The sequence below is a fragment of the uncultured Barnesiella sp. genome (genome assembly GCF_946496565.1).
Taxonomy (GTDB): domain Bacteria; phylum Bacteroidota; class Bacteroidia; order Bacteroidales; family Barnesiellaceae; genus Barnesiella; species Barnesiella merdigallinarum.
This window is the reverse complement of the sequence record NZ_CAMMHD010000006.1, coordinates 57,672-143,372: the sequence shown is the minus strand read 5'-3', so window position 1 is coordinate 143,372 and position 85,701 is coordinate 57,672. Positions and strand designations below refer to the sequence as shown.

Annotated in this window: 70 protein-coding genes (1 of these 70 cut by a window edge); 42 read left to right on the top strand and 28 right to left on the bottom strand. The window is 52.4% G+C overall.

The window, feature by feature from the left end; genetic code table 11:
• From mobC to Q1K76_RS04910, 6 genes are all read left to right on the top strand, one after another.
• On the top strand, positions 1 to 233 hold a 233-nt coding region (gene mobC / locus Q1K76_RS04935; protein WP_300131485.1), incomplete at its 5' end, for a plasmid mobilization relaxosome protein MobC.
• Positions 230 to 1,159 (top strand): relaxase/mobilization nuclease domain-containing protein, encoded by a 930-nt coding sequence (locus Q1K76_RS04930; RefSeq protein ID WP_300131482.1) that lies wholly within the window; start codon positions 230 to 232, stop codon positions 1,157 to 1,159. The genes mobC and Q1K76_RS04930, both read left to right, overlap by 4 nt.
• A 49-nt stretch (positions 1,160 to 1,208) precedes the next feature.
• Complete coding sequence (locus Q1K76_RS04925) at positions 1,209 to 1,976, top strand: hypothetical protein (protein WP_300131480.1); 768 nt, start codon at positions 1,209 to 1,211, stop codon at positions 1,974 to 1,976.
• 4 nt (positions 1,977 to 1,980) lie between these two features.
• Positions 1,981 to 3,183: a site-specific integrase gene (locus Q1K76_RS04920; RefSeq protein WP_300131477.1), complete on the top strand. Its 1,203-nt coding sequence runs from the start codon at positions 1,981 to 1,983 to the stop codon at positions 3,181 to 3,183.
• A 255-nt stretch (positions 3,184 to 3,438) separates the two neighbouring features.
• Positions 3,439 to 4,473, top strand: a complete 1,035-nt coding sequence (locus Q1K76_RS04915) for a restriction endonuclease subunit M (protein WP_204483102.1) — start codon at positions 3,439 to 3,441, stop codon at positions 4,471 to 4,473.
• Positions 4,470 to 8,393: an Eco57I restriction-modification methylase domain-containing protein gene (locus Q1K76_RS04910; RefSeq protein ID WP_300131470.1), complete on the top strand. Its 3,924-nt coding sequence runs from the start codon at positions 4,470 to 4,472 to the stop codon at positions 8,391 to 8,393. The genes Q1K76_RS04915 and Q1K76_RS04910 overlap by 4 nt, the downstream gene beginning before the upstream one ends.
• Before the next feature lie 153 nt (positions 8,394 to 8,546).
• Here the strand turns inward: Q1K76_RS04910 and Q1K76_RS04905 are convergent, their stop codons facing one another.
• The 3 genes from Q1K76_RS04905 to Q1K76_RS04895 are packed head-to-tail and all read right to left on the bottom strand — an operon-like array spanning position 8,547 to position 13,363.
• Positions 8,547 to 9,815: a hypothetical protein gene (locus Q1K76_RS04905; protein ID WP_300131468.1), complete on the bottom strand. Its 1,269-nt coding sequence runs from the start codon at positions 9,813 to 9,815 to the stop codon at positions 8,547 to 8,549.
• On the bottom strand, positions 9,805 to 12,087 hold the full coding sequence (locus Q1K76_RS04900; RefSeq protein WP_300131465.1) for an ATP-binding protein: 2,283 nt from the start codon (positions 12,085 to 12,087) through the stop codon (positions 9,805 to 9,807). Before Q1K76_RS04900 ends, Q1K76_RS04905 begins: the two co-directional genes overlap by 11 nt.
• Before the next feature lies 1 nt (position 12,088).
• Positions 12,089 to 13,363 carry a DNA adenine methylase gene (locus Q1K76_RS04895; protein ID WP_300131463.1) on the bottom strand — a complete coding sequence of 425 codons (1,275 nt, stop codon included), beginning with the start codon at positions 13,361 to 13,363 and terminating at the stop codon, positions 12,089 to 12,091.
• A gap of 330 nt (positions 13,364 to 13,693) precedes the next feature.
• Between Q1K76_RS04895 and Q1K76_RS04890 the strand changes: the two genes are divergently transcribed.
• Positions 13,694 to 14,359 carry a hypothetical protein gene (locus Q1K76_RS04890; RefSeq protein WP_300131462.1) on the top strand — a complete coding sequence of 222 codons (666 nt, stop codon included), beginning with the start codon at positions 13,694 to 13,696 and terminating at the stop codon, positions 14,357 to 14,359.
• Between the two features lie 526 nt (positions 14,360 to 14,885).
• Here Q1K76_RS04890 and Q1K76_RS04885 read toward each other — a convergent pair.
• From Q1K76_RS04885 to Q1K76_RS04865, 5 genes are all read right to left on the bottom strand, one after another.
• Positions 14,886 to 16,082, bottom strand: a complete 1,197-nt coding sequence (locus Q1K76_RS04885) for a glycoside hydrolase family 76 protein (RefSeq protein ID WP_300131460.1) — start codon at positions 16,080 to 16,082, stop codon at positions 14,886 to 14,888.
• Between the two features lie 133 nt (positions 16,083 to 16,215).
• Complete coding sequence (locus tag Q1K76_RS04880; RefSeq protein ID WP_300131458.1) at positions 16,216 to 17,568, bottom strand: SusF/SusE family outer membrane protein; 1,353 nt, start codon at positions 17,566 to 17,568, stop codon at positions 16,216 to 16,218.
• A gap of 37 nt (positions 17,569 to 17,605) precedes the next feature.
• Positions 17,606 to 20,107 (bottom strand): glycoside hydrolase family 97 catalytic domain-containing protein, encoded by a 2,502-nt coding sequence (locus Q1K76_RS04875; protein ID WP_300131456.1) that lies wholly within the window; start codon positions 20,105 to 20,107, stop codon positions 17,606 to 17,608.
• Positions 20,108 to 20,120: 13 nt separating this feature from the next.
• Positions 20,121 to 21,707: a DUF6383 domain-containing protein gene (locus Q1K76_RS04870; protein WP_087408936.1), complete on the bottom strand. Its 1,587-nt coding sequence runs from the start codon at positions 21,705 to 21,707 to the stop codon at positions 20,121 to 20,123.
• Positions 21,708 to 21,920: 213 nt separating this feature from the next.
• The gene (locus Q1K76_RS04865) at positions 21,921 to 22,469 is read right to left on the bottom strand and encodes an RNA polymerase sigma-70 factor (RefSeq protein ID WP_087408948.1); all 549 of its coding nucleotides are present in this window, start codon (positions 22,467 to 22,469) and stop codon (positions 21,921 to 21,923) included.
• Positions 22,470 to 22,733: 264 nt separating this feature from the next.
• Here Q1K76_RS04865 and Q1K76_RS04860 point away from each other — a divergent pair, with 264 nt between their 5' ends.
• The 8 genes from Q1K76_RS04860 to Q1K76_RS04825 all read left to right on the top strand — a co-directional run bounded on the left by Q1K76_RS04860 (position 22,734) and on the right by Q1K76_RS04825 (position 38,660).
• The gene (locus Q1K76_RS04860) at positions 22,734 to 23,759 is read left to right on the top strand and encodes a FecR family protein (protein ID WP_258326681.1); all 1,026 of its coding nucleotides are present in this window, start codon (positions 22,734 to 22,736) and stop codon (positions 23,757 to 23,759) included.
• A 274-nt stretch (positions 23,760 to 24,033) separates the two neighbouring features.
• Entirely contained in the window at positions 24,034 to 27,234 is a 3,201-nt protein-coding gene (locus tag Q1K76_RS04855) for a TonB-dependent receptor (RefSeq protein ID WP_241147839.1), read from the top strand.
• Positions 27,235 to 27,265: 31 nt separating this feature from the next.
• Positions 27,266 to 29,218 carry a RagB/SusD family nutrient uptake outer membrane protein gene (locus Q1K76_RS04850; protein WP_298663111.1) on the top strand — a complete coding sequence of 651 codons (1,953 nt, stop codon included), beginning with the start codon at positions 27,266 to 27,268 and terminating at the stop codon, positions 29,216 to 29,218.
• Positions 29,219 to 29,254: 36 nt separating this feature from the next.
• A complete protein-coding gene (locus tag Q1K76_RS04845) occupies positions 29,255 to 30,355 on the top strand; it encodes a SusF/SusE family outer membrane protein (protein WP_300131452.1) in 1,101 nt (366 codons plus the stop codon).
• A 90-nt stretch (positions 30,356 to 30,445) separates the two neighbouring features.
• Entirely contained in the window at positions 30,446 to 31,648 is a 1,203-nt protein-coding gene (locus tag Q1K76_RS04840; protein WP_087408941.1) for a glycoside hydrolase family 76 protein, read from the top strand.
• A 19-nt stretch (positions 31,649 to 31,667) separates the two neighbouring features.
• Entirely contained in the window at positions 31,668 to 33,830 is a 2,163-nt protein-coding gene (locus tag Q1K76_RS04835; RefSeq protein ID WP_300131448.1) for a TIM-barrel domain-containing protein, read from the top strand.
• Positions 33,831 to 33,849: 19 nt separating this feature from the next.
• Positions 33,850 to 35,916 (top strand): T9SS type A sorting domain-containing protein, encoded by a 2,067-nt coding sequence (locus tag Q1K76_RS04830; RefSeq protein ID WP_300131446.1) that lies wholly within the window; start codon positions 33,850 to 33,852, stop codon positions 35,914 to 35,916.
• Between the two features lie 11 nt (positions 35,917 to 35,927).
• Positions 35,928 to 38,660 carry a glycoside hydrolase family 3 C-terminal domain-containing protein gene (locus tag Q1K76_RS04825; protein ID WP_300131443.1) on the top strand — a complete coding sequence of 911 codons (2,733 nt, stop codon included), beginning with the start codon at positions 35,928 to 35,930 and terminating at the stop codon, positions 38,658 to 38,660.
• Positions 38,661 to 38,729: 69 nt separating this feature from the next.
• Here the strand turns inward: Q1K76_RS04825 and Q1K76_RS04820 are convergent, their stop codons facing one another.
• The 7 genes from Q1K76_RS04820 to rpsA form a co-directional block, all read right to left on the bottom strand.
• Positions 38,730 to 39,710, bottom strand: a complete 981-nt coding sequence (locus Q1K76_RS04820; protein ID WP_300131441.1) for a ketoacyl-ACP synthase III — start codon at positions 39,708 to 39,710, stop codon at positions 38,730 to 38,732.
• Positions 39,711 to 39,775: 65 nt separating this feature from the next.
• A complete protein-coding gene (locus tag Q1K76_RS04815) occupies positions 39,776 to 40,321 on the bottom strand; it encodes a TetR/AcrR family transcriptional regulator (protein ID WP_300131439.1) in 546 nt (181 codons plus the stop codon).
• A 169-nt stretch (positions 40,322 to 40,490) separates the two neighbouring features.
• A complete protein-coding gene (purT, locus tag Q1K76_RS04810) occupies positions 40,491 to 41,681 on the bottom strand; it encodes a formate-dependent phosphoribosylglycinamide formyltransferase (RefSeq protein WP_300131436.1) in 1,191 nt (396 codons plus the stop codon).
• A gap of 442 nt (positions 41,682 to 42,123) precedes the next feature.
• A complete protein-coding gene (locus tag Q1K76_RS04805; protein ID WP_087409737.1) occupies positions 42,124 to 42,318 on the bottom strand; it encodes a CDGSH iron-sulfur domain-containing protein in 195 nt (64 codons plus the stop codon).
• Positions 42,319 to 42,458: 140 nt separating this feature from the next.
• A complete protein-coding gene (locus tag Q1K76_RS04800; protein ID WP_087409310.1) occupies positions 42,459 to 42,659 on the bottom strand; it encodes a winged helix-turn-helix domain-containing protein in 201 nt (66 codons plus the stop codon).
• A gap of 175 nt (positions 42,660 to 42,834) precedes the next feature.
• Positions 42,835 to 43,755 (bottom strand): ribonuclease Z, encoded by a 921-nt coding sequence (locus tag Q1K76_RS04795; RefSeq protein ID WP_300131432.1) that lies wholly within the window; start codon positions 43,753 to 43,755, stop codon positions 42,835 to 42,837.
• 147 nt (positions 43,756 to 43,902) lie between these two features.
• Positions 43,903 to 45,705 (bottom strand): 30S ribosomal protein S1, encoded by a 1,803-nt coding sequence (gene rpsA, locus Q1K76_RS04790; RefSeq protein ID WP_087409308.1) that lies wholly within the window; start codon positions 45,703 to 45,705, stop codon positions 43,903 to 43,905.
• 221 nt (positions 45,706 to 45,926) lie between these two features.
• Between rpsA and Q1K76_RS04785 the strand changes: the two genes are divergently transcribed.
• Entirely contained in the window at positions 45,927 to 46,907 is a 981-nt protein-coding gene (locus Q1K76_RS04785; protein WP_298663103.1) for an acyltransferase family protein, read from the top strand.
• 1 nt (position 46,908) lies between these two features.
• Here Q1K76_RS04785 and Q1K76_RS04780 read toward each other — a convergent pair whose 3' ends face one another.
• Together Q1K76_RS04780 and Q1K76_RS04775 are read right to left on the bottom strand one after the other, a co-directional pair.
• Complete coding sequence (locus Q1K76_RS04780) at positions 46,909 to 47,352, bottom strand: nucleoside deaminase (RefSeq protein WP_298663117.1); 444 nt, start codon at positions 47,350 to 47,352, stop codon at positions 46,909 to 46,911.
• 91 nt (positions 47,353 to 47,443) lie between these two features.
• Positions 47,444 to 48,148, bottom strand: a complete 705-nt coding sequence (locus tag Q1K76_RS04775; protein WP_087409306.1) for an SIMPL domain-containing protein — start codon at positions 48,146 to 48,148, stop codon at positions 47,444 to 47,446.
• 173 nt (positions 48,149 to 48,321) lie between these two features.
• Here Q1K76_RS04775 and Q1K76_RS04770 point away from each other — a divergent pair, with 173 nt between their 5' ends.
• Together Q1K76_RS04770 and Q1K76_RS04765 are read left to right on the top strand one after the other, a co-directional pair.
• Positions 48,322 to 48,690, top strand: a complete 369-nt coding sequence (locus Q1K76_RS04770) for a YraN family protein (RefSeq protein ID WP_087409305.1) — start codon at positions 48,322 to 48,324, stop codon at positions 48,688 to 48,690.
• An 18-nt stretch (positions 48,691 to 48,708) separates the two neighbouring features.
• Positions 48,709 to 49,461: a biotin--[acetyl-CoA-carboxylase] ligase gene (locus Q1K76_RS04765; protein WP_300131427.1), complete on the top strand. Its 753-nt coding sequence runs from the start codon at positions 48,709 to 48,711 to the stop codon at positions 49,459 to 49,461.
• On the opposite strand, the gene Q1K76_RS04760 is transcribed toward Q1K76_RS04765, so the two are convergent.
• The gene (locus Q1K76_RS04760) at positions 49,447 to 50,334 is read right to left on the bottom strand and encodes a hypothetical protein (RefSeq protein ID WP_300131424.1); all 888 of its coding nucleotides are present in this window, start codon (positions 50,332 to 50,334) and stop codon (positions 49,447 to 49,449) included. The genes Q1K76_RS04765 and Q1K76_RS04760 overlap by 15 nt on opposite strands.
• A gap of 188 nt (positions 50,335 to 50,522) precedes the next feature.
• On the opposite strand from Q1K76_RS04760, the gene pyrH reads away from it, so the two are divergent.
• The 4 genes from pyrH to Q1K76_RS04740 all read left to right on the top strand — a co-directional run bounded on the left by pyrH (position 50,523) and on the right by Q1K76_RS04740 (position 53,648).
• Positions 50,523 to 51,233, top strand: coding sequence for a UMP kinase (pyrH, locus tag Q1K76_RS04755; RefSeq protein WP_300131421.1), 711 nt, complete (start codon positions 50,523 to 50,525; stop codon positions 51,231 to 51,233).
• A 79-nt stretch (positions 51,234 to 51,312) separates the two neighbouring features.
• Positions 51,313 to 51,873, top strand: coding sequence for a ribosome recycling factor (gene frr, locus Q1K76_RS04750; RefSeq protein ID WP_300131418.1), 561 nt, complete (start codon positions 51,313 to 51,315; stop codon positions 51,871 to 51,873).
• Positions 51,874 to 51,991: 118 nt separating this feature from the next.
• Entirely contained in the window at positions 51,992 to 52,924 is a 933-nt protein-coding gene (gene rsgA / locus Q1K76_RS04745) for a ribosome small subunit-dependent GTPase A (protein ID WP_300131415.1), read from the top strand.
• Between the two features lie 58 nt (positions 52,925 to 52,982).
• Complete coding sequence (locus tag Q1K76_RS04740; protein ID WP_300131412.1) at positions 52,983 to 53,648, top strand: C40 family peptidase; 666 nt, start codon at positions 52,983 to 52,985, stop codon at positions 53,646 to 53,648.
• Between the two features lie 14 nt (positions 53,649 to 53,662).
• Here the strand turns inward: Q1K76_RS04740 and Q1K76_RS04735 are convergent, their stop codons facing one another.
• From Q1K76_RS04735 to Q1K76_RS04720, 4 genes are read right to left on the bottom strand one after another with little or no spacing between them, the layout of a single operon-like run.
• Complete coding sequence (locus Q1K76_RS04735) at positions 53,663 to 55,171, bottom strand: lytic transglycosylase domain-containing protein (protein ID WP_300131409.1); 1,509 nt, start codon at positions 55,169 to 55,171, stop codon at positions 53,663 to 53,665.
• Between the two features lie 27 nt (positions 55,172 to 55,198).
• On the bottom strand, positions 55,199 to 56,032 hold the full coding sequence (locus Q1K76_RS04730) for a DUF5683 domain-containing protein (RefSeq protein ID WP_298663101.1): 834 nt from the start codon (positions 56,030 to 56,032) through the stop codon (positions 55,199 to 55,201).
• A 22-nt stretch (positions 56,033 to 56,054) separates the two neighbouring features.
• Entirely contained in the window at positions 56,055 to 56,933 is an 879-nt protein-coding gene (locus Q1K76_RS04725; protein WP_087409297.1) for a ParB/RepB/Spo0J family partition protein, read from the bottom strand.
• Positions 56,934 to 56,960: 27 nt separating this feature from the next.
• Complete coding sequence (locus Q1K76_RS04720; protein ID WP_087409296.1) at positions 56,961 to 57,725, bottom strand: AAA family ATPase; 765 nt, start codon at positions 57,723 to 57,725, stop codon at positions 56,961 to 56,963.
• Between the two features lie 281 nt (positions 57,726 to 58,006).
• On the opposite strand from Q1K76_RS04720, the gene surE reads away from it, so the two are divergent.
• The 7 genes from surE to proC all read left to right on the top strand — a co-directional run bounded on the left by surE (position 58,007) and on the right by proC (position 64,388).
• Positions 58,007 to 58,792 carry a 5'/3'-nucleotidase SurE gene (gene surE / locus Q1K76_RS04715; RefSeq protein WP_087409295.1) on the top strand — a complete coding sequence of 262 codons (786 nt, stop codon included), beginning with the start codon at positions 58,007 to 58,009 and terminating at the stop codon, positions 58,790 to 58,792.
• Between the two features lie 337 nt (positions 58,793 to 59,129).
• The gene (locus Q1K76_RS04710) at positions 59,130 to 59,615 is read left to right on the top strand and encodes an ArgR family transcriptional regulator (RefSeq protein ID WP_300131406.1); all 486 of its coding nucleotides are present in this window, start codon (positions 59,130 to 59,132) and stop codon (positions 59,613 to 59,615) included.
• A gap of 57 nt (positions 59,616 to 59,672) precedes the next feature.
• Positions 59,673 to 60,239 carry a GNAT family N-acetyltransferase gene (locus Q1K76_RS04705; protein WP_087409293.1) on the top strand — a complete coding sequence of 189 codons (567 nt, stop codon included), beginning with the start codon at positions 59,673 to 59,675 and terminating at the stop codon, positions 60,237 to 60,239.
• 9 nt (positions 60,240 to 60,248) lie between these two features.
• Complete coding sequence (locus Q1K76_RS04700; protein WP_087409292.1) at positions 60,249 to 61,451, top strand: argininosuccinate synthase domain-containing protein; 1,203 nt, start codon at positions 60,249 to 60,251, stop codon at positions 61,449 to 61,451.
• Positions 61,452 to 61,496: 45 nt separating this feature from the next.
• Positions 61,497 to 62,465 carry an N-acetyl-gamma-glutamyl-phosphate reductase gene (gene argC / locus Q1K76_RS04695; RefSeq protein ID WP_087409291.1) on the top strand — a complete coding sequence of 323 codons (969 nt, stop codon included), beginning with the start codon at positions 61,497 to 61,499 and terminating at the stop codon, positions 62,463 to 62,465.
• Positions 62,466 to 62,478: 13 nt separating this feature from the next.
• On the top strand, positions 62,479 to 63,603 hold the full coding sequence (locus tag Q1K76_RS04690; protein ID WP_300131402.1) for an aminotransferase class III-fold pyridoxal phosphate-dependent enzyme: 1,125 nt from the start codon (positions 62,479 to 62,481) through the stop codon (positions 63,601 to 63,603).
• Positions 63,600 to 64,388 carry a pyrroline-5-carboxylate reductase gene (gene proC / locus Q1K76_RS04685; RefSeq protein ID WP_087409289.1) on the top strand — a complete coding sequence of 263 codons (789 nt, stop codon included), beginning with the start codon at positions 63,600 to 63,602 and terminating at the stop codon, positions 64,386 to 64,388. Before Q1K76_RS04690 ends, proC begins: the two co-directional genes overlap by 4 nt.
• Positions 64,389 to 64,422: 34 nt before the next feature.
• Here proC and Q1K76_RS04680 read toward each other — a convergent pair whose 3' ends face one another.
• On the bottom strand, positions 64,423 to 65,184 hold the full coding sequence (locus Q1K76_RS04680) for a LytTR family DNA-binding domain-containing protein (RefSeq protein WP_087409288.1): 762 nt from the start codon (positions 65,182 to 65,184) through the stop codon (positions 64,423 to 64,425).
• Between the two features lies 1 nt (position 65,185).
• Positions 65,186 to 67,204 (bottom strand): histidine kinase, encoded by a 2,019-nt coding sequence (locus tag Q1K76_RS04675; protein ID WP_300131400.1) that lies wholly within the window; start codon positions 67,202 to 67,204, stop codon positions 65,186 to 65,188.
• A 776-nt stretch (positions 67,205 to 67,980) separates the two neighbouring features.
• Between Q1K76_RS04675 and ssb the strand changes: the two genes are divergently transcribed.
• The 4 genes from ssb to Q1K76_RS04655 all read left to right on the top strand — a co-directional run bounded on the left by ssb (position 67,981) and on the right by Q1K76_RS04655 (position 71,178).
• Positions 67,981 to 68,445, top strand: a complete 465-nt coding sequence (gene ssb, locus Q1K76_RS04670) for a single-stranded DNA-binding protein (protein ID WP_087409285.1) — start codon at positions 67,981 to 67,983, stop codon at positions 68,443 to 68,445.
• Positions 68,446 to 68,571: 126 nt separating this feature from the next.
• Positions 68,572 to 69,894 (top strand): gliding motility-associated protein GldE, encoded by a 1,323-nt coding sequence (gldE, locus tag Q1K76_RS04665; protein ID WP_087409284.1) that lies wholly within the window; start codon positions 68,572 to 68,574, stop codon positions 69,892 to 69,894.
• A gap of 13 nt (positions 69,895 to 69,907) precedes the next feature.
• Positions 69,908 to 70,528 (top strand): hypothetical protein, encoded by a 621-nt coding sequence (locus Q1K76_RS04660; protein ID WP_300131395.1) that lies wholly within the window; start codon positions 69,908 to 69,910, stop codon positions 70,526 to 70,528.
• A 2-nt stretch (positions 70,529 to 70,530) separates the two neighbouring features.
• A complete protein-coding gene (locus tag Q1K76_RS04655; RefSeq protein ID WP_300131392.1) occupies positions 70,531 to 71,178 on the top strand; it encodes a 4'-phosphopantetheinyl transferase superfamily protein in 648 nt (215 codons plus the stop codon).
• Here Q1K76_RS04655 and Q1K76_RS04650 read toward each other — a convergent pair.
• From Q1K76_RS04650 to Q1K76_RS04640, 3 genes are all read right to left on the bottom strand, one after another.
• The gene (locus Q1K76_RS04650; protein WP_087409281.1) at positions 71,170 to 71,370 is read right to left on the bottom strand and encodes a heavy metal-associated domain-containing protein; all 201 of its coding nucleotides are present in this window, start codon (positions 71,368 to 71,370) and stop codon (positions 71,170 to 71,172) included. The two genes, Q1K76_RS04655 and Q1K76_RS04650, sit on opposite strands and share 9 nt — an antisense overlap.
• A gap of 33 nt (positions 71,371 to 71,403) precedes the next feature.
• On the bottom strand, positions 71,404 to 73,560 hold the full coding sequence (locus Q1K76_RS04645) for a cation-translocating P-type ATPase (protein WP_300131389.1): 2,157 nt from the start codon (positions 73,558 to 73,560) through the stop codon (positions 71,404 to 71,406).
• A 71-nt stretch (positions 73,561 to 73,631) separates the two neighbouring features.
• On the bottom strand, positions 73,632 to 73,997 hold the full coding sequence (locus Q1K76_RS04640) for a polymer-forming cytoskeletal protein (RefSeq protein ID WP_087409279.1): 366 nt from the start codon (positions 73,995 to 73,997) through the stop codon (positions 73,632 to 73,634).
• Positions 73,998 to 74,285: 288 nt separating this feature from the next.
• Here Q1K76_RS04640 and Q1K76_RS04635 point away from each other — a divergent pair, with 288 nt between their 5' ends.
• Both Q1K76_RS04635 and folB read left to right on the top strand, forming a co-directional pair.
• Positions 74,286 to 75,638: an MATE family efflux transporter gene (locus tag Q1K76_RS04635; RefSeq protein WP_300131386.1), complete on the top strand. Its 1,353-nt coding sequence runs from the start codon at positions 74,286 to 74,288 to the stop codon at positions 75,636 to 75,638.
• Between the two features lie 108 nt (positions 75,639 to 75,746).
• Positions 75,747 to 76,100: a dihydroneopterin aldolase gene (gene folB / locus Q1K76_RS04630; RefSeq protein WP_300131384.1), complete on the top strand. Its 354-nt coding sequence runs from the start codon at positions 75,747 to 75,749 to the stop codon at positions 76,098 to 76,100.
• A gap of 24 nt (positions 76,101 to 76,124) precedes the next feature.
• Here the strand turns inward: folB and rpiB are convergent, their stop codons facing one another.
• On the bottom strand, positions 76,125 to 76,577 hold the full coding sequence (gene rpiB, locus Q1K76_RS04625; protein WP_087409276.1) for a ribose 5-phosphate isomerase B: 453 nt from the start codon (positions 76,575 to 76,577) through the stop codon (positions 76,125 to 76,127).
• A gap of 383 nt (positions 76,578 to 76,960) precedes the next feature.
• Here rpiB and Q1K76_RS04620 point away from each other — a divergent pair, with 383 nt between their 5' ends.
• From Q1K76_RS04620 to Q1K76_RS04590, 7 genes are all read left to right on the top strand, one after another.
• Positions 76,961 to 78,163 (top strand): BamA/TamA family outer membrane protein, encoded by a 1,203-nt coding sequence (locus tag Q1K76_RS04620; protein ID WP_087409275.1) that lies wholly within the window; start codon positions 76,961 to 76,963, stop codon positions 78,161 to 78,163.
• On the top strand, positions 78,150 to 79,835 hold the full coding sequence (locus Q1K76_RS04615) for a lipid A phosphoethanolamine transferase (protein WP_300131381.1): 1,686 nt from the start codon (positions 78,150 to 78,152) through the stop codon (positions 79,833 to 79,835). Before Q1K76_RS04620 ends, Q1K76_RS04615 begins: the two co-directional genes overlap by 14 nt.
• Positions 79,836 to 80,046: 211 nt before the next feature.
• Complete coding sequence (locus Q1K76_RS04610) at positions 80,047 to 80,802, top strand: polyprenol monophosphomannose synthase (RefSeq protein WP_087409273.1); 756 nt, start codon at positions 80,047 to 80,049, stop codon at positions 80,800 to 80,802.
• A gap of 40 nt (positions 80,803 to 80,842) precedes the next feature.
• Positions 80,843 to 82,213: a dihydroorotase gene (locus tag Q1K76_RS04605; RefSeq protein ID WP_300131378.1), complete on the top strand. Its 1,371-nt coding sequence runs from the start codon at positions 80,843 to 80,845 to the stop codon at positions 82,211 to 82,213.
• A 132-nt stretch (positions 82,214 to 82,345) separates the two neighbouring features.
• Complete coding sequence (locus Q1K76_RS04600; protein WP_300131376.1) at positions 82,346 to 83,245, top strand: phosphodiester glycosidase family protein; 900 nt, start codon at positions 82,346 to 82,348, stop codon at positions 83,243 to 83,245.
• A 36-nt stretch (positions 83,246 to 83,281) separates the two neighbouring features.
• Positions 83,282 to 84,682, top strand: a complete 1,401-nt coding sequence (locus Q1K76_RS04595) for an alkaline phosphatase (RefSeq protein ID WP_300131374.1) — start codon at positions 83,282 to 83,284, stop codon at positions 84,680 to 84,682.
• 36 nt (positions 84,683 to 84,718) lie between these two features.
• Positions 84,719 to 85,701 carry the 5' portion of a glycerate kinase gene (locus Q1K76_RS04590; RefSeq protein WP_300131370.1) on the top strand. 163 nt of this gene lie beyond the right edge of the window, so 983 of the gene's 1,146 nt are visible here — the first part of the coding sequence; its start codon is at positions 84,719 to 84,721; its stop codon lies off the right edge, out of view.

The window sequence follows — 85,701 nt, the reverse complement described above, 5'->3', positions numbered from 1 at the left end:
TGGCGGAATTTCTCCGCGTATCAGCCTTTGAGACGACGATAACGGCCAGGCACTCGACCGAAGAGACTGCCGTCATACGCAGCCTTACGGGTATGGCGAACAACCTGAACCAGCTGACCCGGCTGTCCCATCAGGCCGGATTCCACCGTACCCAAAGGACGGTGACAGAACTCCTGCAGAAACTCAAGGAGATTATAGTCCGGTACAGGCACGGAGAAAGGAGGCCGTCATGATTGGCAAGATCAAGAAAGGGAAATCCTTCGGCGGCTGTATCCGTTACGTGATGGGCAAAGACAACGCAAAAATCATTGACTCAGATGGTGTATTGCTGGGAAATATCCGGGAAATAACGGCCAGTTTCAACTACCAGCGTGAGATTAATCCGAAGATAAAACAGCCAGTCGGGCATATCGCATTGAGCTTCAAGCCGGAGGACAAGGCACTGCTGACGGATGAATTTATGGCTAAAATAGCCCGGGAATACATGGAACTGATGGGGATAAGGAACACCCAGTTCATCTTGGTAAGACACCATAACACGGACAATCCGCACTGTCACCTGGTCTACAACCGCATCGGGTATGACGGCAAGGTAATCTCTTTCCAGAGCGATTACAAGCGCAATGAAATTGCCACAAAACTGCTTAAGGACAGGTACGGGTTGACATACGCCGAGGGAAAGGGCAAGACTAACGTGGAGAAACTCCATGCTTCGGAACGTGTAAAATACGAAATCTTCAATGCTGTCAAGGCAGCTTTGAGGTATTCCAGAACATGGAAAGAGTTCAACGATTATCTGCTTCGCCGGGGCATCAGGCTGGAATTTGTAAAGCGTACCCGGGAGATAAAAAGGCCGGAGGACATACAGGGAATCCGGTTCACCAAGGACGGGCAGACCTTCAAGGCTTCACAGATCAGCCGGGAGTTCAGCTTTGCCAGACTGAATGCCCGGCTGGGCTGGAAGACTTCGGAATCCCAACAGGAATCCGAACGTAAGGTGCAGCAAAGGATACCGGACGGAGGCCATCTTCTCGAAAGTACGGGACCGGGACTGTTCAGCCCGACAAGCAGCACCGCTCCCGAAGAGCCGTTATCTCAGGAAGAACTCTTGCGCAGACGCAGGAAAAAGAGACAAAAAAGGAAAGGTTTCGGATTGTAGTCCGTCCTTTCCCATTCAAATTATTCATGAACATTAAAATTGCAGGAATATGAAAATGGAAGAATGTATCGAGAGCATCTTCGGATGCCTGGAAAGAATCGAGAACAAAATCAACGGGTTGTCCGTCCCCTTGCCGAAAGACAACAGCCCGATAGTTAATAATACACAGGATGAGTCCGTGCTGAATGAAGTCCGGAATGGTCATGAGACATTCCGCAAATTGTTGGCTCGCATATACGAAGGTCTTGTCGCCATCAAGAACGATATGGTTTCCATGGACAGGAAAAACTCGTCTCAGGAAAAACTTGGACAGGTCTTGTCGGAAATGCGTAATGAACAGCGGCAGAACCAGGAGAAAGTGGAAATCCTGTTTTGTGAGACCAATGACACAATCAGAAAGAATGCCGTTAAGACAAGCAACATCAACCATCATTTCAGCCTGAGCTTGGAATCCCCGTACATCCTAGGGAACTTTTCCGTGATGTTTGCGGCAGTCGTGGCCCTGTCCGTGGCTCTCTATTTTTCGACGAGAACAGATAACGAGCAGGCTGATAATGATCTGAAGTACCGTTATGTCAAGATGAAAGGAGAGGCTACTCCCGAACAGCTTGTAGACCTTGAAAACCTCTTTGGACCGAACCGGAACAACGAACGGATAAAACAGATGCGTGAGGACGTGGAAGCCTACGAGGAAGCGGTACGGAGACAGGCCACCTTGACTGAGCAGGCACGACTGAAAGAACAGGCAGCAAGAGAACTGGACAGCAAGGCAAAGTCCATCAAGGACAAGTCTATTACGGACGAACCTGAAAAGTAAGCCCATGGCCAGTGTCAAAGTGAAATTCAGACCTTCCACCATAGAGGGAAAGGAAGGTACCATCTATTATCAGATTATCCAGAACCGTGTAATCCGTCAGTTAAAGACGGATTACCGGATATTTACGGACGAATGGAACGAAGCTGGGAACTGTATCATTGTCAGTAGTTCAGAACGAAGCAATCTGCTTCTTTCCTTGCAGGAACGCATGGAATGGGACCTGAAACGGATGGACATGATTATCCGCCAACTGGATAACCGGAAAAGTACATATACAGCGAATGATATTATAGTTGCCTTTCAAAACAGAGTGGATGAACAGTCATTTTTTAATTTTATGCAGGGCATCATAGCCCGTCTAAAACAGATGGGCAAGATACGCACAGCCGAAAATTATTCCTGTACTCTGAAAAGTTTCATGCAATTCAGAGGGGACAGGGATGTTCTGCTGTCTGAAATCGATTCGGACCTGATGCAGCTATATGAGGCCTACCTTCATAAAAAAGGTGCCGTACGGAATACCAGTTCATTCTATATGCGTATCCTTCGGGCGGTATATAACCGTGCTTTGGAAAAGGCACTGATGGAACAGCGCAATCCCTTCAGGCATGTCTATACGGGAGTGGACAAAACCGTCAAGCGTGCCGTTCCCTTATCTGCCATCAAGCGTATGAAGAATCTGGACCTGTCCTTACAGCCTAATCTGGAATTTGCAAGGGACATGTTCCTGTTCAGCTTCTATACCCGTGGCATGTCGTTCATAGATATGGCTCACCTGAAAAAGAAAGATCTTCAGAACGGATTTTTATCGTATCGCAGACGAAAGACCGGGCAGCAGCTGGTTATCAGGTGGGAAAAATGTATGCAGGAGATTGTCGGCAAATACCCGGAAGACAGTCTCAGTCCTTATCTTTTGCCGGTATTGAAATATCCTTTTAAGGATACGCACAAACATTACAGGAATGTAATGTCCGGAATAAACCGGAACCTGAAAGAAATAGCCAGACTGGCCGATATCTCCGTTTCTCTTAGCATGTACTGTGCCCGTCATTCATGGGCAAGCGCAGCCAAAGGCAAGAATATTCCGATTTCGGTTATCAGTGAAGGAATGGGACATGATTCTGAGGCGACCACACAAATTTATCTGGCCTCATTGGATAATTCCGTAGTGGACAAAGCCAACGCACAAATTCTGAAAAGTCTGTAGGATTGGAGAACGTTTAGCAAAAGCATTCATTTCTTAGACAGAGGGACTCACTCTTGCGCAAAGTTATACATTTTATTGAAAATCCTGCAATTCCGGCCGTTGGATTTTCATTCGGAAATCATTGAATTTCAACTGTTGTTTAGCAATCCTACATATAATTCATCAGCAAATCAGCCTTATAGCCTGAAATCTCCCTCTGTCTAAGAAAGACGCAGACACCGGGACTTTCTCATCCCCTTTACGCACAGAAAGAAGATGGAGAAAACGACCGGAGAAGCCGACATACAGGAGAACAGACTGAAAGAACTTTCACCCGACTTACTGAATACCTTGCTCAAAGATCATACAACGAGCAAGGAAGGAAAACAGTGTAACATATTCTGGGCTACTTCCGATTATGAACCGCTCGGCAGAGGTTATGAATACGGGTCACAGATTCTCCCAGAGTTGATAACCGGAGAGAACGGGCATGTGGTCATGCCCCGTGTCCTGAAACACAGGGATACCCAAAGCATACGTTCCCGGGAAATGGCGGAGGTATTTACTCCGTCCTGGATATGTAATGCCCAGAACAACCTTATCGATGAAGCGTGGTTTGGTAGAAAGGATGTATTCAACCATGAAGTGACCTCTAAAGACGGTACACATTCATGGGAAATCAATCCTGATAAGATTGCTTTTCCTGAAGGCAGGACATGGAAAGACTATGTACGGGAAAACCGGCTGGAAATCACCTGTGGAGAAGCTCCTTATCTGGTAAGCAGGTATGATACGACTACCGGAACATTCATTCCTGTGGAGAAACGTATCGGCCTGCTTGACCGTAAGCTCCGTATTGTCAGTGAAAATACCACGACAACACGTGAATGGCTGGAGGCAGCCAAGGATGCTTACAGAAGCATCTATGCCTATGAATGGCAGGGCGACAGTCTTCTTCTTGCCCGTGAAGCACTTCTCTTATCCTTCATCGAATATTACCGGAACAAGTTCGGTAAAGATCCGCAAATTAAATCCATCAACCATATAGCCTATATCATCTCTTGGAATGTATGGCAGATGGACGGACTGAAAGGTGTTGTTCCGGACAGTTGCGGAGAACGTGTGCGGACGGAACCGAGCCTGTTCGGTACGATTGAAAGACGGGAACCGTGCGAGGGCTGTCTGAAAAATGACCTGACCAAGCACAACGGAATTTACTGCATTATCAAGGACTGGCGGGCTACAGACAAGGCAACAGGCAAAAAGGGGAAACGAATCCGATTTATCGACCTCATAAATGAAGAAGCATGAGATTCACATCGTCCCTGAAACTAAAACTGATCTATGTGTTCCGTATCAATGATACGGCGCACCGTGGATGCCTGAAGATTGGCGAGGCAACCTGTGAGGATGAAAACGTGTTCGGTCTGTCTCCTAACAGCAAGGCGCTCAATGAAGCAGCAAGAAAGCGTATTAACCAGTACACACAGACGGCAGGCATCGCATACGATCTGCTATATACGGAACTGACCGTTTACAACCGTAGCGGACTTCGTTCGTTCAACGACAAGGAGGTACACAATGTTCTGGAACGCTCCGGTATCAAAAAGAAAGTCTTCGATACAGTCAACAAGGCCAATGAATGGTTCATCACCGATCTGGAAACAGTCAAGCGTGCCATTACGGCTGTCAAGGAAGGGCGGAGTTCCCTTTCATCAGCGGAAGTTACCCGTGAATATTCCCCGATTGTATTCCGGCCGGAACAGCAGGAAGCCATCAACAAGACCAAGAAGCAGTTTAAGAAAGGCAACCAGATGCTCTGGAACGCAAAGATGCGTTTCGGAAAGACACTTTCTGCCCTACAGGTTGTCAAGGACATGGAGTTTCAGCGTACTCTGATTCTGACTCATCGTCCTGTGGTGGATGCCGGATGGTTTGAGGATTTCGGTAAGATATTTTACGACCGCAAGGATTTTGCATACGGTTCCAAGAATAACGGGGAAAGTTTTGGCAGTCTTGAATGGCGGGCAGAAAGCCACGGATTGCATTATGTCTATTTTGCATCCATGCAGGATTTGCGTGGCTCTGAACTTGTGGGTGGCAACTTCGACAAAAACAACGAAGTGTTTGCTACCGATTGGGACCTGATTATCGTGGATGAAGCGCACGAAGGCACCCAGACCGAACTGGGTAAAGCGGTTATGGGAGAGCTGGTCAAGGAACAGACCAAAGTATTGCGCCTGTCAGGTACTCCATTCAATCTGCTGGATGATTTCAAGGAGGATGAAATCTATACATGGGACTATGTGATGGAACAGCGGGCCAAGGTGAGCTGGGACGAACTCCATTTTGGCGATCCCAATCCGTATGCCTCACTGCCTACACTCAATATCTTTACCTACGATTTGGGACGGCTGCTTCATGAATTTGTAGATGAAGATGTCGCCTTTAACTTCAGGGAATTTTTCCGGGTCAATGAATCCGGCAGTTTCTGTCATGAAAAAGATGTGCGGGCTTTTCTGAATCTTCTTACCAAGGAGGACAAGGACAGCCTTTATCCATATGCCAACGAGGAATATCGGAATATTTTCCGCCATACACTCTGGATGGTGCCCGGCGTGAAGGAAGCAAGGGCATTGAGTGCCATGCTCCAGACACATCCGGTGTTCCAGCATTTCAAGGTGGTCAATGTAGCCGGTGACGGTGATCAGGACGAAGAAAGCCGTGATGCCCTGGAAGCCGTGGAACAGGCTATCGGAAAAGATCCGGATGCTACACGGACCATTACCCTCTCTTGTGGACGGCTGACGACCGGAGTAAGTGTAAAGGCATGGACTGCCGTATTCATGCTGTCCGGTTCCTATAATACAGCCGCATCCAGTTATATGCAGACCATCTTCCGCGTACAGAGACCGGCCACCATCAATGGACGGATGAAGGAGCAGTGCTACGTTTTTGATTTTGCCCCTGACCGTACCCTGAAAGTGATTGCTGAAACAGTCCAAATATCGTCCAAAGCCGGAAAAACTTCACAAAGCGACCGTAAGGCTATGGGTGAGTTTATCAATTTCTGTCCCATCATATCCATTGATGGCTCACAGATGAACCGCTTTGATGTACCCCGTATGTTGGAACAGTTGAAACGGGTATATGTGGAACGTGTCGTCCGTAACGGGTTTGAGGACAACAGCCTGTATAATGATGAACTGATGAAGCTGGATGATCTGGAACTACAGGAGTTCGATGCCCTGAAAAAGATCATCGGCCAGACCAAAGCCATGCCTAAAACCAACCAGGTGGACATCAACAGTCAAGGCCTGAATAATGAGGAATACGAGGAAAAGGAGAATCTGGAGAAGAAACCCAAGAAGGAACTTACGGAGGAAGAACGGAAACGGCTGGAAGAACTGAAAATGAAAACCAAGAACAGAGAAGCGGCCATTTCCATACTCCGTGGCATATCCATCCGTATGCCCCTGTTGATTTATGGTGCGGAACTGAGTGATGAGAATCAGGAAATCACGATTGATAATTTTTCCTCACTCATTGACACGCAGTCATGGGAAGAGTTCATGCCAAAGGGAGTGACCAAGCAGAAATTCAACAGCTTCAAAAAATACTATGACCCGGAAATATTCTGTGCTGCCGGAAAACGAATCCGTGCGTTGGCCCGTGCCGCGGACAAACTGAGTATAGAGGAACGAATCGAACGGATTACGGACATCTTCAGTACTTTCCGTAATCCGGATAAGGAAACGGTGCTTACTCCGTGGCGCGTGGTAAACATGCACCTTGGCGATTGTATAGGAGGATATAACTTCTATGACACAGAGTATCAGAATGTAATTTCTGAACCACGGTTTATAGATAAAGGAGAAGTTACCGCAGAAGTATTCTCCCCTGAATCCCGTATTTTGGAAATCAATTCCAAATCCGGACTTTATCCGCTTTATATGGCATATGGCATTTACCGGGCAAGGGTAAAGGCTTCTTTGTTCGCTGTAGAAACAGTAGAAGAGCAGCAGGCTGTATGGGACAAGGTCATAGCTGAGAACATCTTTGTTATCTGTAAAACTCCAATGGCGAAGAGTATTACCAAACGTACACTTGTCGGGTTTCGTAAAGCTAAAGTAAATACAAGATATTTTGAAGATTTAATCAACCAGATCAAGAACAAGCCTGAAAACTTTATTGCCAAAGTTGCCAAAGGCCGCTCTTACTGGAAGGCCATAGATAATGATAATATGAAGTTTAATGCAATAGTGGGGAATCCACCATATCAGGTTATGGATGGAGGGGCTGGAGTAAGTGCAAAACCTGTTTATAACTTATTTGTTGAAATAGCTAAACATATAAATCCAACATATATTTCCATGATTATGCCTTCTAGATGGTTTGCAGGAGGTAAAGGATTAGACTCATTTAGGGCAAATATGTTGTCTGATAAACGAATTCGTTATATTTTCGATTATATAAATGCAAAGGATTGTTTCCCAACTTCAAGTATTGGTGGAGGAGTAAATTATATTTTATGGGATGCTAACTATCATGGGGATTGTTCGATTACGACTGTCCAAGGATTTTTACGTGACACTGTATCACGCCCATTAGATCAGTTTACAGTATTCATTCGTTATAATCCTGCGATCCATATAATTCAGAAATGTCAATCAAACAAGACCTTTGCTTCAATAGTAAGCACACGTAATCCATTTGGCTTATCATCAAATATTAGAGGCAATAAATCTGGATATCTTCGTTTAATATCAAGCGAAGGTGTATCATGGCTTCCTAAAACTGCTGTTTCAGCTTCAAATCAACTACTTTCTAAATACAAAATTCTTATGAGCAAAGTAACAGCTGAACATGCCGGTGAACCTGATAAAAACGGCCAATTCAGAATCGTTTCAAGGACAGAAATTATAGGGCCAAATGATGTTTGTACAGATTCCTATTTGATTATTGGTGCTTCGGAAGATAAGTCTATTGTTGAAAATGAATATAAATATATTCAAACTCGTTTTGCTAGGTTTTTATTAATGCTAGCAGTATCTTCTATAAATCTTTCTTCTGATAAGTTCCAGTTCATTCCATTGCAAAATTTTACGGAAAGATCTGATATTGATTGGAATAAGAACCTTTCTGATATAGACAAACAGTTGTATATCAAGTATAATTTATCAACAGAGGAAATAGCTTTTATAGAAAAAATGATAAAAGTATATGACTAATGATTATAATATAAAATATACCAATGGATAATAAATGTTTTTCAATTTTATATTATCCATTGGCTATAAGAATATATAAGTCTTATTCCCTATTTAAAAACATACCTTTTATCCGTCTTAATATTAAAGTGAGTATAGGTGTCTTATTTTTAACTACCCCGGCTCTTCTTGACTTTCAGTAGGTACAGACTCAAGTGATATACCTATTGCTTGATTGGGTATACGTGGTAAAGCTTGGCGTTGCAAATATAATGCATACCTTTCTGTTATATGTCGTATAAATGGAGGTAAGATACGACCTATTTTATATTTCTCCACGTCTTTATACTTTTTGACAATTAATTCTTGAAACTTAAATGCATAAAACTTATTTTTCATGAGAGGACCTATAATAGCCTCATTATTATGCTCCTTAAAATTTCCATACTTAGGATCAAATAAACCTTTCGCTTGAGCATTTGTTAATGCAGTACCTTTTATTAAGTACACTTTATTAACGTCAGGACATTCAATACAATTGTCTTTTTTGCATGAATCACATTGAGGTTCTTTTCGTCCTATACAATCACATGTAGGGCGGATATTTAAATAATATTTTTTGTCTTCTAATTGGTATATATCACCTGTTATAGAAGATTCTTTATTAGGACTTGAATCTAGACGTTGAACTTGGAGAATGTCTAAAATCTCTTCCTGAGTGGGTTGCACATCCCCCACTTTGAGTAATTGTGCTTGCTCAATAGATAAAGGTTGCATTCTTCCAAAAATATTCTGTGTCAAAACATCTAGTAGTTCATCATTAGGATTAACTGAATCTGTATTTGCCGTTTGCCATATTACTAATGGCCAATATTTTGAGTTTGCTAATTGTTTGAATGTATGTGCTTTAGCTCTCTCAATAGCATTATCCCATATTTTTAGTACATATATAGAAGGCATATTATCTATCCAATTATTTATAACCTCCATTACTTTTACATTTCCATCATTCGTAATGTCTGATTTGTTTTTGATAAAAATGGGGAGGTTATCTTTTTCTATATCTATTTTATTTCTCTTCAATTCAGACTTTATAGTATTTGATTTATTGCTAAATATAAAAATAGGAACATAGCATACCTCTAAAATTTCTTGAATAAATGTAATAAGTTCCACTTTAGCTTGCTTTTGAGCTTCTTGCATACCTTGAATAGGAAAACCAGATTCATCTTCGGTTGTCACCAGTTCCCAATCTAACAAAATAAAGCTTAATTTACGTAAATTAACAGCGTTGAGTTTAGGTACAGAATCGTATTTTACCAAAGGGTAACCACGCCCTTCAAAATGTTTAACTATTTGGACAATTCTATCACTATTACCCTCACTAAAAACATGATCATCAACAACCATGCCTATTCCTGAAAAAAGCTCATCAATATTCATTGTGTTCTTGTTTAATAAAGTTAACCACAAAGTTTGCGCCGCAAAGAATTATATCTGATTGAACTTCTGCTAATTCAATAGAATAATCATTACGTTCCATTAATTTACGAGAAATATACAGACCTAACCCACGTCCCTCTTGACCTTTACCGGAGTAAAATGCATCAAAAATATAAGGTTTATCTTCTTCTCTAATACCAGGACCATTGTCAGAAAAAATTAATTTACAATTATCCCCATCTAAAGTAACAATAATCTTTTTATTATCTTTTTCTTCAAGCCAATAAACAGCATTGTCCAAAAGATTTATCAATAATTGCAAGAGATCCGCATCTGTACATTTTGCCACTAAAGGAGATCCAACAATATTTATTCTATATTCAATCTTATGTTCAGCTAAAGTTCTTTTATATATGGTTATAACTTTATCTAAAATATCTTTAACCCTTATTTGACGACGTCTTTGTTTAGATGAAGTGAATAACATCTGTAAATCTTTCATCTGATTTTGGATGTATGAAAAAATACCATAAAGCTTTTGAAGTTCCGATGTTAAAAGAGAGTGGTCAAAATTTGAATGTAAAGAATCCTCGTATAAGGATCTTAATTCATCAATTCCCTTGTTTAACATCATCATAATATCATGACTCGCTGTTTCTACCGAAATACCAACAGCTGCTAAAGATTCCGTACGTTCAACTCTGCAACTTAAATATTTATTCTCAGATTTATAAGCATTCTCTAACTGAGTTAATAGAGACAACGCATGCTTGTCATCCTTCAGTTGATTACGAAGATTAGATATTTCTTTACTTACCGCATCTTTACGTATCTTATCAAGTTGTGATTTTTTTTCTTTATCTGCTAAATATGCAGCATAAGCTCCATTACGTATGTATGATAAGAAGCTTTGTATTATACAAATAAAATCGGTGGTATAATTCCCCTCCTCAATAAGTCCCTCTCGATTCGTTTTATCTTTCAGATGAGGATTGCCAAATTTAGTTATCTTAATCCTTCCTACTATTTGGTCATTACTTAAAAAATCTCCTGCTCTAACTGTACCACGACGCACCTCTATTTGCAACCAATCATCGTCTGGATCACCATAGGGAAGAACACGTATATTATCGCGTAGTAAATAAATTCTATGCTCTTTGATAATAGACTTTGCTTCCTTAGGCAAGTAATATTTAGATGACTCATCTTTTGAATTTAAATCAAAAACATAAAAGTCAAACTCAAAGTCACCAAAATCACTAACTTCACGAAAAGCCTTAGTTACCTTATTTTGGAAATGATTTCTAAAAACACTCATACCTCTAAGTCCATCTTCTTTTATACTCACAGACTTAGTGTGGCCATTTTGCTTATATGTAAACAATCCAGTTTTCGAGGAATAATAACCATTTGTTATTTGTAATACACTTTGAGTTTCAATTAAATTACGCAATGTAATATCATTAGATTTCTCTTCTTGAGTCCATGGATTATTATTTATATATAATCCAATTGTGAAATTATTCTGTATCTCATTGGGGCTAATAACCTCATTAAATAAATCTCCAAACCTCAAAAAACTATCTTTGATTGGTTTAAGCTTTGCCAAAGACCATGAACCGGACAGATTTGATATCTCAATACGAGTTCCATGAATGTTCTCACGTTTATCGAATTTTAAATTATTTATGGTAACATCATGCTCTTCAAATACATTAGGAGATTGATTTTCTAATTTAAAATTTAATTCGTCTAAATAGAGTCCTTCATTACCGTCTTTAGCACCATCTATAAAATCACTATCATATGAGTTTAAATCAAAACACAAAGTATATTCTTTACTACTCTCGGATTCTCCTTTTGAATTTAAGATCCAGTTGGCGGGTCTTGTTGTTAAATTAATTGTTCTGCCTAATTTTAGCATGGCATATCTGCCGATACCTTTCTCACCCTGAATAATACGGTTATATTTAGGAGTTCTCCGTTCAGAACCATCTTTAGAGAATTTATTAGGAGTAGCCGGACTCATCCAAGATTTTTCTATTATTTCTGCTGTCATGCCACATCCATTATCTTCAATAATAATTCGAGATTCTGGAGTGATATTTAAAGACTCCGTGAATCCATCAAAAGAAATTTTAACCCAGTCAGCATCTGCATCATAGGCATTCTTTATCAATTCAATAACTGCTATCTGCTCATTCTTAATTAGTTGATCACCCAACATAGTTAGCAATCGAGCGAATGGTCTTATTGTTAAATTCTTAGCCATATTAATTACATTTTCTAGCAAAAATGACGAACTCTTCTGAATAAACTTTCCTACAGCAGCCTTTAACACTGGCAAACTTCCCATTAGTATCTCTATATGGAGTAAGTATTTTATTAGATATTTTACGTCTATCTACTTCTATGTTTACCATTCCTTCAGCTAACAAACATTCAGTCAGATGTTTTGCATTATCAATTTTTACTCCTTTATATTCTGTATTACCTATAACAAAAAGGCAGGCACCTCCGGGATTTAACATTTCAACAACTTTATGGACGGTTGACTGCATGTCTATGTAATATTGCGCAATAGAACGTGTCTTCCTTTTATCTATTGAATACATCTTAAATACGATATCTTGGCCCACATTATTTAGTTTTTTCAGGTTTTTATCGAACTCTTCTGAATGATATAAACTTCCTATTGTGCCTTCACGAAGTAATCTGAAATCATCAGTATATTCAAGCCAAAGCGTTGATAATTGATGTAAATCAGCATATTCATATGAAGTTACATATGGAGGACTAGTCACAATTAAGTCAACAAATGGTTTATCAATATTAACGTCTAGAATATTAACTCTTTTAATATCTGCCTTCCCGTATTTTTCATTTATATTTTCCATATTTGCCTTTCGCATCATATTTACTTGATATATATATGAAGAAAGGACATCCTTAGGCTGTTTCTTTGGGTCAATTTGTGGCTTAATTGATTTTGTAAGCCATCGAGAACAAGATTTTAATATATTAGAAAAAGCACACAGAAAGAATTTGCGATATAATTCATCGTCCACAACCAAATATATTGAAGATCGAAGTTTTAAGAGATTATCTATATGCTCTTCGTCGAACCAATATTGTATTCGTTCATTGGAATAAATGCGATTAGTTTTATCTACATTACAAGTGTTGTAAGCAGCAATTATTCTGTCAAAAAAATCTTGCAATTGTTCATCTTGATATACATTGCTTTTGGTTTCTGCTATTAATGTAGCTACAGGATTTATATCACATCCCCAAAAGTATTTACCGCTTCTTACCGTTTCAAATGCGACAGTACCACACCCACAAAATATGTCAGCTACGGTCTTAACAGATATGTTGTTTTCCTCAGCTTTATGAATAGCTTTTGTTGTTATAAATGCAGGAAATTTAGCAGGATATGCATGGATATTATGCATACGCCTTTCCCGTTCGGCTGGCATATTCCATTCTTCCTGTATATCTATCGTATCAAAATTAAGTGTACGATAATTATCAATTGTGACATTCATGACAAATCTTTATATTATTCCTTAGCAATATTAACGCAATCAAGCGTGCGTATACAATACACCCAAATATAAACAAAGATAGAAAAAATCCTTCATTCCACAATGTTTGTTTGACTCAAATAATAAGATTGCATAAAAAATAACTCTTTAATGTGCTATTGTAGGTTGAAAATCATTATCTTTATATGTAATATTTTAAACTATCTATAGATGAAGGATATATTGATTTACCTTACCTAATAATGGGCAAAGTAAATTGCAAAATATCTTCTTGCGACAAAAGCTTGGTCATGGTAATTTTTAGTAATTAAAATAGTTGCATATATAATTATGAATCCATCTGAAAATTTAGTAAAAAACAGAAATGATCTTTCACCCTATCTCTTTCATTTTACAAAAGGGGAAGATGCGTATGATAAATTGACAAATATTTTGGATCAATTAAAATTAACTTCTAGCACTCATAATTATATTTGTTTTACAGAGACTCCAATAACGCACTTTAGAGAAAATCTTTTATATATGAATAGTTTCTATAATCCTATGTTGTCTTTTTACGGTATAGGTTTTAGAAGAGATTTGTTAATTAAAGACTTTGGAGCCAAATCTGTAATTTATGGTGATAAAATGGACGAAGTAAACCTTAAGAAAATAGATATGGATTGGAGATTTGAGGAACTAAATGTTTTGACCCATGATTTCACTTGGTTGAGAGAATGGAGAATAAGACATGAATTTGATTTTTCCTCAATATCACCAGAAGATATAATTATAATAGCTAAAACAGACGATGAAGTAAAGAACTTATGCTCTCTGCAGGAACTTGAAGATATAGATTATGAATATGAGCCCGAAATAGGAGAATGTACAATATGGCCTATGTTTTCAAATATAAGAGGGTGGAAAGGTATATCTATTGAGCATGTAGAGAAATTAGCTTCAGATAAAGAAGTTGATAGTTATTCCAAATCGTTAAAGATTGGTGATTATTTGTAAAAATCGGAATATTATTTAACATGTATATTCTGCAATATTCTCCACTTTAATTGAAGTTTCCCTATTAGGTGGAGCAAAAACACAAGTCATTTGCTTGTATTTCAAAATAAAGCGTTACCTTTGTAGAGTGATAGGAAATCGACTCCGCAAGACACCGCAAAATATTGCAAGAATCAGGTGGAGCAATAGCGGGAGATTACTTCTTTAGCTAAAAGATACATCGAAGATATTCAGCTACTTATCGTTAGATTACGATTCCTGGTGGCACCACCGAAAACCGAGATAGCAATATTTGCTGTTTCGGTTTTTTCGTTTCTACCTTCCCCTCTCATAGGATACCGGCCTACTCTTCTGCATTTCGTCAAGGGCGAGACGACCCATAACCATACAGCCGTAATTCACAAACCAAGGATACTTTCCCGGCCGATACCGTGCTGGGCCATAGTCTCGTGCATAGGCATAAAAAACTCCCGAGGCAACGGAAGGGTTGCTCCGGGAGTTGAGATTCTTATTTCACTAAAACACACTATTCTTCTGCGTCGATCAGAGCGAGGCGGGCATACATCTCGGCCATGGCAAACTGGGTGAGGAGCCACTTCGATTCGTTGCGGGTCTGCCCGGTCCAGTCGTCGTTGAAGAGGCCGTTCTCTTCGCGCATGCCGTTGGTCCAGGCCTGGTCCAGATTCTCCTGTATGGCATCGATGTAACGACGGTCGTAATCGATGCCGTACAGCTCGATAAAGCCCCGCACCATGATGGCCGTGAACCAGACGTTGCCGGGGGTGAACACGCGGTACCGACGCCCGGGTTGCGACGGGGCGGCAAAGAAGTGTTCGTAGCAGGCGGCTGCCAGTCGCCGGGCTTCGCGCAAATAGTGCTCCTCGCCCGTGAGGCGGTAGAGAAGGGCCGAGGCCTGCATCATCTGCCCGCTGTTGTAGGCAAACTTGGCCCGGCCTATGGTGCCGTCGAGGCTCTTGTTGTCGAAGTAGAGGCCGTCGGTGGGGTCTTGCAGGTTGGTGCGGGTCCACTCATAGAGGCGCACGGCGGTGCGCAGGTAGCTGCTGTCGCCGGTAACGAGGTAGAGCTTGGCGGCATAGACCGAACCCGGGGCATTGGAACAGGTGTTTTTCCCGTTCTTCTTCTGTTCGCACCAGTATATGCCGTAGCCCAGCTGGTTGTCGATACCGCTCTCGATAAAGCGCCACACGAGTTTTGCCTGCTCCAGGTATCGGGGGTCACGAGTGAGTCGATAGAGGTCGGTAAAGTCGAGACCTATCCAGATGTTGTCGTCGTAGAAGCGGTCGGAGGCGGGGGCCGTATTCAGATAAGAGGAGTAGGCGGCTGGTGTGCGCACCGAGTCGAAATACATTTCCAGTCCGGGACGGACTTGCTGCTCCAGCACCTGCCCGAAACGGGGGTCGAGACGGGCATCCCAAATGGCTGCCACGGCCGAGAGGCTGCCCGAGAAGGGCCACAGGTAGGAGTAGCGTTTCTGCTGGTCGGCCTGCTCTTCGTTCGAGAGGTAGGTCACTTTCAGTTGGTCGTCAAAGGGGTAGGTCTCCCGAAAGAGGGGGAGACGTTCGTCGCCATAGCATTCCATCACGGCATCGAACGTGGCGACGGCCCGATTGTAGTTGTCGCTCCCGGCCTGGCACACCGCAGGTGCGAGACTTACGGTGGCAAGGACCAGGCAGCGAGCTATCATGAGACATGTTTTCTTCATACGATTTACAGTTTGTCGGCGGTTTTCACCCCAAGAGGTCTCGGGCATTCCCGATTTTCCGCACTAAAAAACAAGCAAAAAAATACCGAGCCGGGGAGGTCGGCTCCCCGACTCGGCTCAAAATCTTAAGACTTTATTTAACTATTACTTTATGAGAATATACCTGGTTGCCACAAGCTACGCGCACTACATACACGCCGCTCTGTGCCATGTCGAAAGCATAGTCGCTTACGGCACCCGTCGAGGCTACGCAGTTGCCCAGCAAGTCGAATACCATCACGCCGTCGAGGTCGAGGCCGTTGGCCAATACGCGGATAGTAGCACCGTCGGCTACTACAACCGGAGCGGTAGCCAGCACTTCGCTTACAGCGCTGGAGGTACCCTCCTCGACCGTGAGAGTCATGGCATGGAGGTCGACCGTGAGTTTGTAGTTACCATCCTCGGGCACCGTGAACTTATTGTCGTGGCCCGAACCGCGGTACGAAATCGTGTAGCTGCCGCCGATTTCGATGGGTTGATTGGCGCTTTGAGTCGCATCGAATACAAAGTCGTTTTCCCATACCCCGGGAAGAAGTTGGTTGAGGAACTTGAACTCCGTGCCGCTACCGTCGGTCGTCTGAGCATAGAGTTGACCCGACCAGGTGAATTTGCCCGATTCGACCTTTTCCATCTCTACACCATCTTCGGTCAACCAGCTACCGGGACGAGCCGTCAAGGCGCTACCTACGATATAGAGGTGCTCGTAGTCGATTTTGAGAACTTCCATCTTCATCTCGGCTACATTGACCGTAATCGTGTAGGTCGAGGTGGTGGGGATTTGGAACTCGGTAGTACCTACGCCGTCGGCGCTATATACCATATTGTACGAACCCGATTTGATGCTGCCGGTATTGGCGGGGTTGAACGACATGGTCTCATCGCCGTTTACAAAGTAGAAACCTACCATGGGGTCGGCCTCTTCGATTACGCCCGACCAAGTGTAGACACCGTCCGAAACCTTCTCCATGGCTACCTTGTCGGTAAAGGCGCTACCGGCCAGGTATACTTGACCGAACTCGGCTACGTCGGGGAGCTCCTGCGTAGTCTCGGTCAGTAACATGGTCATTTCGTTCAGGTCAATATCAATTTTGTAGGTTCCCGTCTTGTCTACGATGAAGGCAGCATCGGGTTGAACCTCTTCGTGTTTGTCGAGCAAAGCTACTTTCACACCGGGAGTCACGGTCTCGTGAGCGGCTGCGGTAGTCGTCAAGCAGGGATACCAGCTACGGCTAACAATGAATTTGAATCGACGCGAATTGTCACCATGGTCGAGCAATTCGCCGGTCCAGGTAAATTTTCCATCCCCGAGATTGGTCATCTCCAGGTTGCTATTGGTGTTCCAACCGGCCGATGTGGCATCGCCGATTACATACAGGTGATCATAACTGGCTGCAGAGAGTCCGAGCACGGACAACAAACAGACCATTAAAAAGGTAATCTTTTTCATAAGTTTTATTATTAAGTTTAACAAAAGGTTCTCATTTTCATCGTCCTATCAATACTTTTTGGGTAAAGTCGAGCCCGGCGGTGTGGAGCTTCACGAAGTAGACACCCCTATCGGGAACGGAAACCGACAGACGGCCGCCCTCGAAGTGGCCGGTGCGCAAGAGTTGGCCCAGCGAATTGTAGACGGCATAGTCGGTAGCCGATGCCTGCTCGATGATGATGTCGCGGTCGAGCACGTAGACCAACCCTACCGACTCGCTCTCCTGCGGAGCCTCCACGTCGGTCGTCCCGTCGACATACTTCGACAGGACGATACGGTCGAGATTGGGACCGTAATCGGAGTTGTTGCCTACCTCAATCGTGTTGCTCACCGTATGGTCGAGCGTAACCAGCACTGTGCGGTGTGCCATGTAACGACCCGTGGGGCCGCCGGTATTCTCGAACGAAACCTCCTGCCACGAGTTGATGTCGCCGTTCAGCTTCACATAGGCCGAACAGGGAGCATCGCTCATGTAGTAGAGGGTCATGGCATAGGTACCCGACTCGGGCACGGTCACCCCGTTGAAGACCAGGGCGCGGCCGTTGCCTATCGAGGCCACATACTCCCCGCCCGAACAGAGGCTGTCGACATCGCTCTTCACCGGCACCCCGAAGGGTATGGTGTTCTCGGCGGCTTCGGCCTCGTATTTCATCTGTATGGGTCGCGGCAGTTGCGACGAGGTGGAGAAGAGCACTACGGCCCCACCCCGCTTCAGCAGGTCGACCGACAGGGTATCGCGGGACGACAGGTTGTCGCGGTACTCAAACCGGACCTCCGACGGGCAATCGCCATCGGCATACACATAGGCACAGTAGTTCTCGCCCTCGGGCAAGAACGACAGGGGCACCCGTGCCGTGCGGGCTTCGTGCGTGAGCGTGGCCCAATACCACTCGTCGCCCTTCTGGCGCACAAGGCTCACATATTCGTCGGGACGGGCCTCCAGACAGCGGGTATTGTCCCAGGCCACGGGCAGCCGTTTCAAGAACTCGCGGGCCATGTGATACTCGAAATTCTCGGGAGCATCGGCCAGATGCTGTATGCCCGACTCGAATACCACCGACAGGGCCAACTGGTGAGCCCAGGTGGTGCCGGAGTGGATGCAGCCGTTGCGGTCGGCAAAGTCGACGGGGGCATAATCGGTGGAACCGATAGCGCCGCGAATTATGGCCGAGTTGATGTTGTGAATATCGGGAAAGTCGGTAAATACGGTGTTGGGCAGCACAGCCTCCGAGGTGAGCAGGTGAGGCCAGGTGCGTCGCAAACCCGTGGGTTTGGGGCAAGCGTAGAGGTCGAGCAACAGCTGGTTCTGAGCCGTCACCCGCAGCAGCAGGTCCACCTTCTGCATCGTAGCCTGCGACTCGCTCTCCCAGAAGTCGACCTTCAACCCCTTCACACCCTGCGATTTCCAGCTCTGTACCATCGCGTTCAGGGCAGACTCGTCGGAGGGAAGGTCATTCTGGTTCACCCATATCAGCACGCCCACCTTCTTCGAAGAGGCATGATCGACCACCTCTTTCAGCGAGATGCCGTTCTGTTCCCAGCACTTGTCGAGGGTGAAGTACTCCCACCCCTGTTCCTGGGCCCAGTCGATATAGTGTTTGATGTTGCTCATATTCAGGTAGTCGGCGGTGAAATCCTCGCCGGCAATGTTCCAGGTAGCCCGTCCCGGGGTAATCCACGAGAGGGAGTTGACGGCCGTCGCATCGTTAAGATTCTCGAGCATCACCGTCTCGACCACCGACTCGAGCGAACCCACCAGCAGCACCCGCCACGGGGTAGCCAACGGGAGGGTAGTCGATACCGATTCACGAGGCTGGAAACAGAAGGCACCGGTCTCGTCGTCGACCGTGAGTGTGCTCCCGCAATACGAGCCGTTGACTCTCGCCTCGGTCATCAACATATAGTTGCCCCCCATGTCGACCAGTATGGGGAAGGGGGTATAGGTGGCACAGGCCACGAACTCGGTAGCGGTCTCGCTGAAAAGCGACTGGCTGTCTTTGGTATACTGTTGGGAATAGATGGTTTCGCAGGCGGCGGGCAGACATTCGCTCTGTTCGGCATAGACCGAAACCTCGCCGCTGCCGGGAAGCTCGTAGCGGTAGGCCACACCGTCGTCGTAGACGCGGAAGACAAACTTCACTTCGTGCCCCTCCTTGCTGCCGGTCACCGTGGCCTCCTTGTAGGTATTTTCGTAGCGGCTGCGTTTGCCCGACGGCAATTCATAAGGGTCTTCGACCAGGCGGTCGGTAAAGGCGAGGTCGCCTACCCCGCTCGAAAAATCGCCCACCGAGGTGACGATTCCCAGGGCCGACTTCTCTATCAGGGTAGCGGTACCCTTCACGACCTTGTAATACAACGCATCGTTGTCGTCGAGCACGACGAGTTTAATCGAGTCGTTGGGCGAGGTCGACTCGCCCAGGACCTGTTCGCCCCAAGCCGGAGCGATACCGCTCATCACTCCTGCCACAATCAGGAGTCCGTATGTCAATCTGGTTTTCATCTTCAATAAATCTTCATTTTACCACTACTTTGTGTACCGTCTGCTCGTGCTGCACGGTCACCCCCACGAGATAGATGCCGGCAGGCACCGCAATGCGGCAATCGTCACCGCGCAACCGCCCTTCGTAGAGAGTCTGGCCCGAGAGGGTCAACACGCGGCAAGCTGCTTCGTCGGCTGTCGAGACCACAATGGCCCGGTCGCCGGCCGTTACCCGCACCTCGTCAACCCGAGCCGAAGAGAGGGCTGCCGGCTGGTCGCTGCCAAAGAGTTGCCACTTGAGCAACTGGAAGGCATCGGCCCCGTTATTCTCGAGGGTTCTCAAGCGATAGCCCCTGTATAGTTTCGTACCGTTTACGGCAAATTTCATGGTCGCATACCTACTGGGAAACTCAAAGCCTTCGACTTCGCTCACCACCTCCCAATCACGATCGAAGCCCTCGACCACCCAGCTCTTCGGGTCACGGTCGGGGTAATCCTGACACGAGGTGAGCGTGTAGCTCTCGAGGCGATAAGGCTTGTCGAGTTCTATCTCTACCTGGAAGAGGGGACCCTCGTCGCTGTAATACTTGCGCTGCATGTTGCGGTCGAAGAGGTTGAAGTAGCGCTCGTCGGCCACGGTAAAGGCACCCAGCGGAGAGCCCAGCGCCGAGGCATAGGCATCGACGCCGGCCGTTATATCGGTCGGGAAATTCTTTCCGTCGGTATTCTCATAATAGGGTATCCCGAAGAGTTGTATCTCGCCCACACGGCCACCTTGCGTGACAATGCGGTAATAACGGGCAGCCCGGGCAGCGTCGGCATGAGGCTGACGATCGATGGTATAGAGTGTCGCCGCGCTGTACCGGGTAGACGAATTGGGCGACAAGCGATTGTAGTTTTGTCCGTCGACCGAATACTCCAGGCTCCAGGCATCGACACCGGCCGCTATGGCCGTACCGTCGGAGAAGAGGTAGCCGGTAATCAGGTAAGGTTCGGGACAGGTTACATAGATGTAGTTCGACGAGGCGGGCATCTCGCACGAGGTATACTCGTTGTTGTCGTTCATGGCCGAAGCCGAATAGTCGGCACCGTCGACGGTCACCGAGGCCTCGTCGGTGAGGTCGTAACCGAAAGCGGCGCTCTCCTTCTCGGGCTTGGGCATGTTCACCCCGGTCTCCCAGAGTTCGAATTTGTCGATATTGGGCCCCCCGCCATTATAGGGGGTAATGCGCAAGGTGTTGTACCCCTCGTCGAGATAGATATACGACAGCATCATGCCCACCGGCGGACGGTTCCAGTCCTCGGTCGTCTCGGTCATCGTGAGGATTACCGGGGTATAGAACCCCGACTGCACGGCGATGGAGCGAATGAACATGCTGGTATAGTAGGTGCGAAACTCATAGGTTCCCGCCTTCTCGACATAAACATTTTCAAACACGATTTCCGACCCGCTATCGTTATCGCCCACGTAGGCGTTTCCCGAATAGCCGTCGACATATTTGACCTTCACCGGCGGGGTGAGCCGGGCATCCTCGGCCTCCAGAACCAGCAACGGCTCCTGAGCATACAGGCTGCAGGCTGCCAGCAGGGCAAAACACAAACTTGTAATTTTCTTGTACATATCTCTCACTCAAGTCTAAGAAAAACGATAGAATCTTTGCCTGTACAAAAAGCTCTAATAGGGGTATCTCCCGGTCAACGGAGTAGGAAATGGACCGTAACAAAAAGAGTATGTGCACTTAAAAGAGTTTTTCATGTCGGTAATATTCCAGGGTTTCACATACTATGACACAAAAAGCATCATATACCCTTATACCGAATGAAAAAAATTTTTTTACCACAAATAGCTGTACTGGTCGCCCAGAAATTTTCTGATTTTCTTTAGGGCAATGGTTATTTGCCCCTCGACCGTCTTGACCGAGAGATTCAACTTCTGGGCAATCTCCTGATTGGTGAGGCTCTCCTGCCGGCTGAGAACGAAAATATGGCGACACTTTTCGGGCAGAGCCAGTATGGCCTCGTGGATAAGCCGATACAGCTCTTCGGTCTCGAGCGACGACACGTCGGTATTGAGTCCCGACAACTCGGCGTCGTCGATACTCACCATCTCTTTCTTTTTACGCAATTCATTCAAGCACTTGTTTCGTGCAGCCTGAAACAGATAGGCTTTCAACGAAAGTTGTATGTGGAAGGTGTCGCGGTTCTCCCACAGATAGATAAAAATATCCATGGCCAGCTCTTCGGCCACAGCCTTGTCGTCCAGATAAAGGTATATAAAACGGCACAACGGAGTAAAGTAGGTTTCGAACAAACTTTTGAATGCCTCTTCATTTCCCTCCCGTATTTGCCTGAGCAATAATATGTCGTTTGCTATGTTGGCCACCGTTTTATATATAGGAATACTGTGCAAAGAAAAGAATTTTATTCTACAAAAAAAATTATCTCACCCACAAAGCAGAAAAAAAGGCTCTTTCCCCTCTCTTTTTTACATACTGATTAACAACAATTTATCAAATAATCGCAAGTTATTCCCAATTGTTTTTCCTTTTTTACGGTATCCGGTATAAGGGTTTATCTCTTTTTTTGTGTCTAACTAATGAAATCAAAATAATGCGGTAAAATATTTTTCTAAAAAAGTCTGATAATTATGAACAAGAAGCTCCCTTGGGACATTATCATAGCTCGATTCAAAGGCATCTCGCTATCAGAAGACGAGCAAACACAGCTGCAAGAGTGGCTGAATCAAGACGTTGCGAACCAACAGTTTTTCAACGAATTGCAAAATTTGTGGAACCAAATTCAAACCAAGGCAGCCGGATACAATCCAGACGTCGATTTCTATTGGAAAAAATTCCAGACTTATATACACCAAGATTCCATTCAAACCAAACCTGAGAAGGTAAAGAAGATTGTGCCGCGGTGGGCGTCGGGCCGAGTGCTCCGTCGCTTTGCCGCTGCAATAGGTTTACTGCTGGTCGTATCGGGTACCGGTTATCTTTTCTTCGAGAGCAATCACCACGCCAAACACGAAGCCATTGCCCAAACCTACTCGACCATCACCGGCAAATCGAAGTTTATCCTCCCCGACGGCAGCGAGGTATGGCTCAACGCCAACTCGGAACTCGAATATACCAACCTGCATGCCGACGTACGTGAGGTAACCCTCAAAGGCGAAGCTTTCTTCCATGTACAGCACGACCGGAAACCGTTTATCGTCAAAACCAACGACATTGCGGTCAAGGTACACGGTACCCAGTTCAACGTAAGCGCCTATGACGATGACGACAAATCGGTCGTGAGCCTCTACGAGGGTTCGGTCTCGATGCACGTACTGGGCGACGACAAGCCCGACCACTACCTGAAACCCGGTGAAGAGGGTTCGCTCGACAAGAAGAGCAAGACCATAAGCGTGGAAGAAGGCGATGTAGAGTTTGCCATGATGTGGACCAAAGACCGGGTGAAACTCGAAAACAAGAATCTGCACGAGGTATGCCGATACCTCTCCAAATGGTATAACGTGAAAATCGAAATCGATCCGGCTCTCTCCGACGACCAGTCCTACACGTTTACCCTATATGACCAAAGCCTCGAAGATATTGTGCGCATCATGGCCAGCATCTCTTCGATTCATTATCACTTCGACGAAAACAACACTTTAATAATAACCCCTTAAAAAACTATTGCCTATGATAAAATACTGAACGAAAAAACTACCGCAAAAAACATTTATAGACTTTTTTAAAACACTAAATACACACAAAAAGAAAAAGAAAGAGAACCTATTGAGTTAACTTTAATATACCCATGATATGAATCTAAAGAAAAAATTGGTCCTATTCCTGGCCATTTTATTCTCCTTGAACTTGTTTGCTCAGGCCCCGGGAGAATCATTGACTATTTCTTTCCAAAACATTCCGCTATCCGAGGCTATTAAAAAAATAGAAAGCGTGAGCAAATACACCTTCTTCTACGATGCCTTGAAACTGGATGTCAACCAAAAAGTATCGTTGAAAGCCAACAACACACCTGTGCGGCAAGCCATATCGCAAATGCTCGCAAAATCAAACATCAAGTTTGAAATCAAACAGTCGCAGATTATTTTATACAACAAGAATAACGCTTCAGGGAAGAACCAGACAAAGATTGCCATCCACGGTAACGTCACCGACGTCAACGGCGAGCCCCTGATCGGTGTAACCGTGTCGGTAAAAGACGACCCCTCGATTGTAACCATTACCAACGTCGACGGTATCTACGACATCAACGTACCCGACAAAAGCGCCATCCTGCAATTCAAATACATTGGTTTCGCCTCGCGCGAAGAGGCCGTGAACAGCCGCAAGATCATCAACGTGGTACTGCAAGACGCCTCGACCCAACTCGAGGATGTGGTAGTGGTTGGTTACGGTGTGCAAAAGAAGGCTTCGGTCGTTGCCGCCATCACCAGCGTGAAACCCCAACAGCTGCAAGTCGGTACCACCCGTTCGCTCAGTAACGACCTGGCCGGTAACATTGCCGGTATCATCGGTGTACAGCGGTCGGGCGAACCGGGCTACGACAACTCCGAGTTCTGGATCCGCGGTATGAGCTCGTTCAAGGGCAGCAACTCGCCGCTCGTGCTCGTCGACGGTGTAGAGCGTTCGCTCAACAACATCGACATCTCCGAAATCGAGTCGTTCTCGGTCTTGAAAGACGCTTCGGCCAGCGCCGTATACGGTGTGCGGGGTGCCAACGGTGTCATCCTGATTACCACCAAACGCGGTCACTCGGGCAAGACGACCATCAACGTATCGGTCGAGCACTCCATCACCCGCCCGGCCAAGCTCCCCTCGTTCCTCAATGCCGCCGATTACCTGACCCTCTTGAACAACATCAACATCCAGGAAACCGGTACCGAGCTCTACTCGCCCGAACTGATTGACAAATATCGCACCGGCTACGACCCCGAGCTCTACCCCGACATCGACTGGATCGATGCCATCACCAAAGACTTTGCCAACAACACGCGCGCCTCGTTCGACCTCTCGGGCGGTAACGAGAAACTGCGCTACTCGTTCGTAGGTGCCTACTACAACGAGCAAGGTATCACCGAGACCGACAAGACCCAGGCCTGGGATTCGGGCATCTCGGTCAACCGCTTCAACCTGCGTACCAACGTCGACATGAACGTGACCTCGACCACCCTGTTGACCTTCAACATCGGTGGTTACCTGCAACAACGCAACGCCCCCAAAGACGGTATCGACGACATCTTCAGCGCCGCCTTCAAGGCTACCCCCTACATGGTTCCGCTTATCTACAACAACGGCTGCATACCCAAACCGCGTGAGAACGAAAACCCCTGGGCCAAACTGACGCAATCGGGTTTCAAACGCGAGGCCGAGAGTAAGCTCGAAACCCTCTTCGCCGTAGAGCAAGACCTGAAAGGTATCCTCCCCGGTTTGAAGGTAAAGGGTATCTTCTCGTACGACTACTATTCGCGCAACGGTGTAGACCGCGGCAAATCGCCCCGCTACTACTCGCCCGCTACCCAACGCGACCCGGTTACCGGCGAGCTCATCCTCATGGTATTGAACGAGGGCGACGAGTTCCTGGGTTACAGCCGCTGGGAAGAGTACGGTAACTACAGTACCTACCTCGAAGGTAACATCACCTACGACCAACGCTTCGGCGACCACTCGGTAAGCGCCCTGTTGCTGTACAACCAGCGCAACTACGACGATGGCGACCAGGTGCCCTACCGTACACAAGGTTTTGCCGGCCGTGCCGCCTATACCTATGCCGACCGCTACATTGCCGAGTTTAACTTCGGTTACAACGGTTCCGAAAACTTTGCCAAGGGTCACCGCTTCGGTTTCTTCCCCTCGATTGCCGCCGGCTGGATTGTGTCGGAAGAGGAGTTCATGCGCCCCGTACAAAACTACATCAACAAGTTGAAACTGAGAGCATCGTATGGTTTGGCCGGTAACGACCGTTTCTACAACGACGATGGCTCGCAAAAGCGTTTCGCCTACATCACCACCATCGGCTCGACCGACGGCTACAAGTGGGGTAACTCCAACGCCTTCTACGAAAAAGGCGGTCTGCGCGAGGGTGACCCCGGTGTAGAAAACCTTACCTGGGAGACGGTCAAGAAGGCCAACGTCGGTATCGAACTGGGCCTGTTCAAGATGGCCGAAATCCAACTGGACTTCTTCCACGAACGTCGTGAAAACATCTTCATGCAACGCAAGAACTACCCCAGCTCAGCCGGTTTCCCCTCGCTGCCCTGGGCCAACTACGGTATCGTGACCAACAAAGGTTTCGACTTCTCGCTCGATCTCAACAAGCAAATCAATAAAGACTGGTTCATCTCGGCTCGCGCCAGCGTATCGTATGCCCGCAACAAGATTATCGAACAAGACGAAGACCTGGGTGTGCTGGGTACCTACCGTTCGAGCACGGGCAAACCCGTGGGCCAAATCTTCGGTCTGGTAAGCGACGGACTCTTCACCGAAGAGGACTTTGCCGACGTAACGACCGGCGAACTGAAACCCGGTATCCCCGTTCCCAAGTTCTCGGACCGCGTATATCCCGGTGACATCAAGTATGTCGACATGAACGGCGACGGCGAAATCACCGAAACCGACAAGACGGCCATCGGCGGAACCGTGAACCCCGAACTCGTTTATGGTTTCGGCGTGAACCTCAGCTACAAAAACGTAGACTTCGGTGCCTTCTTCCAAGGCAACGGCCGCACCTACCGCATCATCGGCGAAAACCAGACGAACTTCTTGCCCGGCTCGACCATCGGTGCCGAGGGTAACATCTTTACCAACGCCTCCGATGCCTGGACCGTCGAGAATCCCAGCCAGGATGTCTTCTATCCCCGCCTCCACATGGGTTACAATGCCAACAACGCTCAATCATCCGACTGGTGGTTGAAAGACATGAGCATGCTGCGACTCAAAAACATAGAGCTGGGTTACTCCTTCTCCAAGAACCTCATCAAGAAAGCCGCCATGGAATATGCCCGCATATTCATCCGCGGTACGAACCTGCTGCAATTCTCCAAATTCGACCTGTGGGATCCCGAGCTGAGCACCAGCAACGGTCTGAAATATCCTATCATGGCCACCTACTCTATCGGTCTGCAAGTAAGATTCTAAACCCATAAAACAGAAAAGGAAACAAAAAATCATGAAACATACGATTGTTAAATATACATTGGCTATCATCGGGCTCTTCTCGGTTACCTCTTGTACCGACTACCTGGACAATGCGCCCGACGATATTTTGACCTTGGAAATGGTATTCAACAGTAAAAACCGTACCGAGGAGTGGCTCGCCGGTATTTACGACGGTATACCCGACCCCTATACCCCCATGATGCGTAACTACGATGCCTATGCCGACGACTTCTCGCCATCGCAAGACTGGCGTGCTTTTGCCGACTGGGACTGTATCGACAAGATTCTGGGCAACTGGACTCCCCAAAGCGAATGGAAAGGTAACTTCTGGGGCGACTTCCCCGTGCGCATCCGCAGTGCCTATATCTTCATCAACAACGTGAAGGCTCTGCCCGAGCAACAGGTATATCAGGAAGATGTCGACAACATGAAGGCCGAGGCCCGTTTCCTCATCGCCTACTACTATTACCTGCTGGTAAACACCTACGGTGCCATACCTCTGCAAACCTGGCTTACCGACGTGAATGCTCCTACCGAAGATATTCTCATCGGCCAGACTCCCTACGACGATGTCATCAACTGGCTCGATACCGAGTTTCAGGAGGTAGCCAAGCAACTGCCGGCCGTCTATACCGAAGATCGTAACTACGGTCACGCCACCTCGATTATGGCTCTGGCCATCCGCGCCCGCATGCTGCTCTTTGCCGCCAGCCCGCTGGTAAACGGCAACGACGACCCCGACTATGCCGCCTACCAGAACAACAAAGGCCAGAACATCTTCAACTCGACCTACGACCCCACCAAGTGGGAAAGAGCCGTGAAAGCCTGCAAAGAGCTCATCGACGAGGCCGAAGCCAACGGATACCACCTCTACTACGAGTATAACGAAGACGGTTCGATCGACCCCTTCATGAGCTACTCGAACATGTGCTACAAAGAGTTCAATCAGGGCAACAAGGAGATTCTCTTCCCCCGTCCCGACGTGAGTGCCGACCTCTACTCGCAACACGCCGTACCCCGTGGCTCGCGTGGCCAGGGCGGTCTGGGTGTTACCCAGGAGCTGGTCGATGCCTTCTTCATGAGCAACGGTCTGCCCGCCATTACCGGTTATGAGCCCAACGGCGAGCCCATCATCAACCAGGCTTCGGGCTACAACGAGAGCGGTTTCTCTACCGAACCCGACGTGCGGAAAACCAAATGGATCGAAGGTGACAAGGATGCCAAGAGCTCCAATACCGAAAACACGGTAGCTCCGGCCGGTACCTTCAACATGTATGTCAACCGCGAACCCCGTTTCTATGTATCGGTACTCTACAACGGTGCCTGGTATCGTCAGGACAACCGCTACGTCGACTTCTACTACATGGGCGAGGACGGACGTCCCGCATCGGGCTCGCTCTGGGATGCTCCCCAGACCGGTTACCTGCTGAGAAAACGGGTACACCCCGAGACCAACATCCTCAACTACACGATTCCCTATCGTCCCGGTATCATCTGCCGTCTGGCCGAGGCTTACCTGAACTATGCCGAGGCGCTGAACGAGTGGGATCCCTCCCAGAAAGACGAGATTCTCAAATACGTAAACCTCGTGAGAGAGCGTGCCGGCATTCCCCAATACGGTACGGGCAAGGACAGCAACGGGTTCGACAAGATTCCCGCACCGAGCGACCAGGCTGCCATGCGTGAGGCTATCCACCGCGAACGCCGCGTCGAGTTCAACTGCGAGTATGCCATCCGCTTCGACGACATCCGCCGCTGGAAACAGATCGACATTCTGCGGGGCGACTACTACGGCATGAACAAGTTCGGTACCGAGAAGAGCTGCGACAAGAACAACGAGAACGCCTACTTCAAACGTCGCGTCGAGATTACCCGCGCCTTCAGCGAGAAAAACTACTGGTTCCCCATTCACCAGAACCAGCTCGACAAGAACCCCAACCTCAGACAATTGCCCAAATGGTAAACTCTTTTTTCCGAACTCTAAATGTATAATACCGATATGAAAACAATATATCATCTATTATTCTCTCTGCTCTTTGTCTTCGCCTTTGTCGCTTGCGACAAGGACGACGACAAGGCCATCGAGAGAACCCAACTGAAACTGGAAGCCTCGACCCAATCGGTCACGCTCAACCAGGACGCACCCGACGACGTCATCCTCTCATTCTCCTGGAACGAGGCTACCAACCTGGGCCCGGAATACACCTTCGACTATCTGTTCCAGATCGACATCGCCGACAACGAATTCCAGTCGGCTACCGACGTGGTAACCCTCGGTGCCAACGAATCGGTGAGCTACACCTCGTCGCAACTCTACGACCTCATCGTCGAGAAGTGGGGTAAGACGGCCGGCGAACCGGTATCGGTCGAAGCCCGTGTAGCTGCCCGTGTCAACGGTCCCAAATTCCAATATCCCGAGATTGCCTATACCACCGTGCGGGTAACTACCTACATACCCCGCTCGCAGGCGCTCTACATCACCGGCTCAGCTACCCCTGGCGGCACCGACCTCAACAATGCCGACAAGATGACCGAGCTCTCCAACGGACGTCTCTACAACTGGAAGGGACAACTCACCGCCGGCGGATTCAAGTTTATCACCACGCCGGGCGTAGCTCTGCCCTCGTACAACAAGGGGGCCGACAACAGCACGCTCGTGAAACGCACGACCGAGAGCGACCCCGACGAGTACTTCCAGATAAGCGATCCCGGATTGTACTACATCTACATCTCGCTCAAAGAGATGAGCATCTCGTACAAGAAACTGCTCTACGAAAACCTCTACCTCGTAGGTAGCGCCACCGCCGCTCAATGGGATTTGGAAAAACTCGTTGCCATGACCCCCGACAACCTCAACCCTAACATCTTTACCTATCAAGGGGCTTTGCAGGAGGGAGAACTGAAGATTCTGGCTCAACGCGAATTCAACGGTACCACCTTCAAACCGCTCGTAGCCGACGGTTCGATCGAGAGCACCGACGTGCAGGTAACTCCGGGCGAACAACCCGACTACAAGTGGAAGATTACCGCCGAGCAGGCCGGTCTCTACAAGATTACCCTCGACACCGAGAAGATGGAAATCAAGTTTGAAAAGCAATAAATCCGGCAAACGCACCGGCTTGGGGGGAGAGAAGCACTCTCGCCGGGTCGGTGCATTTGTTTCCAAACTATTAAATCTTCAACACACATCATGAAAAGAAATTCGTTACTTCTCATCTTCCTTTTAGTGCTGCTCACCTGCTGCAAAAGCGAAGATGCTCCCATCAAAGCCATCAAGCCCAACGAGCCGGGTAGTATCAACGAAGAGTACATGAGCCGGGCCGAAACGACCTTTGCCAATATCTTCAAATACTACTGGAGCGAACGGGTTGGATTGATGTTCGGTACCTACCCCAACACGCTGGGTACGCACGACGAGCCCAACAGCCCCGACTACAACAGCCACGCCTATCTGTGGGGTCTGGGCGGCGTACTCTCGGGCTTCAACGCCATTGTGCAAAACACCGACAACGTCGACTTCCGCACCACCTACGAGAGCCAACTCAAGCGCACCCTGCTCGAATACTACAACACCACGAAAGAGCCCATGTGCTTCGGCTGCTTCGTCAACGACCACGACGAGCGGCTCTACGACGATGCCATCTGGGTAGGCATCGACCTCACCGACCTCTACTCCAAGACCAAAGACAACTGGTACCTCGACTATGCCAAGAGCGTGTGGAACTTCGTGCTCACCGGCAAAGACGATGCCCTGGGCGGCGGTATCTACTGGAAAGAGTCGCCCCGCGATTCGAAAAACACCTGCTCGAACGCCCCGGCCGTCGTGTTGGCTCTCAAGCTCTACCAGGTGACCAACGACCCCTCGTATCTCGAGACCGGTAAAGAGGTCTACAAATGGGTGAAATCGAAACTGCAAGACCCCGCCGACTACCTCTACTGGGACTGCATCAAAATCGACGGTACCGTAGAGACCAGCAAGTTCTCCTACAACTCGGGGCAGATGCTCCAGGCCGCCGTACTGCTCTACAACGCCACCGGCGACGCCCAATACCTCACCGATGCCAAACTGCTGGCCGAGGCTTGCTACAACTACTTCTTCGAGAATTTCGTATCCAACTACTCGGGCGAACAGTTCCGCATCCTCAAGGATGGCAAGCGCTGGTTCAACGCCATCATGGTGCGCGGATTCCTCGAACTGAACAAGGTCGAGAGCAACGGCACCTACATGCTGGCCATCCGCAAATCGCTCGACCACGCCTGGAAGTACACCCGCGATGCCGAGACGGGGCTCTTCTTCAAGCAATTCAGCGGAAACGAGATTACCGATAACCCCGGCGACATTCTCGACCAGGGTGCCATTGTCGAACTTTATGCCAAACTCGCAGTAAACTAATAACTAAAAACTTTTATCCATGAATCTGAACAAACTGCTCATAGGAGCCCTGTGCGCGGCCGGAGTACTGGGTGCTCGAGCCGAAAATGTGGCCATCGCGCAATCGTCGCTTGTGGGCGAAAACATCGTCGAATTTATTCCGCAAGGCTTCGACCAGACCAAGACTCCGTCGCTCATCCTCAAAGAGGAACCCACGGCTCAAGGGGCCACCCCGGCCGATTGGGAACTGGTGCCCCAGTTTACCCTGGTCGACGGCAAAGCCTGCGCCTCGCTCAGCCTCACGGGCGAAATCAGTCTCTACGGCGGCGGCGAAGTCACCGGCCCGCTGTTGCGTAACGGACAATACATCAAGTTGTGGAACACCGATACCGGGGCCTACGGCGTAGACGGCGGCAAACGCCTCTACCAGTCGCACCCCTGGGTGATGGGCGTACGCCGCGACGGTACCGCATTCGGTATCCTCTTCGATACCTCGTGGAAAGCCGAACTCACCACCAACTCCGACAAAATCGAATTCAACACCGAGGGTGCCCTCTTCCGCATCTTCATCATCGACCGCGAGTCGCCCAAGGCCGTACTCAAGGGTCTGGCCGAACTGACCGGTACCATCACCATGCCGGCCCGCTGGACTCTGGGATACCACCAATGCCGTTTCTCCTACGGCAGCGAGCAGAAGGTACGCGAGATTGCCGATAACTTCCGCAACCGCCACATCCCCTGCGACGTCATCTGGATGGACATCGACTACATGGACGGCTACCGCATCTTCACCTTCAACGAGACCAACTTCCCCGACCCCAAGGCGCTCAACGAAGAGTTGCACCAAAAGGGTTTCAAGGCGGTCTACATGATAGACCCGGGAGCCAAGGTCGACGAGAACTACCACGTGTACCAATCGGGTACGGCCAACGACGTGTGGGTAAAACGCCCCAACGGCGAAACCTACCAGGGTAAGGTATGGCCCGGCTACTGCGCCTTCCCCGACTTCACCATGCCCGAGGCTCGCGACTGGTGGGCCGACCTCTACAAGGACTTCCTGGCCAAGGGTATCGACGGCGTATGGAACGACATGAACGAACCGGCCGTGACCGACGACGACATCCCCGAGGCCGAACGCATCGGAACCATGCCCTACGACACGCCTCACCGGGGCGGCGGCAATCTGCCTGCCGGTCCTCACCTGCTCTACCACAACGCCTACGGCCGACTGATGGTCGAGGCCTCGTACGAGGGTATCATGCGGGTGAACCCCGAGAAACGCCCCTTCCTTCTCTCGCGTGCCGGTCTGCTGGGTTACCAACGCTATGCGGCTACCTGGACAGGCGACAACTGGGCCGGCTGGGACCACCTGAAACTCTCGGTACCCATGTCGCTTACGCTGGGCCTTTCGGGCCAACCCTTCAGCGGTCCCGACATAGGCGGTTTCCTCAATAACACCGATGCCGACCTCTTTGCCAGCTGGATTGGGTTCGGCACCTTCCTCCCCTTCGCCCGCGGTCACGCCTGCGCCGGTACCAACGACAAGGAACCCTGGGCATTCGGCGAGGCCGTAGAGAATACCTCGCGCATCGCCATCGAGCGCCGCTACCGCCTGCTGCCCTACCTCTACACCCTCTTCTACGAGGCACACCAAACGGGCCTGCCCGTAATGGCTCCCGTCTTCTTTGCCGACCCGCAAGACCTGCGCCTGCGCAGCGAGCAGCAAGCCTTCCTGCTGGGCGACAACCTGCTGGTGATTCCCGCCTTTGCCGAGAACCCCGTGCTGCCCTACGGCATCTGGGAGCGTGTGACGCTCATCGAGGGTGAATACAGCGACAAATACCAGGCCGAGCTGAAAATCAAGGGTGGCAGCATCATTCCGGCCGGCCGGGTGGTACAAAGCACGACCGAAAACTCGTTCGAACCCCTTACCCTGCTCGTTTGTCTCGACGAAAACGGCAAGGCCCAGGGCCAGCTCTACTGGGATGCCGGCGACGGCTGGGACTTCCAGTGCGGCGACTACAGCCTCATGACCTTCTCGGCCGAGAAGAAAGGCAATACCGTCGATGTAAAACTGGCCTCGAAAGAGGGTAAACGCAAAATCGAAAAAGAGATCAAAGCCGTAAACGTAGAACTCATGATGAACGGGAAAGTTTACAAAGGCTCGGGCTCTTTGAAAAAAGGCGTAACTGTAAAGCTCTAACACATATTTTTAACTTATCATGAAAGACAGAATTTGTAAATCCCTGCGACTGATGTCGCTGGGATTTACCATCTTGTCGGCTTCGTGGGTACAGGCACAGGAGGTGCTTGTATCCCTCGAGGCGGAAGATGGTATCATCACATTACCAGCAAAAGTGAAACCCACCAACGGCAGTACCATCGAAGGCCTGTCGGGCGGGAAGTATGTAGGCGACAACGACCCCGGCAGCTCGATTGTATTTACCAACGTCGAGGTCCCCGAAACCGGCACCTACGAGTTCAAGACCTACTACATGAGCATGCAGAACCGCTCGATTGCCATCAAGGTCAACAACTACTCCGAGTTCATCTCGACTGTAACCAACACCACCCCCGGGTGGGACAATCCTCCCACCAACACCATGAGCACCTATATCTACATGGACAAGGGGATGAACACCATTACCATCACTCCGCAAGGTAGCGGAGGTCCCAACCTCGACAAATTCGAAATCATTACCACCGACGTCGAACTGCCTACCCCCAGCGAATTTCCCATCCTGCTCGAGGCCGAAACGGCCCAGCTCTTCGGCAACCTGAAGGTGAAGCCCGTCGACGGCAGCTCCATAGCAGGCCTCTCGGGCGGCAAATACATCGGCGACTTCGACCTGGCGGCCAACTCATACCTGCGGTTCAACGATGTAGAGATACCCGAGGAGGGGACCTACGAACTGAAAGTCTATTCGATGGGGTCGAGCCGGGCTCTCACCATCAAGGTCAACCACTACGAGAAAAGCATTATCCGCACCATCGACTCGCCCAACTGGGACAACGCTCCCACCTCGATGGTTTCGACCCTCGTCTACCTCGACAAGGGAAAGAACACCATCACCTTCGGGCTGCATGAGGACAACGGGCCCAACCTCGACAAGTTCGAGATATGCACCACGACCGAGACCATCGAACGTCCCGAGGTAGAGCGGATAGCCTATCCCTTCGACTTCACCGACGGGGCCGAAATCACATCGCCCCAAAGCAACGCCACCCTCGCCTTGCTTGCCGACAACGACGAGTATACGAGTTTCGTACCCGAGTCGTCGAGTGTCGAGGTAGTGGCCAAGTGCGAGGTTCCGGTACTGCTCACGGGATTCCTGCTCTCGGCCGGCATCGACAGCGAAATCGACACCGACAGCTGGAAACTGTACAGCTCGACCGACGGCTCCTCGTGGAAGGAACTCACCTGCGACAAGTCGACCGACCTCGACGGCGCCCGCCTCTACGAGATTACCCAAACCCCGGGCAGTGCCACCACAAATGCCGCACAATACTACAAACTCGAGGCTCAGGCCGAGGGGTTGCAGATAGCCGAATGGCAGCTCTTCGGTCTGCCCTACACGGCTACCGGCGAACAGAACTTCCCGGCCGACCTGACCGAAGGCCTCGACATCGAAACACATGTGACGGGATACCCCACCGGCGAATCGGGCGACAACTTCAGCGAGGAGTTCTACCGCCTCTTCGACCGCAACATGAGCACCAAATACTATGCCCACGGAGCCACCAGCTTCTACGTGGAGATCGAGCTCGACAAGCCCTGCACCATCGACTCGTATGCTCTCTCGAGCTCCTACGACCACCCCGACCGCGACCCCCGCAAATGGATTCTCAACGGCTATAACGAAGAGCTGGGCTGGGTAGAGCTCGACCGCCAGACCGACGCCTACTTCCCCACCCGCTACTCGACCCTCAAATACGAGGTATCCTCGCCGCTGACCTTCACCCGCATCTTGCTCGACGTGGAGGCCAACAACGGTGCCGGCGACATTCAACTGCTCAAATTCCAGATTTTCGGCCGGGAATCCGACGGGTCGGGTATCGAGAGTATCGAAGGAGAAACGGTAACTATCGTCTCGGGGCAAGGTTCCATCGCCATACGCCAGGCCCAACCCCACCCCGTAAAATATAGCGTGTACACCCTGTCGGGCACCCTCGCCGCTCAGGGAACGACGGCCGACTCGTACCACGAAATTGCCCTTCCTGCCGGAGCCTACATCATATCGGCAGGCGACGACGCCACCACTCAAACTCAAAAACTAATCGTCAAATAAACAGCAACACCATGAAACTATCGAAATACAAATGGTCGCTGGCAGCCTTGCTGCTCTCGCTGGCCACCCCCTCTTTCGCCCAATCGTGGTTCACTCCCGAGGTTGAGAAACGGGCCGAAGAGATATTGAAAAACATGACCGTCAAAGAACGCCTCACCTACATAGGCGGTGTAGACTGGATGTACACCCGGGCCATTCCCCGGCTGGACGTTCCGGCCATCAAAATGTCCGACGGCCCGCAAGGCGTAGGCACCTGGGGCCCCTCGACCGCCTATCCCTGCGCCCTGCTGCTGGCCGCCACCTGGAACCCCGAGATGGCCCACGCCTACGGTGCGGCGCTGGCCCAGGACTGCAAGGCCCGCGGAGTGAACATTCTGCTGGGTCCGGCCGTGAACATCATCCGAGCACCCTATTCGGGCCGTAACTTCGAGTACATGGGCGAAGACCCGCTGCTGGCCGCCAACACCTCGACCGAATACATCAAGGGATTACAGGCCAACGGGGTAATGGGTGTCATCAAGCACTTTGCCGCCAACTTCCAGGAGTACGACCGCAACTACGTGAGCTCCAACATCGACGAGCGCACCCTGCACGAAATCTATTTCCCGGCCTTCAAGTCGGCCGTGCAGAATGCCGAGGTGGGTGCCGTAATGAGCAGCTACAACCTGCTCAACGGGACCTGGACCACCGAAAACCCGTGGTTGCTCAAAGAGGTGCTGCGCGAGCAGTGGGGCTTCAACGGTCTCGTCATGTCGGACTGGGGCTCGACCCACAACTGTATTCCGGCCGTGAAAAACGGGCTCGACCTGGAGATGGCCGGCAATGAAATCGAAAACGAAGAGGACCTGCGCAAATACCTCGCTACGGGCGAGATAGAGATGAGTGAAATCGACCTCAAGGTGAAACATATTCTGCAAACGATGATTGGCTTCGGCTTCTTCGACCGCGAACAGCTCGACCCCAGCATCCCCCTCGACAACCCCGAGACGGCACAGACGGCTCTCGAGATTGCCCGCGAGGGTATCGTCCTGCTCAAGAACGAATCGGACATCCTGCCCTTGAACCCCGCCACCGTCAAACGCATTGCCGTCATCGGCAACAACGCCACCATCTATGCGGCCGGCGGCGGTAGCGGTCTGGTGCGTCCCTTCCACTACGTATCCTATTTCGACGGTCTCAAGACACTGGCCGCCGAGCAGGGCATCGAGGTGAACCTCGTCGACCTCTACGACCACATGGAGGATGTGCTCTATGCCGCTCCCGGCTCAAGCGAACACGGCCTTACCGGACAATACTACAACAACGAGAAGCTCGAGGGTACACCCGTAGCTACCCGCGTAGACCCGCGCATCGGGTTTGAGTGGACGGCCGGGACCGACCTCACCGAGGTGAACAAGAACTACTTCTCGGTAAAATGGACCGGCGAGATCCGTCCCATAGAGACCGGCGACTATACCATCATCGTGAAGGGTGACGACGGCTATCGGCTGATGCTCAACGGCGCTACCGTCATCGACGAATTTCAGGCCGGCTCCACCCGCGAAAGCCGCTACACCATGCACTTCGAGGCGGGCAAGAGCTATGCCATACAACTCGACTACTTCCAGCAGGGCGGCGGTGCCTGCATCGACCTGGCCTGGTTGAAGGCGGGCGACGAAGACCGGTTCCGCGAAGAGCTGGACAAGGCCGACGTAATCGTAGCCTTCATCGGCCACAACTCGAGCAGCGAAGCCGAGGCGGGCGACCGCTCCTTCGGGCTGCCTCAGGATGTGAAAGACCTCGTGCTGGCTGCCCAGAAAAGCAGCAAGCCGATGATTGGCGTGGTCAACGCCGGCGGTAACGTGGAGATGCAAGAGTGGGAACCCGGCATGAAGGGCCTCGTGTGGGGCTGGTACGGCGGTCAGGAGGCCGGCACGGCCATGGCCGAGGTACTGTTCGGTCTGTGCAACCCCTCGGGCAAACTGCCTGTCACCTTCGAAAAACGGTGGGAGGACAACCCCTGCTACAACAGCTACTACGACAACGGCACGAAGCAGGTAAACTTTACCGAGGGCGTTATGATGGGCTACCGCGGTTACGACAAGGCGGGCACCGAAGTGCAATACCCCTTCGGGTTCGGTCTCTCCTACACCACCTTCGAACTCTCTGACATGCAGATTGCAAAGTCGGCCGACGACGACCATCTGCTCGAAGTATCGTGCACCCTCAAGAATACCGGCTCGCGGGCCGGAGCCCAGGTGGTTCAACTCTATGTGGGCAAAAACGGAAGCAGCCCTGTGGAGCGTCCCATCCGGGAGCTGAAGAACTACCGCAAGGTCTACCTCGAACCCGATGAAGAGCAGACCATCACCCTCTACCTGACGAAAGACGCCTTCTCGTACTACGACGTGAACCGCAAGAATTTCGTAGTCGACAACGGAGATTACAACATCGAACTGGGATTCTCGTCGCGCGACATCAAACTGAAAGGCCAGGCCCAAATTCAGGTCGAGTCGGCCATCGTCCCGGTCGAGAGCCACACCGAGACCGGCAACCTCATCCCCTCGGTGGTGAAGCAGGGCGAAAAGATACGCCTGGCTCAAGGCTGTGCCTCGGAGCTGAACATCTACGACCTCACCGGTCAGATGCTCATGAAGCAAATCGACCAATGCACCATCGACACCTCGTACCTGAAGAAGGGAGCCTACCTCGCCCTCTACAAGGTTGACGAGAGGATGCACACCGGTAAATTCATCGTCGAGTAATCCTTACCTCTCTTTATATATGACGAGCCCCGAGAGCAATGCTCCCGGGGCTTGTCTTGTTTACTCATACTACACTCGCTTTATCTTGTTCTTAATTCCTATTCCGCTATACGTAAAGCCTCCCCCAAACCCCATCAGCAACAGTGTATCATCTACTCGCACCTTACGGCTCACAATCCCTTCGTACCAGGCCAAAGGGATAGACGCCGCCGAGGTATTTCCATACCGTCTCACACTGTCCAGGCAGCGCTCCATGGGAATATTCAACTGCTGGAACACCACTTCCAACATTCGGTAATTGGCACTATGAGGAACGAAAAAATCGACCTTGTCCAAGGAGAATCCATTCTTCTCGGCCAAAGATTTCAACCCGCTCGACAAGGTCTGTATCGCCCACTTATAGACCACACGACCGTTCTGATGCAACTTGTTATTTGCCACCACAGCCTCGCCGTTAATGAAGCTCTTTTGGCTGCTCAAATACAAGTCTTTCCCAAATTCACCGTGGGTTCCCGTCAAGGGTTCCAACAGAGTATTCTCTTCAGAATGCTCAACCAATACAACCCCGGCGGCATCGCCAAACAAAATACAGGTAGTGCGGTCGGCAAAATCTGTTACTTTCGATAACACATCGGCTCCAAAGACCAAAATCTTCCGATGTGTCCCCGCTGCAATCAGGCCCTTGGCCAAAATCAATCCGTTGCAAAAACCGGCACATGCCGAAGATAAATCGACGGCTCCGGCCTGTGAAATATTCAGCCGATCCTGAATCTGACTGGCTACATTGGGAACCACCTGATCGGGGGTCGTTGTAGCCACGATAATAAAGTCGACATCGCTTAAATCCTTATGGTAAGTTTCCGACAGGTTCTTTGCTGCCTGGACACACATATCGCTTGTGTACTCATCGGGAGAACAGAAAAAGCGGCTCTCTATTCCCGTTCGTTCGCGAATCCACTGGTCAGAAGTCTCCAGCCGCTTTTCAAAAAAATCATTATACACTTTCTGTACAGGGTGATAAATCCCTATCGATTCAATTATGGCATTCATATTTATACTTATTAGCAAGTAAGTTTACAACGTAAAAAAATTCTATTCACAAATTCCGATTTTTCTCACAGATTCAGCATACCCTCTTGTATCGACTCATACACCCGATGACCGAGCACTTTGCTCATTTGCAAAGCCGACAACATGGTCGAGTGAACCATACAGGCCTTAATGGCTGGAGGCTCTTGAAAAGAAAACTCTCCCGCTTGCTGCCCGGCTTCCAACAACCGAGTAAGCCAATCTAGTATCAACTCTACCAACTCCTGCAACTTTTGCTGCATCTTCTCGGGCAGCGTATCGAAAGATGGAGCCAAAGCCCCTACAATACAAACCCAATGATTGGACACGAAACCATCGTGCATATGGATATAATTGTAATATTGCTCCCGATAGGTCAAGCCTCCCCAACCAGCCACCAACTGCCTGAATGCCGAAATATTACGTCGAATAATCTCTTCGCCCAAATCGCCTTTGGAAGGGAAATAGTAGTGTATGGCCGCATTCTTTATACCCAAGGTCTTGGATATGTCGGAATAGCTGAACGCATTATACCCCATAGAGCGTATAAACTCACTTCCCAAACGTACTATCGCATCTTTTGTCGTGGTCATGGCACAAAGATAAAAAATTCTACTTAGTAGTAAGTATATATTCCTCAAAAAAAATTCTCTCCATGATAAAAAAACAGGTTCCAAATATACAGAAAGTATATTCAGAACCTAAAAACTTACCCAACTCTAACCACAGGCATAAAACGCTCTCGGTATAAATAGCAGAGTTTTATCGGGGCAGAACTTTTATCTGCAGTTTCTTGTAGGCACGGTCGGCTTTGGCGCGAGCCTCCTCTACGGTATCGGCGATAGCCAGAATCACACCCAGACGGCGGTGGCCCACCACTTCGGGTTTACCGAAGATACGTATCTGCACACCCTCTTCGGCGAGTACCTGGTCGAGATTGCCGAATACCACCTTGTCGGTATCGCCTTCGACCACAATGGCACGCGAGGCCGAGGGACCGTAGAAGCGAATGCCGGGAACGGGCAGGCCCAACACGGCGCGGGCATGCAGGGCAAACTGCGAGAGGTCTTGCGAAATCATCGTCACCATACCGGTGTCGTGCGGACGGGGCGATACCTCGCTGAAGAGCACGTCGTCGCCCTTGATGAACAACTCGACCCCGAAGATACCGTAACCGCCCAGGGCGTCGGTAATCTTGCGGGCAATCTCCTGAGCTCGTTCCAGTGCCTTCGGCGACATGGCTTGCGGTTGCCACGACTCCCGATAGTCGCCATCGACCTGTATGTGGCCGACGGGTTTGAGGAAGGTAGTCCCGGCCGAGTGACGCACGGTGAGCTGGGTAATCTCGTAGTCGAACTTCACGAAACCTTCGACAATCACCCGACCGGCTCCGGCACGGCCACCCTCCTGGGCATAGTGCCAGGCATGGTCTATGTCATCGGCGGTACGTACGACACTCTGTCCGTGACCCGACGAACTCATAATGGGCTTCACCACGCAAGGCATGCCAATCTCTTGCACGGCAGCTTCGAACTCTTCGCGAGTCGAGGCAAACCGATAGGGCGAGGTGGGTAAACCCAGTTGCTCGGCAGCCAGGCGGCGTATGCCTTCACGATTCATCGTCAGGTAAGCAGCCGTAGCCGTAGGGGTAACCGAGTAGCCCTCTTTCTCGAGAGCCACCAACGTATCGGTAGCAATAGCCTCTACCTCGGGGATAATGTAATCGGGGCGCTCCTCCTCGATCACTTCGCGCAGTTTCTTACCGTCGAGCATCGACAGCACGTGGCTGCGATGAGCTATCTGCATGGCCGGTGCATTGGCATATTTATCCAAGGCAACCACCTCTACACCATAGCGTTGCAACTCGATTGCAACCTCTTTTCCTAACTCTCCGCTTCCGCAGAGCAATGCTTTTTTACCGACAGGGGTCAGTACCGTTCCAATTTCTACCATAATCTATTATGCTGTTGTATGTTTTTCTTTACAAAGATAGTGAAAGGTGAGAGGAGAAGCAAACCGAAATAAAATTTCGAGTTTGATTATCCCGAACCGCATCCTATCTTCTTCAAAGATAACGAAAGGTGAGAGTAGAGACAAACCGAAAACACAGTTTTCAAGGTTTGGCTATACCGAGCCGCCCCCTATCTTCTTCAAAGATAGCGAAAGGTGAGAGTAGTGACAAACCGAAAACACAGTTTTCGAGGTTTGGCTATACCGAGCCGCTCCCTATCTTCTTCAAAGATAGTGAAAGGTGAGCGCTGAGGCAAATGAAAACCACGGGTTTTCATTTGGGCTCGGGTCGAACCCGGTCTACCCCTCTGCACTATCCATAAAAAATGCCGGCCTCTCCCTGATGAAGGATGAGGTCGGCCTCGGCCGGAAGAACCGGCAACGGCTATTTCTTGGCGTGGGAACCGTCGCAAAACGGCTGGTTGGCCGACTTGCCGCAACGGCACATGAAGGCTCGCTGCTTTACGACCATACTGCCATCGGAAAACTGGATGCGCACATGCCCGCCAATACGCAGCGGGCCACACTCGATTACTCTCACGACCACCTCGGGTTTTATCGGTACAAGGGCTTCTTTCATAGCTGTTCGTTTTTTAGTTTCTTGCTTACTAAACAGCCGATGACGCCCTTTTGTTTATTCTACCGCCCCGGTCAACAACAATCGAGGGCACGGGAAAAATCCCGTGCCCTCGATTTATAACTTCCGTACTGCGTCTTCTATTAGAGCAATACAACTTCTACGTCAGCTTCTGTTTCGCTGATGCTCACTTTACCTTCGCGAGCCAACCAGCCCAGGGCGGCATAAATTTCTTTTTCTTTCAGTTTAGTCGCTTTCTTCAGACCTTTTACAGTCAGTTTACCCGACTCATGCAAAGCATTCCAAACTTGGCCTGCCCATGTTCCAATAACTTCTACGTTCATTCTTTTTTACGTTTAAATTAAACAACTTGAAAACACATTGTTTTAATCCGATGCAAAGTTAATACATTTTTTCTTTATTTTTAATACTCAATGTATTTTTTATGCTTTTCTTGCCAATTCTCCAAGAAAATCGATATTGGAATAACAATTTCATCCTCACTTTTGTTTATGCGGCTCATCGGCCCAAAACAATCTTCATTCCTTCCCGGGCCAGGGTGCAGGGGGTAAACTCCTGGCTGGCTTCGTCGCAAAGGGGCTGCTCATCTTCGTACCGAGCCGAAAAATGGCCCAGCACCAACTGTTTGACCGATGCAGCCCGGGCAATACGAGCGGCCTGACGAGCTGTCGAATGGCAGGTAAGGCGAGCCAACTCCTCGGCATCGTCGCCAAACGTAGCTTCGTGATAGAGGCAATCGGCCCCTTCAATCAAAGGAATGAGGGCTTCGTTGTAGGCCGTGTCGGAACAATAGGCATAGCGTAGCGGCGGGTCGGCCGGGGTGGTGAGTCGGTCATTGGGTATGGTCTGCCCGTCGGGGGTCGTGTAGTCGGCACCGGCCTTGATTTCGGCTCTCCGGTAGACGGGTATGTCGTAGAACTTCACCATATCGCCCCGCAGATGAAGCTGCCCCGGCTTCTCCTCGAAAAGGAAGCCCGAGCAGGGCACCCGGTGAATCAACGGCAAGGAGCGTACCCGTATCGAACGATCTTCGTAGATTACCTCCGAACAATTGGGCACGACGGGTTCGAACCGCACGGCAAAGGGCAATTCCCGGCAAAAGATGTCGAGTTGCGGACGGAAAACCGCCTCGGCCTGCGGGTGGGCATGAATCACCAGCTCGCCCGTGCGCCCCAGCAACGACAGGGTCGAAATCAGGCCGATAAGCCCGAAACAGTGGTCGCCGTGCAGATGACTCAGGAAGATGTGCCCCAGCCGGGTAAACTTCAGGTGCATGCGGCGAAACTGGATTTGCGCCCCCTCGCCGCAATCGATCATAAACAGATTGTCACGCAGATTGAGCACCTGAGTACTCGGGTAGTGACGCAAGGTAGGCAAGGCCGAGCCGCATCCCAAAACATTGATTTCAAATTTTCCCATAACTTCTGACGGTATACAATATCTACAAAGATAACCCTTTTCGAGCAGATACGTTACTTCAGACAATACGATACCCCGATAAAAAGATAGGCCGGCAAAATTGCCGGCCTATCGGTATAGAGTCATTTGTCGATTACTTCACAACGATTATTTGTTGTTTTTGTCCTCGGCTTCGAGTTTCTCTTTCAGAGCAGCCAGAGCGTCGATGTCGCCCAGCGTCGTCTTCTCAACTTGCGGAGTTACAATCGTATCCTCGGCCTTAGCAGCTTTCTTGGCAGCTTTCTTGGCAGCCGATTCTTTCTTGGCCTCAGCCTTAGCCTCATCTTCGAAGATACGGCTGTGCGAGAGGATGATACGTTTGGCGTCTTTGTTGAACTCGATAACCTTGAAGGGGAGTTTCTCCTCGAGTTGAGCTTGCGTACCGTCTTGTTTTACCAGGTGTTTGGGAGTAGCGAAACCTTCTACACCGTAAGGCAATGCGATAACGGCACCCTTGTCGAGCATCTCGACGATTGTACCCTCGTGGATAGAATCAACGGTAAAGATGTTCTCGAATACGTCCCAAGGATTCTCCTCGAGTTGTTTGTGACCGAGGCTGAGACGACGGTTCTCCTTGTCGATTTCGAGCACTTGAACTTCGATGTCGGCACCGATCTGAGTGAACTCCGAGGGGTGTTTGATTTTCTTCGTCCAAGAGAGGTCCGAAATGTGGATAAGACCGTCTACGCCCTCTTCGAGTTCAACAAATACACCGAAGTTGGTGAAGTTGCGAACTTTGGCGTGGTGACGCGAACCAACGGCATATTTCTCTTCGATATTTTCCCAGGGATCGGGTTTGAGTTGTTTGATACCCAGCGACATTTTGCGCTCTTCGCGGTCGAGCGTAAGGATTACGGCCTCTACCTCGTCGCCCACTTTCATGAAGTCTTGAGCGCTACGCAGGTGTTGCGACCACGACATTTCCGAAACGTGGATAAGACCCTCTACACCCGGAGCGATTTCGACGAATGCACCGTAATCGGCCATCACAACGACTTTGCCTTTTACTTTGTCGCCTACTTTCAGGTTGGGATCGAGAGCATCCCAGGGATGCGGTTGCAGTTGTTTCAAGCCCAGAGCGATACGTTTCTTCTCGTCGTCGAAGTCGAGGATAACGACGTTGAGTTTCTGGTCGAGCGAAACCACCTCTTCGGGGTGCGAAACACGGCCCCAAGAGAGGTCGGTGATGTGAATCAGACCGTCTACGCCGCCCAGGTCGATGAATACACCATACGAGGTAATGTTCTTGACGGTACCCTCGAGAACCTGACCTTTTTCGAGTTTGGCGATGATCTCTTTCTTCTGTTGCTCGAGCTCGGCCTCGATGAGAGCCTTGTGCGAAACAACCACGTTCTTGAATTCTTGATTGATTTTAACCACCTTGAATTCCATCGTTTTACCTACGAATACATCGTAGTCGCGGATGGGTTTCACGTCGATTTGAGAACCGGGCAAGAATGCTTCGATGCCAAATACATCGACAATCATACCGCCCTTGGTACGACATTTGATATAACCCTTGATGATTTCGTCGTTTTCGAGAGCCGAGTTAACCCGATCCCAAGAACGGGTAGCGCGGGCTTTCTTGTGCGACAGAACCAATTGTCCTTTCTTGTCTTCTTGATTTTCGATATAAACCTCTACTTTGTCTCCCACTTTCAAATCGGGATTGTAGCGGAATTCGCTCATCGGAATGATACCATCCGATTTGTAACCGATGTTTACGACTACCTCGCGCTTGTTCAGGGCGATAACCGTACCTTCGATTACCTCTTTGTCTTTAACGGTGTTCAGCGATTGGTCATAAGTTTTTACCAATTCGTCGTGGCTTTTGTCGCCATACACTTCGCCATTTTCATAGGCGTCCCAGTCGAAATTTTCTACCGGGCCATTTTTCAGTTCTTCACTCATGTTGTTTAAATAATTGATTTTTTGATTACTAAGTTAGACATTATATGGTCTGTTAAAATCGGTGCGAAGATACGAAATCTTTTTTTCTCTGCAAACTATTTCGATAATAATCACTTACAATCATCCCTGGTAAAAATCGAAAGCCAGCCGACAAACGAGAAAAACATACAATAAATACAGATTTTTTTTGTTTTATAAAAAAAGACTGTTACTACCCCCACATGAAACAAAAAATTACATGGCTCCAGATACTGCAAGGATGGAGCATGCTGCTGGTCGTCGTCGGGCACATCACGCTCACCGGAACCTTTGAGAATCCCGAGACCCCGGTAAGCGCAGCCATCGAAACAATTATTTACAGTTTCCACATGCCCCTGTTCATGTTTATATCGGGCTTCCTTTTCTATTATACCAAAATAAGCCGCAATATCGCTTATAAAAATGTAGTTATCGATAAGCTCAAACGATTAGGTATTCCGTTTCTCTTCTTCACGCTGTTCACATTTGCAGTGAAATTTGCATTTGCCCCGTTTATGAAACGCCCTGTGGAGTTGTCAATTTCGCAGTTTGTCAACAGTTTCCTGTATCCGGGGAGCAATCCCTTAAGCGAAATGTGGTTTGTCGCAACTCTCTTTATTATCATGCTTACCTACCCTCTCTTGAAATATATGATTACAAGTCCCTTCAAGATTGGAATACTCTTATTGGGGTGTATCGCACTGAATCTATTTTTTCCTGCCGATATTGAGTTGCTCTGCCTCTCCAATGTGGCTTATATGCTGATTTTCTTTTGTCTGGGGATACTCTTTTGTCAATTTCACCTGCACCAATACCTGAGCACACCTTGGATATTCATCGTGCTATTGGCTCTATTCTGTGCCTTTACGCTTATTCCGGGATGCCCCAGGCTGCTACTAAATCTCTCGGGCATACTCGCTTCAACCTCTTTAGCTCTTAATCTGGCACCTTTGACACCTCGGCTGTTTGCTTCGTTCAGAGATTATACATTCCAAATCTTTTTACTGGGTATCTTCCCGCAAATAGCCATTCGAATCGTATACACGAAAATCCCCCATTCCGAGGTCTCCTATTGGACTCTCTATCTGGCCAGCATTCTCATAGGTATCTATCTCCCGGTACTCGTTGCCAAAATCATCAAGAAAATACCTTCCCCGCTCATACACCGTTGCTTCGGTCTGTAACCTACCTCCGCCGTTTGAAAAAGCTCTTCATCAAGGCGGCGCACTCGTCGGCCAGAATACCAGACTCGACGCGGGTTTTGGGGTGCAGGGCTTCGGGAGCAAAGCGGCGGTAACCCCGCTTGTCGTCGCCGGCCCCGAAGACGACACGCGACAACTGCGACCATCCGATAGCCCCGGCACACATTACACAAGGCTCCAGGGTAACGTAGAGGGTACAGTCGGTCAGATACTTGCCCCCCAACGAAGCGGCCGCCGAGGTGATGGCTTGCATCTCGGCATGAGCCGTCACATCGCCCAGACACTCGGTCAGGTTATGGGCCCGGGCTACTACACGGTTCTTACACACCACTACGGCCCCCACCGGAATTTCGCCAGCCTCGAAAGCCGCCCGGGCCTCCTGCAAGGCCATCCGCATATATCGCTCGTCTTTTTCTTTATCGTCCATCATTCTGTTGCACTTATAAAAAAAGTGGAGAATCCCCGGTCGCTACCGACTCAAGGACTCTCCGCAAAGTTAACGCATAAAACAATTTCAATCAATCTTTCAGGTAATAAACCACCGAGGTCACTACGCGCACGTGTTTTAAATAAGGTGTATTGGCATCGCGATCCTCGATAGAGAACTGCCCCTGATAGGCCGAAGAGATTTTGCCCAGCTTGCTGTCCGAATCCTTGGCAAACTTCTCGGCGGCGATACGGGCATTCTGGGTGGCCTCGGCAATCATCTCGGGTTTCAATTCGTTCAACTTGGTAAAGAGGAACTGCGTGTTGTACTGGTAGTCGCCCGACACGATGGCTACCCCCTGCTCCAGCAGAGAGGCCTGTTTCACAATGAGCTCGCGCACCTTGTCGACCTGATTCGACGAAACGGTGATAACCGAGGTGACGTTGTAGCGATACGGATTATTGAGGTTGCTATATCGGTCGGCCTGCATGTCGACGATGCTGGGAGGGGCCACCGAAATTTCGTTCTCGCCAATACCATTCGATTTCAAGAAATCGATCACGATTTTGTTCTTGGCATTCACCGCCCGGTATATCGAGCTCAAATCGTTGCCCAACTCCTTATATACCAGCGGCCAGATGACCCGATCGGCCGGGACTTCCCGCTCCGAAAGGCCTTTCACCGAGACCGTTCGCACAGCCTCTTTCGACTTGACGATGCCACTCTCGATACGCTGGCCCAACAAAAACAGGCCCAAGGCTACAATGATAGCCGGTACAATCCACTTGTTTTTCATATCTCTTCTATTCTTACGGATTACATACTCCTGCACAAATATATAACTATTATTGAATAATTGAATAGATAACGCTTAAAAACCATTTTCCCCCTATTCTCTTTCACTTTATCTGCACTCCGGCTTCCGATTCCCGCCGAATCTTCGTATATTCGCTACCCAATCGCAAGCCTATGGCACAACACAACCAATTGGGAAAGACCGGCGAAGAACGGGCGGCCGAATACCTCATCTCAAAGGGGTACATCATTCGCGACATCAACTGGCGCAGCGGGAAGATGGAGCTCGACCTGGTGGCCTATCGCGACACGACCCTCGTCGTAGTCGAGGTGAAGACCCGCAGCAGTCTCGACTTTCTACGCCCCGAAGAGGCGGTGACCCTGCGCAAAATCAAGAATATCGTGCGGGCTACCGATGCTTACATACGCCTGTTCAATATCCCGTTCGAGGTGCGATTCGACATCATCACCCTTGTGGGCAATAACGACAGCTTCGAAATCGAGCATATCGAAGATGCCTTTCTCGCCCCTCTTAACTGTTAACATTCATCTGCAAACGCAATGGAAACCAAAGAGATAATTTTCACCAAAGACCACCTGGTCGAAACCGCTTCGACCAACACCTATCTGCAACAACTCGATACCGACCGGCACTTGCCCGAGGGCCATATCGTCTACACCGATACCCAACGGGCCGGACGTGGACAACGGGGCAACTCGTGGGAATCGGAACCGGGCAAGAACCTTACCTTCAGCCTGCTGCTGCGCCCCGAACACATCCCGGCCAACCAACAGTTTCTGCTCTCGCAGGCCGTTTCGCTGGCCATGACCGACCTGCTCGGCCGCTATGCCACAGGCTTCTCCATCAAATGGCCCAACGACATCTACTGGGAGGACAAGAAGATAGCCGGCATCCTCATCGAAAATGTATTGAGCGGCACCACTTTTGCCCGCTCCATCGTGGGCATAGGACTCAACATCAACCAAGCAACTTTCGTGAGCGATGCTCCCAACCCCGTTTCGCTGTTCCAGATTACGGGTCATACCTACGACATCGAGGCGGTTCTCGACCAGTTTGTCGATGCTTTCCGCACCCGCTACCTGCAAACATTCGACATCGGCTCGGTCCAGGCGCTGCGCGAAGAGTATGCCGCCACCCTCTACCGCAACGACGGAGTGTATCCCTATTGCAGCGAGGGCGAAACCTTTTATGCTTCGATTACAGGGGTAGAACCCGACGGCCACCTGATACTCACGACCGATACGGGCGAAGAGCGGCGCTTTGCCTTCAAAGAGGTATCATTCCTGCTTTAACCGCCAGAGCAGCGGTTTCACAATGCCGCTGAGCTGGGGCAGCTCGTCGGTCAGCCCGTCCAGCCGGGCCAGTTGGTCATTCAAATAGCGGTTGCTGCGAGTCTGGGCAGCCGTTGTAAAGTAGCGGCGGGCCGCAGCAATATCGGCAGCGAGCACCTCGCGCTTGGCCTCGCGATAGTACGAGGCCTGCACCGGTGGCTGCCCCACCTCCTCGAGATAACGGGTATCTATCGAATCGAGTCGTTCCTGCCCCTTGACGGCATAGTAGCTACCCAGAAAAAGATTGGCATCGAAGTCGAGCGAGTCGATTTGCAGAATCGACTTCTGCACCTCGACAGCGGCCTCGCTGTCGCCGGCCAGCAGCAGGGCGTTGGCCTTCGACTTCAGGTAGTTGACCTGACGGGGCATCACCTCCAGCAATTCATCGGCAATAGCCAGCGTGTGAGCGGCATCGTGCCGGAACTCGTAATAGCCCAACAGATAATTATTCGCGACACGTGTGAACCACGGCTGCTCGCTCTTGACCAGCAGCAGCACCTGCTCATACACGCCGGTCTGCCCGATGGCCCGGGAGCACACATCGATGCCCGTAAAGAGCGAATCGAGCGAGAGCCCCTGCATCTCGGACCGCACCACATATTGCATGATAGCCGCCGAGTCGTTGATCATGGCCGAAGCAACCACCGCATCGACATAGGTTTTCACCCGACCGGGTCGACGCTCGAGCAGCGTGTCGTACATGGCAAGGGCATCGCGCCACTCGGCATTCACAAAATGGTCGTCGGCCTTCCGCAACACGGTGCGATACGGCAGTTCGCCCCACATCGGCAAAAGAGTGGCACAAAACAGAAACAGACCTATTACCCGCCTCATATTCATACGCTTAATCGGAGATATTATCACTGGACAAATATACGCATTCGGCAGCGGAATATCGGTAAAGAAGTGGCTAAAAAAACGAAACTGCCATTTTTCTCACAGAATTTGCGACCCAAAAGTCAGAGAATAATAAAAATTCACTATTTTTGAAAACCAATAAAACTGACAAACACAGAGTGGTTATGAGCAATCGTTACAAAAGAATACTCCTGAAACTGAGCGGCGAATCGCTCATGGGTGAAAAACAATATGGCATCGACGAAAAACGGGTAACCGAGTATGCCTCGCAAATCAAAGAGATTGCCGGGATGGGTATCGAAATCGGTATCGTCATCGGCGGCGGCAACATATTCCGCGGATTGAGCGGAACGACCCAAGGGGTCGACCGGGTGAAAGGCGACCAGATGGGCATGTTGGCCACTGTCATCAACAGCCTGGCCTTGAGTTCGGCGCTCGAGAAGGTAGGCCAAAAGGCCCGGGTATTCACGGCCATCAACATGTTCCCCATCGGCGAGCATTACAGCAAGTGGAAAGCCATCGAGGCCATGCAGAAGGGCGAAATCGCCATTATCTCGTGCGGAACGGGCAACCCCTTCTTCACCACCGACACCGGTTCGGCCCTGCGCGGTATCGAAATCGAAGCCGACGTGATGCTCAAGGGTACCCGCGTCGACGGCATCTACACGGCCGACCCCGAGAAAGCCCCCACCGCCGTGAAGTTCGACAAGATCAGCTACGACGAAATCTACACCCGCGGCCTGAAGGTAATGGACCTCACCGCCACCACCCTCTGCAAAGAGAACCACCTGCCCATCATCGTATTCGACATGGATACCGTGGGCAACCTGAAAAAGGTATTGTCGGGCGAGAACATCGGCACCCTGGTATATTAACCGGCCCGCTTGGTCATTCTCGAAAAAAAGAGTACATTTGTTCACAAAACTATTAGAAACTTTTCAACCCTACTTTATTATGGACGACGTAAAAACATATCTCAACACGGCCGAAGAAAAAATGTCTATGGCTATCGAATTCCTCGACGAGGCTCTGGCTCACATCCGGGCCGGTAAAGCAAACCCGCGGATTCTCGACGGCATACGGGTCGACTACTACGGCAGCCAGGCCCCGCTCTCGAATGTAGCCAACATTTCGGTGCCCGACGCCCGCACCATCGTCATCACCCCGTGGGAAAAATCGATGTTCCGGGTTATCGAAAAAGCCATTCTCGACTCCGAGCTGGGCATCACCCCCGAGAACAACGGCGAAATTATCCGGCTCTCCATTCCCCCGTTGACCGAGGAACGACGCAAAGCGCTCGTGAAACAGTCGAAACAAGAGGCCGAAAATGCCAAAGTGAGCGTACGTAACGCCCGCCGCGATGTAATCGACGCCTTGAAAAAGGCCCAGAAAGAGGGCATGTCGGAAGATGTAGCCAAAGACGGCGAAACTTCGGCCCAGAAACTGCACGACAAATACATGAAGAAGATCGACGACATCTTCGCCGAGAAAGAGAAAGAGATTCTCACCGTATAACAACACCCACGTGTTGGCCGTACAAGAGGTGAGCCGGGTCGAAAAACCACAGGCTCACCTCCTTTTTATTTCCATTTCCAAAACTTTCTGCTACATTTGTAACCTAAAAACCGATTACGTGGAAGGGCTTGTCATCAAAAATACGGGTAGCTGGTATATCGTGCGCACCGATGCGGGCGAGTCGATACCGTGCAAAATCAAGGGGAATTTCCGATTGAAGGGAATACGCAGTACCAACCCGGTATCGGTGGGCGACCGGGTCGACATCGAGATGAACCCCGACCATACCGCCTTCATCACCCGCATACACGAGCGGAAGAACTACATCATACGCCGGGCCTCCAACCTGTCGAAAGAGTCGCACATCATCGCCGCCAACATCGACCTGGCCCTGCTTGTGGTCACCGTCAACTCGCCCCTCACCTCGACCACCTTCATCGACCGCTTTCTGGCCACGGCCGAGGCCTACCGCATACCCGTGCACATCGTCATCAACAAGTGCGACACCTTCACCCCCGACGACCGGGAGTATGCCGAGGCACTCTGCCACCTCTACCGCTCCATCGGCTACGAGTGCCGCTGCGTGTCGGCCGCCACGGGCGAGGGGTTCGACTTCATCACCGACTCGCTCAAAGATCGCATCACCCTGCTATCGGGCAACTCGGGGGTGGGGAAATCGACCATCATCAGCCGCATCCTGCCCGGTGTCGAAATCAGAATCGGTGCCGTATCGACCGCCCACCACAAGGGCATGCACACGACCACCTTCTCCGAGATGTACCCGCTGCCTCAAGGGGGATACCTCATCGACACCCCGGGCATCAAGGGGTTCGGCACCATCGACTTCAACCCAAGCGAGGTGGCTCACTTCTTCCCCGAGATATTCGAGATTTCGCGGGGATGCCGCTTCAGCGACTGCACCCACCGGCACGAACCCGGCTGTGCGGTGTTGAAGGCTCTCGAAAATCACGAGATAAGCGAATCGAGATACGCCAGCTACCTGAGCATCATCGACGATAGTTCCGACGGGAAATACCGAGAAGCCTTTTGACAACCCGCATCCATCCCGACTCAGGCGACCGGCCTATCGCTCAAAAACAAGAAAGATTATGAAGAGGATTTGTATTACTTATCGTCACGCAGCCATCGTATTTCTGACCGCAACTTGTCTTCTGTCGGCCGGAGCTGCTCCTAAAAAAAGCCGTACCGCTGCAACCCCTCGCGATACCAATACCGCCGTAAACATACCCGACTCGCTGATGAAGCCACTGTCGGTACCTCTGCCTCAAACTCTGGTCGACAAACAAATCGACAGCCTCATCGTCTATGCCCGCAAATATACCGGCACCCCCTACCGCCGGGGTGGAAAGGGACCCAATCGATTCGACTGCTCGGGATTCATGCAATATGTCTTCAACCACTTTTCCTACCCGCTCAACGCCAGTTCGGCTTCGCAGTTTCTGCAGGGCATCTCGGTAGCCGACGAACAGATACGCCGGGGCGACCTGGTATTTTTCAAGGGGAGTAACAGCCGCCGGGCAAGGGTGGGACACGTAGGACTGGTAACCGAAGTCTACCCCGACGGGCGATTCAAGTTCATACATGCCTCTACCTCGCAGGGTATACGCGAGGATTGGAGCTCGTCGCCCTATTATGCAAAACGGTACATGGGAGCCCGCCGTATCTACTTTGCTCAAATAGACCAAAGTCTCATCCTCGATGCCATTATCGACCTCGAGGAGATCGACGACGATACCCCTTTCGATGGAGATTGAATAATCGGTCCTGATCAGGCTGCCGGAATCTTCAGCCGCTGTCCCGGCCGGATGGCATTGCCTTTCAGATTGTTTTCGCGCTTAATGTCTTCGGCCGAAATGCCTTTATACTTTTGGGAGATGGTCCACAGACTTTCGCCTTTGCGCACCGTGTGATACTTCGACGCCGAAGAACCGCTTTTACTTTTGGCCGACGAAGCTGCTACAGCCGTACTGCTGCTCTTCTTCGCCCCCTTGCTGCTCACGGCCAATCGCTGCCCGATACGCAGATAGGAGCTCTTGCTCAGGTTGTTCCAGGCCCGCAGATTGCTCACCGATACGCCATACTTCTGAGCTATCTTCGAGAGAGTCTCACCCTTGCGCACCTTGTGATAGACCATCGTGCCGGGGGCAATACCGGCCGGCTCGACCGAAGTGCGCTGCGCATACAGCTCGGCATCATGGGCAAAAATATCGTCCTGTGCCTCGATATAGGCATAGACCTGCTGCGAAGGCAAGATGAGTGCATAGGGGCGAATGTTGCCCGGGATAATGTCGCGGCGGTACTGGGGATTGAGGCTGCGAATCTCCTCGATCGGGATTTGCAGCACATCGGATATTTGCTTGAGGTGCACCCGGCGAGTCACCTGCACCGTATCGGTCAGGAGGGGCCGACGTGTAAGCACGGGACAAATATTGTGGTCGTTGTAATAGTTCATCACATAGTTGACGGCAATGAAGGCCGGCACGTATCCCCTCGTCTCGCGAGGCAGGTAAGGATAAATCTCCCAATAGTCGGTCTTGCCGCCCGAGCGACGGATGGCCTTGCTCACATTGCCGGGGCCGCAGTTGTACGAGGCTATAGCCAATGCCCAGTCGTGATAGATGCCGTAGAGGTCTTTGAGGTAGCGGGCCGCCATGGCCGACGACTTGATGGGATCGCGGCGCTCGTCGACCAGGCTGTTCACCTCGAGTCCCATGCTCTTGCCGGTCTTCACCATGAACTGCCACAAGCCGGCGGCACCCGCACGCGAAGTGGCATCGGGTCGCAGTGCCGACTCGATGATGGGCAGATATTTCAGTTCGAGCGGGAGCCCTTCACGCTCGAGAGCCTCCTCGAAGATAGGCATGTAGTAGGTACTCAGACCCAGCAGGTTCTCCACCAGGGCACGACGTCGTTGCACATACATGTCGATATAGCGACGCACCACGCTGTTGTAGGGCATCTCGATAACCGTGGGCAGTTGCGACAGCTTGCGGATATAGACCGAGTCGGGATAATCGATATTCACGCTGTTTTCCAGGCACGAATTGTCGACCACGGCATACTGCTGCATGTACCAGTTGATCAGCAGTGTATTCAAATCGGCCTCCATACTCTCGGGATACACTTCGGTACTGTCAGAGACCAATATCTCCATCGAGTCGGGCAAGGCCACCTCGGTCGTATCCAACTCGATATACTCCTCGTCGAGCTCCACCCCCTGGGCGAAGCTACACAACGAAAGCCCCAAACCTGCTAAAATAAATCCTATCCTCTTCATTATCCTCTTTCTCTTTATTCCAATTCATTAAAACGTAATCGCACACTGCACACCCACCGCCGGCAATGCCGATCGGCCGGTGGGTATCACGGCCGGCTGCCACTGCATCGATATGTCGGGGCTCACGTCGAAGTGATACAACTGGGCATCGACATAGGCATCGATCATACAGATGGCATAGAGCCCGATCATGCAGATGATACAGAGGTCGCGATACTGCCGGTAGTAGTCCTTGCGCTGCTTCAGCACGCTGGTGAGCCAATCCTTGTCTATATCCTCCTCCTTGTAAGCCGAGGAGAAAAAGTCCATATAGCTGTTGGTCGTGGGGTCGCTGTCCATGATATCGAGATAGGCCCGCTGGTAGTCGGCCAACATGTTGCTGTTCCAGGTCGTCGCATAGAAGAGCCCCACATAACCGCCCACGACGATAGGCAGTTTCCAGTAGCGGCGGTTGTAAATCTGCCCCAGTCCCGGGAAGAGGGCCGACAGCCACACCGCCCGCATGGGGTCGGGGTTGAACGAGGCGGGACGCCACGACTTGCGGTGGGTCGATTTCAGCTGGGCGGTATCGGCCAGGGCAATCTGCCCCAGCGAGTCGGTAATCATCAGGGGTACCGAGTCTTGCAGCAGCGCGCCTATGCTGTCGCCCGAGGCCACCGACACCGAGTCGGCCACCACTTGCGGCTCGACGGCCCGTATCGAATCGGCCGGGAGGCTCTTGGCCCCCTGGGCCTGACGGGCTGCACCCGGGACGAGCCGTCCGCCGGTAACAGGCCGCGACAATTCGGGAACCGCGCCCAACGACGTCAAGCTCCACCACCCTATTATCCACACCAGTATCGAGGCTCTTTTCCAGCCCATGTTACCCGATAGTCTCAAAACTCTATTTCAATTTATCGAACAAACCGATAATTCGTTCTAAGTCTTCCTCGTTCTTAAACGGGATCGATATTTTTCCTTTTCCTTTCTCGTCGCAGCTAAACTGCACTTTGGCTTGGAAGAAGTCGGAGAGATGCGATTTGAGCACGTTGTACTCCTGCCGCATCATCACCTTCTTCTGTGCCTTCTTGCGGGCACGTTCGCCACCGGCCGCAAGGGTCTTGGCCAACTCCTCGACGTTGCGCACGCTCAACCCGTCGGAGAGGATGCGCTCGTAGAGCTCGAGCTGCAGGGCCGGGTCGGAGACCGAGAGCAGAGCCCGGGCGTGACCCATGTCGATGCGCTTGTCGCGCAGGCCTATCTGTACCTCGGCCGGGAGTTTCAACAGCCGCAGGTAGTTGGCTATGGTGGTCCGTTTCTTGCCCACCCGCTCGCTCAGCTTCTCTTGCGTGAGCTGATAGAGCTCGATGAGCTTCTGGAAGGCCAGGGCGATTTCAATCGCGTTCAAGTCTTCGCGCTGGATGTTCTCGATGAGAGCCATCTCCATGAGGGTCTCGTCCTCGGCCGTACGCACATAGGCGGGAATCGTGTCAAGCCCGGCCATCTGGGCAGCGCGGTAACGGCGTTCACCGGCAATTATCTGGTAGTCGCCGCCCTCCAACTGTCGGAGCGAAATGGGCTGTATGATGCCCAACTCGCGAATCGAAGCCGCCAACTCCTCGAGCGCCTCCTGGTCAAACTCGCGCCGGGGCTGGTCGGGGTTGGGCACAATCCGCGACAACTCTACTTCATGAATCGAGGAGGTACCGCTGGTAACGATGTTGTCCATCGAAATCAGGGCATCCAGTCCTCTACCCAATGCACTTCTTTTAGGTGCTGACATATCTTTGTTCTCCTTCTTTTCTACTATCTATCGATTCTTGGTAATCAACTCTTTGGCCAGCTCCATGTGGTTGACGCTACCCCGCGACTCGCAGTCGTAGAGCAACGCCGGCAGGCCGTGACTGGGGGCCTCGCTCAAACGGATGTTCCGTTGGATTACCGTATTGAACACCAGACTGCCGAAGTGGCCTTTCAGCTCTTCGTAAATCTGGTTGGCCAGTCTCAAACGCGAGTCGTACATCGTGAGCAGAAAGCCCTCGATTTCGAGCTTCGGGTTCAGTTTCGATTTGATTATCTTAATCGTATTCAACAATTTGCTAATCCCCTCCAGCGCGAAATATTCGGCCTGTACGGGGATAATAACAGAATCGGCCGCGGTGAGGGCATTGACCGTAATCAGTCCCAACGAGGGCGAGCAGTCGATCAATATGTAGTCGTAGTCGTCGCGCACTTCGTTGAGCGCCTGCGCCAACACCCGTTCGCGGTTTCTCATATTCATCAGTTCCAGCTCGGCACCCACCAAGTCGATATGCGAAGCTACCAGGTTAAGCCCGTCGACACAGGTATCTACCACCGAATCCTTAATCGAGGCCTGTCCTACCAGACACTCGTAGATCGACGATTTCACCTGTTGCGGGTCTATGCCCAGACCCGACGAGGCATTGGCCTGAGGATCGGCATCGAGGAGCAAAACCTTCTTTTCCAAAACAGCCAGAGAGGTAGCCAAATTGATCGAAGTCGTCGTCTTCCCGACGCCCCCTTTTTGATTTGCAATAGCGATAATTTTACCCATACTGTTATTTTTTCACTATACAAAGGAATATCTTTTCATCCACATTACGCACTCTGGTGTACTCGAAAATAGTCCAATTGTTGATAAGTGGCCCCTTTTGTTGATAAACACAACAGCCACTTCGCTGTTTTTCTGCGTAAAGATACACTTTTTTTCAGAGACTTCCACCAGAAACGGCCGCCTCTTTTACCTATTTTAGGACTCCATATTATCCGTTAAAATATAAAAGATTAAGATTTTTATTCATTACTTTTGCATCATTAAACAGATTTCCGCATGATATGAAAAAAATAATTCATTCTCAGCGACCGCTCATCCTCATCACTAACGATGACGGCATCCAGGCCAGGGGATTGCAGCAGGTCGCCCAATTTCTGAAACCGCTGGGCGACATCGTAGTGGTGGCCCCCGACGGCCCCCGCTCGGGACAGAGCTCGGCCATCACGGTCACCGTGCCCCTGCGCATGAAGGTAATCGACGAGCAGGAGGGCTTCTGCCAGATCAGCACCAACGGTACGCCCGTCGACTGCATAAAACTGTCGATGAATATTCTGTTCGACCGTCGCCCCGACCTCATCGTCTCGGGCATCAACCACGGCTCCAACTCGGGCGTAAGCGTGGTCTACTCGGGCACCATGGGTGCCGTGTTCGAGGGAGCGCTGCTGCACATCCCCTCCATAGGTTTCTCACTCTGCAACCACAAGGCCGATGCCGACTTTGCACCGTGCCGCGACCTCGTGGTCGACATCTGCCGGAAGGCACTCGCCGCCAAGCAATGGCCGCAGGGTATCGGGCTCAACGTGAACATACCCAACCGTCCGCAACTCAACGGCGTGAAGCTGTGCCGGGCCGCCCAGGGATACTGGACCGAAGAGTATGACTGCCGCGTCGACCCGCACGGCCGGGAATACTTCTGGCTCACCGGCACCTTCAAAAACAACGAACCCGATGCCACCGATACCGACGAGTATTGGCTCGACCGCGGCTACGCCACCATCGTACCCTGCTCGACCGACTGCTCGGCCGTCGGCACCGCACCCGAGTTTGCCTCGATATTGAACCTGTAAATTACAGCAGGGGGTGAAACCCCTACTCTAACAGGCAATACAAGGGTGCGTTCCGGTTCTCCAATCGAGCGCACCCTTTTGCAAGACACAGCCCGGACAACTCACGGGAGGCAAAGGTGCAAGGGAGGGGGTTATAGCGTCGAAAAAATTTCTCCTCTTCTCCCCACATCCGAGCCACACCCGACCGACCGGCAGGCTCAAAGGCTGTTTTATTGCATAAGCATGCAGTTAGAGTTTAAATTTCGCCCTATACTGTAAAAAATATACAAATTTTATTCCATTATTCTATTTTTTAGTTATATTTGTCGCATAATTATTCAACAGTAAAATTCGCATTATGAAAAATAAAGCTGCTCGTCTACAAGCAATACGAGAAATCATCATCCACTCGAGGGTAAAAAGCCAGGACGAAATTCTGCAACGTCTGCATGAATCGGGCTTCGACCTGACCCAAGCCACCCTCTCGCGCGACTTGAAGCAACTGCGCATCGCCAAGGTTCCCGGCAGTGACGGCTCCTACGTCTACATCATGCCCGAAATCGGGAGCGTAGGGAAACTCATGCAGGAGAAGCTGGCCGACAACTCCGGACGTCCAGTCTCGGGGAGCTTCATCTCCATCAACTTCTCGGGCAACCTGGCAGTCATCAAGACCCGCCCCGGATATGCCGGCAGTCTGGCCTACGACATCGACAGCAACACGCCGCCCGAAGTGCTGGGCACCATCGCCGGTGACGACACGGTGCTGGTGATTCTCGAAGAGAACATCAACCACCAGCAAGCCATGTTGGCGCTCTCGCCCTTCATGCCCGACCTGCACAAGTAACCACACAAATTCTACGACGCTATAACCCCCTCTTAAGGAGAAGAGGACAAACACATTATGGAAGAAGAAATCAAAGTCATCGTTGCCGACGAAAGACATATCCCCTACGTCGACACCATCCTCGACACCATCGAGAAAGCAGCCAAGATAAGAGGAACCGGTATTGCCAAACGGTCTCCCGAATATGTAAAACAGAAGATGCTCGAGCGCAAGGCCATCATCGCGCTCGACGGCGACAAGTTTGCCGGCTTCTGCTACATCGAGAGCTGGAGCAACAAGCAATTCGTGGCCAACTCGGGCCTCATCGTCGTCGACGCCTATCGCGGTCACGGCCTGGCCAAACGCATCAAACGCAAAGCCTTCGAGCTGTCGCGTGAGCGATTCCCCGAAGCCAAAATATTCGGACTCACCACCGGCGAGGCCGTGATGAAAATCAACAACGAACTGGGCTACCGCCCCGTGGCATTTGCCTCGCTCACCGACGACCCCGCCTTCTGGAAAGGGTGCGAGAGCTGCGTCAACTTCGACATTCTGCAGCGCAACAACCGCCGCATGTGCCTCTGCACCGGCATGCTCTACGACCCCCACGAACACGAAAACAACGACAACCAACCTCAAAAATAACTGCATATCATGGCTAACAAGAAAGTAGTATTGGCTTTTAGCGGAGGTCTCGACACCTCCTTTTGTGTAAAATACCTGTCGCAGGAGTGCGGGTATGACGTCTATACCGCCATTGCCAACACCGGCGGTTTCGGTCCCGAAGAGTTGAAATCGATCGAAGAGCGAGCCTACCGACTGGGCGCCGTCAAGCACGCTACGCTCGACATCACCCAGGAGTATTACCAGAAGAGCATCAAATACATGGTGTTCGGGAATGTGCTGCGCAACGGCACCTACCCCATCTCGGTAAGTTCCGAACGTACTTTCCAGGCCATCGCCATCATCAACTATGCCAAGGAGATCGGGGCCGACTACGTGGCCCACGGCAGCACCGGTGCCGGTAACGACCAGGTGCGGTTCGACCTTACGTTCCAGATTCTGGCCCCCGAAATCGGTATCATCACCCCCACCCGCGACATGACCCTCACCCGCGAATACGAAATCGAATACCTCAAGAAGCACGGCTACACGGCCGACTTCAAGAAGATGGAATACTCGATAAACAAAGGGTTGTGGGGCACCAGCATCGGCGGCAAGGAGACCCTCAAGAGCAACCAGACGTTGCCCGAGGAGGCCTACCCCTCGCAGATGACGGCCACGCAGAGCCGCACCCTCACACTCGACTTCGTGAAGGGCGAGATTGCCGCCATCGACGGGCAGGCCTACGACGACAAGGTGAAGGCCATACAGGCCCTCGAAGCCATCGCCTCGCCCTATGCCATAGGCCGCGACATGCACATAGGCGACACCATCATCGGCATCAAGGGCCGGGTAGGATTCGAAGCCGCCGCCCCCATGCTCATCATCGCCGCCCACAAAATGCTCGAGAAGCATACCCTCACCAAGTGGCAGCAATACTGGAAGGACCAGGTAGCCACGTGGTACGGCATGTTCCTGCACGAGGCCCAGTACCTCGAGCCGGTCATGCGCGACATCGAGGCCTTCCTCGACAGCTCGCAGCACAACGTCACCGGCCGCGTAATCATCGAGTTGCACCCCTACCGCTACGTGCTGGTGGGCATCGAGAGCGACTACGACCTGATGAAGTCGGACTTCGGCGAATACGGCGAGGTGAACAAGGCCTGGAGCGCCGACGATGTGAAGGGCTTCACCAAAATTTTGGGCAACCAGATGAAAATTTTCTATTCCATACAAAATAAAAACAAAAAATAAATCGTAGATTAGAGTCCGAAAATCAAAACTGTCAACCCCATCGTTATGATTAAAGTAGGTATTATAGGCGGCGCAGGGTATACCGCCGGCGAATTGATAAGATTGTTGATCAACCACCCCGATGTAGAGATTGTGTTCGTACACAGCGAAAGCAACGCCGGAAACCGAGTGACCGACGTTCACACCGGACTGTTCGGCGAGACCGACCTTGTCTTTACCCGCGAGATGCCCTTCGACGAAATAGACCTGCTCTTCTTCTGCACGGCACACGGCGACACCCGCAAGTTCATGGAGAGCCACAAGCTGCCCGACGAGCTGCGCATCATCGACCTCTCGGCCGACTATCGGCTCGATGCCCCCGACAACGACTTCGTCTACGGGCTGCCCGAGCTGAACCGCAAGTACATCATCCGCTCCAAGCATGTGGCCAACCCGGGTTGCTTCGCCACGGCCATTCAACTGGCGCTGCTACCGCTGGCCAAGAACCTGCTGCTCAACAGCGAGATACACGTGCACGCCATCACCGGCTCGACCGGCGCGGGGCAGAAGCCCTCGCCCACCAGCCACTTCAGCTGGCGCAACGACAACATCTCCATCTACAAGCCGTTCAACCACCAGCACCTGTCCGAGATACGGCAGAGCCTCTCGAAGTTGCAGAACAGCTTCTCGGCCCCCATCAACTTCATCCCCGTCAGGGGTAACTTCTCGCGGGGCATCTTTGCCACGCTCTACCTCGACTGCCCCGTCGAGCTGGAGCTGCTGAAGGAGCTGTACAACACCTACTACGACGATCATAACTTCACCTTCCTCACCGACCGGATGCCCGACCTGAAGCAGGTGGTCAACACCAACAAGTGCCTCCTCTATCTCGAGAAGCACGACGGCAAACTGCTCATCGTCTCGGTCATCGACAACCTGTTGAAAGGAGCCTCGGGACAAGCCGTACACAACATGAACCTGCTGTTCGGCCTGCACGAACGGGTGGGGCTGCAGTTGAAACCTTCGGCTTTTTAAGCTGGAAACTGTTATGAAACTATTTGACGTATATCCGCTGTTCGACCTGGAAATCGTAGCCGGGAAAGGGTGCTACACCTACGACACGCAGGGCACCGAGTACCTCGACCTCTACGGTGGTCACGCCGTCATCTCCATAGGCCACTCGCACCCCTGCTACGTGAAACGCATTACCGAGCAGGCCCAGAAGCTCGTCTTCTACTCCAACTCGGTTATCAACAGCCTGCAACAGCAACTGGCCGACAAGCTGGGCGCCCTGTCGGGGTATGACGACTATGCCCTCTTCCTCATCAACTCGGGGGCCGAGGCCAACGAAAACGCGCTGAAACTGGCCTCGTTCCACACCGGCAAGAAGAAGGTCATCGCCTTTGCCCACTCCTTCCACGGCCGTACCTCGGCCGCAGTCAAGGTGACCGACAACCCCCGCATCGTCGCCCCCATCAACGACACCTTCGAGGTGGCTTTCCTCCCCCTCAACGACATGGCTCGTGTCGAGCAGGAGATGGCCGCCGGCGACGTCTGCGCCGTCATCATCGAGGGCATACAGGGCGTGGGCGGCATTCAGGTACCCGACGCGCAGTTCCTGCGCGACCTGCGCGAGGCCTGCACCCGCCACGGAGTCGTGCTCATCGTCGACGAAGTACAGTCGGGCTACGGCCGCACGGGCAAGTTCTTTGCCCACCAGCATGCCGGCATACGCCCCGACCTCATCACCATGGCCAAGGGCATGGGCAACGGATTCCCCATCGGGGGAGTCCTCATCAGCCCCCAGTTCACCCCCGTATACGGGATGCTGGGCACCACCTTCGGCGGCAACCACCTGGCCTGCGCCGCTGCCTGTACCGTGCTCGACGTGATGCGCGACGAGCACCTCGTCGACAACGCGGCCCGCGTGGGGCAATACCTCATCGACCGGCTCCGGGAGATTCCTCAAATCAAGGAGGTACGGGGCAAGGGGTTGATGATCGGGCTCGAGTTCGACCAGCCCGTCAAGGAGCTGCGCCACAAACTGCTGTTCGAGCAGCACGTATTTACCGGAGCCTCGGGCACGAACGTGATACGATTGCTGCCGCCTCTGTCGCTATCGCAAGAACAAGCCGATTGTTTTATCGGTAAACTTAAAAACATACTTCCATGAAAATAACGATTATAGGATGCGGGAATATGGGTGGAGCCATAGCCCGCGGACTGACCAAAAGCACTTTCGTAAACCCGGACGACATTACAGTGAGCAACCGGGGTAAAGAGAAACTGGAAACGATTCAGGGCGAGATTGCCTCGATTCACACCACCACCGACAACAAGGCCGCCGTGAAGGATGCCGACATCATCGTCCTGGCCGTGAAGCCTTGGGTTCTCGACAGCGTGGCCATCGACATTCGCAAGGAGCTCGACCTTCCCCGCCAGATGATTGTCTCGATTGTAGCCGGCGCCACTATCGAACGCCTGGCCGCTCTCTTCGCTTCGGGCGATGCCATCCCCGCCATCTTCCGGGTGATGCCCAACACGGCCGTGGCTATCCGGCAGAGCATGACCCTCTTCACCCCCTACAACGCCACACCCGAGCAGGTAGACGTCATCAAGACGATGCTCGACAGCCTGGGCAAGAGCCTTCTCGTCGACGAGAGCCTCATGGAGGCCGGCACAGCGCTCTGCTCTTGCGGCACAGCCTTTGCCATGCGCTACATACGGGCTGCCATCGAGGGGGGCATAGAGATGGGATTCCGTCCTCAAGATGCCCAACTGGTCGTAGAACAGACCGTCAAAGGGGCTGCCGAACTGCTGCTCGATACCGGCAACCACCCCGAAGTGGAGATAGACCGCGTGACCACACCCGGCGGCATCACCATCAAAGGACTTAACGAAATGGAGGCCGCCGGATTTTCGGCTGCCGTCGTCCGGGGATTGAAGGCCTCGAAATAGGCACATCCCTCCGAAGAGCTATTGCTGGGCTGGTTTACAAATCGTAAAACCGGTCCAGCAATTTCTTTTTGTAGACCTTGCTCACCCGGAGCTCCGACACCTTGTTGAACGGAGGCAACAACGTGCAGCTGTTCTCCGAAATCATATACAGGTAATTGATATTGATGATATACGACTTGTGAATCTGGATAAACTCGGGAGCGTAATTCAGAATCGTATCGGCCGTGGTCTGGTGTTTCAGAATAAAGTGCTGCAGATTGTTCAGGATTACCTTCCACAACTTGCGCTCCGAATCGTATTTGAAAAAGCCGATATTCTCGGCCCGCACAATGAGCTTGTCGTTGGTAATGGTGGTAATCAGTATCGACTGCATCGGCGACGGCGACGGTATCGAAGGCGGGACAACCATCCGGCGAGACTCGTCGCGCAACAGGTAGTAACGGTCCATAATCAGCGACAGTTCACTGTCGCTCACCGGCTTGAGCAAATAATCGAAAGCCTGCAACCGCAGAGCCGGCAACAGGTATTTCTCGTACGAGGTATAAAATACCACCTTCATATCCCAGTCGATGTGCCTGTCGAGCGACGACAGGAACTCCAGCCCCGACGTGTCGGAGAGCTCCACATCGAGAAAGAGCAGGTCGGGTTTATACCTCAAGACCGTATTCCAACCCTCCTCGCCGTTACCGGCCGTAGCTACCACCCGCACATCGGGGTAGGCTTTCAGCCGGTCGGCCAAGAGCCGTATCGACGGGTTGTCGTCGTCGACGATTACGGTATCAATTCTGTTTTCCATATCAATCGTTTATATCGAAGTTATAGCCGTCGGGGATAATCAGCTGGGCTCGACACCCCTCTTCACCCTCGGGAGTGTGACAGCCGCTCAACTCGAAACTCATCGGCCGCTTGTTGCGGGTGTTGAGCAACTGAATAATCTGGGCAACGACCCGCAAGCCCACTTGGACCTTGTCGCCGCTACGCTGCACGACGGGCAACGGCCCGTTGTTGAGCACCTCGATGCGGATGGCTCCGTCGTGGCGGTCGACCTGTAGCGTCAACCGTTTGGCGGCATCGTGGGGCAGTTTCTTCAAGCCGTGCTTAATGGCATTCTCCACGAAAATCTGCACCATCATCGAGGGCAACTGCACGGCATCCAGCGCAATTCCATCGGCTACCTTTACCTGATAATCAAAATTTTCGCCCAGCGACTCGCCCTCGACAGCTACATAGAGGTTGATAAAATCGAGCTCCTCGCGCAGCGTCGTGATGAAGGCACTCGCCAGCGACTGCCCCTGGCGGAGCATGTCGACCAGGACCCCCAGCGACGAAGGGCGCCCCTCCTGCCGGGCCAGCAACTCGTGGTTGAGGGCATTGTAGATGAAGTGCGGCGTGATGCGGTTGCGGGCATTCTCCATCTTCATGGTCACGATGCGTCGCATCATCTGCTCCTCCCGCTGTTTCACCCGCTTGCGCCGGTAGAAGTAGAAAAAAATCAGCACCAGCACAACGACCGTCACCCCGGCCAGCAGGGCGTAGGTGCGCATCAACTGGGCCTCCTTGTCGCTGATGACCAGGTATTGATTCAGGATGGTGGCATCGCGCTCGTAGCGCATGCGGTTCTCGGCAATCTTCATGCGCACCCGCTCGCTGCGCAGCGAATCGGAGAGGGAGGTGTAGGCCTGACTGTATTCGAATGCCCGCTTCCAGTCGTGACGGGCCTCTGAAAACCGCCGCAGGAAATCGAGCCGCAGCAAACCCTGCTCCGACCGCAGTTCGTCCCGATAGGGATACCGGGCCACCAGCTCGCCGACCTTGTCGAAATCGCCATCTTGCAAAGCCAGTTCCATCTGCTGGGTGCGCAGGTGCGACATCACCATCTCGTTGTGTCCGCTTGCCCCGAAAAACGCCAGATTCTCGGCAATGAGCGGGCGAGCCTGCTCGGGCTGATGCAGCTTCAGGTAGATGTCCGACAGGTTGGCTTGACAGAAGTGGCGCTCCCACTCCATATCGGGATAGTCGAGCAGAAAAGTATCGAGCCGCAAAAAGGTCTCCAGCGCCTGCGGATAATCCTTTTGATAGAAATAGTCGTTACCCAGGCTGTTCAAGTAGTTGAACCGGTCGTAAACCGTCATCAGGGGCCACAACCGGCCGCACTTCTCCCACCAGATTCGACTTTGCTCAAAATCGCGCAGGGTCGTATAGGTCGCAGCCAAACCACTGTACAGCGGAATATAGCTGGCCGTATCGGCCTGAATGGAGTCGGCCAGAGCAATGGCTTGCCGGTAGATCATGGCACTCATCGACAAATCGCCTCCAAACTTGTAGGCATCGGCCAAGTTGGCATAGCACAACAGCTTCTCCGACTCCTCATCACCCTGCTCGGCATAGCGACAGGCCTCTTTCTGATAGAAGAGCATCGAGTCGGCATTGAACACAAACTGGGTGTAATAGATACCCTTGGCCTGCATACATTTGACCATCAATCGGTTACGGAAGTCCGAAAAGGGTTTCCCCGACAAATAGTGCAGCACGCTGTCGGTATTGAGCAATACCGAGTCGGGACGCCCCGTATAGAAATGGCGTACAATATCCTGTGTCACAAAGTTATAATACTCGTCGCTGTCGCGCGCCTCGCGTTTTCCCTGGTTGATGGCCTGAACGACAAACGAAATATTGTGTCTCTTCAGCGAATCGGCTATCGTCTGGTTAATGGCATCGAGCGATACGGTCTCGGACTGTCGAGAGGTACAGCCACTACCCACCAATATCCCGCACAAAAACCAAGGGGCCAATCGCCAAAACTGTATTATTTTCATGGGTCAATCACTTATTCTATAAACAACAGTCAAGGCTCAAAAGGTATAAATCATTCGCGGGCTATGCCTAATCGGAGACAGCATTTTACCACATCCACGAGAGTAGAAAGGGCCCCCCTTTGACAATATCGAGCATCAACCATTTTGCAAGAAACAAAGGTACTACTTTTTTCCGACACGTTTACCATTTTTAAAAACAAACCTGTTAATCCCGATTTTTCACCTCTTATCCAACAATCGGGCCTCTTATCTCAAAAGCCACCTACCGCACAGTTGCCGGGCTGCTTTTATCGTCCTATCTTTGAGTTGTATTTTGTATGGTTACACGGTTCAAAAAAACAAAAGTACAAAACTAAAAAAGGGGACATAAATACAGGAATACTCTTTGTAAAGGCATGAAACATCATGCGGCTTGTTTTCGGGCGAATGCCCGATATAGGAATATCGAAATTCAAGTCCAGAAAGCAGCCGTGAGAGCGCAAGGGGGCTCGAGCAGCCTTTACACGCACATCAAGACAGAGAGGATCTCCATCACAAAACAAGAACCGTTCCGTCGTTAAAAACGACACATTCCTGTATTTTTTTACATGAGGGACTTCCTTGAAATCAAGGGAGTCCTTTTTTGTCGATTGCTCCTGCACGAAAACTCAAGCGCCACTTGCATCGGCTCGCTTTTTTCTCTATCTTTGTTACACGAAGATAGGATGCGGTTCGGCATAAAGTTCAAGTGAACGCTCTATTTTTGAAAAAGATTATACCACCAACAACTCAACAATATGTCTGTAAACAAAGTCATTCTGATAGGTAACGTGGGGAAAGACCCCGACGTGCGATACATCGAAAACAACGTGTGCGTGGCCAACTTCACCCTGGCAACCACCGAACGCGGATATACCACCCAAAGCGGGGTGCAGATACCCGATAAAACCGAGTGGCACAACATCGTGGCCTGGCGCGGCCTGGCCGAAGTGGCCGAGAAGTATGTGCGCAAAGGCACTCAACTCTATATCGAGGGAAAGATTCGTACCCGCTCGTGGGAAGACCAGAACAAGATTCGCCGCTACACCACCGAAATCTATGTCGACAACATGGAGCTGCTGGGCCGTCGCGACAGCCAGGCAACCGCAGCACCGGCTCCGGCCGCACAGCCTCAGGCTCAACCGCAAAGCTACCAGGCTCCGGCCAACCCGGGAAATGCACCGCTTGGCGGAAATAGTGCCGACGACGATTTGCCGTTCTGATAGATTGTTGTAATTTTGCAGGCAATTAACGGGCTACGCTCCTCGTGCCGGTTCAGACCGGCACGAGGAGTTGCCGACCCGGCATCGGGAGAGGCAAGCCTATTGTTTAACTAATACTCATTTTTCTTGGACCCAGATTCGTATTTATCGGTTTTCTCTGCCATCGAAGTGACCTCCCCTTCGGGCGGTGCCATTCTGGCTATCATCCTGGCAGGATTGTTATTGTGTGTCTCTGCTTTTGTTTCAGCTTCCGAAATAGCCTACTTCTCGCTCTCGTCCGAAGAGCTTCACGAGTTTGACAACGACGAGTCTACGACCAACGCCCTGGTCAAAAAGCTGCTTTCCCGTCCCGAGTATCTGCTGGCTACGATACTTATCTCAAACAACCTGGTCAATGTGGCCATCGTTATTCTCTGCAACTTCTTCTTTTCAGATATTCTTCATTTCCACAGCGACGTACTGGATTTCATCTTCCAGACGATTCTGCTCACCTTCCTGCTGCTGCTCTTCGGCGAGGTGATGCCCAAGTTCTATGCCAATCAGAAGCCGGTCAACTGGGTGCGACGCAGTTGCCGGGGGCTGTCGGTACTGGAGAAGATTTTCTCTCCGCTGGCCAACTTGCTGGTCAACACGACCCACATCGTCAACAAGCACATGGTGAAGAAGAGTGCCAACATCTCGATGAACGAACTCTCGCAGGCTCTCGAGATGACTCAGGTCGAGGCGAATGACGAGAAGGAGATGCTCGAGGGCATCATCAAATTCGGCGGCAAAACCGTGCAGGAGGTGATGACGGCCCGCGTCGACATTACCGACGTAGAGATACGTACCGACTTCAAGGAGCTGCTCGACCTCGTCATCGAGACCGGCTACTCGCGGCTGCCCGTCTACGACACCACCGAAGACGACATCAAGGGCATCATATACAGCAAGGACCTCTTGCCCTACATCGGGCAGGATGCCTCGTTCAACTGGCGCAAGCTCATGCGCCGGGCCTACTTCGTGCCCGAGACCAAGATGATCGACGACCTGCTGGAGGAGTTCCGCACGAAAAAAATCCACATGGCCATCGTCGTCGACGAATTCGGCGGCACATCGGGTATCGTCACGATGGAAGATATTCTCGAAGAGATTGTGGGCGACATTAGCGACGAGTACGACGAGGAGGAGAAGAACTACGTCAAGCTCGACGACAACACCTACATCTTCGAGGGGAAAACCCTGCTGAACGACTTCTACAAAATCACGGGACTCGACGAGAGCGAGTTCGGCGACAAGGCCGAGGACGCCGAAACCCTGGCCGGGCTGATTCTCGACATCAAGGAGGATTTCCCCAAGGTGAAGGAGCAAATCGACTACGGCCGTTGCAGCTTCCTGGTACTCGAGCTCGACAAACGACGCATCGGCAAGGTGAAGGTAAAAATCGACCCTGCCAAAACCGAAGAATAACCCCTGCGACCCCATGAAGCCGACCCTTCGCATACGACCCTATCGACTGGCTCTCTACGCGCTGCTCTGTCTCGTGGCCGGATCGGCCGGCTACTCATGCCGCCGCCAGTATACTCCCAAACCCGACGGCTACTTCCGTATCGACCCCTATCCCGATAGCTACCGGCGCACCACGCTGCTGGAGCCAGCCCTCTCGTTCGAGGTCCCCGAGGGGACGGTCGAGACGCTCGACCATGATACGACCCGCCATCACGGTGGGGTACAGTGGCTCAACATCCGGTTCCCCCGCTACCGGGCTACCCTCTATTGCAGCTACCACCCCTTGCGGGGCAATCTGGCCAGCCTGCTCGACGAAAGCCGCGAACTGGTCTACCGCCAGAGCATCCGCCCCGAAGCCGTACAGGCCGGTACCTACGAGAACGACAGTCTGCACATCTACGCCACCCTCTACGACCTCTCGGCCGAGAGCGCCACGCCGCTGCAATTTATCGCGACCGACAGCGTGCGGTACCTGCTGCGAGGCTCGGTCTACTTCGACGAACCGGGTAAAAGCGACTCCATCGCGCCCGTCGTCGGATACCTCTCCGACCACATCGCCCACCTCATCGAAAGCATAGAAACCCCTGCCCGATAGCCATGCCGCTCTACGACTACATATCGACCCCCACCGGAGCCACCGTTGCCTTGTGGCACCTCACCGAAACGGAGCCGGAACTGGCAGCTCTTCTGCCCGAAGAGGAGCGTCTGCGACTGACGGGAGAGGGACTATCGTCCAAACGATTCTGCGAACAGGCGGCCACCCGTCTGCTGCTCGAGCACATGGAGGCTACCCGCGGAGCCCTCGTGGCCCATACGGAAGAAGGGCAACCCTATCTGCCGGGACGCCCGGGGCACCTCTCCATCTCGCACACCCGCCAATGGGTGGCCGTGGCGTGGCACCCCACCCTGCCGGTGGGGATAGACATCGAGCGGACAGGCGTGCAGGTAGAGCGCGTGGCCACACGCGTATTCGGCGATGCCGAACTGCAGGCACACGCCGACCCGGCCCAGACGCACACCGTGTGGCTGCACCTATGCTGGTCGGCCAAGGAGGCGCTGTTCAAGGCGATACCCGAAACCGAAATCGACTTTCGCGAACACCTGCACCTCACCCCGCCCGACACTATCGAAAAGGAGGGGATATTTACCGCCACCGAGAGCCGCACACCGGCGCGACGCGGTTACCGGCTGTGGTACCGCACCCACCCCGAGTGGGTGATGGTCTGCGCCACGCCCTTACCGTAACTCGGCTTTGAAACCGGCAGCACGCACGGCCTCGACTACCCGCTCGGCCGGCACGTCGGCATTGACGGTCAGCAATTTATCGGGATTCGACAAATCGAGGCTCCACTGCTCGGGAGTCAGAAACTGATTCAACTTTTCGCCAATCTTGGCTACACAACCGGCACATTTGGCCGAAGTCTTTACCTGTATCATGATTCTATCTTTTTGAGATTAAACATCTATTTCTTATCGCAATCGCAAGCTGTTGAGGATAACCGACACCGAACTGAAGGCCATCGCCGCACTCGCCCACATGGGGGTGAGCAATATTCCTATGGGATAGAGCACCCCGGCAGCTACCGGGATACACACCACGTTGTAGCCGAAGGCCCAGAAGAGGTTCTCGCGAATGATGCGCACCGTCTTGCGCGACAGAGTCACAGCCCGCGGCAACAGCAACAGGTCGGAGTTCATCAAGGTCACCATGGCCACATCCATGGCCACATCGGTACCCTTGCCCATAGCCACGCTCACATCGGCACGAGCCAGAGCCTGCGAGTCGTTGATACCGTCGCCCACCATGGCCACGCACTTGCCGGCCTTTTGCAACTCGGCCACGAAACGCTCCTTGTCGTCGGGCAGCACGCCCCACCGATAGAGCTCGATACCAGCCGCCCGGGCCACCTCGGCCGCGGTCGACTCCTTGTCGCCGGTGAGCATGTAGACCTCGATACCGCACCGTTTCAACTGCTCCACCGCCTCGCGCGAAGTCGCTTTCAAGGCATCTTTCACCTCAAAGGCAGCCAGCAACTCCCGGTCGTTCCCGAAGTAGATGGTATACCCTTCGGGCAACTCCACCCCCTTCAGCCGCTCTTCGGCCAGGGCCTGGTTGCCTGCCCAGAAGGGGATACCCTCGCAGGTGCAGACCACACCGCGCCCCGTAAGGCTTTCGAAGTCGGCTACCTGCTCGGCCGGCTTGTATCCGCGCTGTCGCAGGTTCTCGGCCAGCGACAGGGCCAACGGGTGCTCCGACTTCATTTCGGCGGCCAGCAATACCGGGGCGTAGCGGTCGAAATCGGGGTAGAGCTTCTCGCCCACCACCTGGGGAGCCCCCTCGGTGAGGGTCCCCGTCTTGTCGAGCACCACGGCATTTACCCGGCACATGTTTTCGAGGGCAAAGGCATCTTTAATAAGGATATGTTGTTGCGCCCCCTTGCCTATCCCCACCGTCAAAGCGGTGGGAGTAGCCAGGCCGAGGGCACACGGACAGGCAATCACCAGTACCGAGACGGCACTCAACAGGGCATAGGGGAACATGCCCCAACCGGCCACGGCAATCCAGACGACAAAGGTCACTATCGAGATGCCGATAACCACCGGCACGAAGATAGCCGCCACCTTGTCGACAATGCCCTGCACGGGAGCCTTGCTGCCCTGCGCCTCACGCACCATGCGCACCATGCGCGACAGCACCGTATCGGCACCCGAGGCCTGCACATCCAGCACGAAAGCCCCCCGCTGGTTGAGGGTACCGGCCAGCACCCGGTCGCCGGGCTGCTTGGCCACCGCCTCCGACTCGCCGCTGATCATGCTCTCGTCGACATACGACGACCCCTCGAGCAGCACGCCATCGACGGGAATCTTCTCGCCGGGGCGCACACTCACCCGATTGCCGGGGCGCAGCATGCCGATGGGCACATCGCGCTCCTCGCCGTTCTCGTCGACCAGCCGGGCCGTCTTGGGCTGCAGCCCCATGAGCGACCGAATCGAGGCCGAAGTGCTCTGCTTGGCCCGAGCCTCGAGCAACTTGCCCGTGAGCACAAAGGCGATAATCATCGCCACCGCCTCGTAGTAGACGTGAGGCACCAGCCCCAGCGACACCCAGAATTGGGGATAAATCGTACTGAACAGGCTGAAGAGAAACGATACCGAGGTACTGAGCATGACCAACGTGTCCATGTTGGCCCGCCCCTGTCGGGCAGCCTTCCAGCCCGAGATGTAGAACGACCTGCCCAGATAGAGGACCGGCAGGGTGAGGAGCATCAATATCCACACCCATATCGTCGACGGTTCGTGAAACAGCATCGACAGCACCATGACCGGCACACCGAAGAGCCAGGCCCCCAACGTGCGGCGTTTCATATCGACATAGTGCCGGTGCTCGGCATCGGCGGCATCGGCCTCGGCATTATCCGAAATGACCAGGTCGTAACCTGCCGCCTGCACGGCAGCCTGCATCTCTTTCAACGAAATTTTCTTGGGATCGTAAACCACCTGCAAGGTGTTGGCCGCGAAATTGACCGTAGCCTCGGCCACCCCCGGCATCTCTCTCACGGTCTTCTCGACCGTAGCGGCGCACACGGCGCAACTCATTTCCAAAACGGGTATTACTTGCTTTTCCATATTCTTACTCCTACAGACCGGCTCTTCACCTCGCGGCTCTCAAGCCCACAGCCCCCGGCCGCCACCGCGACTCAAGCCTCGCCACCCTCGTCGAGCGGCGGCTGCATGGTGCACTTGCCGTTCAGCACCGCCCCCGGCTCTATGGCCAGGCGCCGGGCCTGCACATCGCCCTCGAGCGACGAAGTGGCCTTCAAGACCAGCATCTCGGCCACCATCACATTGCCTGTGACACGGCCCACGACCTCGGCATTCACGGCCACGATGTCGCCGATTACCTGACCGGTTTCGCCGATTACCACTTTACCCTGACACTCCAGCCGCCCTTCGAGCGTGCCGTCTATGCGAATGTCCTTCTGCGAAACAATCTTGCCTACGACCGTAGTCTCTGCCGTAAGCGCATTGTGCGCCATTCCCGAGAAAGTATTATCCTTTGCCATATCTATGTCTCGTTTTTATGTTCACACGGGCTACGCAAACCGATTGAGTTACGCTTGCCGAGGTTAGAGTCTGTCTTTATATCTCGTGCAAAAATAGAAAGAATCTCCCGAAATATATCCTCCGGGTTTGATAATCATTCTAAAAATGAGGTAATAATATTTGCGTCGGCCCGACACGAAGGATCCCCTCCGAAGTCGCGGTACCAAGCGAGACCGAAGGATTTCCACCGACAGGCGAAACAGCTCTGCGCTATTCTTTATACCTTTGCACCACTTGATTGCCCGCGTATGTCACACCAGCACCTGAACCTTACCCAAGGAGGCATTACCGGCTCCCTGCTCCGGTTTACCCTCCCCATGATGGCGGGAGCCCTGTTGCAGCAGTGCTACAACATAGCCGACACCCTCATCGTGGGGCAGTTTGTCGGCCCCGAGGCTCTGGCGGCCGTCGGGTCGGCCTACACGCTCATGGTCTTCCTCTGCTCCATCCTGCTGGGGTTGTCGCTGGGCAGCAGTACCGTATTCTCGCAGCAATACGGGCGAGGCAGCCTGTCGGCCCTGCGGCACAGCACCTGGGTGTCGTTTGTTCTGATACTCGCCATCACGGTGGTGCTCAATGTGGCTGCCTTCCTGGCCCTCGACCCCATCTTGCGGTTTCTGCAGGTACCGGCCGAGGTCTACCCCCTCATGCGCGACTACCTGTGGATTATCTTCTGGGGAATCCTCTTTACCTTTATCTACAACTTCTACGCCGCCCTGCTGAGGGCTGTGGGCGACTCGGTCACCCCGCTGTGGTTCCTCTCGCTCTCGGTGGTGCTCAACATCGGGCTCGACCTCTTCTTTATCCTCTCCCTCGACTGGGGCATCGAGGGGGCGGCTGCGGCTACCGTCATCGCCCAGGGAGCGGCCGCTCTGGGAATCGTCATCTACACCTACCGCAAACGGCCCGAGCTGAAGATACGGCGCAACGAAATCTACCTCGACCGGGCCACCCTGAAAGAGATTACCGAGTTTTCCACCCTCACCTGCGTGCAGCAGTCGGTGATGAATCTGGGCATCCTGATGGTGCAGGGGCTGGTCAACAGTTTCGGCACCGTGGTGATGGCCGCCTTTGCCGCCGCCGTGAAGATAGATGCCTTTGCCTACATGCCTGTGCAGGAGTTCGGCAACGCTTTCTCGACCTTCGTGGCCCAAAACTTCGGAGCCCGCAAACGGCAGCGCATCCGCCGGGGCATCCGGCAGGCCCTGCTCATCACCTGCCTCTTCTCCCTGGCCGTATCGTTGCTCATCTTCCTCTTTGCCGAGCCCCTCATGCTCATCTTCGTCAAGCCCGACGAGGTGGAAATCCTGCGCATCGGGGCCCAATACCTGCGCATCGAGGGGGCCTTCTACGCCCTCATCGGCATCCTCTTCCTGCTCTACGGCTACTATCGGTCGGTACGGATGCCGGGCATGTCGGTCATCCTCACCGTGCTTTCGCTGGGCACCCGGGTAGCCCTCTCCTACATCCTGGCCTCCCTGCCCGCGGTGGGTGTCACGGGCATCTGGTGGTCGATACCCATCGGGTGGTTCATCGCCGACCTCGTGGGCATCGTCTACTACAAACTGTCGTCGGCCCGCGTCGGGCGCCTCATGGGGTAAAGCGGAACAGCCTGATACGGCAAGAGCCGACGAGGCTCGGCCCCATCGGCTCCAACAGTCTGTTCTTTAAATAATATTCACTACCTTTGCGGTAAATAATCCTCTCACATGAAAACAGCGATACACATTGGCTCCATGCGCTTCTACGCCTTCCACGGCGTACTGCCGCAAGAACAGAAGGCGGGCAACTACTTCCGCGTAGAGGCTACGCTCTATACCGACTTCTCCCGGGCTCTGACCTCGGACGAACTGACCGACACGATCAACTATGCCGAAATCTGCCGCGTGATTGCCGACGAGATGGCTCGTCCCTCACGGCTGCTCGAACATGTAGCCGGCCGTATCATCGCAGCCATCACACGCCAGTTTCCCACCGTGACGGGAGGCAAACTGATTGTGACGAAGGAGAAGCCCCCCATCCCCGGCGACATCCGCGACGTATCGGTCGTGGTCGAGTGGTAGAGCCGCTACGGTCTTGCGCTGCTCTTATTTTACGGGTATCTTGTCGATACGGCGTTGATGACGACCACCTTCGAAGTCGGTATTCAGGAAGATGTCGACCAGGCGACGACCCAGTTCGGCCGAGATAAAACGACCTGGCATCACCAGCACGTTGGCATCGTTGTGCTGACGGGCCAGAGAGGCAATCTCCTCGGTCCAGCACAAAGCAGCACGAATGCCCTGATGTTTGTTCAACGTCATGTTTATGCCGTTGCCGCTGCCGCAGATGGCAATGCCGGGATAGCACTCGCCCTGCTCCACCGCCAAGGCCAGGGGGTGGGCAAAGTCGGGATAGTCGCAACTGTCGGTCGAATAAGTCCCGAAATCCTTATAGGCGATACCCTTTGCATCCAATTCCTGCATGACTACTTGTTTCAGTTCGTATCCGGCGTGGTCGCAGGCCAATCCCACCGGCTTTCCCGATTTCAATATGCTCATATTTTTTTGATTTTGTTTCGTCCAGCAAAAGTAGTACAATTCGAGAGTTGCAACAAATAATTCGTATTTCTGCTGAAACATCTTAATTGTACGAGTATTGTCACAAAAATACAAAAAATATCGGCACCCCCGGCCTGTCGCTTCACAGGAATGAAAAGACTTTTTTTATAAATAGTGTCAACAACAGAACCTTCTGAACCGTAATTTGTTATTCTCAAGAAAAGCCTCTCCTGCGGGCTAATTGCATTGCCGAATCGGTAATCTTTTCAAAAAGAAAATTTATACAAAACTTAACAGGTTGAACCAAAAGCGATTAGGCTGTTTATCGCAGATAATATACATTTGCAGCCCAACTCGTGAGAGAAAACGAACTAAACCAGAATATGAAACTATTTGTACGATATGTGTTACTTGCCCTCGGCGGCCTTGCTTGGAGCTGCCAATCGCCCATCATGGCCCAGAATATGGCCGAGAGCGACAGTATTGCCGTAATAGCTTCGACCGACAGTCTGCTGGCACAACCGGCTCCCCAGAAACTGAATCTGTTTCAGAAGGTCTTGAAATACTTCAACGAATCCAACGAACCGCGCCCCGACAAAAAATTCGACTTCGGCATTATCGGCGGCCCGCACTACTCCTCGACGACCAAGCTGGGACTGGGTATCGTAGCTTCGGGCACCTATCGCATGCGACACGACTCGCTCACACAACTCTCCAACGTATCGATCTACGGCGACGCCACCACCACGGGCTTCCTGCTCATCGGGGTCAAGGGCAACAACATATTCCCCGAAAACAAATACCGCATCGACTACGACTTCTACCTCTATACCTTCCCCAGCGACTTCTGGGGAATCGGTTACGACAACGGCAACAACAACGACAACAAGAGCAGCTACAACCGGCTCGAAACCATCGTGCGCATCGACTGGCTGGCCCGCCTCTGTAACAACCTGTACGGCGGTATCACCACCGGATTCAACTGGGTGAAAGGTTCCGACTTTACCAAACCGGCTCTGCTCAACGGCGAACCCCGCGAAGTCATCAGCACCAGTGCGGGATTGGCCCTCACCTACGACAGCCGCGACTTTATTCCCAACGCGGCCCGCGGGGTCTACTTCAACGTGCGGCAACGCTTCTTCCCCCGAATCTTCGGCAACAAGCATCCCTTCACCCGCACCGCCTTCATCTTCGACTACTACCAACGGGCGTGGGAGGGAGCCATCATCGCCTTCGACCTGCACGGCGAATTCAACTACGGCGATGTGCCCTGGAACATGCTCGCCTCGCTGGGCGGCTCGACCCGCATGCGGGGATACTACGAAGGGCGCTACCGCGACAAGTGCCTCATCGAGACCCAGCTGGAACTGAGGCAGCACATCTGGCACCGCAACGGCATAGCCGTGTGGGTGGGTGCCGGCAACGTGTTCCCCTCGTTCTCACGCTTCGACTGGGGGCACACCCTGCCCAACTACGGGATAGGCTACCGCTGGGAGTTCAAGAACCGGGTCAACCTGCGACTCGACTACGGATTTGGCAAGAAAGGACAATCGGGATTTTTATTCAACATCAATGAAGCATTTTAATCGACTATTCACACAACGGCGCATCTTCTGGATATTCCTGGCCGTGATGCTGGTGCCCAACCTGTTTCTCTGTTTCACCGAGCATCTGCCGTTCCTGTTCAAGGTGGTCTACATACTTATACCGGGGGCTCTCTACCTGCTGTTGCTGAACCTCTCGCGCAAACCGGGCATTACCTTCTGGGCACTGTTCCCGCTCCACTTCATCGGGGCATTCCAACTGGTATTGCTTTATCTTTTCGGCAACTCCATCATCGCCTCCGACATGTTTCTCAACATGTTCACCACCAACAGCGGCGAGGCCTTCGAACTGCTCGACAAGCTGGCCCCGGCCGTTGTAGGGGTATTCGTCCTCTATCTGCCGGCACTGGCACTGGCCGTCTACTCCATACGCCGACCCGACTCGCTCACGCCTCTTTTCCAGAAGCGGGCCTTCATGCTCTCCATGCTCCTGCTGGGTACAGGCCTGCTCATCTATACCCCGGCACACCGGCAGGCGCCCCACCGGGCCCGGCTCGACAACCTCTACCCCATCAACGCCTTCAACAACGCGCGGTTTGCCGTGAGCAGCTGGAAGGCGGCCAAGAACTACCACCTCACCTCGCGCGACTTTGACTACCGGGCTTCGTCGTCGCGCGACCCGCAAATGCCCGAGGTCTATATCTTCGTCATCGGCGAGACGGCCCGCGCCGGCAACTGGGGGCTCTACGGCTACGAACGCAACACCACCCCGCGCCTCGGTGCCCGACACGACGTCATCCACTTCGACGACGTGCTGACCCAAATCAACGCTACCCACAAGAGCGTACCTCTCATGCTCAGTCCGGCCGACGCTCTCGACTTCAACCAGATTTATCGGCAGAAGAGTCTCATCACGGCCTTCAAGCAGGCCGGATTCCGCACGGCGTTCATCTCGAATCAGTTGCGAAACGGCTCGTTTACCGATTTCTTTGCCGACGAAGCCGACTGCACCCTCTACCTGCTGGCTCCCAAAAACAAGACTCACCTCTACGACAATGCCCTGTTGCCCGTGGTCGACTCGCTGCTCCAAAGCGGCCCCACCAAGCAACTCATCGTGCTGCATACCTACGGCTCTCACTTCAACTATTGCGAACGCTATACGGCCGAGAACCGCAGCTTTACGCCCGACTACATCAACGAAATCAACCGGAAAGACAGGCAGGCCATGATCAATGCCTACGACAACTCGATTGTGGCAACCGACTGGTTACTCGACCAGCTGATCGAACGGCTCGACCGCACGGGGAAGACCTCGGCCCTGCTCTACCTATCGGACCATGGCGAAGATTTGCTCGACGACGACCGCGACCGCTTTCTGCATGCCTCGCCCATCCCCACCTACTATCAGTTGCACATTCCGTTTGTCTTGTGGTTCTCGCCCCAATATGTCAGCCAGTTCCCACTCGACACCCAACAGGCTCGCGAGCAGCACAAAACGCCCTTCGACTCACGGGTCGTATTCCACACCTTGCTGTCTATCGGCGGCATCGAGACCGACTATCGCATCGACAGTCTCTCGCTCGTGAGTCCCTCGTTCCACCTGGACAAACGATACTATCTGGGCGAGCGCAACATACCTGTACCCGTGAAGTATCTCCCCTTCGACGACGAAGATCGACAGGCTTTCGAACGCCACGGCATCGCTCCTCGATAAGGGTTTTCACCCTGTGCCATACCATAGCCCCGACTCTCACCTTTCACTATATTTCCAGAATATAGGAGGCGGCTCGGCACAGGCAAACTGAAAAACTTCGTTTTTGTTTGCCTCTGCTCTCACCTTTCACTATATTTGTATGGATAAAATGCGGGCGAGGCTCACGGGCTGCCTGCATGAGTTGTGATAAACACCCAAACCAGAGAGTTATATGGACCACACTGCGTCTTCGAGATCAGAGAATATTGTTCTCATTCCTACCTACAACGAGAAGGAGAACATCGCTGCCATCATCCATGCCGTATTCGAACTGCCCCGCCAGTTCCATATCCTCGTAATCGACGACAATTCGCCCGACGGGACCGCCGAAATCGTGCGGTCGCTGCAAAAGCAATTCCCCGGAGCCCTGCACCTGATGGAGCGTGCCGGCAAACAGGGATTGGGCACAGCCTACATTGCGGGATTCAAATGGGCTATCGCCCGCAAATACGAATATATCTTCGAGATGGATGCCGACTTTTCGCACAACCCGCAAGACTTGATGAAACTGTTGGCGGCCTGCAAGACGGGCGGCGCCGATATGGCCATCGGCTCGCGGTACGTGACGGGGGTAAATGTCGTGAACTGGCCGATGGGCCGGGTCATGATGTCTTACTTCGCCTCGAAATATGTGCGCTTCATCACCGGCATGAAGATACACGACACCACCGCCGGTTTTGTCTGCTACCGTCGCCGGGTACTCGAGACCATCGGCCTCGACTCGATTCGGTTCAAAGGCTACGCCTTCCAGATCGAGATGAAGTTCACCACCTACAAATGTGGATTCACCATCAAAGAGGTGCCTATCATATTTATCAACCGGGTACTGGGCGAAAGCAAAATGAACAGCAGCATCTTCGGCGAGGCTGTGTTCGGTGTCATCAAACTGAAAATAGACAGTTGGTTCCGCAAATACCCCAAGCGGTAACCCCACCGGGATAAGGAACCGCCTTAAACATCTATCGGCCATGGGCAAAACAATTATCAAAAACGGAACAATAGTAAACGATGGCGAGCAATTCGTGGGCTCGATTGTCATCGACGGTGAATGTATCGAATCGATTATCCGGGGCGAACTGCCCGAAGCGGAGGCCTGTACCGCCCAACGCATAGTCGATGCCACGGGGAAATGGGTTTTGCCCGGAGCTATCGACGACCAGGTACACTTCAGGGAACCGGGTCTCACCCACAAGGCCGAAATCGCTACCGAGTCGGTGGCTGCCGTGGCCGGTGGCGTCACCTCGTTTATGGACATGCCCAACACCCTGCCCCAGACTACGACCCTCGAGGCCCTTGAATGGAAATACGAACGGGCCGCCCAGGTATCGCCGGCCAACTACTCGTTCTACATCGGAGCCACCAACGACAACTTCGAGGTGCTCCGGCAGACCGATTTCACGCAGGTTTGCGGAGTCAAGATCTTCATGGGTTCATCGACCGGCAACATGCTCGTCGACAACGAGCAGACCCTGCGCCGCATCTTTGCCGAGATACCGGCCCTCATCGCCGTACACTGCGAAGAGGAGAGCATCATCCAGGCCAATAAAAAATATTATACCGAGCGGTTCGGCAACGACCTGCCCATCTTCTTCCACCCGCTCATACGCAGTGCCGAAGCCTGCTATGCCTCGTCGTCGCGTGCCGCCGAACTGGCTTCGCAATACGGCACCCGGCTGCACCTGCTGCACCTCTCGACCGCCCGCGAAATGTCGCTGCTCGACACGGCACCACTGGCACAAAAGCGCATCACCGGCGAAGTGTGTGTGCACCACTTGTGGTTCGACGACAACGACTACGCCCAATATGGCAACCGCATCAAATGGAACCCGGCCGTCAAAACCTGCGGCGACCGCAAAGCCCTGCTCGAAGCCCTGCGCAGCGGCAAGCTCGACGTGGTAGCGACCGACCACGCTCCGCACCTGTGGAGCGAGAAGCAGGGGTCGTGCCTCAAAGCGGCCTCGGGAGGCCCCCTCGTACAGCATTCGCTGCAAGTGATGCTCGAGTTGGCACAACGGGGCGAATTCCCCCTCGAACTGGTGGTAGAGAAGATGTGCCATGCTCCGGCCCTGCTCTACCGCATCGACCGGAGAGGCTATCTGCGCCCCGGCTACTATGCCGACGTCGTGGTGGTCGACCCGCACAAACCCTATACCGTCACACGCGACAACATCTTGTCGAAGTGCGGATGGTCGCCCTTCGAGGGGCACACCTTCCCGGCTACCATCGAACGCACCTTTGTCAATGGCAACGAGGTATTTGCCGAGGGTAAACCCGTGGGTACGAGCCGGGGCAAACGGCTCACGTTCCACCACACCGAAGCCGACCGTGCGACCCGTTGAAACAGCGCCGAAACGCCCCTTAATTTTTCATAAATTCCGGCCGGTATACTTGCGTTAGCGGTCGGATGAAACTTTTTTGTTAAGAAGTTTTTATACTTTTATCCCCTGAAATCATACTATTACTTTACACCGATGAAACACATTAAGCTTATTTTCTCGACCGTGCTACTGCTGCTTTTCGCCTTGGGCGGAAAGGCTCAAACGCAACAAGACTCACTGACCATCGCCCACGCGCAATGGGAAACCGACACCCTGGCTCACGGAGCCGTGTGCCTGAGTGCCAACCTGCAACTGTTCGATTCGCCCCAACAGATTGCCATCATCAAATACGATGCCCGCAAATACAAAACCCGAATCGTACAGGCTCCGCACATCGCCATGACCAGCGACTTGGCTCGCAAGAGCGGTGCCGAAGTGGCCGTAAACGGGGGGTACTTCAATGTCAAGACGGGGCTCCCCTCGACTTTCGTCCAACTCGAGGGCAAGGTCTATGGCGAAACGACGCAGGCCGATGCCTTCCGCACCACCGGTGCCATCACGACCGACCACAACCGAATCGAGATTCACCCCTTCGACTCCATCTCGGCCAAGAAACTGAAAAAGAGATACAAAAACATACTCACCGCCGGGCCGTTGCTGTTGAAAGACGGCGTACGGCAAATGGCTCCGACCTTCGAGACCAACAACACCCAGGGTGCCAAGGGTGGCAACTCCTTCAGCTCCGACGTGCCGCAGGGCTTCTACAAACGTCACCCGCGGGCCTTTATCGGCATCACGAAAGACCATCAGGTGATGATGGTGGTTGTCGACGGCCGGTTCAAGGGGAAAGCCGCCGGCATGTCTATCGACGAACTCTCGTACCTGGCCCAGCAACTGGGCATGACCGACGCCCTTAACCTCGATGGAGGCGGCTCGGCCACGCTGTGGAACAACCACACGGGCATCATCAACCACCCCTACGACAACAAGAAGTTCGACCACGAAGGCGAGCGCGAGGTAGTCAATGCCATCGTTGCCCTGCCCAATCGCTAAAATATACAATCAACAACCTCATAATCTCTGTTACACATGAAAACATTCACCTGCAAATGGTTGGCAACCCTGGCCCTGCTCGTTCTTTGCTCGACCTCACTCTCGGCCAAAACACCCAAATACATCTTTTTCTGCATAGGCGACGGCATGAGCTTCTCGCACGTGCTGGCTACCCAACTCTACTACGAACACGGCAACTACAAGGCCGGCAACGAGTCGATTGCCTTTCTCGACTTTCCCGTGCACTCGGCCGTCAGAACCCACGCCAACAACAGCCTCATCACCTGCTCGGCTGCTGCCGCCACGGCTCTGGCCACGGGACACAAGACAAACATCGACCACGTAGGCATCTCGCCCGACAAAAAACCGCTCACCTCTATCGCCAAACAGTTGCGCGACAAAGGGTATGCCATAGGGCTCGTAACCAGCGGACAAATCGACGACGCTACTCCGGCAGCCTTCTATGCTTCGCAAATGCGTAAAGAGGCCTACCTCATCGGCAAGGAAGGGGCCGACAGCCAATTCGATTTCCTGGCCGGCAGCGCCCTGAAGCAACCGTATGCACCCTCGCAACCCTCGCTCTACGACTACTACCGCCAACAGGGCTACACCATATGCCGCGGTATCGACGGATACAACGCCAACCGGGCTACCGGCAAGATGCTCCTGCTCGACACCGATACCGCCTCGCGCTCGTGGCTGCCCTATGCCATCGACCGGGAACCCGAAGCGATGGGGCTGGAGTTTATGGTACAGGCCGGAATCGACAAGCTCTATCGCGAAAAAGGGAAAAAGGGATTTTTCATGATGATCGAAGGGGCCAGTATCGACCATGCCTCGCACCCCGACGACCTGGTGACCGCCATCTTCGAGACGGCCGAGTTTGACCGCAGTGTGCGAATCGCCTACGAATTTTACAAGAAGCACCCCGACGAGACCCTCATCATCGTCACTGCCGACCACGAAACCGGGGGCCTGACGATGGGCGAAACCAATATGCGACCCTTCTACTGGGAATATGTCAACTACCAGACTCTCTCCAAAGAGTCGCTCTCCGACCTGTTCCGGTCGTTGAAAAAGAACGGCCAGGTAGATAGCTGGGAGAAAGCCCGAAAGGTCTTGGCCGACCATACCGGTTTGTGGACAAAGATTCCGGTCAACGCCGGCGAAGAGGCCGCACTCATGCAGTGCTACTACCGCACCGTCATTCAAAAAAGCAAGGAGCAGGAGGTCACGCTGTATGCCCAAACCGAGCCGTTGGTGGCTCAAGCCATCGCCCTGCTCGATAAAAAAATCGGGGTAGCCTGGAGCAGCACCTCGCACACCGGCGGCTTCGTGCCCTTCTATGCCATCGGCTGCGAAGCCACCCGATTTGCTACCGTGGGCAACAACACCGACATCCCCCAAACGATACGTAAGATTATGAAAATCAAATAACCCGACCGACACATCTCTCATTTGCCATACCTCCCCATGAGAAAAATCGTCGTAGCTCCCGACTCGTTCAAAGACTCCTTGTCGGCCCCTCAGGTGGCAGCCGCCATCGAGGCCGGCATCCGTCTCACACTACCCCAGGCTCAGGTCATCAAGGTACCTGTTGCCGACGGCGGTGAGGGGACGATGGAGACTTTGGTCGAGGCCCTGGGCGGAGAGTATGTCAACTGCCTGGTGAACGACCCGCTCATGCGGCAAATTCCAGCGGCATACGGCATCGTGCACACTCACGGAGAGCCGACGGCCATTATCGATCTGGCCTCGGCCAGCGGCCTCACCCTTCTGTCGCAGGAGGAGCGCAACCCGCTCGTCACCACCACCTACGGCACGGGCCAGCTCATTGCCGACGCCTGCAACCGCGGGTGCCGCCACGTGGTGATGGGCATTGGCGGCAGTGCCACCAACGATGCCGGCAAAGGGATGCTCGAGGCTCTGGGCTGTCGGTTTCTCGACGCGGCGGGTGCAGAGCTGAAACCGGGCGGCAAATCGCTCAACGACCTGGCGACAATCGACACCAGCGGCATGAACCCTCGTGTGGCCGGTTGCCGCTTCACCATCATCTGCGATGTCGACAATCCCCTCTTCGGTCCCAGCGGGGCCGCCTACATATTTGCCCCACAAAAGGGGGCTACCCCTCACGATGTCGTTACCCTCGACAACGGATTAAGGCGTTTTGCCACCTGTGTAGAATCCATGTTGCATCGGGATATCTGCCAAACCCAAGGAGCCGGAGCGGCCGGAGGAGTAGGCGCCGCCTGCCTGGCCTTCCTCCAGGCCACCCTGAAACCGGGCATCGAAACCGTGTTGGAGACGCTGCAATTTTCGCGCCTCATCGACGGGGCCGACCTGGTGATTACGGGTGAAGGAAAGATAGACCGGCAGACCCTCATGGGGAAAGCCCCCTATGGTGTACTGCTCCCGGCTCGCGAAAAAGGTATCCCGGTCGTAGTCTTGGGAGGGGC

Bases quoted from the DNA above. Each gene is read 5' to 3' on its own strand.
- Q1K76_RS04930 (WP_300131482.1), top strand. From the start codon at position 230: ATGATTGGCAAGATCAAGAAAGGGAAATCCTTCGGCGGCTGTATCCGT.
- Q1K76_RS04925 (WP_300131480.1), top strand. From the start codon at position 1,209: ATGAAAATGGAAGAATGTATCGAGAGCATCTTCGGATGCCTGGAAAGA.
- Q1K76_RS04920 (WP_300131477.1), top strand. From the start codon at position 1,981: ATGGCCAGTGTCAAAGTGAAATTCAGACCTTCCACCATAGAGGGAAAG.
- Q1K76_RS04915 (WP_204483102.1), top strand. From the start codon at position 3,439: ATGGAGAAAACGACCGGAGAAGCCGACATACAGGAGAACAGACTGAAA.
- Q1K76_RS04910 (WP_300131470.1), top strand. From the start codon at position 4,470: ATGAGATTCACATCGTCCCTGAAACTAAAACTGATCTATGTGTTCCGT.
- Q1K76_RS04905 (WP_300131468.1), bottom strand. From the start codon at position 9,815: ATGAATATTGATGAGCTTTTTTCAGGAATAGGCATGGTTGTTGATGAT.
- Q1K76_RS04900 (WP_300131465.1), bottom strand. From the start codon at position 12,087: ATGGCTAAGAATTTAACAATAAGACCATTCGCTCGATTGCTAACTATG.
- Q1K76_RS04895 (WP_300131463.1), bottom strand. From the start codon at position 13,363: ATGAATGTCACAATTGATAATTATCGTACACTTAATTTTGATACGATA.
- Q1K76_RS04890 (WP_300131462.1), top strand. From the start codon at position 13,694: ATGAATCCATCTGAAAATTTAGTAAAAAACAGAAATGATCTTTCACCC.
- Q1K76_RS04885 (WP_300131460.1), bottom strand. From the start codon at position 16,082: ATGAAGAAAACATGTCTCATGATAGCTCGCTGCCTGGTCCTTGCCACC.
- Q1K76_RS04880 (WP_300131458.1), bottom strand. From the start codon at position 17,568: ATGAAAAAGATTACCTTTTTAATGGTCTGTTTGTTGTCCGTGCTCGGA.
- Q1K76_RS04875 (WP_300131456.1), bottom strand. From the start codon at position 20,107: ATGAAAACCAGATTGACATACGGACTCCTGATTGTGGCAGGAGTGATG.
- Q1K76_RS04870 (WP_087408936.1), bottom strand. From the start codon at position 21,707: ATGTACAAGAAAATTACAAGTTTGTGTTTTGCCCTGCTGGCAGCCTGC.
- Q1K76_RS04860 (WP_258326681.1), top strand. From the start codon at position 22,734: ATGAACAAGAAGCTCCCTTGGGACATTATCATAGCTCGATTCAAAGGC.
- Q1K76_RS04850 (WP_298663111.1), top strand. From the start codon at position 27,266: ATGAAACATACGATTGTTAAATATACATTGGCTATCATCGGGCTCTTC.
- Q1K76_RS04845 (WP_300131452.1), top strand. From the start codon at position 29,255: ATGAAAACAATATATCATCTATTATTCTCTCTGCTCTTTGTCTTCGCC.
- Q1K76_RS04840 (WP_087408941.1), top strand. From the start codon at position 30,446: ATGAAAAGAAATTCGTTACTTCTCATCTTCCTTTTAGTGCTGCTCACC.
- Q1K76_RS04835 (WP_300131448.1), top strand. From the start codon at position 31,668: ATGAATCTGAACAAACTGCTCATAGGAGCCCTGTGCGCGGCCGGAGTA.
- Q1K76_RS04830 (WP_300131446.1), top strand. From the start codon at position 33,850: ATGAAAGACAGAATTTGTAAATCCCTGCGACTGATGTCGCTGGGATTT.
- Q1K76_RS04825 (WP_300131443.1), top strand. From the start codon at position 35,928: ATGAAACTATCGAAATACAAATGGTCGCTGGCAGCCTTGCTGCTCTCG.
- Q1K76_RS04820 (WP_300131441.1), bottom strand. From the start codon at position 39,710: ATGAATGCCATAATTGAATCGATAGGGATTTATCACCCTGTACAGAAA.
- Q1K76_RS04815 (WP_300131439.1), bottom strand. From the start codon at position 40,321: ATGACCACGACAAAAGATGCGATAGTACGTTTGGGAAGTGAGTTTATA.
- purT (WP_300131436.1), bottom strand. From the start codon at position 41,681: ATGGTAGAAATTGGAACGGTACTGACCCCTGTCGGTAAAAAAGCATTG.
- Q1K76_RS04805 (WP_087409737.1), bottom strand. From the start codon at position 42,318: ATGAAAGAAGCCCTTGTACCGATAAAACCCGAGGTGGTCGTGAGAGTA.
- Q1K76_RS04800 (WP_087409310.1), bottom strand. From the start codon at position 42,659: ATGAACGTAGAAGTTATTGGAACATGGGCAGGCCAAGTTTGGAATGCT.
- Q1K76_RS04795 (WP_300131432.1), bottom strand. From the start codon at position 43,755: ATGGGAAAATTTGAAATCAATGTTTTGGGATGCGGCTCGGCCTTGCCT.
- rpsA (WP_087409308.1), bottom strand. From the start codon at position 45,705: ATGAGTGAAGAACTGAAAAATGGCCCGGTAGAAAATTTCGACTGGGAC.
- Q1K76_RS04785 (WP_298663103.1), top strand. From the start codon at position 45,927: ATGAAACAAAAAATTACATGGCTCCAGATACTGCAAGGATGGAGCATG.
- Q1K76_RS04780 (WP_298663117.1), bottom strand. From the start codon at position 47,352: ATGGACGATAAAGAAAAAGACGAGCGATATATGCGGATGGCCTTGCAG.
- Q1K76_RS04775 (WP_087409306.1), bottom strand. From the start codon at position 48,148: ATGAAAAACAAGTGGATTGTACCGGCTATCATTGTAGCCTTGGGCCTG.
- Q1K76_RS04770 (WP_087409305.1), top strand. From the start codon at position 48,322: ATGGCACAACACAACCAATTGGGAAAGACCGGCGAAGAACGGGCGGCC.
- Q1K76_RS04765 (WP_300131427.1), top strand. From the start codon at position 48,709: ATGGAAACCAAAGAGATAATTTTCACCAAAGACCACCTGGTCGAAACC.
- Q1K76_RS04760 (WP_300131424.1), bottom strand. From the start codon at position 50,334: ATGAGGCGGGTAATAGGTCTGTTTCTGTTTTGTGCCACTCTTTTGCCG.
- pyrH (WP_300131421.1), top strand. From the start codon at position 50,523: ATGAGCAATCGTTACAAAAGAATACTCCTGAAACTGAGCGGCGAATCG.
- frr (WP_300131418.1), top strand. From the start codon at position 51,313: ATGGACGACGTAAAAACATATCTCAACACGGCCGAAGAAAAAATGTCT.
- Q1K76_RS04740 (WP_300131412.1), top strand. From the start codon at position 52,983: ATGAAGAGGATTTGTATTACTTATCGTCACGCAGCCATCGTATTTCTG.
- Q1K76_RS04735 (WP_300131409.1), bottom strand. From the start codon at position 55,171: ATGAAGAGGATAGGATTTATTTTAGCAGGTTTGGGGCTTTCGTTGTGT.
- Q1K76_RS04730 (WP_298663101.1), bottom strand. From the start codon at position 56,032: ATGGGCTGGAAAAGAGCCTCGATACTGGTGTGGATAATAGGGTGGTGG.
- Q1K76_RS04725 (WP_087409297.1), bottom strand. From the start codon at position 56,933: ATGTCAGCACCTAAAAGAAGTGCATTGGGTAGAGGACTGGATGCCCTG.
- Q1K76_RS04720 (WP_087409296.1), bottom strand. From the start codon at position 57,725: ATGGGTAAAATTATCGCTATTGCAAATCAAAAAGGGGGCGTCGGGAAG.
- surE (WP_087409295.1), top strand. From the start codon at position 58,007: ATGAAAAAAATAATTCATTCTCAGCGACCGCTCATCCTCATCACTAAC.
- Q1K76_RS04710 (WP_300131406.1), top strand. From the start codon at position 59,130: ATGAAAAATAAAGCTGCTCGTCTACAAGCAATACGAGAAATCATCATC.
- Q1K76_RS04705 (WP_087409293.1), top strand. From the start codon at position 59,673: ATGGAAGAAGAAATCAAAGTCATCGTTGCCGACGAAAGACATATCCCC.
- Q1K76_RS04700 (WP_087409292.1), top strand. From the start codon at position 60,249: ATGGCTAACAAGAAAGTAGTATTGGCTTTTAGCGGAGGTCTCGACACC.
- argC (WP_087409291.1), top strand. From the start codon at position 61,497: ATGATTAAAGTAGGTATTATAGGCGGCGCAGGGTATACCGCCGGCGAA.
- Q1K76_RS04690 (WP_300131402.1), top strand. From the start codon at position 62,479: ATGAAACTATTTGACGTATATCCGCTGTTCGACCTGGAAATCGTAGCC.
- proC (WP_087409289.1), top strand. From the start codon at position 63,600: ATGAAAATAACGATTATAGGATGCGGGAATATGGGTGGAGCCATAGCC.
- Q1K76_RS04680 (WP_087409288.1), bottom strand. From the start codon at position 65,184: ATGGAAAACAGAATTGATACCGTAATCGTCGACGACGACAACCCGTCG.
- Q1K76_RS04675 (WP_300131400.1), bottom strand. From the start codon at position 67,204: ATGAAAATAATACAGTTTTGGCGATTGGCCCCTTGGTTTTTGTGCGGG.
- ssb (WP_087409285.1), top strand. From the start codon at position 67,981: ATGTCTGTAAACAAAGTCATTCTGATAGGTAACGTGGGGAAAGACCCC.
- Q1K76_RS04660 (WP_300131395.1), top strand. From the start codon at position 69,908: ATGAAGCCGACCCTTCGCATACGACCCTATCGACTGGCTCTCTACGCG.
- Q1K76_RS04655 (WP_300131392.1), top strand. From the start codon at position 70,531: ATGCCGCTCTACGACTACATATCGACCCCCACCGGAGCCACCGTTGCC.
- Q1K76_RS04650 (WP_087409281.1), bottom strand. From the start codon at position 71,370: ATGATACAGGTAAAGACTTCGGCCAAATGTGCCGGTTGTGTAGCCAAG.
- Q1K76_RS04645 (WP_300131389.1), bottom strand. From the start codon at position 73,560: ATGGAAAAGCAAGTAATACCCGTTTTGGAAATGAGTTGCGCCGTGTGC.
- Q1K76_RS04640 (WP_087409279.1), bottom strand. From the start codon at position 73,997: ATGGCAAAGGATAATACTTTCTCGGGAATGGCGCACAATGCGCTTACG.
- Q1K76_RS04635 (WP_300131386.1), top strand. From the start codon at position 74,286: ATGTCACACCAGCACCTGAACCTTACCCAAGGAGGCATTACCGGCTCC.
- folB (WP_300131384.1), top strand. From the start codon at position 75,747: ATGAAAACAGCGATACACATTGGCTCCATGCGCTTCTACGCCTTCCAC.
- rpiB (WP_087409276.1), bottom strand. From the start codon at position 76,577: ATGAGCATATTGAAATCGGGAAAGCCGGTGGGATTGGCCTGCGACCAC.
- Q1K76_RS04620 (WP_087409275.1), top strand. From the start codon at position 76,961: ATGAAACTATTTGTACGATATGTGTTACTTGCCCTCGGCGGCCTTGCT.
- Q1K76_RS04615 (WP_300131381.1), top strand. From the start codon at position 78,150: ATGAAGCATTTTAATCGACTATTCACACAACGGCGCATCTTCTGGATA.
- Q1K76_RS04610 (WP_087409273.1), top strand. From the start codon at position 80,047: ATGGACCACACTGCGTCTTCGAGATCAGAGAATATTGTTCTCATTCCT.
- Q1K76_RS04605 (WP_300131378.1), top strand. From the start codon at position 80,843: ATGGGCAAAACAATTATCAAAAACGGAACAATAGTAAACGATGGCGAG.
- Q1K76_RS04600 (WP_300131376.1), top strand. From the start codon at position 82,346: ATGAAACACATTAAGCTTATTTTCTCGACCGTGCTACTGCTGCTTTTC.
- Q1K76_RS04595 (WP_300131374.1), top strand. From the start codon at position 83,282: ATGAAAACATTCACCTGCAAATGGTTGGCAACCCTGGCCCTGCTCGTT.